A 115,343-nucleotide genomic window follows, 5' to 3' on the forward strand; every position below is an offset into this window, starting at 1 on the left:
ACGGCCCCGGACCACTCCGCGGTTTCCTCCCTCGAGGCTTATTCGCCGCCTGCCCGCACGCGTCGTCGCGCGCTCATAGTCACGTGAATGAGGGCAGGCATCGAATAACCCTTAACGAAGGCAGCCCCTCGGGAGCGACTCATCATTCGGCAAGCACGAACACCGTTGCTTGGCATATGAGAACTCAAGTTAGTGGGCGTTGCTCTCGACCACCGCATTCAGCAATGCCTGTATTCAATGAGCCGTCTTCGGGGCTTCGATGATTTCGATCACGTCTAGCGCGCGGAAATCATCTGGGTTGCTAGTGAGAAGCGGCAGGTGATGTTCATGAGCCTGAGCGGCGATCCAGAGATCGTTATAACGCGGACGCGGGCTACGGCCCGCCGCCTTCATCATGGTCGCGAGCAGCCCGAATGAACGAGCGGTCTCTCGCGTCACTGCGAGCACCGACATCCGTTCGATAGCACGCAGAAATGCAGTGCGCTGTGCTCGCTCGCGGGCGTCGCTTGGAAGTTGCGCGCCGAATTCCAATTCGCCAAGCGAGATCGCGGAGACATGGACCAATTGGGACCCAGCGACGTTGTAGATTGCTTCAGCGTCGAGAGCGCCTTTACTGAGATCGATCCAGACACATGTATCGACGATTACTTCTGCCACGGATCACGCACCTCGTCGTCGAAATCGGCATTTCGGATATCAGCCATGTACCGATCGGCAACATCGGGCGGCATCTTTGGGATGCGCGCGAAGGCATCGCGAAGTGTGACAGCCCTCTCGGGCGGGCTGATCGTGCCAAGCACGGTGTTATTGCGGGTGATGGTGACCGATTCCCCGCGCGCCAAGGCGTCGAGCACCTGGTTCGTGCGGCGGGCGAGATCGGTGGCGGTTACAGTAGTCACGAGGACCTCCAGTCAGAACAATACGCATTTTACGTAATTTGCGTAATTTGTCCAGTCCTCTGACTTGCTTGCGAGTGCCACCTGGTTTTTACGGTTCTCCGGCAAGTACGGTCGGCTCTCTCGCGTCGGTCAAGTCTCGGCAACCTTTCATCATGTCCAAAATTATCTGCGTACACGCCCCGTGTACCGGCGGAATTTTTGTACGGCTGCGATGCGGCTGCCCGACTAGTCGAACAGCTTGTAAAGGCCACCGCGGTTGCTCAACCCATCGGACCACGGGGGACCCGCTGCATCCTTGCCATGCTCACCCTGCTCGCCCGTTTTGTCACACAGATTCGGATGACCGCGAAGCTTCGCCCATCGAAGGCAGATTCCCCGTCGGTATAGGCTCATCTGCCGCTCCGAGCGTTGCGTTTGCGCGACAAACGAGCGTCGTTTGCAAGCCAACCCGAAATGAGTACATCAATGAGTACACCGACAAAAGGTATTCAGCTTAAATCCCCATTAAATCAATTATCTACAAATAAAATACGAGCCCTCTCGTGGGCACCATATTTAAAAAGGTCAGCTTTAGCTGGCCTTTTTTCATTATTCCGCCCAGGAAGCAAAGTGCCTGCGCACTTTGCGGGAGGACTCGAAAGGCTGCGCTTGCAAGCGCAGCCGGGGTCGCGCTCGCGTGACCGAGTCCGGAGCGAGGAAATCACACCGTCTCCAGCGCGAGCGCGATCCCCTGTCCGCCGCCAATGCAAAGCGTCACGACCCCGCGCCGCCCGCCAACCCGCCGCATCCGATGCAGCAACCGCGTCGTCAGGACTGCACCGCTTGCGCCAATCGGATGGCCATGCGCAATCGCGCCGCCCTCCGGATTGACCACGTCTTCGGAAAAACCGAGCTCGCGCAGGCACGCCAACGCGATAGCCGCGAACGCCTCGTTGATTTCCACGTGGTCTACCTCGGCCGCCGACCACCCGGCGCGGGCAAGCGCTTGCCGCACGGCTGGGATCGGGCCGAGGCCGAAGAAGCCGGGTTCGACGGCAGCCACTGCGTAGCTCACAATGCGCGCCATCGGTGCCAGGCCGTTGCGCTCCGCCCAGCCGCGCTCGGCGACGATCATAGCGGCAGCCCCACTGTTCAGGCCAGGAGCATTGCCCGCCGTGATGGTGCCGTCCTTACGAAATGCAGGCCTGAGCTTTGCCAGCGATTCGGCCGTGGTCTCCGGCCGATTGTGTTCATCCTTCGCGAAGACCGCTGCTCCCTTGCGGCCCTGGACCTCGACCGGCACGATCTCGGCATTGAACGATCCGGCCGCCTGCGCGCGGGCAAAACGCTGCTGCGAACGCAACGCCCAACGGTCCTGATCCTCGCGCGAGATGCCGCATTTGGCGACCAGATCTTCGGTGTGCCAGCCCGAATGCTGGCCACTGAAGGCGTCGTTCAGCCCATCCATCAACATGCTGTCGAAAAAGGTCACGTCGCCCATGCGCGCGCCCCACCGTCCCTGCGGCAGCAGATAAGGCGCGCGATCCATGTTCTCCATGCCCCCCGCGACCGCGCATTCGATCATGCCGGCCCAGATCTCCGTCGCCGCGCTGGCGATCGCCTGCGCACCCGAGCCGCAGACACGATTGACCGTGAGCGCTGGAACCTCGACCGGCAAGCCGCCTTCGATGCCAGCCTGGCGTGCAGGGTTCATCTTGACCCCTGCCTGGATCACATTGCCCATCACGAGCGATTGCACCGTCTGCGCGGGCAATCCAGCGCGCTTCAGGCTTTCGCGGATGACGGCGGCGCCGAGCGCGGGCGCGGGGACGTCCTTGATCGCACCGCCATAAGTGCCGATTGCGGTGCGTACCGGGCTGCACAACACGACCTCGATCTTGCTCATAGCCTTTCTCCCGACAGGAACGGCGCGTGCGTCAACCTGCGCGCCGGATCGTGCCCGACAAAGCAGTACCGGGCGCGACTGTGTTGAAAACAGTTCCGTACTTGGTCACGTTCAGATGTAGCAATGCGAGCCGAGCGTCGCTCTCGTCCGTGTCGACGATGATTTCATAGTCGATGGACTCCAAGCGCGGTGGCGTGTCCTGGCGGACGCCACGAATGTGCACGCTAACGGCGCGCAGGTCGAACTTAAGGATCGGCGCCACACGCTCGATGCCCTTGATCATGCATGCGGCCAGGGCGATAAGCAGCAGTTCCGCCGGATTTGCAGCGTCCTGGCGGCCATTCAGGTCTGTGTCGAGCGTAATCGATGCCTGCTTGCAATGGGCGACGCTCCCATGCGCATCGATGCGTTCGGCACGAACCTCGAAAGTCATCTTCGTTCCGGTGTCGGTCATCACGCCCCTCCTGAATATCTATTTCATGATGCTCGGCTTTGCGGCAATCAGTTTGATGTAGGTCATGGCGCCGATCCAAAATCACAGCTGGCATGCTCGGGCAAGCGAAAACCGCTCCACCCCTCGCGCAGATCCATACCATCTGCCTTTAGGATCCTTCCTCCTGCCATTGATTGTTGTCGCCCATACAACACCGTGAGCGCATTTACAGGGCTACTGCTCCCAGGCAACCACGCCTACGATTTGTCCTGACGGTGGCAACGCACACCGCCTCATACAAGCTAGAAAACACAACACCGTCATCGAGCGCTGCACTGCCTTGCGCGAGCGCGCGTCATCGGTCGCGACAGCAACCGCCGTGGCACTGCGAGTAACGCAGCACCTCATCAACCGAGGAGTGATCCGTGACAGAAGAAGACATCCGCAACAACGCATTCGCGATGCCCGTGCACAATCCGGCGTACCCGCGTCCGCCCTTCCGCTTCATCGATCGGGAGTACTTCATCATCTCGTACGAGACGGACATGCGGGCGCTCAAGGCCGTCGTTCCTGAACCTCTGACGGTCGACAACGCGATCGTCCATTACGAATTCATTCGGATGCCCGATTCGTCGGGGTTCGGCGATTACACGGAAAGCGGCCAGGTGATCTCTGTGCTGGATGAGGACGGCAATCGCGCCAACTTCACGCACGCAATGTATCTGGACGACGAAGGCCCGATCGCGGGCGGGCGCGAAATCTGGGGATTTCCCAAAAAGCTTGCCTCGCCAAAACTCTGTGTCGACGGCAAGGACACTTTGCTCGGCACGCTGGACTACGGAACGCAGCGCATCGCCACCGGAACGATGGGCTACAAGTACCGCCCACTTGACACTGCATCGGAGCGTCGCAAGCTCGCCGACACGCCCAACTATCTGCTCAAGGTCATTCCGCACGTCGACGGGTCGGTACGCATTTGCGAATTGGTCCGCTTCTTCCTGCGCGACATCGAAGTGACCGGCGCATGGGAGGGACCCGCGGCACTCGAGTTGCATCCGCACGCACTGCCGATCTGCCGGTTCGCAAGGTCATCGGCGCGCGTCACGTCATCGCGAATCTCACGCTCGATGTCGGCGAGGTCGCCTATGACTATCTCGCGCCTGCCGAGCCGGTACGGCTCGCGGCCAATCAATAGGCACTCACCGGAGGACATATGGCACTGATGGATAAGGTCGCGCTCGTTACAGGAGCGGCAAGCGGTATCGGCGAAGCGTGCGCGCGTAAGCTCGCCCAAGACGGCGCAACGGTCGTGATTGCCGATCTGAACCTAGCAAACGCTCAAAAGGTCGCCGACGACATCGTTGCCAACGGCGCAAAGGCGATCGCCGTTGCAATGGACGTCACCAGCGAAGAAGCGGTCAATGCCGGCGTAGCCGAAACGGTGAGCCGGCTGGGCGGCCTCGACGTGCTCGTGTCGAATGCGGGCATACAGATCGTCAACCGAATTGAAGACTATTCGTTTTCCGACTGGAAAAAGATGTTGGCGATCCACCTCGACGGGGCGTTCCTCACGACCAAGGCCGCCCTCAAGCATATGTACGCGTCCAATAAATGCGGCGCGGTGATCTACATGGGCTCGGTTCATTCGCACGAGGCGTCGAAACTGAAGTCGGCCTATGTGACCGCCAAACACGGGCTTCTCGGGCTGGCTCGTGTCGTCGCAAAAGAAGGCGGCCCGCGCGGCGTGCGCGCAAATGTCGTCTGTCCGGGCTTCGTGCGCACGCCGTTGGTCGACAAGCAAATCCCCGAGCAGGCAAAGACACTCGGTATCTCCCCGCAACAGGTGGTGAAGGAGGTAATGCTCAGAGAAACGGTGGACGGCGAGTTCACATCGCTTGCCGACGTCGCCAACACGGTGGCGTTCCTCGCCGGCTTCGAGTCGAACGCGCTCACCGGACAATCGATCGTGGTAAGCCACGGCTGGTTCATGCAGTAAGGAGACGACCATGGATTCGCGCCAGCGCAACAAGCTGCAGCAGCCCCATCGCATCAAGCTTCCCGCATATGACGAAATCGGACTCGTGCTGCAGGGCGGCGGCGCACTGGGTTCCTATCAGGCCGGGGTATACGAGGGTATGGTCGAGGTGGGCGTGGAACCGACGCGAATCTCGGGGGTATCCATCGGCGCGCTCAATACGGCGATCATCGCGGGCAATGCGCCCGCCGATCGAGCGGCGGCGCTGCGCAGATTCTGGAACACCATCAGTCAGCCCGCCGATGTCTTTTCACATGTCGGATCGAGCATTCCGGCCTGGGCCGGGTTCACGGAAATAGGCCGAAAATGGTCGAGTGCATGGGCGGCGACGCGCACGCTGATGGAAGGTCAGCGCGGGTTCTTCTCCCCGCGCATGCATGTGGCTTTTTCAGGGATCGGCAGAAAGCGGGCCGACCAAGTCAGCTATTACGACACGTCGGCATTGCGCGACACCCTTTTGCAGCATGCGAACTTCGACCGCATCAACGACGGGAACATTCGCGTATCGGTCGGGGCAGTCAACGTTCGCACGGGCAATCTCGTCTACTTCGACAATTCAAAAATGCGTCTGGCGCCGGAGCACTTCATCGCATCCGGCGCGTTACCACCGGGCTTCCCTGCCGTCGAGATCGATGGAGAGTTCTACTGGGACGGGGGCCTGGTTTCGAATACGCCACTCACCGAGATCATCAGGGAAAGCCAACATAAGGACACCCTCGTTTTCCAAATCGATCTGTGGAGTTCGCGAGGCAAGCTGCCTGGCGACCTTCTCGACGTCAGCGAGCGTACCAAGGACATTCAATATTCCAGCCGCACGCGAGCAATCACCGCATTCATGTCGCAAAACCAAAAGCACGCGCAGATGATCAAGGCGCTGCTCGAGCACATTCCCGAAAAGGTGCGGCTCTCACACCCGTTGTTGCAGGAGGCGCAGAAAACGGCGAATGGCAGTGCGGTGAACGTGGTGCATCTAATTTACAAGAACAAGTCGTTCGAGGGGCACTACAAAGACTATGAATTCAGCAAAGATACGATGCGCGAGCATTGGGCGAGCGGTCTAGAGGATATTCGCCGTTCGTTCGGGCACCCCGATTGGTTCGATATTCCGAGCCGGGAAATCGGCTTCGTCACGCGGGACGTGCATCGATATCGGCAAGAGGTCGACGAACACGCAGGGCTCGGCAAGGAAGCTTTGCCGCCAACGATACGCGCGCCAGAGGAAACCCACTCCGCTGCGAAATAGCGCATCGAATCCTCACTGGGTCTGTGCCGCCTATGACGGCGGATTCGCAGGAGGAGGCGGCGTCGGCCCGCTCTCCTCGAGGCAGAGACTATCGATCGTTGAGCCGGATATGTGCAAACCACCAGGAGAGCACCATGTTCTCGCATGAATTGATCGCGCGCTACGGCACGTTGGCAGTATTTCTGAACGTGCTCGGTTCTTCGCTTGGTTTTCCTTTGCCCGTCATACCGACATTGATCACGGTTGGGGCAGGCATTGCGCTCGTCACACACGTTGCGTCCTCGGCCCTATTGCATTTCGCGACGATACTGGGCGCCGCCGTGATCGGCGGCGTGCTCGGCGATCTGATCTGGTTTCAGGGCGGCAAGCGGTACGGCGAACGCACGCTCCATACCGTCTGCAAACTGTCGCTGTCTCGCGAAGCCTGCGTCAGAAATACGGAGCGCTTTTTTGGCCGCTGGGGAGTCCGCGTTCTGGTCGTTGCGCGGTTTGTGCCGGGCCTGTCGCTCGTCGCCGTACCCCTGTGCGGTGCGATGGCCGTCAGGCTGCGCGCATTTGTCTTGCACGATTGTGCCGGCGTTGCACTGTGGGCGTCGGCTGGACTCGCAATCGGCGCAATGTTCGCGTCTCAGATCGACGTGGTTTTCGCATTGATCGCCCGCTTCGGCTGGCGTGCGTTGCTCGCGATCGGCATCGCACCGGTGCTTTACGTGTCGTATTCCCATTGCCGGCGACTCATGCTGGCTAAGGCGCTAGAGAAGGCGCGAATCAGCGCCGCCGAATTGCATGCATTGCTCGCGAACCATCCACGCCCCGTCGTGTTCGACATCCGCTCCCCCCAGCGCAGAACGCTGGATCCGTTCGTGATTCCAGGCGCCGAGCTCACCGATGAACGCAAACTGCAGCAAATCGCCGAACGCTATGGCGCGAATCGGGTGCTCGTCATCTACTGTTCGTGTCCAGACGAAATATCTGCGGCATGGATGGCCAAGCAGTTGCGACTGTCCGGCGTCAAGCTTGCATTGCCGCTTAGCGGCGGCATCGATGCATGGCGCCTAGCAGGCTTCGACGTCGAGCCGATGGTCACGCCGAACGGTGCGACGCTCGCGGCAGAAGAGAAGCCGCTGTTCGCGCATTGATCTCGATCGTCCGCAAAAAAACTGCGGAAGATGTCACAAACGGCGGCGCCGATACGTCCTAGCCTTCCATGGACTCCCCGACTCGCACGCTCATGTCAGATTTTCCCTCACGCTGCCCCGCCGCAGGCACCGACGATCCGTTCGCAAACAGATTTGCGACCAGTTTCGCTGGCGTCGTTTCTTTTCTTGCCGTTGCCAGCGAAGGCAGCTTTGCCCGCGCGGGCGATCGTCTCGGCATCGGCCGCTCCTCGGTCAGCCGCAACGTGCAAAAACTCGAAGCCCAGCTCGACACGCGTCTTTTCTTGCGCACGACTCGCCGCACGTCGCTCACGCGAGAGGGCGAACTCTTCTATGAGAACTGTCAACCGGGCATGGAGCGCATCGCTCAAGCGCTGGACGACATGCGCGAACTGCGCAACGGGCCGCCGCGCGGCCTTCTGCGTATCGGCTCGACGCCCGGCTTCGGCCGCAAGATCGTCGCCCCACTGTTGCGCGGCTTTCACAAGCAATATCCCGAGATCGTCCTGGAATTGCTGCTGGACGACCGCCCCGCCGATTTCACGGCCGATCGCGTCGATGTATCGTTTCGCGACGGACGCATGGAGGACAGCGGGATCGTGGCGCGGCAACTGATCCCCATGCAAATGATCGTCTGCGCATCGCCCGCCTATGCACGGCTTCACGGCTTGCCGCTGCATGTCGATGAACTCGCGAATCACCGCTGCATCAACTTCCGCACGGCGTCTGGCCGCGTCAGGGCGTGGGACTTCAAGGTCGACGGAATCGCACAACGGCGCCAGCCCGTCGCGCTGCACACATTCAACGACGCGGATCTGATCCTGCAGGCGGTGCGCGACGGAATAGGCATCGCGCAGTTGCCGGCATATCTGGTGTGCGATCTGCTTGCCAACGGGCAACTGCTCCACTGTCTCGCGCAGCATGTACCCGATGAAGGCGGCCACTACCTTTGCTATCTCAGCCGCAAGCATCTTCCCGCTCGTATCCGCGTGTTCATCGACTACATGACCGAACACACGAGAGCACTCGACCTGCATTGCTTGTCGGCGACCTTATCGACTATCGCATGATGTCAGCCCGAATCCTGCCGCGTCGACTGATGCCTCCGGTGCAACACGGTGGGGCCTTGCGCGCCCCTTTCGCATGAGCTAGGTCACGCCTAAGATGCTTCATATGCGGGCGGCAGGCCTGCGCCCAGTCCGGCGAAGCACCGACGAGCACCTCCGCAATACCATGCAAGCCGCGCTCGCAAGCCGGGCCATTGCACGTGCACGCACCGTCGATTTCGAAGCTGGCACAAAGAGACGAACACCGCGAAACAAGCGGCAATCACCTATGAGGCGCGCCATGACTAAATTGCGTCCCCCGCCACTGACATTGCTCGACAAGTATTACGGGCACGAAACGCAAACGCTGTATTCGACTACCGTCACGGTAACCGGGGGTGACGCGAGTCACGGGCGCGCGTCGGGCATTGCCCGCTCCGATGACGGCCAACTCGCCGTCGACCTGAGAATGCCGAAGGCGCTGGGCGGGCCCGGAGGTGGGACCAATCCGGAGCAGCTATTTGCGGCGGGTTACGCGGCCTGCTTTCATGGCGCGCTGAGCCTACTTGCGGCGCGCTCGGGCATTCCGATTCCCGGCGCAGCCGTGGACGTCAGAGTCGACTTCGACCGCGATCCGATCGATGGTTTGTTCAAGCTGACGGCATACACCCGCGTCCGCTTACCCGGTGTCGAGCGTGCCGCCGCCGAGGAACTCGTGCGTAACACCGAACGCTTTTGCCCGTACACGAAGATGGCGCGGCGCGGAATCGAGAACGTCGTCGCGCTCGCGCCGCAGGATGATGCCGGCAACGCATGATTGCGTGCGCCTGAGGCGTCGAGGAAACTACGGCAGCGACCTCGCTCAGTGCGCGCCCACCGCCCCTGCCCCGCCGCCCTTGCCCGGCTTAGTGAGCCAGACGAGTGGAATGATGACGATGAAGATGATCGACGAAAGCCAGAAAATGTCGTTCAGACCAAGCATCGCAGCCTGCGCATTCAGAGCGTGCTCGAAAAACGCCGTGGCCCGGTTCATGCTGCCACCGAGCATCGAGTGAAGGTCCGAGATAGCGCTTGTATAACTGGGGTTGTTCACGCTCGACTGTTCTGCGAGTTGCGCATGGTGCAGGATCGTGCGTTCGTTCCAGCCCGTGGAGATCATCGACGTGCCGACACCGCCCGCGAATACGCGCGCGAAATTGGATAGGCCGGCGGCGGCGGGAATCTTCTCGGGCGACAGTCCCGATAGGATGATCGCGGTAAGCGGCGTGAAAAAGAGCGCCATCGGGATGCCTTGCAGCAGCGTGGGCAAGACCAAGGTATAGGCGTCGACGCCCGTCGTGTAATGCGAGCGCATGAAGAACACGCCTGCGAAGCCGAGGAAGGCCAGCGTCGCGAGCACGCGCGCATCGGACTTCGGCATGATCTTCGCCATCACTGGCGCGAGCACCACGGCGAAAATCCCAAGCGGCGCCGTCACGAGGCCGGCGTCCACCGAACGATAGCCGAGATAGCCCTGAATCCACTGCGGCAGAATCACGAGGTTCGAGAAGAACACTGCGTACGCGACCGAAATCGCAATCGTGCCACCGCGGAAATTGCGCCCCGCAAACAAGCGAAGCTCGACGATCGGGCTCTTCTCCGTCAACTCCCATATGAGGAAAAACAGAAAGCTGACGCCGGCGACGATGGCGAGCAAGCAGATCACCGGCGAGCTGAACCAGTCGAGATCCTTGCCTTTGTCCAGCATGATCTGCAACGAGGCGACCCACGCGATCAGCGACAGCAGGCCAACCTTGTCGATCGGCAGCTTGCGCGTCGGAGATTCGCGGTCGCGGTAGATCACCCAAGTCACGGCCGCGGCAAAGAGGCCCACGGGAATATTGATGTAGAAGATCCATGACCAGCTATAGCTGTCCGTGATCCACCCGCCCAGCGCAGGACCCGCGATCGGCCCGACGGTCGCCGTCATCGCCCATAGCGATAATGCCGTCGAGCTTCTTTCCTTCGGATACGAGCCAAGCAGAATGGCCTGCGATAGTGGAATCAGCGGACCGGCGACAGCGCCCTGCAGCACGCGCGCGGCAAGCAGCACGATCAGGTTCGGCGCAACGCCGCACAGCCACGACGAAAACACGAACAGCACGATCGCCGCCACGAATAGCTTGATCTGGCCTAGGCGCTGCGTGAGCCAGCCCGTCAATGGAATCGCGACGGCATTGGCGGCCGAGAACAGCGTGATCACCCAAGTGCCCTCGTCGACGGATACGCCAAGGTTGCCCGAGATGGTCGGGATCGCAACGTTGGCAATGGACGAATCGAGCACATTCATGAACGTCGCGAGCGCAACGGCGATTGTCGCGAGGACCAGCTTGCCGCCCGTGAGCGGCGGCAGTGAAAGTTGTGTCGAAGGATTCATCTGGCTTCCGGTCTGAAATCTCCGACACGGCCGGCGTGTTCATCCGGCCTGTCAGACGATTGAATGAACGACGACGCGACGTTGACGTGCGCGCCGGGGTGCTGCTTAGCCTGCGCGCTGTTCAGCGCCACGCTGGGCCCTTTCGCCGCGCTTCGCATAAGGGGCCGGCGATACCACGTCATTGCTGGACTGCTCATGCAACGGGACGATGTTCCGCGCGATGATCTTCTCGATCTCGGCATCTGCCTGCGCACCATATTCGGCGAATACCGCTGTGCGATATGACGTATTGGCGGCTGCGGCGAGTTGCGGGCCCGTGCTGTCGTGCGTATCCACATCGACCGACATCGAGAGGCCGATACGAAGCGGATGCGCTTCGAGTTCTTTCCGATCGAGTTCGATGCGCGCCGGCAGACGCTGCACGATCTTGATCCAGTTGCCTGTCGCGTTTTGCGCCGGCAAGCTCGCGAACGCGCTACCCGTACCCGCCGAGAAACCGACGACATGGCCGTGATACTTGACTTTGTCGCCATACACATCGGCCGTCAGCGTGACGGGCTGACCTATGCGCATATTGCGCAACTGGCTTTCCTTGAAATTCGCGTCCACCCATACGCCACCTAGCGGCACGATCGCCATCAATGGCGTGCCCGGTGAAACGCGCTGGCCGACCTGAACCGAGCGCTTCGCGACATAGCCGGTGACGGGCGCCGGAAGCGTGTCGCGCGCGTATGCAAGATAGGCATCGCGCACTTTCGACGCGGCAGCCTGCACGTTCGGGTGCTGAGCGATCGTCGTGCGGTCGGTCAAGGCGTGGTTCGCCTTTGCCTGTTGACGCGCGGCATCGAGCGCGGCCTGCGCGGCCGTCACGGTATCGCGAGCATGCGCGATGTCTTCGACCGACACGGCGCCCGTGCCAACCACGGCTTGGCGACGGCGCAAATCGTCCTGAGCACGGGTCAGATCGGCCTGCTTTTGCGCAACGTTCGCCGCATAGACCGCGTTGTTCACATACAGACTGCTGACCTGTCGTACGGTCTGCCCCAGCGTCGCTTCGGCGTTGCCGAGTGCGACTTTCGCATCGGCGCTGTCGAGGGCGACAACCGGCTCGCCGGCCTTCACGATCTGCGTATCGTCCGCATTCACGGCGACGACGGTGCCCGCCACCTGCGGCGTCAGTTGCACGAGATTGCCGCTGACATACGAATCGTCGGTCGATTCGTGGTAACGCGCGTAGGTCGTGTAGTACGCGCCATAAGCCGCCGCCGACACGACGACAGCCACACCGAGCAGCGCGAGCAGCACCTTGCGCTTGTGTGTATTGCCTGTATTGGATGGATTCGCAACAGGCGGCTGCGCCGGTGGCGCGTCGCGTTTCGCAGCCGTGGAGCGGGTCTCCTGGCGTTCTGGCGCGTTGATTTCGCTCATTTCAATTCTCCCGGCAGATTTGATGGGTAGCCGCTCAGCGCGCGGCGACGGCGGACGGATTGGGCGCAGACGCAACGGCGCGCCGCGCCGCCGCGGAATCGGCCTTCGACGTGTCGACGAAACCACCGCCCAATGCGCTAGCCAGCCCAATCTGCCGATCGCGGCGGTTCGAGCGCAAGTCCGCTACGGCACGGTCGGCGGCCAGCGCGTTGACGTCCGCGTTCAAGATCGTCAGTTGGTTCGTAAGACCGGCCTTGTACTGCACGAGCGCGAGATCGGCGGCCTTGCGGGCGGCATCCCGTGCAGTCTGCGCATCGACCAGTTGCGCGTCCGTCGAACGCACGTCGGCCAGTTCCGTGGCGACTTCGCTCAACGCGGTCACGAGCGACTGGTTGTAGGTCGCGACGGCGGAGTCGAAGTCGGCGTATCGGCCTTTGAGTTGCGCACGCAGTCGGCCCGCGTCGAAGATGGGCAAGTGGATTGCCGGCCCGACCGAGGCCACGCGGCTCGCCGCCGTCAGAAAGCGGCCGAAGCCGAAAGCGTCGAGACCGATTGCGGCGCTCAAGTTGATGTCGGGATAGAACTCCGCCTTCGCTTCCTTCACGTCGTGCGTCATCGCGTCGACAAGCCAGCGCGCAGCGACGATCTCCGGCCGACGGCTCACCAGATCGGCGGGCAGATTGTCGGGCAAGCGTACTTCGTCACCGGTTCCGAGCACAGGGCGCGCGATCCGCAACCCACGATCGGGGCCCGCGCCGAGCAACGCGGCGATCTGATAGCGCGTCGTGAGGACCTGGCCGTCGAGCGAGCTCAGCGCAACGCGGCTTGTCGCGAGATTGGCCTGCGCGGTCTTGCGTTCGACCTCGGTTTCTAGGCCCATCGCGATGCGAGCCGCCGTGATGCGCTCGATCTGCTCGCGCTTTTCGATTTCCTGTTGCGCGATATCGCGCAACGCGTACAGATGCGCAAGCTGGTTGTAGGTACGGGCAATCGACGTGGTCAATGTCAGCTTGACGACTTCCGCATCCGCCCGGCTTGCCTGCAGCTGCGAAATGGCCGCTCGCAACGCCTCTCGATTTTTGCCCCACAGATCGAGGTCATACGAGGCGCTTAGCAGGCCCTTGTTCTCCGTCTGCCACGAGCCGGCAAACGGCGGCGGCATGAAAGTCGTATTCGAGAACTGTTGACGCGTGAGCGAATAGCTCGCGTCGACGCGAGGCATGGTGCCGGCCTTCGCGGTTTCGCTGTACGCCGCGGCTGCGGCAATGCGCGCACGCGCCTGCGCGAGTGTCGGGCTGTTTTGCAACGCCTCGTCGATCAGCGCCTTGAGTTGCGCGTCGCCGAACTGGTCCGCCCAATTGGCGGCAGGCCAATGGCCTTGTTCGCCTGGAAGGCTTTGGTGCGTCGCGTACTGCTGCGGCTCGGCCGTTCTCGCGTCGCTGTGAATCCCGGCGTAGTTCGCGCACGCAGATAGCGCCGACGCGAACATCACCGGCACAGCCAGTTTCAGTGCGCCGGATGCGCACCGACCGGTGTTTGATTGAATGCTCATTTTCTGGCCTATCGGATCGTTGAATAAATATGTTCTCTTTCGAGAACCGTGGTGCGCATCCTTTGCCTTTGCGAGTTCGAAGACGCGCCGCGCAATCTAAACCGCGAGCGCCTCGATACGCCGGCTGCGGCCGATCACGAAGGGGCTGCATTCGGCCTTTGAAAGCGCAAACAGGGTCTTGATACCGGCCCATGGATTCATTAGGCAGCGACGGACTTGTTCACTGCGTCCGACGCCCAGAAAGCACCATGTACAGAAGTGTTCGCAGTTATTGGTCAGCAGTCGATACCGATCTTCGCCGAGGCGCGACCTGGCTCGTTCCACGGCATCGAATCCCGTATAAATGGCATCGGGCTCCGACTGAACTCTTATTCGTTTTCCGGCTGCAAATCCTCGCAGCGAAATATATTCAATCGGACGTCGTTTGGCCGAATGATGAAATCCGCCATAGTGAATGACCCGCCCCCTTCCCACATAAATTCCGTGGTGGGTATAGCCATCACGTTCACTCACGAGATGGGCGCCCACTGCAACGGCGGGTTCCGTTCCGGTCGACGCCGGCGAGATCGCAAACCATTCGATATACGGAGTTTCCATCACGAACTGCCAATGTCATACCCACGACGCGTTAAGCATCGCTCGCGGGCCTCATGTATAAATACGCCGAAGAGCCAATTCGCGACCAACGACCGAGTTGATTCAGCCGCTCAGTCATATCGATCGCTAGTTCCATGCTGCAATGGTAGGCGCCGAGCCCTCGCGTCGGTAGATACGCGGCAGACCACTCACTGTTGCCGTGTCGACACCAATGGATGGCGCCAAGATCACGCCTCGAGATCAGCCGAGCTCGGCGACCGCCGGTCCCGGACTGCCCAGCGACGACTTGCCAGCGTCGCGCCGTCTTTCGATCGATGAAATCGCCTCATGCACGAGGTCGGAGAAGCGGCGCACGCCTACAACGGCGCCAACAACGAGATCGCTTCGGTCGTGCGTCTACGTGAAGAGCGTCACACCTGGTGCTCGATTTCCGAGGGTTCCGGATTGAATTCGCCCAGGCAAAGCGGGTTGAGCGCCCGAATTTCGTCCGTCATGAAATCGACGAACACGCGAATGCGCGACGGCAAGTTCTGTCGACAGAGATAGCAGATGTAATGACCGCGGTCGTCCGGCACATACCGCCTCAAGGCCATGACCAGATCATTGCGTGCGATGTGATCGCGTATCTGATAGCCAGGCATTTGGGCAATGCCGCGACCTTCCAAGACTGCTTGCAAGACCAGGTCGGGATCATTGAAAGTCAGTCTGCCGGTGGGCAAGTACTTTCGCATACGGCCGTCGACCTTGAAATCCCACTCGAAGACGCGGCCGTTGAATCTCAAGTTGATACAGTCGTGCTGCTCCAGCTCCTCCAACACGGAGGGTAATCCCCGCGCCTCGGCATAGCCACGGGACGCGCACAGTATCATCTGCATTGGAATCAACTGTTTCGCGATGATGCTGGAGTCCTCGATGCATCCATCGCGAAACGCGACATCGATCTGTTCAGCGGCAAAATCGGCTGCCCTGTCGTCCAGCAGCAGGTCGACCGCGATCTCGGGGTAGGCCTCGGAGAACTTCAGAAGCAGCGGCGCGACCACCTTACGTCCAAATCCTACGGTCGAGCAGACCCGAAGGAAGCCGCGAGGCGGGCCCTGGCGCAGGTCCAGCATGTCGTTCATTGCCTCGACGATTTGGGTCACGCCCTGGTTGCAGTTGTCGAAGAACCTTTCGCCTTCGTGCGTCAGACTGGTCGACCGTGTCGTTCGGAGAAACAGGCGAGTGCTGAGCTGCGTTTCGAGCTTCTGGACATTTCGACAGACTGCAGAGCGCCCCACCCCCAATCGTTGCGCCGCTTTGGCGAAGCTTCCTTCGGTCGCGACCGCCATGAACGCGATGATCCCCGCGTAACTCGTGGCGAAACAGGTAGACAACGCGTCAGCGCTATTTGGCAAGCCGACGCGAAAGTTTCGCTGCGGTATGTCCGATTGATCCATTGATGGCCCCACTGGTGGCACATGAACGTGTGAGCCGTTTTGGGTGCGGCCCAGGGGCGCGCGCGGCGCCGCCCACTGCAAAATACGAGATCCGGTCTTTGGGCAGTGTAGCACTCGACCGTTCAAAGATATCTGGTGTGTGCCGATCGTCTCGTCAGCACGGTTTCATCCGATCATTCGGATTGGCGCGCAATTGGAAACACTATGCGTCCCGGAACGGCTCTATCGTTCGCAAGCTGCGCTGATTTACGATGGAGGCGGGTTTGCCCCGCTGACCGGATCCTGACGGGCCACCAACGGTGGATCACCGCACTCCCCATCCGATCGCTCGTTCCATGTATTTATTCCGTTACTTCTTCTGCCGCGTCACGAAAGCAAAATGCAAGAAAAATGCAAGCCTGTAATGTGCGCGAACGGTCGCTAGCTTAGCTGGAAACGCGCCTCATTGAACTCGAGAATGCCTCATGAACGACAAGAAACTGCAAGCTCCCCCGCTTTCCCTGCTCGATAGGTATCGCGGCCGGGATTTTCAACCGCTCTATACGACGACAGTCACCGTTTCCGGGGGCGAGACGGGTCACGGCCGCGCATCCGGAGTCGCGCGCTCAGATGACGGAAACCTCATCGTGCAATTGCGGCTGCCCACGGAGCTCGGCGGGCCCGGTGGCGGGACCAATCCCGAGCAGTTGTTCGCAGCGGGCTTTGCCTCATGCTTCCACGGGGCGTTGAACTTGCTCGGGAAACGCGCCGCAATGGATATCAGCGATACGGTCGTGGCAGTGCAGGTTTCGTTTGGCCGCGATCCCATGGACGGAGGCTACGCATTGGTCATCGATCTTCGCGTCCAGATGCCGGGCGTCGACCGCTCCGTGGCGGAGGAGATGGTTCGGACTGCCGAGCGCTTGTGCCCGTATGCAAAGATGGCTCGACAAGGGACCGTCAACATCGTGACCGTTGTCGACTGACTAAACACCCCTGCGGCGGCAGCAGCGTGTGATCGTCCGCTGAAGACGTTCATCGCTACCTGCGCCGAACCGGGGTAATTTAGTTCGCCCCGCTCACCGCACAGATCATGCGGGGCAGACAGCCTAGCTGCCGGAAGGCAGCGGGTTACCTGCTGCCAGAGCCTCGGCGCGATTGGGCGCCGGAGGGTAAATCCACTGCGTGTTGATCAGCTGCTTCCGAGCTTTTCCTTCCGCGTGCGTGAGTTTGATCTGCCGGTCCCAGCCTTCGGAGTAAACAGCGCCCCAATCGCCGAGATCGAGGCAAGTCGCGTAGAAGGGCTGCCTATATTCCAGCGTCGGGACGCCGATCAGATCCGCCGCGACGTTGTGGCCGCCGAATTGACCCATCACGATAGCGTGTTGACAGGACATCAATGCGTAGCGCCCGTCATCGTCGCAGCGAGCGCGTGCCACGTCACCCGCCACGAACACATTAGGCGCTTCCGCCACGCGAAGATCAGGTGTCACTTCGATGCGTCCAAGCGGGTCCAGCCGTGAGGAAACTTGCGCCGTCAGCGAGCTGGCGCGCATGCCACCCGCCCAGATCACGGTTCTCGCATTTATCCTGATACCCGACTCGGTGCGGATCCCGTCCGCATCGACGGACACGACCCGAGACCCCAGCACGGCTTCCACACCTAGCGCGTCGAAGGCTTCGGATACATACGGCCGAGGATTGCGACCTAGATCGGGACCGATCTCGTCCTGAGAGCCGATCACGACGACGCGAATCGCGGCGTCGGGGCCGAACAACGTGCGCATTCGCTTCGGCAATTCAGTGGCGACCTCGATACCCGTAAAGCCGCACCCCACCACCGCGACCGTATTGCGCTCCGGTGAATCGGGCAGGTTCGCGAGCGCTGCGAAATGACGATCGAGCGCTGTCGCATCGTCGATGCAATCGACAGAGAAAGCATGCTCCATCAACCCGGGGACCGGCGGCCTGCTCAATTTGCTGCCACTCGTCAATAACAACCGGTCATACGCGAGCGAACGCTCGAGCCCGTCGGTGGACACGACGCGCAGTGTGTTGTCGCGAACCGAGATCGTGTCGACACGGCCCTCGACGAACTTCACGCCAACGGCGTCGAGCAGGGGCTGCAGCGGCGCGGCCATTCGCTGCGGCTCGCTCTCGTACAGCCGCGGCCGGATTTGCAATTCCGGTTTCGGGGAGATCAACGTGATTTCAACGTCACTGTTTCTCACGCCCGCACCATCGAGCACGCGAGCTGCGCCCAATGCGCCCCATACTCCGGCAAAGCCGGCGCCCACTATCAAGATTTTCTGCGACATGATTGTTGCCCTCAGGTGGAAAATGACGAACTCGGCGGCGGGCGCTGGACTCATAGCATCTGGCGCTTCACCCCGATAACCCAACGCGTTGCCGCAAGAGCATGGCTACTTCTCGGGCACGAGCACAGGAGCGCCCTTGTCCTTCAGAAGAAGCACGATGAACTTTGCAGGTTGGGTTTGGCTCGCGTTGCGCCCGACTGTATGCACATCGTTCGGACCTTCATAAAAGGTCTGTCCAGGCGTTAGCGTGACTTCCTTGCCGCCCTTGACCTGCATCACGATCGACCCCTCCAACACATAGATGAAGCCGTGCGCGTGATGCCGATGAACGGGATCGACAGAACCCGGCGGATAGGTCACCGCGATCATCAGCGCTTCCTTGCCGGGATAATCGTCAAGCGGCTTTTTGATCAGCGGAGTCACGACGGCTTCGGGCGCCGCCGCCCGCGCCACGCCACGCCGATCAGTGCACCCGCGACGACGAGCATTGCGCTTGCGGTGTTCTTCAGTCGAAACATGGTGTGCCTTCCAATGGCGCGGCCTGCACGCCAGGGACGAAGATGAAGACGGATGAACTCAATGGCTCAGGCCAGGTTCGCCTTGTCGAGGCCGAATGCTTTATCGGCTGAACCGGGCACGGTCCTGCACGCGATGTTCGCGCGATTCCAGGCGTTGATGGCCATGACTTCGTACGTCAGATCCGACAGTTCCTTCTCCGAGAACTGCGTACGGACATGCTCGTAGATATCATCCGGCACGCCATGCTCGGCGAGTTTGGTCAATGCTTCGGCCCATGCGAGCGCGGCGCGCTCACGCGGCGCGAAGAGAGGCGATTCGCGCCAGATCGCGAGATGATGGAGACGCAGTTCGCGCTCGCCGTGCAAGCGCGCTTCCTTGACGTGCATGTCGACGCAAAATCCGCAGCCATTGATTTGCGAAGCTCGAATCGACACGAGATCGCGGATCGATTCTTCGATGGCGCTCTCCTTCAATTGATTGCTGAAGTCGAGAAGCTTCTTGAAAAGCTGCGGCGATTGCTGAATGTAGTTGAAACGCTGGCTCATGATTTCTCCTGGCTACGACGGTGAACACCCGCGTTCGACGGGTGCCGCTAGCGGCGATGCACCGCACGAAGTCATCGTAGTCCGACGCCGCGAAGCGCGGTAGACGCGCCAACGGGATCACGGTGTTGCCCTTACGACACCAATCGAGAGCACGCGAGCCCGGGCGGGCTGGAGAAATATCGGGTTCTGGTTTGGCCTCTGCTCGCAAGCGTTGCTTCGCGTCTAGCTACCGCGGAGGTCTTCGCGCATCAGACGATAGCGTTCGTATCGCCGGCCGTCGCTGGAATCGTGGCCTACCCAGTTCATTCCGAGCTTTTCCGCCACACGCAGCGAGGCATGGTTGTCAGCGGCAATATCGGCGATAACGCGTGGCAGCCGCACCGTGCCGAACGCGTGGGCCACGAGCGCGCTTGCCGCTTCGACCGCGAGGCCTCGTCCCCACGCCGAACGAACCAGGCGCCAGCCGATCTCGACGTCGGGGCCCCTTCCGTGGTCGGGGATCAACAATACCCATCCGATGAATCGATCGGGATCGGTGCGTTCGCGGATGCTCCAATAGCCGAGGCCGGGCGGGTATCGACGTGTGATGCGGTATTCAACGAATTGCCTGTGCGCGACCGGGTCATGCCAAGGCCCGGCGATATAGCGGGTAACGTCTGGATCGCGATCCATTTCCAGGCAGGCTTCGAGATCGTCGAGCGTGCGCTCGCGGATCAATAGGCGGGCGGTATCGAGTGCTGGCAGCATGGGCAGAAGGCTCGCGCGGCGGAAATGCGATTATGCCGCAGCCAAGGTGGAACGAGGGACCGGCAGGCAGACGCGGACGCTGGTTCAATGTTTCGATGCGTTCATCATCTTCGATGAACAAGCCGCATTCTCGGACACGAAGGCACGGCCAAGCATCGAACGCTTACATGAAATCGGCCTCCGAAAACAACTTCCCGAGCTTTTCATATTCGCGTCCAACCGATTTCACCAGGTGCTTCATTTTGACCGCCGAGCCCTCCTGCGCGGCAAGGAACGTTGCGCTGAGGGCCGCGTTGCGGATGTAGCCCCCCGATAGCGCCGCCTTGTCGGCCAGCACCTCGAGATCGACATCGTCGTGCAATCGCACCCGCTGCGGAAAAATCTGCCGCCACAAGTGCAGCCGCTCCTCGCTCGTCGGCGACGGAAACTCGATTACGAACCCAAAGCGCCGCAAGAAGGCCTTATCGATGTTGCCCATCAAATTCGTCGATAGGATCACGAGGCCCTGATAGGACTCGATTCTTTGCAATAGAAAGCCCACTTGCAAGTTCGCGAAGCGGTCGTGCGAATCCTTCGCATCGGTTCGCTTGCTGAAGAGCCCTTCCGCTTCGTCGAAGTGCAGCACGACGTTCATCAACTGCGCGCGCTCGAACAACTGCGCGATGTTGCGCTCCGTCTCGCCGATATATTTGCTGAGCACCGTGGAGAGGTCGACGCGATACAACGGTAGAGAGAGCTCATTGGCGAGAATCGACGAGGCCATCGTCTTGCCCGTTCCCGGCGATCCATAGAAGAGCACGCATAAATTCTTGACGGCTGGATGTTTAGCCGCGAAACCGAGTTCGTCGATCACGTATGCGCGATGCCGCATTTGACCAAGCACTTCTTGGAGCAATGCGACGGTCTTCGGGGGCGCGACGAGATCGCTTAGCCGATAAGGCGCATCCACGCGTTTGGCCACGCCGATCGGCTGGTCCTGCGCCTCGGTGCGGCAGACGTCCCACAGCATCGGCTCGATCTTTTCGTCGCCGGCTAAGGCATGCCGCCCCGCCAGCGTATCGATCACCGCGGCGATACGCGCTTCCGTGAACGTGTAGGCGTCTGCTACCGCGGTCAACAGACGATCGTCGAGCGGCAGATCGTAGTAATCCGCATGCTTGTCCCAGGCACGCTTGCGCAAATCGGGCGTAGGCGGCGGCACGCACACCTGGAACAACCGCACCCCTTGCTGGCGAGAGCCCGCAACGGTATCGGCGAGCCGCCTGGAGGGGCCGTTGAGGATCACCACATACGTGGCGGCCTGAAGCAGCGACTGAATCGTGCTGTCGAAAAGATCGATGTGTTCGCGCTCTTCGTTGCCAACTAACGCATCGGTATCGCTGAGCATGAGCACCTGCGTGCAGAGCGCGGCGTCTCGACATGCTATGCGTAATTGCTGCTGCAACGTCGAAAGACGGTGATCGGCGCTTTGATAGGCCCATCGAATATGTCGCGCATCCAAGCGCGCCAAGCCGTAGCCCATACTCGAAAATGCCGCGGCAGCAAGCGCACCGGCGAGCGTCGTATCGTCGGCCTCGATTTGAAGCACGACGGCGCCGAATCGCCCATTCGGCGCACAGCACATGTCCACGAAGCGTTGGAGTTGACGCTTGATGTTTTCGCCGACGATGAGTTCCGTGACCGATTCCTCGGCGATCACATCGACCGCCGTGTGATCGCCAATTCGAGGTTGCGGGGCGGCAAGGCCAAGCAAGTACGCGGTGAGCGCGGGTGCTAAACGATACGCGCCTTCTAGCGTCGAGACGTTGACGTCGACGAGCTCGATCAGTTGATGCACACATAGCGGACTATCGGCGAATAGGCAGCCTCGGATGTCGCCCAGGAGACAGGTAACGGTTCTGAGCGAGGCAGGCGCGCCCGCGGCTGTTGTCGAGCGCGTACGATCGTTGATACCGTCGGATTCCTGCAACGCGCGAGCCAGCATCGAGAACGCGTCGTTTATCGAGCGATCGGCCTCGAGCATCAATGCGAGCGACAACAGTTGCACGTCACGCGCATCGAGCTGAAACACGAGCGCGACGTGCGCTAGCGGGACGAAAATCTGGGATTTGACGGTGGCTGCCATGCGGGCGGCGATGGCGCGCCAGGTGTGGGAGGCTTGGTGGGACGCTGTAAGCGGGCAATCCGTCCCGGCGCGATCTGCTGTCGAGAGCAGCGATTCGACGAAGCGGCGTAGGTCGGCGAGCAAATCGGGATTGTCGGCGTAGGGGGCGGCCGACTCGGCAAGTGACGCGCCTGTCGTTGTCATGGTGCGCCTGGATGGAAAGAAGTGGTGAGGAAAGTCTGTTATCTGCCACGAGCAATAGCGGAATCAATACTACTGCCTGCTAAGACAGCGTCAACTCCGCCCTGTGCTTGGTGATTGCATGACATTTCGACTGCTGGCCGAGATCTCAATAGTTAGTCATTGACGCCGGTTCGAGGCTACCGATTGCGATTCCAGCGGATTTGGGCTTTCCGGGCTTTCCCCTGCGGTCGACTGCGAGCCCATCAATCGAACTTCGTCAGGGAGTGCTTGACGCATCTCCGTGATCAACCGCACGCATCGGTCACAGGTAGATGTTGACCATAAGAAGATCGGGTCTTCCGACCCAACAAGGACTCGTGCATGGATTGCCGCCAACGTCAGCGAATACTATAGGCCCTGAGACCATAGCGGCCCATCCGCCATATCTTTTGCTGTCAAAAGTCCCGTACCGGATCAGCCAAGGGACGTTGTAACGATGGTTACCCCCGACCGGAATGTAACGATCGGAAGCTTGCCAACTTATGACCTTGGGGCCTCCGTCGCAATGGCCAACGCCGTCATTGTCCTCCAGCGCGACAAGACGCGTCCCTCCCGCTTGAATGTTGATTGCCCCCGGGCCCCAAGTATTCCAGCAAGAGCAAACGCGCAAAACAGCGGTCTCATTTGGTCTAGTCAGCGTTATCGAATGCTTCGTTTGATTGTGAAACGTTATGAAGTGCTGGATAGACATCGCGATCTCTTCCTGTGCTTTTGATTTCCGAAAAATCGACGTACCCCGCCATACCGTTGCACGCACTACATATTTGGAAATACCCCGGTTCCAAACGGGATCCAAGTGACCGTCACTCCAACCGTGGCAGCGGAACCCGCCTTCAGGACTGCGGTGAACGTGCAATGACTTCCCTTTTGCACCGGAACCGAGGTACTTCCGCCCGCCCGACCGACCGTCGTGGCCACAAACGCACCCGCGTACACCGAGTATGAATCGCCTCGCACGGCTCGAACTTCGACGTTAATGCCGCCAGAGCTGCCAAAGTGCAAGCTTTCTGGATCGACAGACACGACAAAGAATCCATCCGTCCGCGTGGTGCCCTCGAGAAATGGGTTGCTTCCAAAGTTAATGGATGAGTTCGTGAAATTTTTTGTCTCGCCAAATATATTTATCGATCCGTCTGTATTAATCAAAAAATCACCACTCTCCACCGAAAACGCCCCTCCAACAGTAATCGCTCCGTTAGAATTCACGTTTCCCGTCGGCGTAACCGTAAAATTCGGGTTGCCCGTCGGCCCAACGGAAAGCGTTCCAATCATTGAAAGGTTGCCATCGTCCGTTGCCGACCAAACAATATCGCCTTGCGCATTGTGCCGATTAACCGTGATGGCATCGGTAGTCATTGCCCCATTCACATGCAAATTCCCGTGAACAAGAAGATCATTGTCAGCGACCGTATTGCCGTTTGTCACGAAGAGTGGGCCGTCAATCGTAAGCGGCCCTTGAAGAATCGGAATGTTGCCGCCTATCGTCCCGTTAACATGCAAGTTCCCATCTATGGTTGCGTTTGCCGAAACCTCCAGGTTGCCGCCCACTTTTAGCGTCGGCACCAGCCCACCTGGCCCCCCGGGGCTCACTCCTCTGATTGTCTTGTCTATCACCAAGTCGCTCGTCACCTCGACCGGGCCGCCCACGGTGTACGGGCCTATTTTGTCCGTATCGATTTCCGACCCAACCTTGAGCGTCCCCGTCGAGCTGACATTCAAGTCGGAGGTCACCTCCAGGCTCCCTAACCGGCTCGGGCCGCCCACATCGAGCGCATACGAATCAGCGACGGTCGGGACATTGATCGAAACGGTTTGGCGAGGCGTGTGGCCCGACCCGTTATCCGTCACAGTCAGCCCTTGATATGACGGACTCTGCGTACCGCCCACATTTAAGAGTTCGGCCGAGTGGGTCGCATCGAGTGGCCACCGGGAGAGCTGACACGTGCCTCTTACCTCTAACGCGTTGGATCCGTCCAAACTGGCGCCATCGACGTTAATGCCCACGGTGTTGGGCATCTGGCCGCCACTGCCGTTCTCCGCGACTGCTAGCGCCGGCGGTGGCGCGCCAACGGGCGGATCAGGCACGCCCCCCGCGACCAACAGCACCGACTGCGTGCCTGAAAACGCCGACAACTTCGGTCCCCCGAGCACGGCGGCGTCGGCGCCCCCGGTCAACATGTTGACGACCGTCATCTGCGTATCGCTATCGATGCTTTGCACGCGCAGGCACTTGGGGTAGTCCTCCACCGAAGCATCGAGAATAAGGGTGTCGCCCTCCGCTAGACCTTGGAACGTAGCGCCGATGCAAGTCACAGTAGTATCGTTGGCAACGACCTTGCCCGGCCCGGGACTCTTAGCGCCCGCACCACGCTGCGTGCTATATGCACTTGGCCCCAGGTCGATATGAAACCTTTTATCAATCTCCACTTCGGTTGGCGACGTCAAATGCACGATGGTCGCCGTCTGCTCCGGCGCGTAATCGTAAGTGATGACGTCGCCTGCCTTCAGTTCGCTCAGAAACTTCGTTTGATATCCGCGCAACGTATGCCCGTCAGGATCTAGCGATATCAACCCTGTCGCGACCTTAGGATGGACGTTTTCCCTTCTTATCGTCAAAACCGCGGCCGAGGCATTCTGATCACCGATCGCTACATGCCCTGCCTCGTAATAAATATCGTCGCCATTCGGCTGCCAGGCGCTCGTGGTTGGAGGCAGCGTGAGCAGCCTGCCATCGCCCGTGAAGGTGCCGCTGAAATTGCCAATAAAGTTACCGGTCGCCGATGTTACGTTTGGTGCGGTGACAGCGCCGTTCAAGTCGATCTTTGGCGCCGTCAACACAAGCGTTTCTTGATCCAACACGATGCGCCCCGTCGCTCCACCAGGCCCATTGCCCTCGTCGACAAAATCGATCGACCGAAGGGTCGCGCCTATATGACGTCGCGAGTAGTAATCGCCGTTGTTCCGAGGGTCGGTGTAGTTGTACTTAACGCTCGAGATGTTGGTCCCGTCGGAGGACATAACGATCGCCAGCAGAATGTCTCCTCCGTCGGGATCGAACGTCCCCCTGCACGCGATCTTCGGGTTTTGGGTCCAGCGCTTATATCCCTGCCCGTAGGGCTCGTTCTGCTGATCGGTTTGGTCTTCATGAAAGAAGATCGTCAGAAAATTAGCCCCGGTTTGAAGCGGTGGGGTGAAGGGCGTGGTCTGAGTAGCGAGAAAAATCAGACGCCCTTGAATGTCAAGCGCCTTGCCCGCATCCACCGTCAGTTGATTGCCGGTATGCGACCAGCTAACATCGAGCCCTTCCACGATCCCGGGCGAGAACACGCCCTCGTTCAAAAGCTCCCGCGCTTGCGTGTGATAGCTCTGCTCATCCTCGAAATCCGCCGTAAGCAGTGCTTCGCCGCTGAAGTAATTGACGCGCGCAATCGGAGTGTCACTCATTTGGCATCCTCAAAATCGGCCCACGCGTCGGAGCGGTTCAGAAACCCATGACCCGGTGCACTTGACGAAGAGCTACTTGGTGCCTGCACATTCACGGTGAAGTTCACGGCATACGTCGTGAGCGCGGGTCTCGCCGGATCGAGCGCTGAGCGCACCAAACGGAAGTACGCTTGCGCCGCGCGCGCTTGATCGCTCGACGAAACGCTGGCGGTCGCGGATAGCGTTATATCGACCTCAAAGCGCCACGGCACATACGCCACGACGGTCGTATCGTCCACGCCGGCCGGCGTGCCTGTGGTGTCTCTATCGATCGTCGGCCCCACGACATCCGAGATGATGACGGCCCGCGCCGGGTCGGCGGAGTACGAGTCGCAAACACGAAAGGCTGGCGGCGTGCCTGGATCCTCGTCGAACACGACGATCGTGGGCCTGAAGCAATCGTCAACCGTCGCGGTACTAAGCGTCACACCGTCGATCGCCACTGGACGCGCAAGCAAGTGTGCGTTGAGCAGCCACATCATCCCCATCGGTGTGCCCCGAGCACGCGCGAAAGGGAACGCTTGACCGATCAACGTCCGAACAGAGTCGATCGACCAGTTCTTGTCGACCTCTAATCCGATCGTCCCGCCTAGCCACGACAAAAACGACCGCGCCCATGCCTCCACCGGCGAGAGGCCATCCGCTTCGCCCGTGAACTCCGGTAAGCCGAAATAGTTAGCCAGCGCATTGAAGAGCGCCGTTTGGTCGTCGGGGTCGTCATCTCCCGACAAAGGCGGCATGAACACAGACGGATCACTGTTTTGATCACCGCTCGGAAACAGGAAACTCCAACGCGGATAAAACAGATTACCGATAAGGGAAGCGTCGAGCAGCTGCCGTATGCCCGCGCGGTTGGCGACCGAGAGGTCGAGATTAGGGTTGGCGAGCGCCAGGTCCCCGCCGTCTCCGATACCCGACAGCAGCTTCTCGAATACCTTGAGATACAACGCCAAGAACGGCAGATCGCCAGATCCATTCGAATCGGAGTAGATCCCCGGCAGATAGCGCAGATAGCTCGATGGCACAGTATCGAGCGTGCTCGTGCCGTCGCTTTCGCTAGTCATCGTCAGCCTCCAGCGCCGTTACGCAAGCCGAATACAGCCGCGGCAGACCACTCTCGATCACGCTCGGGGGATGGGGGAAGCGAGGCGACGGCATCTGTCCCGCTACCGATGGATGACGGGTGCCAGGCTTCGTCACCTCGCCGCCCATCTGTAGCGCCGGACGGCGAAACAACGAAATCGCGGGACCCACCGTTTGAACAGTCATCGCTTCGATCCGATCAATGCCGGGCACGGCAGCGATCAGCGGCGTCAGTGTCGTCCCGTCGATTCGCGCGCCGTATGCCCACTGACGCCCGCCGTCCAAGCGAAGCGGCTGCACTGCTTGTTCGAGCGCCACCAGGACGGAGCCCGCGACCTCGCCCGCACGCTCGCGGGCAAAGCAGCGCACCTGACAGCGCACGTCGAGATAAACCAGATGAGCGTGGTGGATCGAGAGCATGCCGCCCAGTAGCGTGCGAGCCCCTAAGTACTGCTGGACGCTGTCGAGCAGCGTCGCTTCGGCCGCGGCCGTGTCGTCCTCGAGCGCCGTCGTAAGGGAAACGGCGAACGTTCCATTTCCGTCGCTAGCTGGCGTCGAGTACGTATAGCCCGCGTCATTCACCAGAAAGAGATCGGACGCATCGCCGCGTTGCTTCAAACACAAACGGGCGACGTGCAGCATTGCGTCGCCTGGTTGCGCTTGTGCATCGATGAACGCACTAACTTCCGCGGTCAGCGCCGACAAGTCATTGGGCGTGATCGCGAGATACGGCGCGCGACGATACGTGACAACGGCTTGCTGCAGAGCCGTGTAGCCGAGCTTCGCACCCATTTCCATGTCTACGAGGGTTTCCTTGAGCGCCTCGTAAGCAGGATCTTGCGAATTGTTGTCCGCATAGGCCGCGTAGGGAAAAACCGTCCCGTAATCCTGCGCCTGCGATCCCGGCAACGCCACCGCGCTCGACAAACCCACCACCGAACGCAACATGTTTCGATAGGTCTCCAACGGTACGGCGTTAGCCGTAAAGGCCGTGCCTTCGCAAATCCACACGAGCATCTGCAGCAGTGTAATACCGGGGTCCGACGGGTTGTAATCGGTCCATCCGGGCGAATAACCGGGGATGCGGCGCGTGAGCTGATCCAGCACCTGCTGCGCCTGCATCACGTCCAGATTGGGAAGCTCGAAGGTCATGACGGCTGTGCCTCCGCAAAGCGCAGGTCGATCGTCCCCGCCGAAGGCGCTTCATAGGGCCGTAGCACGACATCGTCCGTCTGTCCGCCCAGCGCCAATGCCAACACTGCGGTCACCGACGATTGACAGTCTTGCAAAAACGAGCGCACTGACTGGTACCTCACCGCCTCGCCGATCGGCCAGCCCATCGAATCCGTCCCGCCTCGAGAGGGATGGAGGAACTGCGTCAATTGAGCTGTAATGGTCGCCTGCAGCGCACGCCATTGCGCTTTCGGTTCGTTGGTTTCCAGCAACACTGCAACGTCGATGCGCTTGAAAGATGGACGTCGCGCGCTTGTTCGAGCGCCTAACGCCGGCGTACTGCGATCGCGCACGTACGCCAAAACATCGTCTAGCATCGACATCGGCGTGAGCGGCTCCGGCTCATTCGATGCCGCTAGAACGACGAGTTCGAGCTGCGGCCAACCTATATCGTCTGGCGACGTGAGCGCCGGCACAGAAGAAAAAACGCCGTGCAGGGTCATCCCGCCCCCCCATGCGCGTTCGATTGCGCGCACTCGACGCACCCCCGCGTTTGCCAACGGCGCGAGGGCCTGTGCATCCGCAGCGCTCACGACACGATCGTTTGCGCGCACGCGTCCTGGGCCGCCAACCGTCAGATCGGTGACAACCTCAGCATCCGCGCCGCCGCGCGCCGCGATCGGGTTCGTCACCCGGGTAATGCCCGGCGTCGAACTGTACAAACTGGTGAGCGTGCCGGCGGCCAGATTCCCTCCCGAACCGCGCGTTATCGCGTAGCGTGTCGCGACAACGTTGCGGGTGCCCGGTGGGGGGATTTTTCCGTTTTTTCCGTCGCCGAAGAGGATCGCTCCAGCAAGGACATCCACGGTGAAGATGCGTTCGTTCGGGCCTCGCCCGACGAAACTATCCACGCGTGTCCACGGATACGTGATCGTTTGTTGCTGCGTTTGATTCACGCCAATCGCAGGAGAAACAGCGTTCGTTGGCTCTACGACCGATATCGCCACCGCGTACTGCGGGTCTTCGCTCATGGCAAGCAGCACCTGATCCGTTCCCGTCGGGGTCGTGGCGATCTGACCCAATACGAACCGCTGGTCTGGTTGACCGTTGCTGGAACCGAGCACTTCGTCGCGATAAGTCTCACGATTGCAACCGGTTACCGTATTCGGGTAAATGCCGCGCAATCGCAGCGCGCCGTTCTGGCGCGGGCATAGCACGCGAAACCAGCAAGCCGTTTGGGAGAAAAGGACACCACTTCGCATCCGCGCCGGCACATCGAAGCTGATGGTCCCGCTGCGTGCTAGCCCTGCTTCGTGCACCTCGATCGTGAGCGGCTTCCACCCAGCGATTGTTGCATCGAACCATTGCCACTGCCCAGCGTCGCTATAGCCGATATGCTCATCGTGCGCATCGACATCGCAGTACAGCGTCAATCGTTGGTCGAGGCCGTATGGAAGTAAACCCGACGCGTCAAAGGCCAAGTACAGCGAAGGACCCTCTTCCGCCAGCGGCTTATACGGTTCGATGCTGGGCGCGGGGAAAAGATCGCTTTTCGAATAAACCAGTTCTAGCTCAAAAGCGTTGTGAGTCCATACCGAGGCCGGCACACCGCCACTTTTGTATTCGATAGTCAGCGAGTACACGAACGGCGGATCGAATCCGTCCGCCGCGTTGCCGTAGTTGCCTTCGGCGATCCTTGCGCGAACCCAACAGCCCAAGCTTCCCGCCACGGTTACCGATGTAACAGGCGGGCAGAGGAAAGAAACCGTGCCGCTCTCGGTCAACCCGTTCGTTCCATCAAGGAACCGGTACGAATCGTCAACGGCTGCCAACGGGTACCAGCCCGCCCCGTTCCAATATTCCCATTCGAGTTGTATCGGGTATCTCTGAGTAATGGGGCGGATGTCGATTTGCATGCTGACCGGCGCACCCTGCGCCGAAAACGCAGCATCGCACCGAATATTGAAGCAGCCGTCTTGCGCCGGAACTTTTCCGAACGCATAAGCGCCGTTATTTAGATCGATAAGATACGCACCGGCGGCCGCTTGCTGAGGTGCAGTCGATAATGTGCCGAAATCACACCAGATCGAATCGATTCGCGGAAGGCCACCGTTCAAAGCGGGCACGATGCGCCGATCGGCACGGGGCGCGCATACGACCCAGTTAAGGGGCGTCGTTGTCCCAGCCTCGATGTACGGGTCCGTCATATCCAACTGACGGCCCGCGAGCGCAGAGATCGAAGCATGCAACGCCGTGACCGATTCGGCCGGCGCGGAGGGCATGACGGCGAATTCGATCCTGCACGTACGCTGATCGCGCGAACTCTCCACCGAGACGAGTAGCGGGTTCATCGCACCGTCATACCAGCGCAGAAAGTATTCTCGCGCGAGCCTCTCCCCGCTGAATATCAGCGTCATTCGACTCGCCCCCCTTGCCGGGTCGAACAGCGTCGGGTCGCCTAGCATCAGACAATGAGCGAAGGAGCGTTCGACCTCGCTCTCGTCTGCGTCGTTATCCGGAAACGCCGGTGCCGAATTGCCGGCTTGCCACAACGATTGAAGGTCCCAATAGCGATCCAACCTCGGCACTACAGTTAGCACAGCGCTAAGGGTCGCGGGCAACACCTGCAGGTCGACATTGGTCTCGAAACGCACGCCCTGTGCGGAAGGCGCGCTGACGGTCGTGCCTTTCGGTAACACGACAGCCGCACGCTTTTGCGCGAGCGAAAATTGAATCGGCGCCGATGCGCACACCGCGGGCCGCAGCGTCATATCCAAAAGGCGATATAAGGCGAGCTGACGCTGCGCTGGTATGGCGTTTAGCACGCTTGCCAAGTCCTGCCCCAATAGCGAAAACAACTCGAGCAAGACCAAACCCGGATCTTGCGCGACGGCGGTGGGTGTCACGCCGTCATCGTCCTCTGGCAGCGCCCATTGCGGGCAATACAGACGCGCAAGCGCCAGTGCATCGCTAAAGAACGTCGCAGCCGTGCGGAGATCGAAAATCGGAACGCTCATGCGCGGCTCATTTCAGTAAGAACGGATAAACGAGATTGCCCGCGTTGTTCGTCTCTCTTACGACGTAGTCGATACTGATCGGCAACGCATTCGGCATCGCGGGATCGATGCCCACCGTGATATCGGAAAGATCGATACGGGGCTCCCACGTCCGCAGCGCCTCGGTCACGTAGGTTTGCGCCAACGCTCTCGTCGTGCCGTTATTCGAAGCAAATACGAGCTCACCAATGCGGCAACCGAAGGTCGGCATCAGCACACGCTCCCCAGGCGCGGTGCGAAGGATGATCAAGATCGATTCCCGAATTTTTTCTTCGCCGGCGCTCCATTGCACCTGGCCGGATGTCGAGATCGCGATCGGAGATGACCAGCCCCTGCCCAGGAAATCCTCATTGACGAGCATCAGACGCCTCCGGGACTGGCTTCGCCGATACGAACCTTGACCTTCTGCCACACCTGCACCTGTGCGTTCTGGGCTCCCTCAGTGCAGGTCGTGCATGAATCTCCATCTCTTGCGACCTTTTTGCCATTGACTTTCACTTTGATCGTGCATGATGAAAGTTGACCGAGGTTCGTCGGCGGATCGGCGAACGCGTACGACGGCGCAGGAATATGCGCAGGCTGATTTTCAGCCTGCGAGTTGATCGTGGCCACCGGCATGTCGTTGACCTTCACTCTAGCCTCAAGCGTTGCTGGATCGAAAGTCCCGGAGAACGGAAACGACTGCGGTTGAGTCACATTAGTGGCTGTGTTGACCACAGTGTGAACATCGGTTCCTTCAATGGCGTCGCCCGACTTGGCTATGAACGGATTCATTGCGGTGCCTTCGGTGGTTGAGGCATTTTCGGTGGCTGAGTTGCCGGTGCGGGTGGTGTCCCCTCCATCTGTGCATTGAGATCGATCTCGCTCGCCTCGATCTTGACGTTTCCCTGGCCCTCCACCTCCACATTCTTCCCTTTCAGGGTTAGCTTTTCGGTCGCCGTGATCGATAAGTTGCCCTGGCTTACGATTGAAATCTCGTTTTTCTTCGTATCGAGCGTTATGACGTTTTGGTTTTCGTCCGCGATCGTGATCGAGGGGGTATCGTCCGAATCGTCGAGTGTGATCGTCTTTCCGTTCTTCGTTTTTACGAGCCACACGCTTTGCCTCTTCTTTTCATCATCGACGATATAGGGCGAGGCGTTTTTATCCCAACGGAAAAGAAAGCCGATAACGTATCCATAGGTCCGATCGTCCATGGCGAACGCAACCAACGCGAGCGTAGGCGCACTTGCCGCCGGCTGCTCTGACTGCGTCGTCTCAGTGGAGGACGTGGCCGTAGTAGACGACGCCGGCGTAGTAGAAGCTGTATTACCGTAGCGCTTCTGCGGAGGCTTTGGATCGGCGGGCGCGGGAGTCTGCGCCCCCAGCGTCGTCTCCAGCGAGAACATCCCGTATCCAGGCCCCGCAAACGGGCTCGCGACCTCAAGCCAATTGGATATCACGCCATCTTCATACTGAACCTGGACGCGGCCAAGCTTTCTCGGATCCGTTGCGTTGACCACCACCCCCAGTTCGAGCTTCAAGCGCGCGCTCACATTCCACTCCTTGTTACGTTCAAGATGGTGAAGTTCCGATTGCGATCGATCCGATGCGTGCTTTTTACGACGTGATACAGGCCGTCAAAACGGCTATTTATTCCCTTGAGCTCGACGTTGACGCCGGGGCATGCTTCGAGGTTGATCTGCCTCAGCGTCACCGCTCCCTCGATAAAGGTATCTTGGAGACGCTGGCGCTGCGCCTTAGCGATGTTATCGAGCGTATCCTCGCCACTCATATCCGGTCGCTTCAGCGTCACCGGCGACTCCCCGAACAGTTTGGATGCATCGAACGCCGTTTGCTTCCCCCGCATTTCGTAGAGCGAGGAATCCTCGCTCTCAGCCGTACTCACAGGCTCGCCGTTTAAAATGTCGTATCCGCGTGTCGTGACCGTCTCTCCCAATGTCGGCGCACGCATATCGAGGTTGATCGCTTCGATGTCGTAGTTGTAAAACAACGGCGGATCGAGCGCGCTGTTCGCGTAGCTCCGAGTGCTCACAACGAGCGTCTCGTTTTCACCTTCCAACTTCACCATGCATTCGTAGTACGCCTGCCGGCATATTCTCAATAGAAAGTCGTATCGCGTTTCGTTATCCTCGAGGAAGAACGGATACTTGAGCGTCGACACGTACCCCATCGCGTAAACCTTCATCCCCACCGTCTTCGCTAACCACTCGAAAATATCCCTGTCGCTCTGATCGACAAAACTCTTGCTGTATTCGCCAAACCGAAGGAAGTGCATCTTGTCGAAGGCAGTGACGGTCAGCGTCGATCGCATGCCCGCCCCCGTGCTCCCATCGAGTGCGACGCCGCTCACGTACATGGGTGGAAGCTGTGCATCCTGTACCGCCTCGTCAGGAATTTCCAGCATGGAGCCAGGCGCAAACTGCTTGAAGTCGTTGTCGGTCCAATTCGTTTCCAGTTCAAAGACGACCTGGCACATCGTCGGCGCGTTGATCTCTTGAACGAGAACGATCGAAACATACGCGGAGCTGGCGACGGCGGTGATCTTCTTGCCGTTGCTCTTGATATCGCGAAATTCGTTTGCGTTTCGCACCACGCCATACGTTAGCGTGCGGCCGTCGTCGGACGTCGGCGCTGCCCCACCTTCCGCGGCGTTGTGTGCAGTCGGGTTCTCGCCGCCGAAGTCAGACATAGTCCGATGCCCCTTTCGGCTCGAACGTGACGTGGTCCGTATCGGGTATGGCGATCTTCCGGCCGGTCCACACGTGCCCCGGAAATGCAATTGGATCGTAGATTCCGTTTGCCTCGGCGATAAGACGCCATTGGCTCAAATCCCCTAACGCGTTATACGCGATCGAACCTAGACGGTCGCTTCCGATAACGGTGTACAACGCCCGGCAGTTATCGAGCCCTTTCGCTTTGATCTCTTCCGTGTCGGTCAAAACCTCCTTGAACGTCACGGTCAGCTCCGCTCTAACAGGCTCCCCCGTGGGCAGAAACATCGTGAACCTTTGCGCGACATGCGTCACGATCCCAGTGAACAGATGATCGGCCCACATGAATCGCACTGTCGGCGGCACCTTCGCCCCCTTCTTCGACGGCCAAGGCTCCGTCAACGCCAGAATGTCATTGGTCTTCTTGCGTACGTCCGAGCCCTTTTCGTACGTATCGAAAAAGAGCGTGACTACCATATCTTCTGGCTGGGTCCGAGAGAACCATACATTGTTACCCTCGCCTTCAACCGCCGCATGTTGCCTCAGCGACAACTCCTCGGGGTTGTACATCACCTCGATGTGCTTGTGCTCGACCTTCATCTGGCTCGCGTTGGAGTTCTCGACATGAATGGTCGCGCGCTGCAACGTGGCCGGAAAGAGCTGGATAAGCGCGCCCCGCGCACTGTTTCGTTCAAGCATCAGCGTCCCCCTGATTTACGGTACCTTTCCACGTTATCGCGCCGATCCGCCTCCGAGACGACGCCATTCGCCAATCGCCCCATGATTCGCTCGGAAAACAGCGTTTCCTGCAAGAGCGGAATCAAAATTCGGCGCACTTCCTCGGCTGCGGGCGGGCGCGGCGATCGATTGTCTGATCGATCACTCTCATGTGATGCGGGCCGCGCGCGCGAATCCTTCGTCGTATGCGCTTGCCGTGCGCCTGTCGTCGCTTGCTCGCGCGAGCTTGTCGATTCGGTACCGTGCTGCACGATCATCGCCGGCCTTGCCGCCAAGTCATACGATGCCAACGCAACGACCGCATGAGCTCGCAACGATATGGACCGTTCAGTCAAGAACCGGCGCGGCGTGGACGCAGCCCGACGAACAGTCCGGCGTACGACAGCGGCAGCGGGCTGCGCATCGCTATGGCGCGGCAAGAAGCGCAGAGCGCTCAGGTCCGTCCGCCCCCATCGATATTGGGGCCGAGCAAGCGCGGCGCGAGGCCCCTGAGTCGCGCATACAATCGGCGCAGCCGAGGCAATCCGATGAATATGGACAGGCCTCAATGTCAAAACACGGTCGTGAAACGGAAGCTGTCTCGCTCGACCCTTTCGGCTGTCGTCGCCCCGGGGCTCGCTATAGCGATGCACGCTCCGTGACGATGAGGCAAACGAATCGACCGTTCGCCGGTTCGTTGACCTATGGGCGCGATACATACTGCGGGCGCTCACGGCCGCCCGGCTACGGGACGCGTCGACGCGCCGTGGAACGGCAGCTTCACGGCTGCGACGATCGGACTGCACCATCACGCGGGCCGCGAGTCGCGGGCTTCGCCACGCGCATGCATCGTTTGTCGTGGCCGGACGCGGCGCCGCCGTCGTAACGAACACCGTTCGCGAGCTTCGCTCTACGAAACGCGTCCCAACCTCGCTCGAAATCCGATCGCGCCCGGGCCAGCGAGTCTTGACGAATTCCCCGGGTGCAGCGGCGGCGCGCTGATACGCAATCGCACGATCAGGCAGAGCAACACGTCCATGTGCGATCGTTCGGCGAGATGTCGTAAGGTACGGGACTCGTCTTTCGACGATCGCCCGGACTGGATTCCCCGGTGCAACGCGAGCGGGCATGCGTAGTGTTTTCGCGATGGACAAGGCTTGCTGCCGTACCGCGCCACGCGTCGAGCGACCGTCGATATACGACACAGCCGATTGTCGCCGGATGGCCTCGCGCCGGGGCTGATTGCTCAGACGGCCCGCGGATTTCGCCCTCTCCTTCGCAGCGTAGTTCGTCAACCAGCGCGCAACCAGAACCGCGAAAACCAATTTGGGTGATCGCTGCGTCGGCCACGGGTAGCCCGGCAGCCCGTACAAACGCAACCGAAACCGCGCGGCGGACCGGCGCCAAAACGCTCGCGCCGCTTGCGCCCGAGTCATCGACACGCGATCGAAGCTTCGCATCATGACAAAAGGCTCCCAGCTACGCCGAGCGCAGCGCCACCCACGGCATCCGCGGCAAGCGCCCCCAAGCCACCACCCGGCAAACCGACTTTCTGAATGCGATCGATCGACACGGTCAGATGTTGAATGGCGATCGCGCTTTGCGAAGCGTCTAGGCGCACGCCCTCGAGCGCCGTCGGGAACGCGTGATAGAAATGCCACGCGGCGAGAGGTACCCCTGTGGAGGGAACCGCGCTAATGCCACCTGTCGGCGTGTGGTAATCCGTCATCAGCAGGATCGTTCCATTCATCCGACTCACGCTGCCGGAAACCGTCGAGTGATACCAGTCCCACATCGGATCGAGTAGCGTCAATCCTTTCGAAAACACGAGTTCATTGCACGTCGTTCGGCCGGGCAGCCTATGTTCGCGATCGTTCACACCTCCTTCTCGGACCGTGTGAACGTCCGTCTTCCAACCGACACCTTCCACGGAGCTGAAGCTACCAAGCGCGACACTCGTCGCGAGCCCCCCGGCGACTTTTTTCATCGCGCCGAGAATGCCGCCCGAGCTACCTGAATCAGGATGCAGGATGACGCGAAAGTTGTAGGTTTTAATCGGCTCCTGCGCCTGGTTCAAGGCAGTTTTCGCCACGCTGTCGAGAGAAAAGCTCATGCATCACCCGTTAAAGACATGTGCCCATTGTCGATCGCGCATTCACCACATCTCGCGAATGTCGACCCCACGCGGCCGGTCGGGCCGTTCCGCCTCCGCATTGATCTTTTCGTTGATCCTGCTGATCTCCTCACACCATCGCCGCCGCTCCGCATGAGCCATCGAACAGATGTCCTCGCGCGACCAATGAAGGTGATAAGCGATGAACGCTATCTCCTCATAAAGTTGGCCCGAAGGGGCAGCGAGTCGACGTTTCCCTGGACGGCCTCCTGCAGCCGGCCGCGGGCTGCCGGTTCATTCGATTCATCGCCGCCACCGTTCTTTTCTTCGTAGAGGCGGATCAGAAATTCGAAATCCGTCAAAAATAGATTGCCGATGAGATCGGGCGTAATGATGTCGAGCGTCCCGAGCTGGGTGACGACCCTCGCGAGCACCATGATTGGGTGGAAAGCCGCGTTTGCTTGTACGCGGGCATCGCGCATAGTCATGATTTCATCGGCTGCGGTAGCCAAACGCATGATGCCTTCTTTGTGCAAGGTGCCGTCGGGCCCAGGGAATCCTATGGGCAGCGTAAATTTAAACTCAGTGCTGATCGGATCTGCCATCGCGGCCTCCAAAATAGTTTGGGTTATGAATGAAACAGTCACTGATCTCGTTCCATCCGTTCAACCACCAGATCGAGCGTCTCGATCATGACCTCGGCGCTGCTCGCGTTCAGGCCGCTCGATTGATAAGTCGTCGGGAACGCGCCATAGAACGACCACTTCGCGGCGATCTTGCTGATGTCGGTGTCGAACAAGATGATCGTGCCATGGCGTCGCGCGTTCTGGCCCGACGTTCCGGTCGATATGATCATCTGGTGCCATTCGTAAAGTTCGAGGGAGGCCGTGATACCGCGTTTCAACGAAACGTTTCCGTACGTGGCCATGCCTGAAAGCCTCCGGCGGCCCGGCGATTTATCCGTACCTTCTCGGTAATCGACGGTATCGATCGTGATGTCCGGTATCGTCACTTCTGAAAACGACGCCGATATCTTTGGGACGATGTCCACATGGAAGCGGAATCCACGAAAGGGATCTGGAACTAAAGTAGCCATGTGATACCTCCATTAGGAACCCGAACTCGGCGATCCGGTCATCTGTGAAATCGTGACCACCACAAATTCGGCGGGAGACAGTACAGCTAAGCCCACCGCGATATTAAGAATGCCCTTCGCGCGCTGGTCGGGCGGGTTGTTGGTATCGTCGCAAGTGACGAAAAATGCTTGATCCACGGTGGCGCCGTAAAGTGCGCCCATGTTCCATAAAGAAGTTAAAAAAGCGGTCGTTTCCCGAACCACGGTGGTATACAAAATATTGCTGATGTTCTGAAAGACCACCCATTGGAGCCCCGCCTTGAGGCTTTGCTCGACGAACGTCAGGAATCGACGAACGGCAACGTACTTGGTTTGCGTTCCTGGATTGAGCGTCCGTGCGCCATATACTGCGATACCGTAGCCTGAGATCGGACGGATCACGTTAATGCCGTGAGGATTGCACCTATCTTGGTCGCTCTCCGATAGCCATCCCGTCATTGCCATCGCCGTCGTCATTCGGCCGTTGACCACGCCCGCCGGAGAAACCCAGACGCCCGCGTTCATGTCGGTGTTTGCGTAGAGACCAAGCACGGCGCCGCTCGGGGGGACGGGTACGCTGTAACCCGAGATCGGATTCAGGACAACCGGGTACGGGTAGTAGATGGCCGCGTGGTCGTTGATCAGCGGCAACTTGTCCGTTCCACCCGTAACAAAATCAACGATATTCTCCGTGTTCGATGGCGTGTCGACGTACGGCGCGTCTATCACGTAAAACATGTTCGGCAGGTGCTTGAAGGCGGTCAATACGGCGTCGATGACGTACTTCAACGGCTGCGCTGTGGTCACGTCGTCCGACATGTCGATGATCGCGGCGTCGGGTGTTGCGATTAAAGTCGCATCCGGGACGGCTGACACTGCGGATAATGCGGCACTGTAGAACGTCGTGTCGTACGTGACCGTATCGCCGCTACCGAGTGCGACAAGCGTAGCGGAGCGGTCCGTCCCGGAGTTCACCGATGTATCAACGGTTTGCACCCGGATGAACATCGACTTCGCATTGACCTGATCCTGGAGGGGGCATGTCGAGGCCCCGGTGGCCGGAATCAGGCTCGCAGCGTTGAACGCACCATACGATTCGAGAATGTAGAAATTGTCCTGTTGACCGGCGGGACCAATAGGGGTCGGCTTAATCGCATTAGTCGTTACGTAGACCTTTAAAAGCTTCGCCCATACCGACGTGGCGGTTGTCAGGGCTGAGACCTCAACCACAACATTGAGCGTGAACGTATTCGCAGCCTGCGCTCCCGCCGGAATGGCCCCCGCGTCCAATGTCACCACTTGCAAGAGGTCGTTGGGCCAATCGCCCATGCTTGCGGCGATGACGTGCAGCTTCGCGAGTGGATCCGGTATATCAACGGACGCCACAATTGGCGCCGGGTCTTCGGCAACGCCGATCACGTAGCAAAACGCCCCGCCCAGCGCAAAGAATTCGAACACCGCAGCGCCGACCTGTGCGCCAAATACGAACGAGCCGTACCGAGCTTGATAATCGGCCCACCCTCGTACCTGCCGGGCAACATTGCGGTCCCCGTCCGCAAGTATCTCGGTCGCGCCGATAAACACCGGGATCGACGTGGACGCGCCCACCATCGACGGCAGCCCCGGCAACTCCTTGACGTATACGCCCGGGTGCAAAAGATTGCTAACGTCCGACATGCTCAGATCTCCTTATGCAAGCGCTGCCAATGGGTTGAACGTAGAAGTCCGGTGAAGGCAACCGGTTCGAACCATGGGTTGCCTGGCGACCGCCCTCGAAGCGAAGTCATCACTCACACCCATGACAGCTGCCCCTTATCGATCATTGCGCGCTCCCCTGGCTCATCGGCGTCGCGCTCACTTGCGTGTCCTTCACCAAGTCGACTGGGATCTCGGTCGGCGAAGGAATGCGCACCGCCGGCACTTTGTATAGACGAGTCAAGTGATAGGTTTTGGGCGAAAATGCCGCCCATAAATCGCGAAGCTGGTGAATGGACGAAGCCCAAGGGATCACTGCGAGCGATTCGTTTCCGCTTTGCTGGAGCGTCGACATGAGGTACTCATCCGGAATCCGGCCACACGTGTCGAGCAAGTTGGCGAGCCCGTTGGCGATGATCTGTTCGTTTTCGCCCGAAGTTCCGTATGCGACTACCATGTATGTCAAATCGAGCGCAAGTGGCGCTGGTTTCAATACAAGAGGGAAAGCGTGATGTATCGAAGCCTCTGTCGAGGCGATACTCGCGGGCGCGTTACGCAGATATGGATCGATTTCTATCTGGTAGAGATAAAGCGATGCGCTGTTTTGTTTCGTACCCTCCCAATCTGCGGGCGAATCGAGCGAGATCGTCGCTTCGGTCAGGAGAGGAACGTTGGCACTGATGAACCGACGCAGTGATTCGCTCACCGAAGGGATAATGGTGGTTCGATCGAGAATGAGGTTCGACATCGCCAGATCAACTAAATATTAGGTCCGTCGTCTTAGGGCCAACACGGAAACCGCGTAACACTAGAAATAGTATGTCTCAGCCTCGGCAGAGCGAACAGTACAAGCGCTTGCAGTCTTGTCCGATCTGACTTCAAGCTCAGCTGTGCGCGGCAGGCTCATCCAATATTTGAAAATAGGAAGAGCGGCGCATCAAACCGCATTGGCGATATTCGATTTATCCTTCACGATGAACTTCCATTCAGAGGCGATCGGGGCACCGTCCGGTTCAGCGTTCTAGCAAATCACTCAAAAATATGCTCCCGCCGTGAATGACGCGTTACCGCCAGGCAACGTATCCACATCTGGTTTCAATCAAAATAAAACTATGCGACCACTCGCTGACGGAAGAAACGAAGAACATCCGACCGAATGCAACACTCAAAGCGAGAATGGCGTAAAGCTATCTACCACGTACTTAGGCAACTGAATTCCGACCTGGGCGATCACGGCAACATCGGAATCTCTCTCCGCCATCAACAACAGCCAATCTGGCTCATTCGGCGAGTCGCTCTGATCTTGGTCTGAGGAATCGCCGAGCTCTAAACCAAGTTCCAGCGTCACCTCACCTGCGCCAGCGGCAATCGCGGTCTTGCCGCATGCCAACGTTATCTCAAACTCGTCCACCGACAGTCCAACCGTCGGCCCCCCTTCAGGCACATTGAGCCTCAGGCCCATGCCGAATACAGGTGGCGCCTCGAAGGACCATCTCACGCTTCGCCCGGAACTCGAGTGTGGCTGAAGTCTTAATACGACAGTCCCTCCTGGCTTCAAGCCACGAAGCTTAAACTTCATTTTCTTGATATGGTCGACCTCATGTGTCATAGCGATGCAAAACGGACCACGTCGCCACTCGACAGGCAGCTGAGACGGAAAGGAAGCCAGTATCTTTGCTTCCATGTTAATGGTGCAGCGCCCTTCAATGCTCTTCACCTCACCTTGAACGCATAAAAATGCGCTAAGCTCGAACGAATCACCGAGATTCTTCTTATTCTTTTCCGCCGCGCCAGTTTTTATGGCAATCACCGATTCTGCGATTTCGACGCTCTCAATGCATGAGGGCAATCCCTCACCGAGCGCTAGGGGATTCAATGCAAACCCTACCTCACCGGATTCGGCCCCACCGAGCGACCAGGTGACGCCAGGTGTATTCAACTCGATATTCACATATTCGTCTCGAGCGACACCGCTGAATTCCAACAGGATTGGCACACGAACCGCTTCGACGCACATCGCAATCCTCCAACCTATCAGCATAAATTCAAACTAAAAGATCCCCTAACATTAACGGCGCGATCGACCAAAGACTCCATCTCCAAGCGCGCACCCGGCGGTAAATCAACGACCCCAACGATACGTGTGCCCGGGTGATGAACATACAATCGAACGCGTATTTCAGCGCAATCAGCATTGTTAGATAACAAAAACGATTTCTTGTTGAGGACGAAGCGATTTACCTGTAAAAATGCCCCCGGAGGCGATGCGGAGAGCACGACCCCTACGCGGCGGTTCCCAGCGAAGGTGTCGCCCCAATAGGCAGGTGTATTTTGCTCCAAACGAACTTGCACCTGCTCGTTCGCTCTGAGGGCATAGAAATACAAGGTAACAGGATGGATCTCTTCGCTCGCCGTGGCTGCTTCAGCCTCCCCCGCAGAGGGATTCTCTTCTACCTCTTGTTGCATAACCGGCTCCTTCGATCCCGTTAACCTAAAACGCTTTAATACGTCGCACTGGAATATCCGGTTTTTGAACACGGCGACCGACGATAATTCATACCTGCGAGGTATAAAAATAAACTATATTGCCATTATTTAACGTCTTACTCCCCCCTTTTCCAAAACTTACCATACCGCTGATATCCGAATCCGGCAAGAAGCCTATCACATTTACGTCATTGGTCCACCAGACATTCAATGAGATTGCAATCGCCTGAGGGTCCTTTATATTCGCCACGTACTCGATCGTGAAGGTATCCCACTCCAGGAGTACCTGGCACGCGTCGAGCGTATATTTGGGGTCAGCGCCATACCCGAAATTGCATCGAGAGTTCGAAGCAAAGGACAATGGAAACAAACCAAACGCGAAATTTCCCGCATCATTGCTCTGGTCTTGATTCACCAGTTTAATCGAAACCTGATCTCCTGCCACAGCCGAATCCGCATGAACAATTATCGAACATGTTGCAGAATTATCATAAGGCAGTTCGGTGAATTTGCTTCTTATAAGATTTTTCGATTCCATGATCACCCCAATTCTGCATCTGTAAATTTCATCACCGCCCGCACGCGACACGCGGCGATAGAAAAATCATTAATCAAATGATCGATCTCGCCTATGACGAAATCGGGTATTCGACGCTCCCAGTTTTCTCACCATTGAAATTCACCGCCGAGCTGGCGTCACCCTGATTATCGACCCACCATGCCAAACAACTGGTGGTCGTCGCGCCACCCCGTCGTTTCATGGTGATATCAGTTACATTGCTCTTATACCAAGCGTAAAACGAAATGCAGTAAACAGCACTGTTCGTCGTTGTAAAATTCGACGCGAGTGTAATTGTTAACGATGTAGGATTGAACAACATTTTGTAAACGGGAACGCTAATATCCTTAGTCGACAAATCGCCAGTCGACGAGCCCCAGAGTTGAAAATTGACAGGCCCGAGGGAGGACGTGTAAGGCCCCTCACCATGGGGCAGGAATGGCCCCAGTGCAATGGCCGTGGAATCCTGGTTACCGGGCGTAGTGTTGGACAGGTCCATTGAAATCTCTTCGCCCTTCTTAAGTCCTTCCAATTTCAAGACAAACCCCACACCGCCCGCCCACGGCGACTTCGACGCCGTCGGAGGATTATCCCCATCAGGATTCCCAATTTCGTTCGACATGATCTTCTCCAAAAAAATAAGGGCGCACTTGCTTCACCGTGTGAGGCCTGGGAATCAACGATGACGTAAGCGGCGATCGTTAGCCGCCTTTTAATGGCAGCGGCACGCCATCTGCACATGCATAAACTCCGGCGGCGACAGATTTCTTGACGGCATTATGGATAAATCGCGACAAAACCGAACTGCATGCCCTTGTAGGGTGTATTGCGACCTGGCGCTCGTTGTTCAGATACTGGAATAGCAGGGTGATTTGCATCCGCATCGACTCTGTTCGCCGCGCAAAACGAGCAGGCTCGGACCTCTTCTGGTAAGGCAGCGCGATCGACCATCGAACCGAACTTCACGCCCGATCACGCTCGATCCCTCGTTCGTCCCTGATCTCGCGCATGCTCCGCGAGGCCTGGCGACGATCAACACCGGCTCCCCATGCAGCACTTTCGACCTCGGCTCGCAACCAGGTGCTCACGATGACGCGTGGACCGCCCTTCAGGGACCCGTAAAGACGAAAGCGTCAGCAATCCCTGACTCTCCAATATCTGGGTAGAACTGTTCAAATCGAGAAACGACCCGTTTGCGACCACGCTGCCCTGACTCGATAGTGAGTATGCTGTGGCATATCACCGCATCGAACGACAAGCGAGGCGGATGATCGTTACACGTGGCGTAGAGAGCGCATCATTCCCGCTAGGAGGCCACATGACATTTCTGTCTTTCGCGATGGAATTGCACATGAACAACACTCGATTGGTTGATCCATCGCTTAGCGAGCTGTATTTATCGGATCTCTCGAACGAACAAATGCGAGCATTGATCCAGTCACGCAACAATCCGGTTGAATTTTTCATTACCGCAATGATCAACATCGTCAGACAGCGCTCGACTCTGCCCAGCAAATGATCGTGCTCGCCGCGAATGAATACACAAACGTCATCAATTATCAAATTTCCTCATCAATCTCGGGAATTTAAAACGATAACTAGCTAGATAGATCAGAGGGCCATCGTGACCATGAACATAGTGCATGCGCACTCGACGTCTGCCAGCTTACCTACCGAGTGGATATTGAAAATAAGCGATTGCAGAAGCGAGGAAGAGCTAATGTGCGCGATCGAAGTCGCCGCCCGGTCATTAGGTGTCGATTATTTTCAATATGTGGGCGATTTTCTGGTCGACAGACACAAATGTATCCGCAAAACGTTTTCCAATTTCCCAGTCAATTGGATCGAACGATATACCGCCCGCGAATATGAAAAGGTCGACCCAGCTTTCCGCCATGCACACACGCATGTCACACCAGTCATTTGGTCGAACCTCTGCACCCGAGACACTCCGGCAGAACAACGCCAGTATTTGTGCGACGCCCGCGACCACAATATAGGAAACGGCGTCAGTTTTCCGATTCAAACCAAGAACGGCGATAACGCCATCCTCAGCTTCGCTAATAGTGTTGATAGGCCGGATACCGACGGGACCATCCTCCGAATGCTTGCCGAGGGTAGCCTCATCGCAACATTCGTTCATGACTCGACGAGACGGATTGTCGATAAGCAACGCAACGTCTTGCAGGCGCCTCTCACACACCGTGAACTCGAATGCCTGCGCTGGATCGCCATCGGTAAATCCAACTGGGAGATAGCGATGATCTTCGGCATGACCGAGCACGGCGTGATCTACTATGTGCGCAAGTTGCTGTGGAAGCTCGGCGTTAGCAGTCGCCATCAAGCGGTAGATCGCGCGACGGCATGTGGTCTGCTCTGAAATGAAGGAACGCTTTGCTAGTCCCGCCATGCAACCTGCTATTCGTGTTTGGTCGGTTGCCAGGACAATGCGGCCGGAACGGCATATGCTCATAGCTTTCAATTAACCGACAATCGATACGAGTTGTCCGCTCGGGCCCGTCCCTCCCTAGGTATTACCCCTCATCCCCCCATTCGCAACCCTGCGTCCGCTTAAAGAGCGCGTACACTTCACTCAGCCAGGGTCGATGCTTGCCGCTACCCAACACACGAGAAAGAAGGACAAAACACCGAGCATCCGAATGGAATCAACCAGTACGCAAAATCTGGAGCCCAAAGGAGAACCAACAAATGACATGGACCAAGGAACAGCGCAACGTAACGATCGCCGCTTATCTAGGCTGGACGCTAGACGCATTCGACTTCTTTCTCATGGTGTTCGTGCTCAAAGACATCGCAGCCGAATTCCATACGAAAATCCCCGAAGTCGCTTTCGCGATCACGTTGACGCTCGCCATGCGCCCCATCGGCGCCCTGATATTCGGTCGTCTCGCCGATAAGTTCGGCCGCCGTCCCACGCTGATGGTCAACGTCGCCTGCTACTCCCTGCTCGAACTGGTCTCCGGCTTCTCGCCCAACCTGGCCACGCTGCTCGTCCTGCGCGCACTGTTCGGCATCGCCATGGGCGGCGAATGGGGCGTCGGCTCGGCCTTGACGATGGAAACCATCCCGCCCCGCTCGCGCGGCGTCGTCTCCGGCCTCTTGCAAGCCGGCTACCCGAGCGGCTATCTGATCGCTTCGATCGTGTTCGGCGTGCTCTATCAATACGTGGGCTGGCGCGGCATGTTCTTCGTTGGCGTGGTGCCGGCGCTGCTCGTGCTCTACATCCGCGGCAACGTGCAAGAATCGCCGGCATGGAAAGCGCTCGACACGAAACGCGTTCGCCCGGGCATGCTCGCCACATTCAAAAAGAATTGGACGCTCGCGCTGTATTCGATCATTCTCATGACGGCGTTCAACTTCTTCTCGCACGGCACCCAGGATCTCTATCCCACCTTCCTGCGCGAGCAGCATCATTTCGATCCGCATACCGTTTCGATCATCGCCATCGTCCTGAACATCGGCGCGATCTGCGGCGGCCTGTTCTTCGGTACGCTCTCCGAAAAAATCGGCCGTCGCCGCGCGATCTGCATCGCTGCTTTGATCGCTCTGCCTGTGCTGCCCTTGTGGGCCTTCTCGAGCGGTGCCGTCATGCTCGCGGTCGGAGCGTTCCTGATGCAGATTTCGGTGCAAGGCGCATGGGGCGTCATCCCCGTCTACCTGAACGAGATTTCGCCTGATGAGGTGCGCGCCACATTCCCCGGCTTGGTCTATCAACTCGGCAACCTGATCGCGTCGGTCAACGCCACCATGCAAGCGTCGGTGGCCGTGAGCAACGGCAATAATTATGCATTCGCGCTCGCCGTCGTGGCCGGTATCGCCTCCGTCGTCATCGCCATATTCATCCTGTTCGGCCCCGAAAAACGAGGTATCGATATGACGCGGTCGGCGCAGGAAGTCGCAGCGTCTCCCACCGTCTGACATCACGGGTTTCAGCATGCGGGAAAGCGCTAAACGCGCCTTCCCGCTTTGCTTGCGCCTGGTCTCCCCCACGCACTGCTGCACCGCAACACAAGTTGGATTCCCCCGTCCACTAGAGGACTCCCCCCACAAAGAACGCTTGCCGCGATTTCACAGCGTTTTTATCGTGCTAAAAATAACAAGATTCAATCGGAGACTTGAATCGCTCGTTCGCGGCCGGTCACCGGCATGGCTATGCATGGGGAGCAGGGTCGAGCGCCAAAGCGTTTGCCCTGATCGACAGGGAGGCATACATGGCAGTTCGAACACCGAGCCGGAGCACCGGCGATACCAAAGCGCGCATTCTCGACGCCGCCGAAGACATCTTCATCGAATGCGGCTATGAAGCCATGTCGCTGCGGCAAATCACGTCGCGCGCCGACGTGAACCTCGCCGCGGTCAACTATCACTTCGGCAGTAAGGAAGCGCTCATTCATGCAATGCTCGCGCGCCGCCTCGACACGCTCAACGTCGAGCGATTGAAACTGCTCGATCGTTTCGAGGCTCGGCTCGCCGATCGCCTGACATGCGAGCATGTGCTCGGCGCAATGTTCATTCCCGCATTGCGCCTCTCGCGCGATCCGCGCGCCGGCGGCCCGGCCTTTCTGCGTTTGCTCGGTCGCGCCTATACCGACCCTTCCGCCTTCATTCACGATTTCCTGAACGGCCATTACGCCGATGTCGCCGAGCGCTTCTTCGATGCGTTTCAGCGCGCATTGCCGCATCTGCCGCGCGAGGAACTCGGGTGGCGATTGCATTTCGCGATCGGCGCGCTATCGGGCGTTTTGGCCGGCGCCGATACCGACAACCTGATCGCCGAATTCTCCAAAGGGCAAGCGATCAGCGATTTGCATCTGATCGCGCGGCTCGCATCGCTGATGGTCGCCGCGCTCAAAGCGCCGTTGCCCGATGGCACTCAGCTTGCTGCATTCGCCGCCGTGCTTGGCGATGCGAGCGACAGTGGCGATGCGGCCGCCGCGATCGGCGAATCGGGCCCGCTCGATGCGCCTGCGCCGCACGCCGAGGCGCATGGCGAGGAGCAGGCCGCGGAGCACGCCGCGTCATCGGCTGCAGGCGCTCACGCCCGGCAAGCGGCCGGCGCACACGCGGGACAGAAGCAAGAAGGCGTGCGTCCCACGAGTTGGGGCGCTCCCCTCTAATTGCGCACGGCGCGCATGCGCGCCGCACGGAGAAACGCTCATGGCATCGCTCGTCGTGGCGCTCGTCGTCGCGGGTGCAATCTTGGTCTTCAACGAAGCGGCCGCACTATGGTGGCTGGTCACGCTTGGCGCATGGCTCGCGATCGTGGTTGCGATGAAAGCGGCCGGCCCCGCCGCTTGCATCGCGCTTGCCATCGTGCTCGTGCTGCCCGCCTTGATCATTACGCTCAAGCCGCTGCGGCGCGCGCTCGTCAGCACGCGCGTGCTGTCGATGTTTCGCCGCGCGCTGCCGGAGATGTCGGCTACCGAACGCGATGCGATCGAAGCAGGCACCGTCTGGTGGGACGCCGAGCTATTCACGGGCCGTCCCGACTGGGACGCGCTGCTTGCGCACGGCCCGCCCGTGCTGACCGACGAGGAGCACGCGTTCGTCGACAAGGAGTGCTCGGCCCTGGCCGATAGCGCGAACGATTGGGAAACCACCGCGCGCTGGCAAGACCTCTCGCCGCAATCCTGGGCGTACATCAAGCAGCATGGCTTCCTCGGCTTGATCATCGACAAGCGCCACGGCGGCAAGGGCTTCAGCGCCTATGCCCATTCGCAGGTGATCATGAAGCTCGCTTCTCGCTGTTCGGCGGCAACCGTCTCGGTCATGGTGCCCAACTCGCTGGGGCCGGCCGAGTTGCTGTCGCATTACGGCACCGAGGAGCAAAAGGCCTATTACCTGCCCCGCCTCGCTCGTGGGGAAGAAATTCCGTGCTTCGCCCTCACGAATCCCTATGCAGGATCCGACGCCGCGGCCATTCCGGATCTCGGGATCGTCTGCAAAGGAACGCATCGAGGCCGCGAAACGCTGGGCTTTCGCGTGACCTGGGATAAGCGCTACATCACGCTCGGCCCGATCGCCACGGTGCTCGGCCTCGCGTTTCGCGTCCGAGATCCCGAGCATCTGCTCGGCTCCGACGACGAACCGGGAATCACCTGCGCACTGATTCCTACGTCGCACCCCGGCGTATCGATCGGCCGGCGTCATTGGCCGCTCAATGCGGTCTTTCAAAACGGGCCGAACTCGGGCAAGGACGTCTTCATTCCCATCGATTGGGTCATCGGCGGCCCCGCACAAGTGGGCAACGGCTGGCGCATGTTGATGGAATGCCTCGCGGCCGGCCGCGCGATTTCATTGCCTTCCGGGGGCGTTGGCACGGCCAAGCTCGCCGTGCGCGGCACGAGCGCTTATGCGGCGCTACGCCGGCAGTTCAGAACGCCGATAGGCAAGTTCGAAGGCATTCATGAAGCGCTCGGCCGCATGGGCGGCAATCTCTACGTCATCGACGCGATGCGGCGCTTTTGCGCGCAAGCGGTCGACCTGGGAGAAAGGCCCGCGGTGCTTTCCGCCATCGCCAAATATCACGTGACCGAGCGCACCCGCAAGATCGTGAACGATGCGATGGACATCGCCGGCGGCAAGGGCATTTGTCTCGGGCCCTCCAACTTTCTCGCACGCGCCTATCAGCAGATGCCGATCTCGATCACCGTCGAAGGCGCCAATATCCTCACACGCTCGCTCATCATCTTCGGCCAGGGCTCGATTCGCTGCCATCCGTACCTGCTCAAGGAAATGACGGCTGCGCGCGACGACGATGCGCAGCGCGCGTTGATCGCCTTCGACAATGCGTTCTTCCGTCACGCGGCTTTTCTCGCATCGAATGCGTTGCGCAGTCTCGTGCATGGTTTGACATGCGGCGTGTTCTTGAAGGCGCCGCGCGGCGCGACGGCAACGCTGGCCAAGTACTACCGCGCGGTCACGCGGCTTTGCATTGCCTTCGCATTCGTCGCCGATATGTCGATGCTCGTGCTCGGCGGCAAACTGAAGCGGCGGGAGCGATTGTCGGCACGTCTTGGCGATGTGCTCTCGGCGCTCGTGCTGATGTCGGCCACGCTAAAGCGCTTCGAAGACGAGGGGGCGCACGCGGAAGATTTGCCGTTCGTGCGCTGGGGACTCAAAGACGGGCTACTGGCGGCCGATCAAGCGCTCGAGGGCCTCTTCGCGAACTTCCCCAATCGCTTCGCCGCCGCAATCATGCGCACGCTCGCATTTCCCTACGGCTTGCGGCAACGCCCTCCTTCCGATGGACTGACCAGCACCATCGCGCTGCTGCTTCAAACACCGTGCGATGCACGCGAGCGCTTGTTGGCCGGCTCGCACGTGCCGAGCGAGCCGGATCCGCGTGATCCGATTGCGTGCGGTGAGCGATTGCTCGCGCTCGGCCAGGAAGTCGCGGAAATCGACGCGAAGCTGCACGACGCGGTTCGTGAGGGCCGCGTAAAGCCTATGCCGCAGAACTTGGCCGATGTGCCCGGCTGGGCGCGTGCGCTCGAAGCAAGCGGGATGATCGAAGCAGGCGAGCGCGAGGCGTTGATCCGCTATGCCCACGACGGCGCCGCGTTGATCCGCGTGGACGACTTCCCGGCCGATCTGGACCGGACCGAAGCCCAGCCCGACGGCGCCGACCAGTCCGCGCCTGCGCCCGAACCCAAAACATCGACGCCGATGCGACCGGATAAGCCGGCCGACCTATCGGTCGATGTGGACGGGCATTGACCGATTCGCTCGAACTCGATGCGGCGGCGAACGCCGGCCGCGCCGATCGATCGCCGCAGCGTCCGCCAAGATGACGACAACAGGGAGACGACGACATGAATCAGCCTTTCGCGCAGCAAGCTACCCCCGATACCACCAGAGCCGGCCCCGGCGCCGACACCGCTAGCGCATCGCCGCAAAGCGCGGCCGATCCGCCGGACACCGACGGTATCTGGTACGCCTCCTACCCGCCCGGCGTACCGCATGAGATCGACGTGACGCAATACCAATCGGTCGCGCACTTCTTCGACGAATGCACCGGGCAGTTCCGCGGTCGAACGGCCTACGTCAGCGTCGGCTCCGCCATGACATACGACACGCTGGCCCGCAAAGCGAAGGCATTCGCCGCATATTTGCAACGCGTGGGCATCCGCCGCGGCGATCGCGTCGCGATCATGCTTCCCAACACGTTCCAATACCCCGTGACACTGTTCGGCGTGCTCAAGGCCGGTGCCGTCGTCGTCAACGTCAATCCGCTCTACACGCCCCGGGAACTGGCGCACCAATTGAAAGACAGCGGCGCCAAGGCGATCGTCGTTTTCGAGAACTTCGCGAAAACGCTTCAAGAGGCTCTGCCGGGGACGGCCGTGGAGCACATCGTCGTGACTGCGCTCGGCGATCTGCTCGGAGATGGGCTCAATCTGAAGGGGCGCTTGCTGAACTTCGCGATCAAGCACGTGCAAAAGATGGTGCCGGCCTACCGCTTGCCCAGTGCCGTGCGCATGCGCCGCGCACTCGCACTCGGCGCGAAATCGCCGTTCTCACCGACGATCGTCTCGCACGACGAACTGGCGTTCCTGCAATACACGGGCGGCACGACCGGCGTCGCGAAGGGCGCGATGCTCACGCACCGGAACATCGTCGCCAATCTGCTTCAAGCGAAGGCGTGGGCCGAGCGCCAATTGACGAGCGAGATCGAGACGATACTGACACCGTTGCCGCTCTATCACATCCTCTCGCTCACGGTGAGCGCGCTCATCTTCCTCGGCCTGGGCGGGCGCAACATCTTGATCGCCAATCCGCGCGACACGAACCGCGTCATGCGGATTTTGCGCAAACAGACGTTCACGGGCATTCTCGCAATCAACACACTTTACAAGGCGTTCCTCGACAACGAAGCATTCTGCAACCGCGACTTCTCGAACCTGAAGCTCGCGATGGCTGGCGGCATGGCCACGCAACGCGCCGTCGCCGAACGCTTCAAAGCGGTCACGGGCAAACCGATCGTCGAAGGCTACGGACTCACGGAATGCTCGCCCATCGTCGCACTCAATCCCGTGGAGCTTGAACATCTACGCGAGTTCGACGGATCGGTCGGCTTGCCCGCCCCTTCGACGCTCGTGCGGTTCCGAAAAGACGACGGCACGTGGGCCAACGTCGGGGAAGCCGGCGAACTATGCGTCAAAGGCCCGCAAGTCATGAAGGGATACTGGATGCGGCCGGACGAGACGGCGAAGGTACTCGACGACGAAGGCTGGCTTGCCACGGGCGATGTCGGCCTCATGGATCGCGCAGGCTTCATCAAGCTCATCGATCGCAAGAAGGACATGATCCTCGTATCCGGTTTCAACGTCTATCCGAGCGAAATCGAGGACGTGATCGCAATGCACCCGGGCGTCAAGGAGGTTGCGGCCATCGGCATTCCCGACGAGGTGCAAGGCGAGCGCACCAAGGTATTCATCGTTGCGCGCACGCCCGGGCTCACCCGCGAAGAAATCCTCGAGCACTGCCGCAAGAATCTCACGGGCTACAAGGTACCGAGGTTGATCGAGTTTCGCGACGAGCTGCCGCAGACCAACGTCGGCAAGATTATGCGCCGCGCGTTGCGGGACGAAGAACTCGCCAAGCTGGAAAAATTGCGCGATGGCTCCCGCACGCCGCGATCGTCGTGACGATCGCAACGACGACCATGGCGCGACTGCCGACCTCGATTAGCCTAAGGAACGCAGCCGCGCCCCGCCCCGCCCGAGAATTTTCCGCAATTTGCTCGTGCGGCGCATGGGTCGCAAAGTCGTAAGAAAACGTTACCAATTTGCGCCCCGGTTTGGGCTGCACACGCGCCAACGCGGCGCTAGGCGGTCGAGCGGCGCGCCAACGTCGTGCAAAGCACCGACCGGAATCCCTTGGGGGGCCATCGCGACCGCGCGATCTTCGCCAAATCGACACACGCGTTGCGCACACGGGGTAAAATCCCCGCCAATCGTGCGTGTATCGTCGCGCAGCCGCCAACCAACCCTGGAGCAGCCCCCGCTGCAGTCCTAGCAATGCCGAACCCTTCCGAATCGCATCCGCAGAACGACTTCATGAACGCCGCGCGCAAGGAGCGCAAGCGCGTCGAGATCTATCTCGTCAACGGCATTCGCCTGACGGGGTGCATCGAGTCGTTCGACCAATACCTCGTCATGCTGCGCACCCCCGTCGGCCTGCAAGGCATTTACAAACGCGCCATCTCGACCATTCAACTCGATACCGGCACCCGCCCCGGCCCGCGCGGGCCGCGCACGGGCGGCTACGGCGACCGCCATGGTTCACGCGAGGGCTCAGGGCCCCGCGAAGGCCGCGAGGGGCGGGAACCACGCGAACACCGTGAACCGCGCGAACCCCGCGAGCATTACGGCGCTCCTGCGGGCCCGGATAATCGTTCGTCGGATGCGCCGGTGGTCGTCACGCGCCGGCGCCGCCCGTTCAGCACGCTGCCGGGCAGCCCCGGTAGCGCCGGCAATGACAACAACGGCACCAGCACCGGCGGCGGCGATTCGGGCAGTCAAGACGAATAGTCGGGTGCGGGCAGCGAGCCACCCGCAGTCGCTGCCCCCCGCCATGCGCGTTCGGCTCACGCCTTCTTGAACGAATAATCGCGTTCGACCTTGCAGATGCGCGTGACATATTCTTCATACCAGTTTTCGCGACCCCGCTTTTGTGCGACGAGATGCGTCGCGTCGGCCTTCCAAGCGGCAATCGATTCGAGATCGCGCCAATAGGAAACGGTTATGCCGATTCCGTCGCGCGCCGACTCGGCCCCGAGGTAACCCGGTTGTTTTTCGGCCGCCTCACATAAAATCCGATCCGTTTCCGCGTAGCCCTCGTCGACCTGCGTGCGAATCGACGTAAAAATCACGGCGTAATACGGCGTTGCACCTGTTTTCGCGAACGACATTCGAGCCTCCTGGCCGTTGGTAGTTTGGTATACCATTATGCCAAACATTGCGGGAATGAATATGCAAAACAAGATCGACTCCACCGCCGACACGATCGCGGCATCGCTGCGCACGTCGATAGCAATGGGTCAATTGAGCGACGGCACGCGGCTAGTCGAGCGCGAGTTGGCCGATCGTTTCGCGGTCAGCCGCATTCCGCTGCGCGAAGCGCTGCAGAAGCTGGAAGCCGAGGGGCTCGTAGAAATTTTCCCGAATCGCGGTGCCATCGTGCGCGCATTGACCCCTAGCGACGTCGATGAGATCTACGGGCTACGCACATTGCTGGAAGGCGATGCGATCTTTCGCGCCGTCAAGCGCATGACCGAGGAGACGCTGGCGCGCGCCGAACTCGTGCATCGGCTATTGGGCAAAGCGCCGACGGCGGACAAGCAAGGCGAGCTGAATCGCGAATTTCACGAGCTGCTGTATGCGCCGTGCGGCAACGCGCGGCAGTTGAAGGCGATCCGCGACTTGCGCGGGCAGGTCGAGCGCTACGAGCGATTGCAGAGCACGCTGCTCGCCGATACGGCCGCGTTTCAGCATGAGCACGCGGCTATCTTGAAAGCATGCCGCCTGCACGACGCGCGCGGCGCGCGGGCGCTGACGGTTGCGCATCTGGCGAGCGCAAAACGAATCGTCGAGCAGGTGCTCGCGCAAATGCAGCGTCAAGCCGATGCGGATATCAGCGCGCTTGGCGAACGGCGGCGCAGATAGCGGCAAGCGCCGTGGCGCGACCGGCTAGCCGGGCTCCAGGCGGCTCGACGCACGCAGCTCGAGGCATCTTGCGATGCCCCGGGCATGGCGCCGTCAATGCTTGCGATGACGCGACGAATGCGTGTGCGGCAAGCCCTGATTGGTCTCACGCTGCAGCGTGTGAATCTGTTGCTGCACCGCGTTCAGTTGCTCTTGAGCCGCCAGTTTTTGCGTCTGCAACGAGGCCGCTTCTTCGCGCGCCTGCTTCTGGCGGCTCGCGGCCAATTCCTGCTGCTTGTGCGCAACATCGAGATCGGCCTGCAAGCGACCGGCGCGCGCTTGCGCCGCCGCAATCTGCGCTTCGGTGTACGCTTTTTGTGCCGCGAGCTTCGTGCGTTTGATTTCGACGTCGGCAAGCTGCGCGCTGCGGCGCGTGAAGTCGGCGTAGACGGCCTCGGCGTAATCCGCGTTCGTCGTCTTGATCACCCGCCAGAAATTTTTCTGCTGGAACAGAGCGACGTAGTACGTCATCTCCTTCCCATACAGAAGCAGGCTCGCGCCGTACGTGCCGTTGTAGGCCGTGCGCAGCTCGGAAAGCTCGGTGCCGTGCGTCAGCCGTTGTAATTCCGCAACATTTCCTTGGCTATCGCCCGTCTCGTCGGCGGGGGTCGCCGATGCCGGTTGGTCTGCCGACATCATGGGCGAGGACATCTGCGTCGATGCCGCAGACGAAGCGGCCAAGACCGGCGTAGGCGCACCGCCAGCGGGCAGTGCAACGTTTGCGGCGCCGTCCGTGCTGGACTGCGCCGTGGCACAACCATTTATCCCCATTCCCCCGATTGCGATCAGCGCGGCAAGCGCCGTCCCCCGTAAACACGAATAGTGGCTCATGTGTGGTTTCCTGCGCGAATAGTTCTACTTTTTGAGACAGCTTTCACTCAAGCGCGCCATTATCCCTCACTTTCTCGCGTTTCGGGCTCCTCATCGAAGATCTGGTACTTGCGCATTTTTTCCCAAAGAACCTTGCGGCTGATCCCGAGGTATTGAGCCGTGTCCTGCCGCCGCCACGCATTCGCGGCAAGCGCCGCGAGCACCCGCGTGCGTTCGGCCATGTCCCACTTGCTGCGGTCGACGACAGCCTCGTTTGCGCTGTCGGCCGGTGCGGGTTGCGCATTGCGCGCATGCGCGATGAGCCGGCGCAACCGCGGCGCATCCCACGCGCCGATCTGCCGCACCGTCACCCCGATGCGCTCCGCCAAATTGCGCAGCTCGCGCACATTGCCGGGGAAATAAGTGTCGGCAACGGCGTCGGCCAGCCAGTACGGGATCTCGGGCAAGCTCGCAAGCCGTTCGCCGCCCACCACCGACGCGATGAACGCCTTGAAGATCGCGATCTTGTCGGCGGCGCCGCGTTCTTCGAGCGACGGAATGCGCAGTTCGATCACCGCCAGCCGGTAATAAAGGTCGGCGCGAAACGTCCCGTCCTTGACGAGTTGCGGCAAGTCTTTATTGGTGGCGGCTACCAGGCGAAAGTCGACTTTGACCGGCGTGGCCGAACCCACGCGCGTGACGGCGCCGTCCTCGAGCACCCGCAGCAGTTTCACTTGTTGATAGAGCGGCAAGTCGCCGATCTCGTCCAGAAACAACGTGCCGCCGTCGGCTTGCTCGAAGTAGCCCTTGTGAGCGCCCACGGCGCCCGTGAATGCGCCCTTGGCATGACCGAAGAAAAGCGACTCGAACAGGCCGTCGGGTATCGCGCCGCAATTGACGGGTACGAACGGCCCGCTGCGGTAGCGGCGGTGCTTTTCGTGCAACAGTTGCGCAATGCGCTCTTTGCCCACGCCGGTCTCGCCGCGGATCAGGACGCTCGTATCGCAATCGGCGAACGTATCGACCTCATGCAGCAACGCTTGCATGCAATCCGAATGCGCCACGAGCGCCGTCGGCTCGAGCGTCTGGGCCGTATGGGCGCGCAACTGCGTCAACAGCTTGGTCACCATGCCGCGTAGCTCCGCGCAGGTGAAATCGAGCGGCAGCACGTGCGAATATTCGGGCGGATAGGTGGCCGGATCGCGTTCGCGCGGCAACGCGCCGACCCAGATGACGGGCATGCCCGTATGCGCCTGCCAATCGCGCAATCGGCCGCCGCCCCCGCTGCTATCGATGACGCTCACGCTGATCACGGCCAGCGATGCGCGCGCAGCGTTGCGCTCGGGCGCGTTCGTCATGTCATCGGCGCGGATCACGTCGACGTCGAAGCTCGACATGCAGCGCACGACGCGCTCGACGATGTCGGCCTTGCCCTCCCAGACATAAATGTCCAGTTCCTCGATCGTATGGGCAGTTCTCATCGTTATTAGGTGTCCTAAGCAACGGTACGGCGATACGTCAATAAACGAGCTGCGCGGCTCCGCATGTCAGCGATAGATCGTGGATCGTCGCAACGCCGAGTTGCACGCCGAGCAACTGCAATAGAGGATCGATGGCCAGGTCGATCCCGGAGAGCAGCACGTCCAGCGCGGGCAACAAAGCAGCCAGCAGTGCGCTGTCGAGTAAATCGAGCGGCAGCGAGAGTCCGCCGAACAACGTCACCGCGAGCCCGCCCGGCTGCGCTAACGAGGCGGCCGCGCCGGAAAGTGCGTTGGCTAGCACGCTGCCGACCGCGTTGGCGTTCGCGCTTTTATAGGCGTCGCTCGGCGTGGCGCCGTCGAAAGTCAATGTCGCCGCCGACGATTGCGGCACGACCGCGGGCAACGAAACGCTCGCCGTCACCCTCACCATGTTGGGTACGTTGATCAGCGTCGCAGGCGTCGCGCAACTGAACGGCTGCGACGCCGACAGATTGGTCGGCGCATCGCCCAGACACACATTCGCGAGCCCGGGCTGCACGCCGATCGTCGAAGTGCTCGCCGCCTTCGTCGGAGCGCAATGCGTAGCTTGCAGCCATGCCGCGCCAGGCGCGGCTTCGAGCGAAACCGGCAGGTTCATGCCGATGCTGCCGATCACGGGCAGCGTCGGCGTGGCAAGCGCCACGTTCAAGTACAAGCGAACCTGGGCCGTGCGCGCTTGCGTGCGCCACTGCTGCGTGGCCGGGTCGATGCCCGCCTCGCCGATCGCCAGGACGGGCGGCTCGATGATTTGCACCTTCAACGTCGTGCCGAGACCACCAATCGCGAGCCCCGCCGCGAGCTGAATCGGCGGCTGTCCCGCCTTGGCGATTTCGGCCGCGACGAGCAACGCGTCGAGCGGGCTCACCGTCGCATCGAGCGCGCTCTGCCGGTCGGCCAAGTCCAGCGCGAATACGCCGTGTCCGCTTGCGCCGTCGCCCAGCGCGAACTGCACCGTATTGGAGATGCCGCCCTGTACGATCGCTTGCAGCGTGGCGATGTCGGTTTGCAGGTTGGCGTCGGCGATCGATGTGGACGAAAGCGCCGTTAGCATCAGCTCGGCCAGTCGCGCGGCATCGACCTGCATCGACAACAGTTGATCGATCGAGCCGACGCCCGCGGCCGCCACCACGTCGCGCATCCGCACGCGTGCATTCGCCAGCGATTGGTACGATGCGACCGATAGGCTCAGGTTGGCCCCGAGGAGCGCGTCCAGCAGCGAGTTCACGAGGCCGTTCTGCAACTGTGCGAGGGTCGTGCCGACGGTAAACGCACCCAGGTTCGTGGCCTTGGCCGTCGCGGTGGCGCTCATCTGCCGTGCGGGTCCTAGGAAGAAATAGGGCACCTTGCGTTGCGCCGTCACATGGACGGCATTCAGCGGCGCGTCGGCGTTGCCGGCGGCGAAGTAACTTGGCGCCGCGTTGTTCTTCGTATCCCAGCGTCCGCACACCACGGCCAGCGTCTGCCCCGCCGCGTCGGGATCGAACCCGTTGGCTGAGGCATTCGCGCGCGCCGTTGCCAAAGGTTGCGCGCAGGCGTCATCCATCGTTTGCGCCGCCGCCAATGCGGCGAGATCGGCCGTTCGCTGCAGCGAGCGGCGTGCGAAAAAGACATTGCCGACGTCGAGCGCCCCGAGTGCGGCGACGACGATCGTCATGAACAGCGCGACGATGGGCGCGATCGCGCCCCGCTGCCGCAACCGATGCGAGTGCGCACGGCGGCGCGGCGAGCGCGCGCGCACGGCCTGCGCCATGCGCTCGTCCAGTTTTGCTGTCGATGTCGCCACACACGGCACGATCGGCGACGCCTCAGTTCGCCGCGTCCGTGGGTTGCGCGCTCCCCACGTTCGAGTAGTCGATCCGGCCGGCACTGCCCACGCCCGAGAGGGTCGATCCGAACGATGCTGGAATCTTGGTACGGAACGAGTTCATATAACGCTCGTACGCCAAGCGCGCCTGCGCGCCGGGCGTAGGCAACGCAGGCGCCGCCGCGGCGTTCGTTCGCTGCAAGTCGAGCCATGCCGTCGTGGCCGATCCCACGTCGCTCCCGCCGGTTCGTTGCATCGCCCCCGCTTCGGCAGTCGCGCGCGTCGCCGCGATGGGGCGCTCTTGCGCCCGCGCCCCGCATGCCACGGCCAGCAAACCCATTGCCGCCAGCCCCATCCCTAGTGCCATCGCCGCGCGCCTAGCGTGTTTCTTCATCCAGTTTTGCTTCATCGCTTTTCTCCGCCGAGACCGCTCCGCCCCGCAGCACCGCTTCAATTCATCGGCAAACGCTTTGCATTCCTGATCATTCAATTGCGCGCCGGCGCACTCCCGGCACGATAGCTGCGCGCCGCAGCAGCCACCTTCGATGCGTCCTCGTGAATCGCCGAGCGCACCGCCTGCGAGTATCGTTGATCGTCCATCCAGGCCCTCGCCTCTTTCGCACGGCCCTGCGCAAGCAGCAACAGGGCTAGGTTCGATTTGATCCGCCCGCTGTGCGAGTCCAGTTCCGCCGCCTGCATCAACGGCACGCGAGCGTCGCCGACGTCGCCTTCGCGCAGCAGCGCATAGCCCAAATCGGACAGTGTCGCGGCATCGGTCGGCGCGAGCGCGGCGGCGTGCGCCAACTCACGCGCCGCCTCGTGGAAGTCGCTCGCGGCTCCCGCGAGCAATCCAAGGCCGCGATAGCCCCGCGCCGCGAGCGGCGTGGAGAGCAACGCGCGGTACGCCGTCGCGCTCGCGGCGGGTTGCGCGGTCTCGCGTAGGGCATCGGCGCGCAGCAAGGTCGACTCCGGCGTGGCGCCATACTCTTTCTCGTAGGCATCGATGTGCGCCAGCGAGGCGTAATAGAGCCCCTGCCGCTGCATGCGATCGATCAACGCGAGATACATCCCCGGCGTATCGGGCACGGGCTGCTCCGCGGCGGCCGCCTGCGCCGCGGCCCGCTCCGCTTGCGCGCCGACGCCGTAGCCCGATTCCTTGAAGGCGCAGGCGCCACAGCCGAGCGCGAGCACGACGGCAAGCAGAATGCGAAACGGACTATCGCTCGAATACAGTTGCTTCATCGAAATCTCTTTCGTCGAATGGTCATTCATGATCCGATAGGCAAGCATCACAATTGCAGCGCTTTCGGTAGCCGCTCATCGATGAACCGTCGCCAGAGATCGCACGATCGCGAGCAAGCCGGGGCCGGCGGTGACGATCAACAGCGCAGGCAACAAGGTCAGGATCATGACGCCCGTCATCTTGACCGTTAGGTGACCTATCTTTTCCCGCAAACGCGCCCGCCGCGTCTCGCGCAGCCGATCGCCGAATTGCTTGAGCGGCTCTTGCACCGCGCCGCCATGACGATCGACCTGAATCATCAATCTGACGATCGCCCGCAAGTCCTCATTGTCGAAGCTCGTGCCCAGACGCTGCAGCGATTGCTCGCGCGTGCGTCCCGCCGCGAACTGGCGCTGCGCGTGCTCCAGTTCCCCGCCCAGGACGGGCAGCATCGATCGGAAATCGTTGACGATGACTTGCAAGCTCTGATCGAGCGATAGGCCGACACCTTGCAACAAGCGCAGCAGATCGACGAGCACAGGCATTTCATCGGCGACCGCACTGCGGCGCATCGCGGCGCGCCGCCCGAGCGCGAACTTCGGCAGCATGAAGCCGGCGACGAATCCTGCCACCACGAAAGCCACGCGGTAACCGGCAGGGACATAAGCGCTCCACAACCAGCTCGCGAGCGGGGGCATCGCGAGTGCGCAAGCGAGCCGCGACAGCAGAAAGAAGCCGCGCGCGTCGGCGTCGACGAACCCGCATTGCTCGATCAACCGCCGGTCTTCCCCGGCGACGATGTGCTTGCCGAGGGGCGTGCCGAGCCAGCGCGCGCCCGTATGCCCCAAGCGCGCTCGCCATACCGCCGCGCGTGCGGCAAGCGTCGTTGGCCGGGCACCCGAGGCGGGGGTCCAAGCGGCAGGCGGCGCACGACGTTGCCCTGGCGCGGGCAACGCACCGCCCGGCGTTTGCACGCGCGTCTCGCCAGCGCTCGCCGGTGCGGCAGCCGCCGCGGCAGAGCGGCGCTCGAGCGCATTGGCAAGCGTGCGCGCGCCGCGTCTTGCCGCCGCCATGCGCGCGAGCTCGACATAGGCCAGCAGCAAACATCCCAGCGCGCCCAATGCGAGCGCCAGTTCGACGAGCCGATCGCTTTGCATCGTCATGTCCTCAAACGCGTCATTCGATACAGCACGTAGCCGCCGAGCGCCTGCAGCGCGAAGGCGACGTAGACGAGACGACGCCCCTCGACATCACCCCACATCGCGCTGAAATACTCGGGGTTCGTCGCGACGAGAAAGCCCCCTATCGCGAGCGGCAACGCAACGAGCACCCAAGCGGAAAGTCGAGTTTCGGCCGACATCGCGGCGAGCTCGCGCTCGGCCTGCTCGAGATCGCGCATGAAGGCGGACATCCGCTCGAGCATCACGTCCGCGCGGCCGCCGTATTTGACCGATAACCGCAGCACCGCGCCGACGAATTCGAATTCCCGCGTCCGATACACCGCGGCCACGTGAGCCAACGCCCGATCGATTTCGACGCCTGCGCGCATCATCCTCGAGACGTGATCGAGGCATTCGCGCAACGGCGCTTCGGTCGTTTGCAACGCCGCTTGAAACGCGGCTGGCACGCTATTGCCGAGCGTCACGAGGCGCACGATGCCGTCGAGGAACGTGGGCAATTGCACGACGATGGCCAAGCGGCGCCGCTGTGCACGCGCGGTAACCACGAGCGCGACCGCCGCAATCGATGCGATCGCGGCAGCGGCGGCCGCGGTCGGGCCCGCACGCAGGCCGATCCAGACGATGCCGAGCGCCCCGGCGGCGCACGCGATCGCTGCAGGCGCACCCGCACTCGAGAGTCCCGCCCGTACGAGAAAATGCTCGATGGCGGAGGGCAGACGGCGACGCCGTTCGGGTGAACCGCGCTCGGCGCCGCGAGGCCCCGCACCCGCGCCGCTCGCACGCTGCGCGCCCGCAGCCCCCGCGGCCAGCGATCCAGGCGCGGAACGCGCACTTGCGGCCGGCGTCGCACTCTGCCCCTCCAGGACCCTGCCGCCCCCGCTGTTCAGCCCTGCCGCGCCGACTGTTCCGATGGTAGCCTGTGGACCGCCTGGGCGATGCGAGCCGCTCATGCCGGCTGCAACGACGCGTCTGTCGAGATAGCGTTGCGCATTCACGTCGCGCTGGGTCCGCGCACCGCGCTGCCAAAGCAACAGCGCCAATGCTGCGCACAGCAAGGCGAACCCCACGACACCGGCGATGCCGCTAGACACGGAAGCCCCCTTGCGAGAACCCATCGTCGAAGCCCGAGCCCAACATGTTCTTGAAGCGAGCCAGTTTCGGCGAATGCGGGTGAATGCCGAGCGAGGTCCAGTTGTCGACTTCCTCGCCGCCGGCATCGAGAATCGGTTCGTAACGATAAAGCTCTTGCGTCGCAATGATCGTGTCCGACAAGCCCGTGACTTCCGTGATCGACAAGATGCGACGCCGCCCGTTGGAGAGCCGGCCGATCTGCACGATGAAGTCGATCGCGTTCGCGATCTGCCGCCTCAAGCTCGACTCGGTTCCTTGAAAGCCGGCGAAGCCCGCCAGCATTTCCAGCCGGTACAGGCACTCGCGCGGCGAACTCGCGTGGACGGTGCCCATCGAGCCGTCGTGACCGGTATTCATGGCTTGCAGCATCTCCAACACTTCGCCGCCGCGCACTTCGCCGACGATGATCCGGTCGGGCCGCATCCGCAGCGTATTGCGCAGCAGATCGCGGATCGTCACGAGCCCCGAGCCGTCGAAGCCGCCGGGCCGGCTCTCCAACCGCACCACATGAGGGTGATTCAGCGACAACTCGGCCGTGTCCTCGATCGTCACCACGCGTTCGGGTTCGGGGATATGAAAGGCGAGCGCATTCAGCAAAGACGTCTTGCCCGAACTCGTGCCGCCCGACACGAGCACATTGCAGCGCGCCGCCACGGCGGCTTCGAGCAACGCGCCGATTTCCGCGTTGTAGGTGCCGTTCGCCAGCAGATCGGCTGGCCGAAGCGGATCCTTGCGAAACTTTCGGATCGACACGACCGGGCCGTCGATCGATAACGGCTCGATGACGACGTTGACGCGTCCGCCATCGGGCAAGCGCGCATCGACCATGGGATTGGATTCGTCGAGCCTGCGCCCGATCGGCGCGAGAATACGCCGCACGATGCGCAGCAAATGCGCGTTGTCCGCAAAGCGCACGGGCATCTTCGTCAAGATCCCGTGGCGCGAGACATAGACATCCCGGTAGCCGTTCACGAGAATGTCTTCGACGGACGGATCGCCCAGCAAATCCTCGATCGGGCCGAAGCCGGCCAGCTCTTTCGTCAGCGCTTCGGCAATGAGCCGCACCTCGCTTTCGTTGATCGGGATATGGCGCAAGCGCACGAAGCTATCCATTTCCAGATCGACGAACTGATTGATCGCGGCGCGCGACCACCGGCCGAACTCCGCGCCGAGTTCTTCGATGCGCGTGAGCAAATGCTCGTGCGCGGCGTTCTTGATGTCCTGAAACTGCTGCGTATGCGCGAACGAGGAGGCGTCGTCGGCAAATTCGATTTCGTTTGCCATCGTCTATGACCGCTTCGGTGGAAGGTGAATGGATCGCATGAATCGCGCAATCCGCGAGATGAGCGCTGCCTCGCCGCCCGAAGGGTCGAGCCCGGCCGCATGCGCGTCATGCCGCGGCGCGATTCGATCGGCGAGGGCCTCGACGGCACGCACGTAAGGATCGCGCTCGGCCGTATCGAGCAGCAGCTTGCCTTGATTGGCCGCCTGCGTAAGCGGCACGCGCCGCGAGGGCAACGTCGCGACGAGCGGCAATCCGAGCCGCGTCGCGATCTGCTCGGCCGTCAATCCGAGCCGAGCGTCGAATCGCGTCACGACCACGCCGATGCGCCCCGTATCGAATTGAGCGGCGGCCAGTTCGCGCAGCAAATCGACGGCCGACACCACCGAGGCGATCGCGGGTTCGCACACGAGCCAGACCTCGTCGGCCGCCTGTGCGACCTGCGCGACGAAATCGTGATTCGAGAAACCGCCGAGGTCGACGATCTGCTGGTCGAAGAATGCGCGCAGCCGCGTGAGTAGCGCGACCGCCGAAGCGTACGACACCGTCCGCAAGGCGGACAGATCGGGCGAAAGCGACGTCAGCGCAAGACCGCTTGCATGGCGGGCCAGCGCCGTATGGACGAACGTTTCGTCGAAGCGCCGGAGATTGCGCACGGCCTCCACGAAATCGAACTCGCTGCGCGTGTCCAGATAGAGCATGCCGTCGCCCGCGGGCAGGCCGAGGTCGATCAAGGCCACATGCCGTCCCGCGGCCGTGCCCCTGCGCTGCAACGACACGCCCAGGTGGGCCGCGAGCGTCGATACGCCCACGCCGGCACGTGCGCCGAGCAGCACGGTGAGACGGCCATGGCGCGCCGGCGTCTGCGCGACGTTCTCGAGCACCTCTCGGGTGACGCTAACCGCCTCTTGCACGGCGCCCGCTAGATCGACGAAGTCGCGTACGCCCGCACGCAAAGCAGCTATCGCGCTTTCGGGCTCGGCGAGCTTGCCGACGGCGACCACGGGCACCTGGGGCGACAGCGTGCGCACCGCTTGCACGGCGCGCGTCGCCGCGTCGGTACGCCCGCCGCAGAAATCGACGAAGACCAGCGATGGCCGCAACGCAATCACGCGCTGACCGAGCGCGTCCGGCTCGGGCAACGCCGCTTCCACTACGGCCATTGCCGCGAGCGCTTCGCTGAGCCAGCGCACGTGCGCCTCATCGCTCGACGCGAACACGAAGCAATCCGCGGCCACACGCGCTCGCTCAATCACCGACTGCGCTCGTGCATTCATACTGGTCCCCTTGCAGCGCGATACGCGCCCGCCATCCCCGTGCCGGGTTCATCGTGAGAATCCCGGTCCGGCGTCGCTCGAAAGCGCACCGCCCAAGTACGAGCGCCAGACCGGGCCGCCGCGCTGCTCCGCTTGCTCGCCGGGCGTAGCGGGCAGCCGCGCGTTTTTCGCGAGCGGCGACACGAGGTGGGGCGTGACGATGATGACGAGCTCCTTATCGTTTTGCTGGTAGTTCAGTTGCTTGAAAAACGCGCCGATGACCGGCAGGTCGCCCAGCAGCGGCACCTTGCTGACGTTCGACAGCGTTTGCCGATCGATGAGACCGCCGATGACGAAACTCTCGCCGTCGCCGAGCTCGACCGTCGTATCGGCGCGGCGCGTCGTGATCGCCGGCACCGATACGCCGTTGATCGTGACGGCGTTCTGAAAATCGAGCTGGCTGGCTTCCGGCGCTATCTTCAATGCGATGCGCTGCGCGCTGAGCACCGTGGGCGTCAGCGTGAGGCCCACGCCGTAGGGCTTGTATTGAATCGACGTGGTGCCGAGCGCTTCGGGCACGGGCACCGGAATCTCTCCTCCCGCCAAGAAATTCGCGCTTTGACCCGACAGCGCAACCAGCGTAGGCTCCGCCAGCACGCGAGCGAGGTTGTTGCTCTCCATCAAGCTGAGGTCGGCAAAGAGTCCTCGGCCTGCCGAATTGAGCACCAGGTTGAACGCCGAAGCGATCGGCACGTTGCCCACGGCCTGAAAGGCGCTCGTGCCGCCTCCGGTGACGGTGTTCAGACCCGAGGGGCCGAACGAACCGAACGAAAACCCATTGCTCTGCTTGAACAAGTTCAAGCCCGCCGCCTTCAGGACCGTACGGCTGAATTCGACTACACGCACGTCCACTTGCACCACGCTGCGCGTTGCGACCGTCGATTCGTCGACGATGGTTCCCGCATCGTCGCTCCCGCGCGTCCCCTCTCGTTTGCTGGCTAAAGCGCTGCGCTCGGCGCCGCGTGACGCCTTCGAGCGCGCGTGCTCGTTCGCGGCGAGCGTCGCGAGATCGACGCCGCGCTGATGCGCTTCGAGCGTCGGCGTGCGGCCGGAAAGGACGACGTCGCCGTCGTAGGCGTCGACGTGCGGCGCGGCGCCGTCCGCCAGCGCGGCCGCAGCCGCGGGCTTGACCGTCAGCGCAACCGTTTGCGGCGCGGCGCGGCCTCGCTCCCACAACATGAGGCTCGTCGTCCCCGGCGACTTGCCGACGACGAGCACGCCGCCGCGCCCGTCTCCCTCGCGAATCACCAGGACGTCGGCGACATCGGGATTGCCGACCGCCACGCGCACCAGCGCTCGCCCAGCGCCGATCTGACGCTGCTCGCCGGCGGTCATGACGAGCGGGGAAGCCGCCGCGGCCGGCGATGCAAGGGCCGCCTCGCCCTGCGCATAGGCGGCGCACCCTAGAGCCGCGCACACGAACGCCGCGCAGCCTGCAATGCACAGGCTGGCTATCCGCTTCCATTTCGCTGCCGTCGCTTTCTTCGCCATGTCTCGAACGGCCCTCGCATAGGCCCTTTTTTACTGATCGATTTTGACTCCGCCCCATCCGGCGCGTGTCGCGTTGCCGCTCATTTCGGCATGGCCTTCACCGGCAAAGCGCCTAGCGAGACCATGCTCCGGTCAATTCGCCGATGCTTGCATCTGCCCAGCACGGATGACCTCGATACCGGCTACAGAGCGGATGGGCGCCCCTACCGGTCTCGGAACCGCGCGCATGGGCGCGCTGCCTCCCGAGAGTTCGTTCAGGGAGATCCCTGCCGCCGCCTGCGCCGACGCTTCGGCCCCATCGCCGCGGCGTACGAACGCGCTCGTATGAACGACGCTAGCCGCGCGGACGCTCGCTGCCGGTGCGAGCACCTCGGGATCGCGCGGATTGCGCAGCGCCAAGAGCACGTGCCCGGCGCTATCGGCCAATTCGAGCCGATCCACGTCCGCCGTCGGCACCGCCAGCACGGCGGTATGCACACCCACGCCGTACTGAACCGGGTTGCCGGCGCCCGACGCGGTACTGCCGAAAGCCAACACGCGCACACGCGAGAGCAACAAGCGCGTCTGCGACCGCGTGATCTCCGCATTGGGCCCGAGACTCGCACCGTCGCGCTTGAGCGTAAAAAACACGTCCACGAAATTGCCCGGCCGAACGCGATTGCCGACTGCGCTGGCTTCGTCGATATGCACGGCCACGGCCCGTTCGCCCGGCGCCACTTGTTCCGCGAATCCCGACGACAGTTGCGCCTCGAGCACGGGCACGTCGGCACCGATGTCCGATAGCGGCACCCGCTGCGTCACGAGCGACGCATCGGAAAACGCCCCGCTGGGCCGCATCGGCAGCATCACGACGCGTAGGCCATCGCCCGCGATCGGCGCACCCGCCGGCAACGGGCGGGTAGCTACGACTACCGGAAAAGCAGCCTCGGGCGCAGCGCGCTTGACGACCGGCGCCGGCGGCGCCGCATGACGGCTCAACGCCCACGCGTAGAGCCCGAGCAGCAGCGCCACGGCGATCAGCGCCCCGGCTGCGATTTTCGTCAGATTGAGATGGGTCATGCTCGATTCCTCGCGGACGATTCACGGTCAGGCCGCCGGCGCGCGCAGCCGCGGGCCGCACGAACGAATGCGGCGAGCCGCCTCACAGCAGGTTCTCCGGATCGAGTTGCACGGTCGCCACGCTCGACAACGTACTGGGCAGCGCAAAACCCAAGAGCGGCAATGTCGGCACGATCGGATGATTCGCATAGTCATAGGTGAGCGTGACCTGCACGCAGTCCATGGCACTGTCGTAGCTGCAGCTTTGGCTTTGCGCCGCGCAGCGCGCGTAGGCGCCCAGCCAAGCTGCCGCCTGGCTCGCCACGGTGCAGGCGTTGCTGCCGCGGGCCGAGAGCGCATCGGCCGCGCTTGCCGCGTTTTGATAGTTCAGCGCCGCGCGTGCGCCCTCTTCGGCAGCCAACGTGAGGCTTTGCTCCGCGACGAACAACACGCTATAAGTCACGATGCCGTACAACACCGAGAACAACAGCGGAAATACGAGAGCGAATTCGACGGCCGCACTACCGGCGGCACGCGGGCGCAATGCACCGCCGGGTATGCGCCTCATGTCGCCGCACCTTGCGCGAAGGCGCCGAGCCAGTGCACCATCGCCGCGCCGCAGAGCAACGCCGCATACGGCGTCGCCCGGCGGCCCGCCACCGAGAACGCCGGCTGAGCGCTGCGCCAAGGCGACCACGCCGCAGCCGAAGCTGCGCGCGAGCTCGCTCGCGCGGCCACGATCAGCGCAACGGCATGCACGCCTGCCGCGATGCTCGCCAACACCCACAGGTCGAGCAGCGCCGAGACGCCGCACCATGCGCCCAACACCGCAAATACCTTGACGTCGGCCGCCCCCATGACGCCCAGCAAGAAGAACGGCAACAACGCGAAGCAGCCGGCGGCCGCCCCATAGGCGGCCTGCGAGGCCGCGATAGCGAAGGGCGACGCATGCAGGGCGGCGCATGCTAGCGCCGCCGTCAAGCCCGCCACGACGAGCCGATTCGGAACCCGGCGATTGCGTATGTCGCACCCCACCACGGTTGCTGCCCACGCGATAAAAAAGGCGCTCGCGAACGTCATGCTCATTGAACGAATAGCCCGAAAAGACCGAGTGAATCCCTGCCGATTGCGAAAGCAATCAGCACATCCCCGCGATTTAAAGCAAGCCGTAAATCGCCTTAAAAATTTGTTACAAATCGGCTATGAAGGTTTGATTGCAGCGGCGACCGCGGCGAGCACCGAGTTGATATTCGTTCCTATGTTGCCGACCACCGTGGCGATGGCAGCCGCAATGAGTCCCGCGATGAGCGCGTATTCGATGGCGGTCACGCCGCGATCGTCGCGCAAGAAACGCTTGATGAGCTGGTTCATATTGCTCCTCGTATAGTCGGTGAACGTCGTGCGGATTTCGCTCGCAAGCACACAACGAAAGGCCGGGAGCAAGCCTCGTTGCCCGACCTTTTGTGCTTCGTGTATTGCTTCGTTGGCGTGGCGTTAGCCCGCGACGCGACTGTGACTGCGCGATTCTAGTGATGACCTGCGGAGAATGGGTCGATACACACCTCCCTTTCGATCGGCGTTGTTTTCGTTATGGCCGAAGCTAGTTGAACGAGCAATGGCGCTACAGGGCGACTCTACCCTTATCAAGGATGCTTTGTGAGCCGCGCTCCCCTAGGGGTTACGATAGTTTAGATTGATTCCACTAGACCAGACCGATGCACGGCAATGCGCATGTTACGGCGCGGCCGGTAACGGAATGCCTTGCTCGTTACGTTACGTTCGGTTTGATCGATCCCGCCGCGCACCCAATTCCTCCTGTTTATCCACCTTCTCGTAAACCGGATTCAAAGCCGCGAAACCCATACCCAGTTGGGCAATCGCGTCGTTTCCGATGGTCCGCCAGCCAATTGCGCAATGAACTGGCATGCCCATTGCAGTGCTTGCGCCCGCAACTGATTCGATAAACCCAATACGAGGAGCAGCAATGAATCCAAATAAACGTTACGGGGTATTGCGCGATACGTGGATAACCGCAGCGGTCGCCACGCTGCTTTCGCTCACGGCCTGCGGCGGCTCGGGAACGCTGAGCCAGGGTCTCGGCTCAGGTCCGGGCAGCGGAGGCGGTGGCTCGCTCGCGGCGGGAAGCGGCGGCTCGACGGGCGGTGGATCGTCTTCGGCCGGCGGCACGGGGACGAGCGGCAGCGGTACCGGCGGCGCCACCGGTACAACTGGCGGCACGACCACGCCGACTGCCAATGCGACGGGCCAAGTCATCGGCAGCACGGGCGGCATCGTCAGCGCCATCGGCTCGACGGTGTCCAGCACGGGAACCGCGATCGCACGACAAACGTGGCCGGGAGTCAGCCCCCAGACGACTCAGGCCGCCGGGGGCATCTTGCAGAACGTGGGCGGCGCGGTCTCCACGCTCGGCAACGGCGTATCGCAAGGCCTCGGAGAAATCGGCGCGACGAGCAACCCGGGTGGGACGACGCTCGCTAGCGCCGGACCGGCCGTCGGGCAGCTTGGCAATGCCGTCACGAGTGCCGGCAACTTGGTGACGAGCCTCGGCGCCAGCGGCTCGCTTTCGCCGCTCGCTCCGGTGACCGGCCCGCTGGGCGGCGCCCTCGCTACCGCCGGCGGCGCGATCTCCAGCGCTGGCGCTTCGCTCGGCGGTGCGCTCACGAGCGGCGCGGTGCAGCAGGTCACGCAACCGCTGAGCACCGCCATCACGCCTATTACGTCGGTTCTCGGTTCGATGACACAAAGCGTCGGCACGTCCACTGGAATCGGCCCGCAACTGGCGGGCGTGCTGGGCACGATCAGCGGCGGCTTGAACCGGGCCGGCGGCGCGATCGCATCGACCGGCGGCAATCCTGTCACGAGCGCCGTCGCCGGCGTACTTGCTTCGACCGGCGCCGCCGCGACATCGGTCGGAGGCCTCGTGACGGGCGGCAACGCGGGCACCCCGCTCGCGCCGCTCACCGGCGCCCTTTCGAGCCTCGCGGGCGCAGCAGGCGGCGGCTCGGCGGGCAATCCGCTAGCGCCGCTTAGCGGGCTCGTATCGACCGTCACCGGAACGCTCGGTGCGTCGACGACGACTTCTCCCGCCAGTGCGCTCGGCCCAGTCACCGGCCTCGTATCGACCGTCACCGGGGCGGTTGGCGCACCGACCGGCGGCACGTCGGCCGGCGCCAACCCGCTCGCCCCCGTAACAGGCTTGCTCTCCACGGTCACAGGCGCGTTGACGGGCGGCAGCGGCACCACCACCGGCAGCGCGAACCCGCTGTCAGGCCTTTCTTCGATCACGAGCGGACTCGCGGGATCGCTCGCGAAGAAATGAAGCAATCCATCACGAGGAGCACAACCATGTCGAAGAAGAAGCAAACCCGTTCGATCGTCGCCGCCGCCCGCACCAATGCAACGACGCTGCGCGCACCGTTGACGGCGTTCGCCGTCGCCTACCTGCTGTCGGCCTGCGGCGGGAGCGAATTGTCCGCGCCGCCCGCGGCAAACGCCGGCGGCTCGGTGACGCCTCAACCGCAGCCCGGCCCAACGCCCGCACCGACGGCGGCCGCAACTTCGGGTGCCCTGACCACGCTCGGCGCCACGGCCTCGGATTTGGGCAATACCATTTCCTCGACCGCCATCCCCGGCGTCAGCCCGGCTCTGACGCAAGGCGTGGGCGGCACCGTAGCCGCTACGGGAGGCGTGCTCGACGCGGCCGCCAACGCAGTCAGCAGCGGCCTGGGCCAGATCGGCTCGACCTCCGACCCGGTAGGCACGACGGTCGCGGGCATGGGTTCGACGATCGGCGCCACCGGGGGAGTGGTTGCGGGCGTCGCATCGACGGTCAACGCCCTGGGCCAGGGGCCGCTTGCCCCGCTAGCCCAGGTGACGACCCCGGTCGCCGGGGCGTTGACCACGGCCGCGAACGGCATTAGCGCCGGTGGCCAAGTGCTCGGCAATACGCTTGCTTCATCGGCCGTGCAGCAGGTCACGCAGCCGCTCAGCTCGGCTATCACGCCGCTCGTGGTCACGCTCGGCCAGCAAACCCAAAGCGTCGGCACGACGACGGGCATCGGCCAGCCGGTCTCGGGCCTGCTCGGCCAGATCGGCGGCGCGGTCCAGAGCGCCGGCGCTCAAGTGGCAGGCGCATCGGGCAACCCGCTCGCAGCGGACGTCGGCCGTTTGATATCGGGCCTGGGCAATACCGTCACGAACGCGGGCGGCCTCGTCAATCCGAACGGACCCAACGGCGCCGCGCCGATCCCGGGCCTCATCACGAGCCTCGTCGGCAGCTCGACGAACAGCGTGCAACCGGGCACGCCCTCGACCGGTGGCGGGAGCGCAAGCCCGGGAGGACCGCTGTCGTCGCTCACGGGGCTGCTGTCCGGCGCCGGCGCCACCAGCCCGCTGGCGCCGCTCACCAGCGCGCTCGGCTCGGCAGGCACCGCGAGCACCGGAACGAGTTCGCCCATAGGCGGCCTGAACTCGCTGCTTGGAGGAGCCTCGCCGCTGGCCGGCAAACTGCCTTGAGGGCCTTCGGGCCTTCGGGCCTTCGGGCCTTCGGGCCTTGGCGCCTTAGCGCCTTAATCGCGGCAACCGACGCGCGAGCCCCCATCGCCCGCGCGTCGGAGAAACATTGCGTTCGAGCGCGCTCCGCGACGAACGAACGAACGAACGAACGAACCAAGCAGAGTCCCATAGGGCTCGCTCAAAAAAAATGGGCCGACGAGGATGACAAATGATTAGGACACCGAACCAATGGATTTGGCTCTGCGTCGCCGTCGCGAGCACGGCAAGCTCGGCATTCGGGCAAGCAAGGCCGGCCGCGAGCGGCAACCCGCTCGATGCATTGCCGCAAATCCGAACGCCCAACCGCGAACCTCGCATCAGCGTGCAGATCGAGCCGAACACTCGGCAACTGGAGCAGTTGCTCGGCACCCATCTGACGCCGAGCAAGGTGCAGATCGACGGCGTAAAGGCGATCGCGTTCGCCGATGTCGCTCGGCATTTCAGCGCGCTGGTCGGCAAAGACATCACGATCGGCACGCTCGTCGAAGCCGCCAATGCCGTAACGCGCCTTTATCAAACGCGAGGCTACGCGCTTTCGTTCGCATTCATCCCCGCGCAGACGTTCGAAAACGGCGTCGTGCATGTCACGGTGGTCGAGGGCTATGTAGCGAGCGTCGAGATCACGGGCAACCCGGGCGGCACGGAGCGCAAGATCCGCGACATCGCCGCACACATTCGCAACGAACGCCCGCTGCGCCGCGCCACGTTCGAGCGTTACGTCAATGCCTTGGGGCTGCTGCCCGGCGTCAAAATCGCCGCCTCGGTGCAGCCGCCGCAGACAACCAACGGTGCGACCACGCTCGCGCTGAACGTCGAGCGCAAGCCCTTGAACGTCGCCACCGGAATCGACTTTCATCACCCGGGTATACAAGGCCTCGTGACCGTCACGGAAAACGGCTTAGCTTCGCTCGGCGAAGTGCTGAGCGCCTCTACTCTGGTACCGAAAGGCCGCGACAACCAAAGTTTCTATGCTTTCCAGGGCGCACTCCCGCTTGGCGACGAGGGGCTCGTCGCCAAGCTCAACGGCTCGCACTATCGCGGCCATCCCGTCGACAATCCGGGCCTGCCGTCGTACATCAGGCGCACCGTGGTGAACGAGAAACTCGGGCTGGCGGCCGCCTACCCAATCTATTTGAGCAATACGCGCAGCCTCATGGGCACCGTGTCCGCCTATGCCTCCCATGACGAGAACGGTTATCTGAACACGCTCACGGGAGCGACGCTATCCTTGCGGTCGCAAGTGCGCGTCGTGCAAGCGCAGCTCGACTATGCCGATACCCGCCGGGGGCAAACGCGCCGCGCAAGCCTGAACGTCGCCAAGGCGTTCGACGTGCTGGGCGCATCGAAGGCGGCCGCCACGAACCTTCCGGGCGTGACCGAAACGAACCCCGTCTCCCTGACCTTCGTTCGCACCGCGGCAAGCTTTTCGCAGACCAACGAATGGCCGTTCAAGATCGGAACGGCTATAGCGCTCACGGGGCAATACAGTCCGGATGCGCTGCCGACTTCCGAGCAAATCGCCTTCGGTGCGCAACGCTTCGCACTCGGTTACGAGCCGGGCGAAGCCGCGGGCGACTCGGGATTCGGCGCATCGTTCGAAGTCAACCGCGCGATTGCGGTGACGTCCCGCTATTTGCAGACGCTCACGCCCTACCTCTCGTTCGACATGGCGCGCGTCTACCTGCATAACGGGCCCACTGCGCCGAGCAAGCTGGCGTCGGTGGCACTCGGGTTCCGCATCAGCGACAACAAGCACTACAACCTCGATCTGTCTATCGCCAAGGCCATTGGGGACGCGCCGATCGAAAGCGCATCGCGCAGCCCGAGGCTCAACGCGACCTTTTCGTATCAGCTTTATTGAGGCCTATGGGATGCCATGGAAGGCTGCCCGAGCACCCCGCCGATGCCCGGGCGTCTCGTTCCGATTAGAGGTACCACTATTAAACGAGCGGAATTTTTCACGCGTATCCTGGGCGGATTCATAGAAGACGCGACGCGACTCGATTCGCCGCCGCGCACTGGAAGACGACAGACGGTTCACAAACAGGAGGAAACATGACGCACTTCTCGCATCACGCCAAGACAACCGCGTGGAACACCGTGAAACGCGCAGCCATCGCGGGGGCTTTGCTTTTCGGCGCCGCTGCCGCGTTCGCGCAGGCGAGCCAAACGCCGGTGGGCGTCTGGCAAACCATCGACGACAACACACATCAACCGAAGGCGCTCGTTCAGATTTCGCAAAGCGAGGACGGCACGCTGAGCGGCAAAGTCATCAAGGGCCTCAATCCGGCCGATAAACCCGGCAAGCGCTGCACCGCCTGCACGGATGAGCGCAAAGACCAGCTCATTCTCGGCATGACGATCATCAAGAACATGAAGCAGGACGGCGACAAGTGGGACGGCGGCAATATCCTCGACCCCGAAAACGGCAAGGTCTACAAGTGCAACATGCACCTCGAGGACGGCGGTCAAAAACTCGTCGTGCGCGGCTACATCGGCTTTTCTCTGATTGGCCGGTCACAGACGTGGATTCGGCAAGACTCGGCCGCGCAAGCGCAGAACTAACTCGCCCCGCCGCTTAGCGCAGCATTCGCTTTCGCAAGCGCACAGCCGGCCACTGATCGGTGGCCGGTGCTAACGTCGCGGCATCGTCATGCCGCGCGGCGCAGTGAGGCAAGGTAGGTCAGCTTCGGCAGGTTCACGGTGACGAACGGCGTCGCCGGCACGCGCGGCTGCTTCGTAACGCTTTTCACCCGCATGCGGGCTTTGATGGCTTCGCACAGATCCAAGCCCGCGTCGCCGTATAGCCGAGTGAGGATTTGCTGGAAGACACCCGCCGCGTGCCATGCCTTGAAACGCCGATGGCACGTTTGATATGCCGGATAACGCTTGGGCAAGGATGCCCAGGCCGCGTTGCTATAGATCACCCATAGCACGCCATTGAGCACCGCCCGGGTATCGGTCAACGGGCGGCCTCGACCCCGGCCGCGAGAATTGAACTCCGGAAAGAGCGGCACGACGCTCCGCCATTGGTCATCCGTCATGTCGCTGTATGGGGTCATAGGCGCCTCCTTCTCAGAACAAGGAAATGCACGATATGCCCGGGCTGGCGCGATGACTATCGGAATACTCCGAAAATGCCGTTCATGCCGGCAAGCGCCCCGCGCGATCGTTTACGTGAGCGACGTATCGGCCACTCGACGCGGCGTTTCGAGGTATTCCTTGGACTGCATCTCGACGAGACGCGAAACGGTACGGGCGAACTCGTTCGCCATCGGCCCTTCGACATAGAGCGCTTCCGCACGCACCGCCGCCGACATCAACAGCTTGACCTTATGGTCGTAAAACACGTCGACGAGCCAAGTGAAGCGGCGTGCCTCCGACGCCATGCGCGGCGACATCTGCGGAACGTCAGAAAGAATGACGGTATGAAAACGCGTCGCCAGTTCGAGGTAATCGTTCTGCGAGCGCGGACCTCCGCAAAGCGTTGCGAAGTCGAACCACACTACGCCGTCGGCGCGGCGCAGCGCCTTGATTTCACGCTTTTCGATATGCAGAATCGGGCTTTCGTCGGGCACCGCCGCCAATTGAGCATAAGCCTCGCGCAAGGCACGATCGGCCTGTGCGCCGAGCGGCGTATGGTAGACGCTCACTTGCGCAAGCGTACGCTGGCGATAATCGATGCCCGCGTCCACGTTGAGCACGTCGAGCTGCGATTTGACGAGCTCGATCGCGGGCAGTACACGGTCGCGGTGCAATCCATCGGGATACAGCGTGTCCGGATCGTAATTGGACGTCATCACGAACTGCACGCCGTTCATGAACAGCCGGTCGAGCAACCGATACAGGATCATCGCATCGGCGATATCGGAGACGTGGAACTCGTCGAAGCAAATCAAGCGATACCGTTTCGCCGTGCGCCGCGCGAGTTCATCGAGCGGATCGGCCTGTCCTTTCAGCTCTTCGAGCACGCGATGCACTTCACGCATGAATTCATGGAAGTGAATCCGCGTCTTGCGTTGCACCGGCACGACCGCATAGAAACTGTCCATGAGAAAGCTCTTGCCGCGCCCGACACCGCCCCACATATAGACGCCCCGTGGCAGTTGCGGATGGACGATCAGCTTGCGCAGCGCATTGGACCGACGCGCCTTATAGGCAACCCACTCTTCGTAGCAGCGCTGCAAACGCTCGACCGCCGCCAATTGCGCCGCATCGGGCCCGTAACCCCGCGTCTTGAGCTCGTTCTCGTAGTATTCGATGACGTTCATCGTGGAAACACAAAAAACGAAGGCGGGAGGGATTTGCCCGCCCGCCTTCGTCGTGGCCTCGGCGCACCGGCCGCAACGCCGGGCGCAAGCCGTTACTTGTTCAGCGCGCGCTTGTCGACGTCGAGCGCCGCCTCGCGCATCACTTCGGACAAGGACGGATGCGGGTGGCAGATACGGCCGATGTCTTCCGACGCGGCCTTGAACTCCATCGCAACCACGGCTTCGGCGATCAAATCGGAAGCGTTCGCCGCGATGATATGCACGCCGAGCAATTCGTCCGTTTTCGCATCGGCGATCATCTTCACGAAACCGTCCGGCTTCGCGATACCGAGCGCACGGCCGTTGATCGAGAACGGGAATTGCCCCTTCTTGATCTCGCGGCCTTCCGCCTTCAACTGCTGCTCCGTCTTACCGACCCATGCAATCTCGGGCTCGGTGTAGATCACCCACGGAATGCAGTTGTAGTCGATGTGCGGCTTCTGACCGTCGATGACTTCGGCAACCAGCGAGCCTTCGTCTTCGGCCTTGTGCGCCAGCATCGGCCCGCGCACGACGTCGCCGATGGCATAGACGTTCGGCACGCTCGTGCGGCAGTGCTCGTCCACGTCGATGAAGCCGCGCTCGTTCGTCTTCAGGCCGATCGATTCGAGACCGAGGTTATCGGTGTTGGGCACACGGCCGACCGATACGATCAAGCGATCGGCTTCTAGCGTTTGCGCGTTGCCGTCCTTGTCCGCATAGGCGATCGTCACGCCGTTCTTGGACGTCTTCACCTCGTCGATCTTCACGCCGAGGTGAATTTCGAGGCCCTGCTTCTTGAACAGCTTCGCCGCTTCCTTGGCGAGCGCTTCGTCCGCCGCGCCGAGGAACTGGGGCAGCGCCTCGAGCACCGTCACTTCGGCGCCCAGACGGCGCCATACCGAGCCGAGTTCGAGGCCGATCACGCCGGCGCCGATGACGGCGAGCTTCTTGGGCACCGAGTCGAACGCGAGCGCGCCTTCGTTATCGGCAACGATCTTGTTGTCCACGGGCACGTTCGGCAAGTGGCGTGCCTTCGAGCCGGTCGCGATGATGACGTTCTTGGCCGTCACGACCTCGGTCGCACCTTCGCCGCTGACTTCGATCTGCATGCCGCCGTCGTTCTTCCCGACGAGCTTGCCGTGACCCTTGAGCCACGTGACCTTGTTCTTCTTGAACAGATACTCGATGCCGCCCGTCATCTTCTCGACGATGCCGTCCTTGCGCGCCATCATCTTGGCGATGTCGATCTTCACGCCGCTCGTGCTGATGCCATGCACGTCGAGGTGGTGCGACGCGTTTTCGAACTCTTCCGAGGAAGCGAGCAAAGCCTTCGACGGAATACAGCCAACGTTCAAGCATGTGCCGCCCAGCTTGAGCGCGCCGGCTGGGTTCTTCCATTTTTCGATACAGGCGACCGTCTTGCCGAGCTGCGCAGCTCGGACCGCGGCGATATAGCCGCCCGGGCCGGCGCCGATCACGACGACGTCAAATTCTTGGGACATGACAATCCTTTTGCTGGCACATCGTGGCGCGACGGATGACGCGCCGCGATGTGGTTTCGTTCGGTGCGATGGAATGTGCTCGCCGGCATGCGGCGAGCACGAGCATTACAGATCGAGCAGCAAGCGAGCCGGGTCCTCGAGCGCATCTTTCATCGCCACGAGCGACAGCACGGCTTCGCGGCCGTCGATGATCCGGTGGTCGTACGAGAGTGCGAGATAGTTCATCGGGCGGATGACGATCTGACCGTTTTCGACCACGGCGCGCTCCTTCGTGGCATGCACGCCGAGGATGGCCGATTGCGGCGGGTTGATGATCGGCGTCGAGAGCATCGAGCCGAACACGCCGCCGTTCGAGATCGAGAACGTGCCGCCCGTCATTTCTTCGATCGAGAGCTTGCCGTCCTTCGCCTTTTGGCCGAACTCGGCAATCTTCTTTTCGATGTCGGCGAGCGACATTTGATCGGCGTTGCGCAGGATCGGCACGACGAGGCCGCGCGGCGACCCGACGGCGATACCGATATCGAAATAGCCGTGATAGACGATGTCGTTACCGTCGATCGACGCGTTCACGAGCGGGAACTTCTTCAGCGCATGCACCGCGGCCTTCACGAAGAACGACATGAAGCCGAGTTTGACGCCGTGCTCCTTCTCGAACTTGTCCTTGTACTTGTTGCGCAGGTCCATCACGGGCGCCATGTTCACTTCGTTGAACGTCGTGAGAATGGCGTTCGTTTGCTGGGACTCGAGCAAACGCTCGGCGATACGCGCACGCAAACGCGACATCGGCACGCGCTGCTCGGGGCGATTTTGCAGCCAAGCTTCGGCCGAAGCCGGCGCCTTCACGTCCGGCAGCGACGGCTTGGCCGGCTTTGCCGCGGGCGCGGCAGCCGGCGCGCGTGCGGCGGGCGCACCCGCTGCCAGCACGTCGCCCTTCGTGATGCGGCCGTCGCGGCCCGTGCCTGCTACCTGGTCGGCCGTGAGGTTCTTCTCGGCCATCAATTTGCCAGCCGCAGGCGAAGGCGCACCGCCTGCCGTGACGGCAGCGGGTGCGGCTGCAACAGCGGCAGGCGCTGCGGCGGCCGCCGGCGCTGCGGCCGCAGCCGGAGCCGCCGCTGCGCCGGCCTTGCCTTCGGTGTCGATCTTCGCAAGCAACTGCTCCGATTCCACGATCGCGCCGTCGGCGACGAGCACCTCGGCCAGCACGCCCGAATCGGGGGCCGGGACTTCCAGCACGACCTTGTCGGTTTCGATCTCGACGAGGATCTCGTCGCGCGTCACCGCCTCGCCGGGCTTCTTCTTCCACTGCAGCATCGTACCTTCCGAAACCGACTCCGAAAACTGCGGAACCTTGACCTCAACAATAGCCATTTGAACTTTCCTAAACTCTTGATCTGGTGTGGGAGGCGAACCGGCCTCGCGTCGTCGCGCGCGCATCGCGCTTCGAAGCGACGCGGGAAAGCGCCTCGCGCCTTCCCGGTTCGCAATCGTCTAGTTATTTAGCGATCGATGCGCTTTTGAGCCGGCCGAACGCGCCTTCGATCAGCGCCTTCTGCTGCTCGTAGTGCTTGGCGTAGTAGCCGACCGCGGGCGAGGCCGAAGCCGGGCGACCGCTGTAAGCCAGCTTCTGCCCTTCCCTCATGCCTTCCTTCAGGTGGTGCTCGATGTAGAACCACGGCCCTTGGTTTTGCGGCTCGTCCTGCACCCACACCACTTCCGTCACGTTGTCGTACTTCTTCAACTCCGCTTCGAACTGCTTGTGCGCGAACGGGTACAACTGCTCGATACGGAAAATCGCGACGTCGTTCGACTTCACCTCGCGGCGATGCGCGATCAGGTCGTAGTAGACGCGGCCCGAACAGACGACCACGCGCTTGACCTTCTTCGCATCGATCGCCCTGTCCATTTCGCCCAAAACCGGCTGGAACGAACCGTTCGCCAGCTCCGACAGGTCCGACACCGCCTCTTTGTGGCGCAACAGCGACTTCGGCGTGGCCACGATCAGCGGCTTGCGGAACAGACGAATCATCTGCCGGCGCAGCAGGTGGAAGATCTGCGCGGGCGTCGTGGGCTGCACGACCTGCATGTTGTGCTCCGCGCACAGCTGCAGGTAGCGCTCGATACGCGCCGACGAATGCTCGGGACCCTGCCCTTCGTAGCCGTGCGGCAGCAGCATCGTCAGGCCCGAGACGCGGCCCCACTTCACTTCGCCCGACGAGATGAATTGGTCGATCACGACTTGAGCGCCGTTGGCGAAATCGCCGAACTGCGCTTCCCACGCGACGAGCGTGTTCGGCTCGGCCGTCGAATAGCCGTACTCGAAGCCCAGCACGGCTTCCTCGGACAGCACCGAGTCGATGACCGTGAACTTCGCTTGGCCGTCGGCCACGTTTTGCAGCGGAATGTAAGTACCGTCGTTCCAACGCTCGCGGTTTTGGTCATGCAGCACGGCGTGCCGGTGCGTGAACGTCCCGCGGCCGGAATCCTGACCCGTCAAGCGCACGGCGTAACCCGATGCGACGAGCGAAGCGTAGGCCAGATGCTCGCCCATGCCCCAATCGAGCGGCGCCTCGCCGCGGCCCATCGCACGGCGGTCGTTGATGACGCGCTCGACGAGCGGATGCACTTTGAAGTTCGCAGGGACGGTCGTGACACGTTCGGCCAAACGCTTGAGCTCGGCCAGCGGCACCGCCGTATCGGCCGCGTCCGTCCACTTGCGGTTCAGGAACGGCACCCAGTCGACTGCGTACTTGCTCTTGTAGTTCGAGAGCACCGGGTCGATCGTGTGATGGCCTTCGTCCATCGCTTGACGGAACGCCTTGATGAACGTCTCGGCGTCTTCCGCCGTGATCACGCCTTGCTGCACGAGCTTGTCGGCGTAGAGTGCGCGCGTGCCGGGGTGCTGAGCGATCTTCTTGTACATCAGCGGCTGCGTGACCGCCGGCGTATCCTGCTCGTTGTGGCCGAGCTTGCGGAAGCAGACGATGTCGAGCACGACATCCTTCTGGAACTGCATGCGGAAATCGATCGCGATCTGCGTGGCCAGCACGACCGCTTCCGGATCGTCGCCGTTCACGTGCAGCACCGGCGCTTCGATCATCTTGACGACGTCCGAGCAATACAGCGTCGAGCGCGCGTCGCGCGGGTCGGACGTCGTGAAGCCGATCTGGTTGTTGATGACGATGTGCAACGTGCCATGCGTGCCGTAACCGCGTGTTTGCGCGAGGTTCAGCGTTTCCATCACGACGCCTTGGCCCGCGAAGGCGGCATCGCCGTGAATCTGCACCGGCAGCACTTGCGCGCCGCGTTCGTCGCCGCGGCGATCCATCCGCGCCTTCGCCGAACCCTCGACGACCGGGTTGACGATTTCGAGGTGCGACGGGTTGAATGCGAGCGACAGATGCACCGGACCGCCTTCGGTCGAGACATCCGACGAGAACCCTTTGTGGTACTTGACGTCGCCGGCCGGCAGATCGTCGACATGCTTGCCTTCGAATTCGGCGAACAGATCCGACGGCATTTTGCCGAGCGTATTGACGAGCACGTTCAGACGACCGCGGTGGGCCATACCGATGACGATTTCCTGCACGCCGTTCGCACCCGCATGGCGAACGACTTCGTCCATCGCCGCGATGAAGCTCTCGCCGCCTTCGAGCGAGAAACGCTTCTGGCCGACGTATTTCGTGTGCAGATAGCGCTCGAGGCCTTCGGCGGCCGTCAAGCGGTTGAGAATGTGCTTCTTTTTATCGGCCGAGAAGTTCGGCGTGGCGCGAATCGACTCGAGCTTCTCTTGCCACCAGCGCTTTTGCTCGGGATCGCTGATGTACATGAATTCGGCGCCGATCGTGCCGCAGTAGGTGTCGCGCAGGCCCTTGACGATATCGCGCAGCGACGCTTGCTCGAACCCGAAATACAGGTTGCTCGCGCTGAACGTCTGGTCCATGTCGGCTTCGGTGAAGTCGTAGAAGCCAGGCTCCAGCTCGGGAATGGCGGGACGTTCGCGGCGCTTGAGCGGATCGAGATTGGCCCATTGCGAGCCGAGGAATCGATAAGCGCTGATGAGGGACTGAACGTGGACTTGCTTGCGTGCAGTGCCCAGATTCTCGCCGGCTTCGCGCGGAATGAACGCGTTGGCCTTCGCGCGCTGGGCGAACGATTCGACGATAGGGCCATGGGCCACGTCGCTGGCCGCGCTGCCGTCCGAGGCAGGCACGTTCTGCAACGCGTCGAAGTATTCGCGCCAGTTGTCGGGAACGGACGCCGGGTTATCAAGGTATTGCTCGTACAGTTCTTCAACGTACGGAGCATTGCCGCCGAACAAGTACGAGTTCAGCTGGAATTGCTTCATCATGTTTACGCTCACCTTTCTTCGAGCTTCTCGAGAAATAGCGGGTTACTCAACCTTCCGCGACACGGCCTGACCGTTTAGCGGATTGCGCGAATCAAGTCTTGCTTGGAAGGACCTAAAACTAGCTCGGCGCAGCATATCACAAATCGAATATTCGAGATGGGCCGTAGCCACTGCAATCGCCCGTCCAGCAAGCAAAAAGCCGCCCCGAAAAGGGACGGCTTTCGAATGTACGCCAGGGAATACGGCAGAGCTGCCGGCGGCGCTATGCGCGCCCCGCCACGTCAGTCGGCGGCGCCTTCGCGGCTCGCGCGGCGGCGCTCGTGCTCCTTCAAATAGCGCTTGCGCAGGCGAATCGACTGCGGCGTGACTTCGACGAGTTCGTCGTCGTCGATGAATTCCACTGCGTATTCGAGCGACATTTGGATCGGCGGCACGAGGCGAACCGCTTCGTCGGTGCCCGAGGCGCGCACGTTGGTCAATTGCTTGCCCTTGATCGGATTCACGACGAGATCGTTGTCGCGGCTGTGAATGCCGATGATCATGCCTTCGTACAACGCGTCGCCGGGCTTGACGAACATCCGGCCGCGGTCTTGCAGCTTCCACAGCGCATACGCCACGGCCGCGCCGTCGTCCTGCGAGATCAGCACACCGTTGCGGCGCTCGCCCAGCGTGCCTTCCTTCACGGGGGCATACTCGTCGAACACGTGGCTCATCAAGCCGGTGCCGCGCGTGAGGGTCATGAATTCCCCCTGAAAGCCGATCAGGCCACGCGCCGGGATCTTGTACTCGAGACGCGTGCGACCGCGCCCGTCCGACGCCATGTCGAGCAATTCGCCCTTGCGGCGTCCCAATTCTTCCATCACGCCGCCCTGATGGCCGTCTTCGACGTCGACGGTCAACTGCTCGTACGGCTCGTGCTTGACGCCGTCGATTTCATGCAAGACGACGCGCGGACGCGATACGGCAAGCTCATAGCCCTCGCGCCGCATGTTCTCGATCAGAATCGTCAGATGCAGCTCGCCGCGGCCCGACACTTCGAAAACCGTTTCGTCGCCGGTGTCGCGCACACGCAACGCAACGTTGTGGTTGAGCTCGCGCGTCAGGCGATCGCGAATCTGGCGGCTCGTGACGAACTTGCCTTCCTTGCCCGCGAGCGGCGACGAATTCACGAGGAAGTTCATCGTGAGCGTGGGTTCGTCCACGGTGATCATCGGCAGCGCTTCAGGCGTATCGGGCGCGCAGATCGTTGCGCCGATACCGATATCTTCGATGCCGTTGATGAGGACGATGTCGCCCGCCTGCGCCTCCTCGACCAGCACGCGATCGAGCCCCTGGAACGAGAGCACCTGGTTGATCTTGCGGTTGAGCACTGCGCCCTCGGGCCCGAAACGCAGCGCGACGGCTTGGCCCGGCTTGATGCGCCCGCGCGCAACGCGCCCGACGCCGATCCGGCCCACGTAAGTCGAATAATCGAGCGAGGTGATCTGCAACTGCAGCGGCGCGTCGGGGTCGGCCGCGCGCACGGGCACATGCTCGAGGATCGCCTCGAACAGCGGGCGCATATCGCCTTCGCGAGCGGCCGGATCGAGCGAGGCGTAGCCGTTCAGGCCCGACGCGTAGACGATCGGAAAGTCGAGCTGCTCCTCGGTGGCGCCCAGCTTGTCGAACAAATCGAAGGTCTGATTGATGACCCAGTCGATGCGCGCGCCGGGCCGGTCGATCTTGTTGACGACGACGATCGGCTTCAGGCCCAGGGCGAGCGCCTTCTTCGTCACGAAGCGCGTTTGCGGCATCGGCCCTTCGACGGCGTCGACCAGCAACAGCACCGAGTCGACCATCGACAAGACGCGCTCGACTTCTCCACCGAAATCGGCATGCCCCGGCGTATCGACGATATTGATGTGCGTACCCTCGTACTCGACGGCGCAGTTTTTCGCCAAGATGGTGATGCCACGCTCTTTTTCGATGTCGTTCGAGTCCATCACGCGTTCCGCGATTTGCTGGTTTTCTCGGAACGTGCCCGACTGGCGAAGCAGTTGGTCGACGAGCGTGGTCTTGCCGTGGTCGACGTGGGCAATGATGGCGATGTTGCGAAGGGCGCGAGTCATAGAAGTAAGAGACGGTTGCGTACGCGAAACGGAAACTGGATGCCGACGCCGCGATGCCGTTGGGAGACATTAGGCGACGGGAAGACGACCTCGAAAAACTGGCGCGCGTACTTTTTGGGTAACTTGAGATTCTACCACGCGCGCGTGACGCCAGCCCCGCAAACTCGCGAAGCCGCTCGAAAGCGGCGGCCGTCCCCGCCACATCCTTGCCTGCTCGGTTGCAAGCAACGTTCCGCATCCGGCGGCATAATGGGCGTTTGCTTTAAGAGGTTGCTTAAAAAAGACAGGCATGACGGGAGCGATGCTTGTCGGGTCGCCGCGACCGTGCGTATAATCATGCCTAGTCAACTATTGCAATCGCACGGAAATCGCCATGTCGGATTCCTCCACGCCGCTTCCGCCGGAGCTATGCGGCTACCAGATCGATGAGAGCGTCGGCTATCTGCTTGCCCGGGTGAAGTCGAGCCTCTCGAACCTCGTGACGCAGCGCACGCTCAGCGAACTGGGCATCACCAGCACCCAAGCGAGCATGCTGTTCATGATCGCGAGCGGCCGGTGCTCGCTGGCGGCGGAGCTCGCGCGCGACTACGGGATCGACGCAAGCGCGGTCACTCGGCTGATCGATCGGCTGGAAAAGCGTAATCTGCTTTCCCGTGTGCGCAGTTCGGAGGATCGGCGCGCGGTTCGTCTGGCGGTGACGCCCGAGGGGCGACGCCTCGCGGCGCACATGCCCGAGATCTTCGGCGGCGTGGTCGAGAAAGCGCTCGCCGGGTTCACGCCCGAGGAAGTGGGTTTTCTAAAAAGCATGTTGCGCCGGATTCTCGCCAACACGGTCGATCCGGCTGCGGATTAGTGCGCGGCGCAGGTTGTCCGCGCGTTTTGGCTGACACGGCAACGAGTTTCGACCTTCAATCGCCCAAAATAAGTTGCAAAGTCCATGATTACACTCTCTTCGAAAGGCAGTGCGCCAGCGTCGCGGCCCGCATCGATCCGGGTGCGCCGCGGGGCGATAGCCACGGCCATCGCCGCGCTCGTGCTGGCGGGGTGCGCCAATTACGCGGGCATTCACAGCGACAAGTCGATCAACGACCCGGCCACGCTCGAGTCGAGCCGGAGCCTGCCGGCCGAAGGCGGCGCGTGGCCGTCGCTGGACTGGGCGCGCGAGTTCGGCGATCCGCAGTTGCCCAAGCTCATCGACGAAGCTTTGGCCGGTAGCCCCTCGATCGCTCAAGCGCAAGCGCGCATCGCCAAGGCGCAGTCGTATATCGAGAGCACGCGCTCCGATTTGCTCCCCAAGGTCAATGGGAGCTACACAATCACGCGTGAGCTGCTCTCGGGCAACGGCCTCTATCCGCCGCCGTTCGGCGGCAACTGGTTCACCGAGCACAGCGCACTCGCGAGCGCCTCGTGGGACCTCGATCTTTGGGGCAAGAACCGCGAGCGCGTGAAAGCCTCCGTCTCGCAGGAAAAGGCCGCACAAGCCGACATGCAGGAGGCGCGCATCACGCTCGCCGCGTCGGTCGCGCGGACCTATAACCAATTGGCGCAGCTTTACGCGCTGCGCGATATCGCCCACCGCGAGATCCGCAACCGGCAGGACGTCGGCTCGATCACGAATGGCCGCGTCACCGCCGGGCTCGACACCAATGTCGAAAAGCAAACGGCGCTCGGCAACGTTGCGAGCAGCCAGACCACGCTCGCCGATTTGGACGGCCAGATCAAGTCGGTGCGCTTTCAGTTGGCCGCCCTGCTCGGCAAGGGCCCCGACCGCGGGCTAGCGATCGACGAGCCCGTGCTCGGGCCGGGCGGCGCGGTCGCGTTGCCCTCGAACTTGCCGGCCGATCTCGTCTCGCGCCGCCCCGACATCGTCGCGGCGCGCTGGCAAATCGAGGCCGCGCTTGCCAACGTGAAGGAAGCGAAAGCGGAGTTCTTCCCCGACATCAACCTCGCCGCCGCGATCGGCTTCGACGCATTCGGCTGGAGCCGCTTTCTGACCGCGGCGAGCCGTACCGTCCAAGCCGGGCCGGCAATCCACCTGCCGATCTTCGACGCCGGTGCGCTGCGCGCGCAACTGAAGGGGCGCTATGCCGATTTCGAGCTCGACGTGGCGAACTACAACCAAGCGCTCGTCAATGCGATGTCCGATGTCGCGACGCAAGTCTCATCGATTCGCTCGATCGATGCTCAGATGAACGATGCGCAGCGCGCCCTCGACGCGTCGACAGAGGCTTACCGGCTGGCGGTGATTCGCTACAAGGCCGGCCTCTCGCCCCAGTTGCAAGTGCTGACGGCGGACAGCAACCGGCTCGCGGCCGAGCAAACGCTGACCACCCTGAAGATGAAGCGTCGCGATTTGCAGTTCGCGCTGATTCGCGCACTCGGCGGCGGCTTCGATGCACAAGCGGCAGGCGTCGCCGCCCCCGCGCCGAACGGCGTTGCGGCGACATCGCCGTCCGCGGGCTGAACGGCACGCACCGCCCCTTGAACGACAACGCAAGATTCAACGATTGAGCTTCGAACGATCGAGACTCGAGAAACGGAGAGCATTTCCATGAGCGACACTCAACAATCCGCCGCGAGCGCGCAGTCGCAAAGCAACAACGGCAAGCGAAAGCGCCTGATGACGCTGCTCGTGGGCGTCATTCTCATCGCCGCGATCGCCTACGGCTTGTACTACTTTCTCGTCGCGCGCTTTCACGAGGATACCGACGATGCCTACGTCAACGGCAACGTCGTGCAAATCACGCCGCAAGTGACGGGCACGGTCATCGCCGTCAACGCCGACGATACCCAGACGGTCAAAGCGGGCGACCCGCTCGTCGTGCTCGATGGCGCCGACGCGCGCGTCTCGCTGCAGCAGGCCGAGGCCAATCTCGCGCAGACTGTGCGGCAAGTGCGAGGGATGTTCGTCAACAACGATCAGTACCAAGCGCAAATCGCCCAGCGCCAAGCGGATCTGTCGCGCGCGCAAGACGACCTGCGCCGCCGCCTGACGATCGCGCAAACGGGCGCCGTCTCGCAAGAAGAAATCTCTCACGCGCGCGACACCGTGAAGGCCGCGCAAGCCGCGCTCGATGGCGCCGTGCAGCAACTTGCCTCGAGCCGCGCGCTCACGTCCAATACCACGGTCGCAACCCATCCCAATGTGCTGGCCGCCGCAGCCAAGGTGCGCGACGCGTATCTGAACAACGCGCGCAACACCCTGCCCGCGCCGGTGACGGGCTACGTCGCCAAACGCTCGGTGCAGGTAGGCCAGCGCGTCGCCCCGGGCACGCCGCTGATGGCGATCGTGCCGCTCGGCTCGGTGTGGGTGGACGCCAACTTCAAGGAAGTGCAGCTCAAGCACATGCGGATCGGCCAACCCGTCGAACTGACGGCCGACGTGTACGGCTCGTCCGTCGTCTATCACGGCAAGGTCGTGGGCTTTTCGGCCGGCACCGGCTCCGCCTTCTCGCTGCTGCCCGCGCAAAACGCGACCGGCAACTGGATCAAGGTCGTGCAGCGCTTGCCCGTGCGGATCGAACTCGATCAGAAGGAGCTCACCGCGCACCCGCTGCGCATCGGCCTGTCGATGCAAGCGGACGTCGACGTCAAGAACGACAACGGCACGCAACTGAGCACCGCGCAAAACACCGTCTATCAGACGAACGTGTTCGACAAGTACGGCGCCGAGGCCGATGCCGAGATCGCTCGCATCATCGCCGAGAACGCCGGCTCGAACACAGGCTCGAATGCGGGGCTCGCACAGCAAAAGCAGAGCGCGCCCAACGCGCGTTCGCATTCGACCCGCACCGCAAAGGTCGCGAGCGGCAGCTCGCTGATGTAAGCGGCGCAGCGCTCATCGACACTACAACGAAGGAACCGAGGTCACTCGCCCAATGGCTCAGCCCCAAGTCCCGCACCCGCCGCTCGCCGGCGCCCAGCTCGTGATCGGCACGATCGCGGTGTCGCTCGCCGTGTTCATGAACGTGCTCGATACGTCGATCGCCAACGTTTCGATTCCGACGATCTCGGGCGATCTGGGCGTGTCCTCCGATCAGGGCACGTGGGTCATCACATCCTTCGCCGTCGCCAATGCGATCTCGGTGCCGCTGACGGGCTGGCTCACGGAACGGCTCGGCCAAGTGCGACTGTTCCTCGCGTCGATCGTGCTGTTCGTGATTTCGTCGTGGATGTGCGGGCTCTCGCCGACGCTGCCGTTTTTGCTCGTGTCGCGGGTGATCCAAGGCGCCGTGGCCGGCCCGATGATCCCGCTGTCGCAAACGCTGTTGCTTGCGAGCTACCCGCGCGCCAAAGCGCCTCTGGCGTTGTCGATGTGGTCGATGACGACGCTGATCGCCCCCGTCGCCGGGCCGATTCTGGGCGGGTGGATCTCGGACAACATCTCGTGGCCGTGGATTTTCTACGTCAACATTCCCGTTGGGATCGTCGCGGCGCTCGCCACCTGGGCCATCTTCCGCACGCGCGACTCCGCGATCAAGAAAGCGCCGATCGATTCGGTGGGCCTCGCTTTGCTCGTCATTTGGGTTGGGTCGCTGCAGGTGATGCTCGATAAGGGCAAGGACCTCGATTGGTTCTCGTCGACGACGATCGTCGCGCTCGCGCTCACTGCACTGATCGGCTTCGCGTTTTTCGTCGTATGGGAATTGACGGCCGATCATCCCGTCGTCGATTTGTCGCTATTCAAGAAGCGCAACTTCACGGGGGGCACCGTCGCCCTATCGGTGGGCTACGGGCTCTACTTCGGCAATCTCGTGCTGCTCCCGCTGTGGCTGCAAACGTATATCGGTTACACGGCAACCGACGCGGGCCTGGTGATGGCGCCAGTCGGGGTCTTCGCGATTTTGCTCTCCCCCGTGACGGGCAAGTTCTTGCCGCGCACCGATCCGCGCAAGATCGCCACGGCGGCGTTCGTCGTGTTCGCGCTGTGTTTTTGGATGCGCTCGCGCTACACGACGGGGGTCGACACCTGGTCGCTCGCGATGCCCACCCTCGTGCAAGGGATCGCGATGGCAGGCTTCTTCATTCCGCTCGTCTCGATCACGTTGTCGGGTCTGCCGGGTAACCGGATTGCGGCGGCGTCTGGCCTGTCGAATTTCGTGCGTATCATGTGCGGCGGGATCGGCACCTCGATTTTCACGACCGCATGGGATCACCGCACGAGCTTTCACCACGCCCAACTGACAGAGCGTGCGAACGTCTTCGATCCCACCTTCGGACAATCGATGACGCAACTCGGCTCGCTTGGCCTCGACACCTCGCAGCGCTACGGCATGTTCGATCGACTCGTGACGCAACAGGCGGCCCAGCTCGGAGTGAACGACTTGTTCTATATCTCGGCCGTCATCTTCATCGCACTGATCGGACTCATTTGGATTACGCGGCCGGAGCGCGCGGGCGGAGGGGATTCGAGCGCCGCGGCGTCGGCTGCGCATTGAAGGCCGGAATCATGTCTTCGCCGTAGTCGTTTTCGTCGTAACGGCCCCGCTGATTCGCTTGCGAGCAGGAAAAAAAAGAGCGCTCTGGCATCCGCCGAGCGCTCTTTTTTCGTATCCATGCGGTCGATGACGAACGCGCATCGGCTGCCGCCGGCGGCAGCCGTGGCGCTATGCCGGCTTCGGTGCACTGACGATCAAACGTTCCGGGGCAAGCACCCCGTCCGCCGCACGCGCCACGCCGAGCAGTGCGCCGTCTTCGTCGCGGTAGACCCGCACACGAGCGTCGCCGGCTACATCGCCGCGAGCGCCTTCGTCGGCACGGATCGGCGGCAACTCGGACAATCGAAGCCGCTGCCCCTGAAGCAAGCGCCTCGCATCGTTCGCGCCCAACCGCACCGCCGGGAACGTCGACAACAATGCATCGACCGGACGCAAGCAGGCATCGCGCGCAGCCTCATCCATCCGTTCGAGCGCATCGAGCGTCACGGCATGCTCGAGCGTAAGCGCGCCCACGCCCGTGCGCCGCAACGCAACGAGATGCGCACCGCACCCCAACGCCGCGCCGATATCCTCGGCAAGCGTTCGCACATACGTGCCCTTGCTGCAAGTGACACGAAACGTGACGTCAGGCAATGCCATTGCGAGCAGATCCAGCGCGTGGATGGTCACCGCTCGGGCTGCTCGCTCGACGACTTCGCCGGCGCGCGCATATTCGTAAAGCGGCTTGCCGTCTCGCTTGAGCGCCGAATACATGGGGGGCACCTGCAAGATCGGCCCGCGAAAAGCCGCGAGCGCCGCTTCGATGTCTACCGCGGCGGCTTGTACGGCGCGTGTTTCCACAACTTCGCCTTCCGCGTCTCCCGTACTCGTGCGGATACCCAAGCGCATCGTCGCCTCATAGGTCTTATCGGCTTCGAGCAAATCCTGCGAGAACTTGGTCGCTTCGCCAAAGCAAAGCGGCAACAGACCCGATGCAAGCGGGTCGAGCGTGCCCGTATGCCCAGCCTTCTGCGCGAGGAAAAGGCGCTTCGCCCGAACCAGGGCGTCGTTGCTCGAGAGGCCGATACCTTTATCGAGCAGTAAGACGCCGTCGAGCGCGCGACGCGGCACACGAGGACGTTGGGGTTGTTTCATCAACGAATCACTTAAAGAGCAGGGAGCCAGGCGCGACCGAGCGCTCGACCGTTTGCGGTCAATCTTCTTTCGCGCGCGTGGCGTTCGCTTCGTCGATCAGGCGCGACATTTCCACGCCCTTCTCGATCGATTTGTCGTAGTGGAAATGCAGTGTCGGCACGGTATGAATGTGCAGGCGCTTGAATAGCAAATTATGCAGGTGACCGGCGGCGTGATTGAGCGCCGCCTGCGTGACCTGCGCATCGCCCGTCAGCGTCGTGAAATAGACCTTGGCGTGCGCGTAGTCGGGCGTGAGCTCGACGCTTTGAATCGTGACGAGCCCAATACGGGGATCTTTCACTTCGCGCATGATGAGTTCGGACAGATCGCGCTGAATTTGATCGGCGATCTGGACGTTTCGATTGGGAGAACTGCGTTTCTTCGACATGATGAACCCGCCTAGCGGTGAGGCCGCGCCTGCATGCGGCCCGGGGCGCATCGCACGAGCGAACGTGCCATGCACGCGCGCGCCGATGGGCCGCCACAAAAACAACGGGGCGGAGCAGGCTTGCCGCCCGCTCCGCCCCGAGCCGCGCGCTCGCGTTTTAGAGCGTACGCGCGACTTCCGTGACTTCGAATACTTCGAACTGATCGCCTTCGACGATATCGTTGAAGTTCTTGATCGACATACCGCACTCGAAGCCTTGCTTCACTTCCTTCACGTCGTCCTTGAAGCGCTTGAGCGAATCGAGCTCGCCCGTAAAGATGACGACGTTGTTGCGCAGCACGCGCACCGACGACGAGCGCTTGACCACACCGTCGGTGACCATACAGCCGGCCACCGCGCCGATCTTCGGAACCTTGAAGACCTGGCGCACTTCGACCATGCCCGTGACGATCTCGCGCTTTTCGGGCGCGAGCATGCCCGACATCGCCGCCTTCACCTCATCCACGGCGTCATAGATGATGTTGTAGTAGCGGATGTCGATGCCGTTCGTCTCGGCCAGTTTGCGCGCCTGTGCATCCGCACGCGTATTGAAGCCGATGATGACGGCCTTCGAGGCCGTTGCCAAGTTGACGTCCGACTCGCTGATGCCGCCGACGGCGCCATGCACGATCTGAACGCGCACTTCGTCGGTCGAAAGCTTTTGCAGCGCCTGTACCAACGCTTCCTGCGAACCTTGCACGTCGGCCTTGACGATGAGCGGGAGCGACTGGACTTCGCCTTCGCCCATTTGTTCCAGCATGCTTTCGAGCTTCGCCGCTTGCTGCTTCGCGAGCTTGACGTCGCGGAACTTGCCCTGACGGAACAACGCGATTTCACGCGCTTTGCGCTCGTCTGGCAGCACGATGACTTCCTCACCCGCACCGGGCACTTCGGACAAGCCCTGGATCTCGACCGGAATCGAGGGGCCCGCTTCCTTCGTTGCCTTACCGGTTTCGTCCAGCATTGCACGCACGCGGCCATAGGCGCTACCGGCAAGCACGACGTCGCCGCGCGAAAGCGTGCCGGACTGGACGAGAATCGTTGCCACCGGACCCTTACCCTTGTCGAGCTTCGCTTCGATCACGAGACCCTTCGCCGGCGCCGCCACGGGCGCCTTCAACTCCAGCACTTCCGCTTGCAGCAGCACGTTCTCGAGCAGATCGTCGATCCCCGCGCCCGTCTTGGCCGACACCGGGACGAACGGCGAATCGCCGCCGTACTCTTCCGGCACCACGCCTTCGGTCACCAGTTCTTGCTTCACGCGCTCGGGATTCGCTTCCGGCTTATCGATCTTGTTGATCGCCACGACGATGGGCACGCCGCCCGCTTTCGCGTGGGCGATCGCTTCCTTCGTTTGCGGCATCACGCCGTCGTCCGCGGCCACCACGAGAATGACGATGTCCGTGGCTTTCGCGCCGCGGGCCCGCATGGCCGTGAAGGCCTCGTGGCCCGGCGTATCGAGGAACGTGATGACGCCGCGCGGCGTCTCGACGTGGTAGGCGCCGATATGCTGCGTGATACCGCCCGCTTCGCCGGCCGCAACCTTCGCGCGGCGAATGTAGTCGAGCAGCGAGGTCTTGCCGTGGTCGACGTGACCCATGACGGTCACGACCGGAGGACGCGGCATTTGCTCGGCATCGGTCGCCTCGCCTTCGACGAGCAACGCTTCGGGATCGTCGAGCTTGGCGGCGACCGCACGGTGACCGAGCTCCTCGACGACGATCATCGCCGTTTCCTGATCGAGCATCTGGTTGATCGTGACCATCTGGCCGAGCTTCATCATCACCTTGATGACTTCCGACGCCTTCACGGACATCTTGTGGGCGAGGTCGGCCACGGTGATCGTCTCGGGCACATGCACTTCGCGCACGATCGGCTCGATGGGCGCTTGGAACGACGTGGCGGCATCCTGATGCTTGCCGCGCCCCTTCGGGCCGCCGCGCCAACCGCGGTCCACGCCGCCGCTCGAATCGCCGCGCGTCTTGATCCCGCGGCGCTTCGCGGCGTCATCCTGCCAACCGCCCTTGCCGGCTTGCTTCTTCTTATCCGCACCCGGGGCCGTGGAAGGCTGAGTGGTCGCCGGCGTGGTCGTTCCGGGCGTGGTCTTGCGCGCGGCTGCGGGACGCGGCGCTTCGCCCGCCGGGCGCACGGGCTTGTGCAGGGTGCCCTTCGCTTCGGCAGCCTTCGCAACCTCGGCCGGCTTCGCGACGGGCGCGGGCTCGGGGGCCTTCACCTGCGCCTTGCGCGGCGTGTTCATCATCTCGCGGATGGCGCGCGCCTCGGCCTCGGCCGCTTCGCGACGCTTGCGAATCTCTTCTTGCTCGGCGCGTGCCTTTTCAGCTGCTTCGCGCGCCGCATCCTCGGCCTTCTTGGCCGCTTCGCGTTGGGCGGCGCGCTCGGCGGCCGCACGCTCGTCCTCGACGGCCGTGCGCTCCGCTTCGACGCGAGCCGCAGTTTCGGCATGCTTGCTCGCCGCCTCTTGCTCGGCCCGCAGACGCTCGGCTTCGGCCGCGCGTTCGCGCGCCTGGCGCTCCGCTTCCTCGCGCTCGAGCCGCTCTTGGCGCTCGCGCAATTCTTGCGCTTGCTTCTCGAGCAGCTCCGCCTCGCGTCGCGCTTCTTCCTCGCGACGCTGCAGTTCGGCGCTCTCGTCGGCGGCCGGTGCGGCTTCGGCGGCCGCTTCGGCGGCGCCTTCGGTTGCCTCGTCGCGCTTCACGAACACACGTTTCTTGCGAACTTCGACCTGAATGGTGCGAGCCTTGCCCGTCGCGTCGGATTGCTTGATCTCCGACGTGTGCCGGCGAGTCAGCGTGATCTTGCGCTTATCGGTATCGGCCGAGCCGTGCGACTTACGCAAGTGGTCGAGCAGACGCGCCTTGTCCGATTCGGACAAAGCATCGTCCTCACTCGCTTTCTGGACACCCGCCGCCTGAAGCTGCTCGAGCAGCACTCCGGCTGGCATTTTGAGTTCCGCGGCAAATTGGGCTACGTTGTTACTCGCCATTCATTCCTCTTAATGCAAGGACTCATTCCTTGCGGTTAGCATCGGGTCATGCGATCGCAAGATCGCTGTCTAATCAGTGCGCCATGGTCATTCACTCACTGGAACCAATGTTCACGTGCTTTCATGATCAACGCCTTAGCGGCATCCTCTTCCATTCCGGTCATTTCAACCAATTCGTCGACGGCCAATTCCGCTAGGTCGTCGCGCGTTTGGATTTGGTGCTCGGCCAGCTTCGCGAGCAAGTCGGCATCCATTCCCTCGAGGCTCTTCAGATCGAGCGCAACGCCCTCGACCTTCTCCTCGTTCGCGATCGCCATCGTCAGCAATGCGTCGCGCGAGCGATTGCGCAACTCATGGACGGTGTCTTCGTCGAACGCCTCGATTTCGAGCATCTCGTTGAGCGGCACGTAGGCGATCTCTTCGAGGCTCGTGAAGCCTTCGTCGATGAGGATGTCGGCGACTTCTTCATCGACGTCGAGTCGCGCCATGAACAAGTCCCGCAAAACGCCGCGCTCCTGGTTCTGCTTCTGCGCCGACTCGTCGGGCGTCATGATGTTGATCTGCCAGCCGGTCAATTCGCTGGCCAGACGCACGTTTTGGCCGCTGCGGCCGATAGCGACCGCAAGCTCGTTTTCGTCCACGACGACGTCCATCGCGTGCTTCTCTTCATCGACGACGATCGACTGAACGGCGGCCGGCGCGAGGGCGCCGATCACGAACTGGGCGGGATCCTCGGACCATAGCACGATGTCGACGTTCTCGCCACCGAGCTCGTTGCGCACCGCCTGCACGCGCGAGCCGCGGATGCCGACGCAGGTGCCGATCGGGTCGATCCGCTTGTCGTACGCCACGACCCCGATTTTCGCACGCACGCCCGGGTCGCGAGCCGCCGCCTTGATTTCGAGCAGGCCCTGCTCGATCTCGGGCACTTCCATTTCGAACAGCTTCATCAGGAACTCGGGCGCCGTGCGCGAAAGCTCGATCTGCGGCCCACGGGCCGTGCGATCGACTTTGGCGATGTAGGCGCGCACGCGGTCGCCCACGCGCAGATTTTCCTTCGGAATCAGTTGGTCGCGACGCAGCAGCGCTTCGACGCGCCCCGATTCGACGATGAAATTGCCCTTATCGAGACGCTTGACCGCGCCCGTCATGATCTTTTCGCCGCGCTCGAGGAAATCGTTCAGGATCTGCTCGCGCTCGGCGTCGCGCACCTTCTGCAAGATCACCTGCTTGGCCGCTTGCGCGCCAATGCGACCGAACTCGATCGACGGAATCGGCTCTTCGATGTATTCGTCGATTTCGATATCGGGCTTTTGCTCGCGCGCTTCGAACAGCAGAATTTCCTGATCCGGCTCTTGCAAACCGGCTTCGTCCGGCACGACGCGCCAGCGCCGATACGTTTCGTGCTCGCCCGATTCCCGATCGATGTGCACGCGAATGTCCACGTCTTCTTCGAAGAGCTTCTTGGTGGCCGACGCAAGAGCGGCTTCGAGCGCAGCGAACACGACATCTTTATTGACGTTTTTTTCGCGCGCCAGCGCATCGACCAGCATCAGTACTTCGCGACTCATTGTTTGCGGCTCCTAAAGTCAACCTGCGGGACAAGGCGTGCTCGGTCCATGTCCGCGAGCGTGAAATCGAGCATCGCGGCGCCCTCCTTCCCTTCGAATTCCAAACCGACCGTTTCCCCGTTCGGCGCATGCAGGATGCCCCGGTACGTCTTGCGTCCGTTCAACGGTTTTTTCAATGTCACGACCGCTTCGCTGCCCGCGAAGCGCAAGAAATCCGCCAACTTCTTGAGCGGGCGATCCAGTCCCGGCGACGACACTTCGAGCCGTTCGTAGTCGATGTTCTCAACCGTCAGAACGTGCTGGAGCTGACGCGTGACTTTTTCGCAATCCTCGATCGCAATACCGGCGGGCTGGTCGATATAAACACACAACATGCCGCGCCCGGTGCGCTCGAGGTCCACGAGCTCATAGCCCATGCCAGAGACCGTGGTTTCTATCAGTTCCGTCAGTTGCACAGTACCCTCTAAGGTGTTCGCGCGGACGCACAAGCACCCAACGGGCCGCGCGCCGCGCCATGCCGGCGCGCGAAAAGGTATAGCTTGCGGAGATGCCGAACCGTTACCGCCAAAAAAAAATGGGCTTCACGCCCATCATCTTCTTCACCGCGGTGGTCGCATCTGAGCCGCACAGAAAGCCGCACGCCCAGCGACTTTGTGAGTTTAGCATTTTTCGTCGCGCGTTGCAAAGTAGAGCAGCCAATTGCGCTGCTCCGGCTCGCGATGGCGCCGCAATTAGCGCGCGTTTCGAATAAGGCGCCGGTTCCGCACCGGAAAACGCATCGGCGCGATCCGCACACGCGCGCGTGCGACCGCGCGAAGCCCCGGCTGCACAGGGCCCTCGCGCGGCATGCTGGAGCAATGCGTCAACGGCTGCGCGAACGGCCGCGCGGCCCGGCAGGCCTCGGGCCTGCGCCGCCGCTGCGGTTGCCGCCGCCGGCTCGATTGCCACCGCCCGTGCGGTTGCCGCCCGGGCCGCCCGGGCCACGATTGCCGTCGGCATTGCCGCCGCCGAAAGCGCGCTTGCCGCCGCTTGCCGGGGCACGGTTGCCGCCACCCGACGGTGCGCGGTTGCCGTCCACCTCGCCGCGCGATGGCCGGCCCTTTTGCCCGCCACCGCGGTTGGCGCCGCCCCGATTGCCGAAGCCTCCGCCCGCGCTATCGCCGAACCCGCCCAGGCCGGCTCCGCCGAAACCACCGGCGCCGCGGCGCCCTTGGCCGCGCCCGGGCTGATCGAAGCGCCCATGCGCCGTCAGTACCGGCTCGCGGCTGATGAAGCCCATCGACGTCTCCATCGGATCGGGTTGACGCCGCTCCTGCCCTTGGCGCCGCGCGCCCTTGTCCTCGACCGGCGCCTTCAGGCCGACAGCCGCCATCAGACTTCGCACCTGGCTGTCCTCGAGCTCCTCCCAACGGCCACGCCGCAGACCGCGCGGAAGCGAGATCGGGCCGTGACGGGTGCGAATGAGCCGGCTCACCATGAGCCCGACGGCTTCGAACATGCGCCGCACTTCGCGATTGCGCCCTTCCGCCAGCGCGACGTGGTACCAATGATTCGTGCCCTCGCCGCCGCCGTCGCGAATGCGCAGGAAATTGGCTGGCCCGTCTTCGAGTTCCACGCCGTGCAGCAGCTTTTGCCGCGAGGCCTCGGACAACTCGCCCACGACGCGAACCGCGTATTCGCGCTCCACGCTGTAGCGCGGATGCATGAAGCGGTTCGCCAAATCGCCGGACGTCGTCAACATCAGCAAACCTTCGGTGTTGAAGTCGAGGCGGCCCACGGCAAGCCACTTGGCCGTTTTCATGGGCGGCAGCTTGTCGAAGACCGACGGACGACCTTCCGGATCGGCATGGCTGACGATCTCGCCGGTGGGCTTGTGATAGAGCAGCACGCGCGGCGGCTTGGTCTGCACGCGGCGCTTGACGGGTTTGCCGTTGATCCGCACCTGATCGGTCGGCATGATGCGCTGGCCGATGTGGGCCGGCTCGCCGTTCACCGATACGCGCCCGGCCACGATGAGTTCTTCCATCTCGCGACGCGAGCCCATTCCCGCTTCGGCCAAGACCTTGTGCAACTTCGGCGCGTCGTCGTCCGGCGCCAGCACGCGCTTTTGCGGTGCGGCCCGCCCGCGCCGCACCATGGGCGCGTGCGCGCCGTCGGTCGCTCCGTTGTCTGCGTCGAAGGCCGGCGAGGTCACGTACGCGAACAGATCTTCCTGCCCGACAGCGGGCGGCTCGCCACGCTTGCTCGGCTTGTCCTTGTCCTCGCCGCCCGCCGCTTCGCGGCGATTGGCAGTGGGCTTGCGACCCGTCTTCGGTGCGCCTTTGCGCGGCGCGCGTGCCCCAGGAGGCGCGCTCTCTTGCGCTGAAGCGGCTGTGGCGGATGCGACTTCGTCCTCGCCGCCTTCCGCGCCGGGCTGCGCCGGCGCGCCGGCGTCGCCCTTGGTCTTGGCGGCAGCGCGCCGCCGCGCAATCAGACTGCGCGGACCGCGTCGCAAACCGCGGCGCGGGCGCTCTTGGTCGCTCCCCTGCTCGACAGGCGCGCCCGGTTCGGATGCGCCCGCCGGCTGCGGGGACGGTGCCTCGTCGCGGCCCGCGGCTTGTACGGCATGCCCGGGTGCGGACAAATCGGTGTCGTGGGTATTTGTCAAAACAACCTCAAATGTCTATCGCGCGCGCCCATTGCGGGCACTACGTGCGTTCGGTTACGTCAGGCTCTTCGCGACGCGGGTTCGTCGTCGGTGAATGTGTCCGCATCATCGGCGGGTTCGTCACGATGCGCGGAGTGCTCGTGCAGCGCTTTCATCGAGCGCCGATCGTCGGCGGACATGGCGCCGTCGTCCGGCTCATGCTCTTGCCGCTCGATGTCGATCTCGTTCGACGCAATTTCGTCCGAGGCAGGCGCCCCGTCGCGATCGGCGTTCGCGGCATGAATCGTGCCGCCTTCGACAGGCATGGCAACGTTTGCCTGCGCGTCGGACGACGCACTCGCGCCGCCATGTTCGGGTTCGGGCTCGCCGACGATCGGCGCCGCACCATCGCCCAACGCTGCGTCATCCGGGAATTCGATGGCGTGCTGCGCGAGCAGATCTGCCGCGTTCTGGGCGGAGGGATCCTCGAGCGGCGGCAACTCGTCGAGCGCTTTCAAACCGAGATCGTCGAGGAACTGCTTCGTGGTCGCATACAAGGCTGGCCGCCCCGGCACATCGCGATGGCCGATCACCTCGACCCAACTACGATCCTCGAGTTGCTTGATCACTTGCGTGTTGACGGTGACGCCGCGAATTTCTTCGATATCGCCGCGCGTGACCGGTTGGCGATAAGCAATGATCGCAAGCGTTTCCAGTACCGCACGCGAGTACTTCGGCGGCTTTTCAGGATGCAGCCGGTCGAGGTAAGCGCGCATAGCCGGCCTGCTCTGAAAGCGCCAGCCGGTCGCCAGTGCGACGAGCTCGACGCCCCGCCCCGACCATTCGTTTTTCAGATCCTCAAGTAACGCACGGACTGTATCCGCCGATACGCCGTCGGCGAAAAGCTTACGCAAGTCTCCGACCTTGAGCGGTTCTTGTGCGCAAATCAAAGCAGTCTCGAGGACGATTTTCGCCTCTTGGGTATTCATGCAGCTAGGTCAGACCCTGTGGTCAACGAACCGGATCAAACAGACGATATGGAACTGAAGACGCGCTCGCCCGATTCTGATCGGTCATATTGATGGGAGCACGGACCGGGGGGTGGCGATTCGAAACAGCTATCGAGCCAAGCCCAGCCGGACAAAGCAGCGGTTTTCCGGAGAAGGCGCCGCGTGACTGAACGCCATCTTACGCAAAAAGCCGGAGGCCGTAAACAACGAAACGAAACCCGGCCCGCGACGTAAAGCGCAGCGTCTTGCCAAATAATGGGCATGCCTGCAAGACGTTCCCACGCTAAACGAATTGCAATGCTTGCTGCGGTCGCAAAGTCGTCTCGGCAACCGCATGCCCCCCGCCGCAAGGCGATTGCGCATTCGCAAGTCAGCGGATGCGCCACTCGTTTATCGCACCGCAATAAGTGAGCAAGCGCGCACATGTCGGGCGCGAAGCTGCACAAGATTGGTGATTGCCCTGATTTCCGGCCCAGGCGTTTTGGCGTCTCATACGCCCCTAGCTAACGGCCCCGCAAGCCCGGTGCGGCGGGGCTGGCAAGCATACGCCACGCAGATGGCACGCTTCATGCATTTGCTCGGCGCTGCGGGGGGCGTGGCGCGATTCGATGATCCGTTCGCGGCGCCAACCGGCTCGCTCGACACTCGAACCGGGTGTCTTAAGAGTGCGCGGCACGGGGCAGCGCACCGGAGTCAGTTTCGCAGAGGTGAGGACATATGGTGTTCGACGATTTAAGAGATAACGAGTGGGCGCTGGTCGAAACGCTGTTCGGTGCGGAGCCCGCACGGAGCGAGCGACGCGGACGCCCGCGCGTCGAGGCGCGCGCCGTCGTCAATGCCGTGCTGTGGGTGCTTTCGACGGGCGAAGGCTGGTCGAAGCTGCCAGGCCGCTATCCGTCGCCGCCGACATGCCGGCGTCGTTTCGATGAATGGCAAGCGGACGGCACACTGGTCGAGATCGTCAAACGTCTGGGCGCCTGCGGCCGGCAGATCTCGCTGCGAGGACGTATCGGCACGAGCACGATCAAGCCGCCCGCACCGCGAACCCAAGACCGGTTGCGCGGCGCATTCTGGACCAACCCGGAGTCGTGGCGCGCACCGGCCAAGATGGCGTAACGGTTGGCGCGAGCCGGTCGCCCTGACCGGTGTCGCAATGGCGCGAGCGTCTAGGCGATGCTCGCGCGAACCACGTGCATCTCGCCGCGCGCAAGGTGTTCGTTAAACGGCAAAGCCGCCGCATGCGCGGCATTGCACGCCGGCAGTAAGCCTGCTTCTGAGCGCGTTTCATTCGTGAACCCGACGCGCTAGCGCATTGCGCTTTCCCCATTCCGAAACATCCATTTACTAAAATTTACAGCGTCCTTTCGTTCGCGCGCCTATCGTGTGGCAATACGCACATGCCGCCGGCTGGCCGTGCCGGGAGTTCATCGAATGAAGGCTGCGAATTTTGCAACGCGTTGGGTCGTGTGCAGCGCCGTGCTCGTCTGCGCCGCGCTCGCTCGCGCCCAGCCTCCGCATGCGCCGCCGCGCGCGCCGGAGTTGCCGGCAGGCTGGCGCGCCCCACCGCCGAGTGCACCGTCAGAAGCATCGGCGCCGCGCGGCAACCTGCGCGGCGACATCGAAAACAACGCACGCTGGAACGACAGCGCCACCCACCCGCATCCCCCCCCTCCCCGCTGATCCGCGCGTAGCGCGCGACTCAATCCATTCGCATTCCAACCAAATAAAGGGAACCACTAGCCGCGCAGCTAGTCGGAGTAAATGCCATGAGCACTGCGTGGCAGCAGAAATATCCGGTACCCGTATCCTCGCGATACGGGTTTTTTTTGAACTGCCTTGGCGATGAAGCCGCTGCAGCGACTGTCGAAACAGCGCCGCTACTGCCTCAAATCGACTGCGGCGGGCGCTTCGCTGGGGGAGTATTCGTTCAGGCGCGAGGTAGTCCAGGCGAGCATCCGCTCGTCACGCGCGAGGCGATTGAATTCGGCGCGGCCTTTGTCGGTGAGAACGGCGATATCGACAGGCGCATGGAAGCCGGCCCCAGGTGCCACCGTGCGCTGGCGAACCGTCTCCATCAAGCCGAGCCCGCGCAGATATTCGAATACTCCCGGGCGCTTGGCCCACGGAACCTGACGATATTGCACTCGCCTGAGCGCTTCGAGCACCGCTTCGTTGGAATACGTGGTCATCTCGACTCTTTCTTAAAGTGCCGCCGTCATTGTGACGGCGCTTGCCGTACGGCAGCCGGCGCGGTCAGCGCCGAGCCGCCGAGCCGGAGCGGCATCCGGGTGTACCCGGCGCCATCGTGTCGTGGGTACTGCCTATAATCGGGCGATTTGTCGCGCGTGGAAATAGGCGCCCCGCCCATGGTCCCATTTTTTGAATGCATCGCCAGCTAAGAGCGATGCGATCCCCGAAACGATACGTTACCCCATCTCAATTGATCATATTCACTTTATTCGTGCTTTTTTCGGCAGTTTTCGTGCTGTGGCGCCGCGCACGCAAGGCGATTGCCGTCGCGGCCGCCGCGCTGTTTTGGCTCCTTTCGGCGGGGTGGTTGACGGCCCCGTTGCTCGCAGCGGTCCAGCACGATGTCGCGCCTGCTGGACCACTGCGCTTCGGCGAACGCTCCATCATCGTCGTGCTCGGTGACGGCACCCGATACGACCAGCACGGCACCCTAGTGCCGAAAGCCGATGCGCTACGACGCATCGCCACGGCCGCTTCGCTGTACAGCCAATGCAAGCAGCGAGCAAAGCGATGCCAAGTCATCATGAGCGGCGGCAACCCGCAGGGCCATTCGGCTGCGGAGGCCGACAACTATGCGCCATATCTATTGCGCGCGAATGTCGCGCGTGAAGACCTCGTGCTCGAAAACACGAGCCGCACGACTTATGAGAACGCCAAACATGTCGCACGTATTTTGCGCAATGATCATTACGATTCGTTGATGCTCGTGACGTCGGCTTACCATATGCGGCGGGCGCTCTTGGATTTTCATCGATTCGCGCTCGAGCCCGAGCCGGTAGCGGCGGGTGGGCGAATCGCCAAGCGCGGGCTTTTGCCGCGTTGGTCGAACCTCGTCGCCGCCAACATCGCGGCGCATGAACTGATCGGTATGGTCCAGTTCCGCGTCTATTGCGCGTTGGGCTGGTTTTGATGGAGCGAATCCCGACATGTAACGAGACGTAACGAATCGTCGCATTTGCTCCACACGAATCTCGTACTTGGGCTTATGCTGGCTAGAATTTGCAATGTCCAGCCGGACGGGCAAGCATCTGGACCACCACCTATCCATTTTTCGCACGGAGGCAATAATGAAGAAAGCGTCCCTGACTGTCTTGGTTTCCTTGTCGATGCTGGCCGGCGCCGCATATGCGCAATCGGAAGGCGTGACAATGAGCACCGATCCCGCCAAAGCGGCCGATGTGGAGCAACGCGCTCAAATGTTGCAGCAGCAACAGGAATCGATGCCGTCGCACGAGGCCATGCCGATGAAGAAGACGCCTCACCACAAGATGATGAAAAAGCACGCCATGAAGCATAAAGCCGCAGGCGCGTCAGCCGCGGCGCCCGCCAGCGGCGCCAGCCAATAACCGCGAAGCACGTGCGGCGGCAGGCCGCCGGTGCATGACGAGCCGAAGCCGGTTTGCCGGCTTCGGCTTTCTTTTTTGTTCCGCGGTGAGCCGCAACCGGTGTGCTAAAGTCGCGCACCGAATCGTTTTACGATCGTTATACAACCCGCGCGCATGAGGATGCGGAGAGGACAGCATGAGCAACATCCAGTTGGATATCGAATGGACCGAAGCGGCGTCGCGCAAGATCGAAAAGTTGATGCCGCGCGGCTCGCAAGAAGCCTATCTCGCTTTGCCGCCGGTCGAATGCCTGCCAATGGAAGGGGATGTCTTATTCCTCGGTCCCGCCGGTAAACAGCAGCCATTCATCGTGGTCGAACGCCAGTACCACCATGAAGGCGACGCAGATTGGACCATCATCTTGATTCTGGACGTGCCGCAGGCGAGCCACTAAGCCGCGTCGCATTCGTTCGTTGTCCTAACGAGTCCGGCGCCATCGAAACGCTGACCGTTGTGCCATAGCGGCCGGCACAAAAAAGTACCCGCGTTCCGTGGAACGCGGGTAAAACCGTCGTCTTACGAGGATAGACGACGGGGCCACCGGCGCTCGCGCGCAAGACGCGAGCCGTGTCTTGTATGAGGCAGCGCTTCCTATGATTTCGGCCTGCTTCCATCGCCATTGCGAAAGCACCGAAACGCTTCGCAAACAGCTTCGGCAGATCACTAGTAGTGAAAGTGAAGCGCCCGCCTCGCCCCCCCCTGCATTTTTGCCGTACCGGCTGATAAAAGCAGTTTGCGTGCCATTGCAAATCGCGCGCGCAGCGCATTGATTTGAATAGGAAATCCGGAAATCTGCCAAGAGAAGCAGCGCAAGCACCGCAACGTTACGCCGTAACGTCACGTGACATGCGAGGCTATGGGGGAACACGGCGCGTGCGGTAATCCGCAAAAAGAAACCCGCCAGGCGGCGGGTTCTCATCGCTGCTTCGCAGCTTAAAACTGCAATTGCTCGATTCAGCGCAATTGATCGACGAGGAGCGACATGATCTCCTTGGCGGGCACCGTATTCAGCAGGTTGCCTTTATCGTCGACGACAGCGACACGCGTTTGATTTTCGGTCACGGCCTTCACATTGACGCGGTATTGCTTCGCGACCTTCTCCTTGCGCCCGTGGAACACTTGGCTCCAGAAGCCCTGTTCCTCGGAACTCTTGTCCTTTGGATCGACGTACCTGACGAAGTAAAGCCCCGCATCGCGATCGCGATCGTCGACGGTGAAGTTCGAACGATCGAGCGCAACGCCCACGCGTATCCACGCCTGGTCGTAGGGTTCGCCGAGCGTAAGCTCGCTAGATGTGTATTGCGCATTCGTCGATGCGTTTCGGACGGCTTGCGATTGAGCGGAAATCGCAGCGTTGCGAGCTGCGACGGCTGCCGCGTTCGCGTCCGGTTTGCCGGACTTCGTCGCGGCGGCCGCACTCGCCGGCTCCGGCGCGATGTCTGCCGCGACGGGGCCGGCCGTGTCGCCACGCGCATCGGCCAACGCGAGCCCCGCCATGAGCCGCTTCAGGTATTCGAGTTCGAGCGCGGGATCGTTAGGCTTGGCTTCCCATTTGGTCGTGTCGTTATTGACGCCGTCCAGCGCTTCGCGCATGCCCTTCTGGCTAATGAAGACGTAGGTCCCGCCATTCGGCGCGGACTCGAGACGCGTGCGGAATTTGTTGCGCTCGGCCGCGACGTACGAATTGCCCATTGCTTTGGAAAGCGTGTTGCGGATGAGCCCTTGGTTGATCTGCGCACGCGTTTCGTTCCAATCCGTTTCGAGCACGTGCTTGTCACGCTGATCGACGACCAGCAAAAAGCCCTGCTCTTGCCAGAAGCGACGGATGCGCGGCCATACATCGTCCGGCGCGCGGTTGTCGATCACGAGCCAGCTTTCGGTGCCGTCGCGTTGAATGTGCATGCCCTTGACTGGCGGCATGACTGCATTCTCGGGCGGCGCAACCTTTTGCACCTGCTGAAGCCCGGAGAGCGAGGCTTCGCCGCCCTGAGGCGGCAGAGAACGCTGATCGGCCGCTTCGTCGAGGAAATTGGGCGGCACCGCCAAAGACGCTTGCTTCGACTTCGAATCGCTCTTGTAGTCGATTTTCGTGGGCGAGGACGTACTGCAACCGGCGACGAGGCCGCCGGCCAAAACCAAAGCGGCGAACCGCGAGGTAAAACGAAGATCGGTCATGTTCGGGAAATCCTTGCGCTTTCGCCGCCAGTGGTGAATGGATCAGCCGAGCATTTTACCGGGCTGGGCGACGCCTGTGCAAAAACACATCCCCGGCACGATCCGATAAGCGTGCCGATGCGTCCAGCGCTGGCCTGCGAAGGGGTCAATGGGGCGGCGAGCCACGCTCGAGAATATGTTCGAGCGCTGCGGATTTCGCCGCTTCCTCGGCCTGCAGCGCAGTGGCGAATGGGCCGTTGGCGACGTGGACGACGGGCCAGTCGGCCTCGTCGCCCGCTTCCCCCGATACCCTGAAGCGGGCGGCGAAACCGCCTCGCGCCGCAGGTACGACCTGGATATCCACCGAGACGCCTTCCATTTGGTGCCGGACGAAGCCATCCATGGCCGCCTCCTTGTGCGTTGGCCGCGTACCGCGAACGCTTCGAAACGGTCGCTTCGGTTCGAGCGCCGCGCCCGCGGGTATGAGTGCAGGTTGCGTCGCACGTTATGCTAGCACCGCGGCGGACGAGCCGACGCGGCGGGTGCATCGGACAGGTTCATCGAACCGCCGATTCGTCGCTGCGCGCGTCGCGACCAGTGGTAGAATCGCGTCCGCCCTGCCCGGGTGATGAAATTGGTAAACATAGCGGACTTAAGCGATTGAGTGCCCGGCCGGAAACGGTCGGTGCAGAACCCTTCAAATTCGGCGAACCCCCTGGCGCGCCGGCGCTCGCGATACAACGACAGCGAGCAAGCCGATTGCGCCGAGGCAACGCCGAGCCAAGCCCGAAAATACGGCCTGCGCAGCCAGGCCGTTTCGCGGAAGGTGTAGAGACTAGACGGGGGGCGCCTAATGCGACGCGCACGAGCATGCTCGTGTTCGAACGCGATGGCGAAGGCATAGTCCAGCGCACGAACGATGATGCGCGCATCGTCGGCATCGAAAGATGCAGTGTGACGAAAATCCGCCGCCTCACGGCTTGCCGGTTCGAGTCCGGTCCCGGGCACCATGGATATGTTCCGGCTCGTGCCGCGTTGTTCCGAGAATCCCCGCTACGGCAGTCAAGGGCGAACGGACGCGATGGACGGCAAGAGCTGCTGGCGCAACAACATGTGTGTCGAGCGCGTCTGGCGCAGCATGACGTACGAAGAGATTCTTCGGCGAACGCCCGCCGAAAAAAGCCGTTGGATTGCCTCACTCCCGCGCACAAACAAAACTACCCGCCCGATCGACCTCCCCTTTCCCGACATACCTCGGAAACGCCGGATACCTGCACAACGGCCGTGTGCGCCCATTGGTGGCCTGCGCGATATCGGTCACAAGCAGCGTCTCCGGCGCAACCCCGTGCGTGACCCAATCGTCGAGCGCGCCGAGCAAGTCCACCGACGGAATAAAAACCCCATTCCCGTGCTGAAACCCCGGCACCATATATAGCCGCATGAATCCGTCCACGCGTGCTTGCCCATACCGCGCAACGAGGCCGTTGTAATACGCGATCGTCTGATTCGGACTCACCACCTCGTCGGCAAGCCCCTGCAACGTGATGAGCTTGCCGCCCCGCACGATATAGCGCGAGATATCGGGGTTCATCGCACCGATCGTCTCCGACAGCCTTACCAATTGTTGACGGTAACGTCCCGGCCGCATGACATCGAATTGCGCCGAATCGAACGTCGGGTCATGGGTGACGAAATACTTGATGTAAGCATCGCCCTGAGAAAACAAGTACCCGTTCGGCACGAATGCGGGCCGGGGAAGGGGCTGCGGAGAATGCGCAAGACCGAGCATGCTGGTCCAGCGCGTCCCCTGAAATACGTTGTACCCGCGATAGCCGTCGACGTGCCACGCAAGCTCGTACGGCAGTTGCAAACCGTCGCGCAGCCGCTCCAATGTGTGCAGTTGCGCAGGCGCAAGGCAATCGTCGTCAGGCGGGCCCGCTGCCGTGCAACGCAACGATTCGATGATCTCGGACTCTCTGGCCCGACATCCCTCCACGTTGCCGATCACGCCATCAGCCACCCCGTCGAGCACATCGCACACCTTCATCGTCTGAGCGTACACGCGTTCGAGCAGCACCGGCGACAGATACCCCCCCGGTGTGCGGTATTCGTCCTGGCCGATCCGCACGCCAATCAGCCGTAGCCCCGAGAAGTTCAATGCCGGTGCATTCGCCACCACGCCGTCGTAGTCGTCGGGATAGCGTTGGATCACCGTGTAGCCTTCGCGCCCACCCGTCGACCCGCCGCCGAAGTACATGTGTTCAGGCGTGCGTCCGTAGCCGCGCTCGATCAGGTCTAGCGCAACGTCATGCACCTTTTTCAAGTGTGCAAACCCGAAGTTCGACACCGCCTCGTCAAGCAGTCCGAAGTTCGCTTGCGACGCACTGCCGTTATGCCCGGAGTCGTCGCCGAACGTCGCATAGCCACGCGCGAGCGGCGCACCGTCCGGCGAGAAGGGCATCGGCCCCGTCCCCGTCACGACCACGCCGCTGTAACCGCCGCCGCCGAATTGCAACGCGCGCCCATTCCAGCGGCTCGGCAAGTTGACCTCGAATCGAATGTCGGGCGAGCCGGCAGTATGTGCACGGATCACGCCCGTCAGTCGGCAGTAGTCGCCGTTCTGGTTGCCGGTGTCGGTCGCGCGGACCATCGCAGCCGTCTGCACCAGTGCCCCGTCCGTCGGCAACCCAATGCTGGCCGGCGGCAACACCGAGCCGGCCAAATCCTCGCAATGCATCGGCAGCCTCGGCGCGCGCTGGGCGACGGGCGCACCGCAAACGGTAAGCAACAGCGCCGCGAAGCCGATCGCCCGGCAGGCTTCACGCGTGCCGCCACGCAGCCCCATCATCCGCAGCCGGCTCCATTCGCCGATTCGCGGGCCTTCTGTCGCCCGAGTGTCCCGCGCCAAGCCTTGGCGAGCATCAGGGTCGCGCCGATCGCGGCGAAGTCTGCCGTCAACGCCACCGCCAACGCAGCGCTGCCGTGGACCCCATGCGGCGTCGCCGTATCGATAATCATCGAGATCAGGGTTCCACCTACGAAGCAGACGAGCCCGGTACGCCCCACCGTCACGACGGCCGGCAAATGCGCGGCAAGCCGCCCGATCACGCCGCGGTGAACGAAATACGCCGCCACCACCGCGATGGCGAGAAAGTTGGCGATCCGAACGAATGCAAGGTGCTGTTTCATTGCCCCAGGTAGCGGTTGAGCCAGCAAGAAGAGCTTCACCACGGCGAACGCGGCGACAGCCAGGCACGCCAGCCGAACGAGCCAGCGTGCCGTTGCCGACGCGCTGAAAGACGGCTGCACTGCGTGCAGCCGGCCCAGCATGCCGAACACGAACATCACTTGCCACGCGAACGGGTTGAACGGCCACTTGTCCACGTTGGCCGCACTCATCAGCGCAGCAAGCTCCGGGGCGAAAGCCCAGATCAGTGCACTGCAAGCGAGTGCGGCCAACGGCGCGCGCCGAGCGAGCGGCACGGCAACGGGCACGCACAGCGCAAATATGACATACATCGGCAGCACACTGGACAAGTACGGCTGGTGCGTAAGCAACACGATGCGAAACGTTTCGCGCATCGGGTGCAGTGAAAACGGCGCCCAACCGCTCAAGTCGACGGCCGGCGGGTTCAGGTGAAACAGCGCGAGCGTCGCGCCGGATAACAGCGTCAGCAGCGCAGTGAGCAAATACGCCCGATAGATCTCCCAACTGCGCCGATAGAATCGTTCCTGCGCGGCCACGATGCCACGGCGCGCCAGAACGGCGGTATACGCGGCCGCCGACGCGTACCCGCCGAGGAACACGAACACTTCCGCCGAATCGCAAAGCGCATAGGCGTGCAGCATGACGTGCGACAACGCGCTGCCGGGAATATGATCGAGCACGATGACGATCAATACGACGCCGCGAAAAAAATCGACTTCGTTCGAACGCCGTTGACGGAATTCCATGTGGCCCTCTGAAGCACGCGATCGGCATGGATCGAATCCATGCTTTCGCTAGATAAAAGGTCAGCCAGGCAGGCCGGCAACTTCGCACCAGACGTTCGATGCGCGCCGCGCTATGTGGTAAGTATCGCTGGTAAACGAATCCGAAGCTGTGTTAACTTCGGCGAAACTCACTCGCACGAGTTTCGAATGAAGTGTCGAGCATGAAGCGCGGCATCACCCCCCTCGCGCCCAGTCTGCTCATGTTCCCCCGCCCCTCGGCCATGAAATTGGCACGACTCTCTCATTCGGTACATCAAGGACAAGGGCATCCACGTATTCCGGAACAAATCCGGGTACGGCCAACGCGCACTCGTCGAATCGCAGATCTTGTGAATCAAACGCTGCATCGGCGCGCCCGTTTTGCGTGAAAAATGCATAGTTGCCCCCACAACCAACTGGGCTGCTACCCTGCTGAACAAAGCCCCAGACACGCACTTCCTGAACCAGGCCTCCACTCGCCTTCATTGGAATTGAAATTCGTATTTTCTGCCATCGCTTCGCACTTTTGCCTTATGGCTCCAATTCCCAGCGCCTAGGATAGCACCGCGATTTTCGATTCACATGCAGCAGCCCCGCACGGCGAATCGCCGATTTAGCCGCGTACGCAGCAGCACGAGAGTTCGGCCCGCGCGTGGGCGAAACCGACGCAAGCGCGTCGCGCCATCGAAAGTTCACTCATTTGCAGCGCTATTCGCGCTTGTCACGGCACTTCCAAAAAAGGATCAAGATGAGAATTGGAGACACCTCCGGCAACATCGGCGCGGGTTCGTCGTCAGGAACCCCCCGAAAGAAACCTACGTTCACGAACGCCCAGCAACCGCAAGAGCGTCGCGAGCCGTCAGTCCAGTTGGGCGGGCTTGCAGCAGCGGGCCGGCCAAGCGCGGGAAAAGCCCGCGCGCCCCTCAGCTTTCTGCATTCGGTGACGGGAAGAGAGGAAAACTCGCCGCCCCCGCGGGCGGTGTTACTCGACCTCGATGGCACGCTGGTCGATAGCGCGAAATTTCAAGCCGTTGCTTGGGTTCTCCTCTCCCGAGAACAGTTCAATTTGACGCTCGAACCCCACGAGGCCGATGCCCTCAGCGGCAGCAATCCAGAAATCGTCATGATGCTCGCCAAGCGGGCTGGCAAATCTTGTACGCCGCAAGAAGCAAAAGTTTTGGCTGATCGCCGAGATGAAATTTTCCGGGAACTGATCGAGAGAAACCCGATACATGCGAGAGCCGGCGTCCATGATTTTCTGACATTGGCTCAAGAAAATAAGGTGCCGTTTGCGATCGTGACCAATAGCGTGGAGCAGAATGCGGGCATGCTGCTGCGTCAGACACAGTTGGACCGGTATTTCCCGGACCGGCTCGTCGTTACGGTAAATGAAGTGCCCGCAAAGCCCAACCCGGAGGGTTATAGAACCGGGGCTGCGAGACTCGGCCAACGACCGGAAGCCAGCTTCGTGCTGGACGATACAAAGGCGGGCGTGGACGCCTCCGAAGGTGCGCGGACGTGGGCGACGGGCATCGTCAATGACACAATGGCGCGCGAAGACTTCGGCCCAACGCCCGGCGGCAGGACTCGCGTATTCACAGACTTTCCCGAGTTGACCGACAAGTGGTCGCGCGAACGGCGCGCTTGAAGCACGAGCAACAGATCCCGATCCCGGTGACAGGATGCGAATCCAAATGCGCAGCGTCTTCGCCTATCGCGAACGCGCTGAACAATGTGCTTTCACGGAAATTCGTCTCGGCTTCGACGCGTTTTGCAGGCCGTTACGATGCCCCGCAGTAAATCCACAGGCGGAGGCGGGCATCCTGGGATCATCACGTCTACGGGCAGGATTGCCGATACGGGTCCGCACACGGCGTAACTATCGCCGAAAATGCCTCCCGTGCATGCGCACTCCCCGGCTGCCACGACGAGCTTCGGCGCCGGTGTCGCATCGTATGCGGCGAGCACGGCTGCCCGCATATTCAGCGTGACGGATCCCGTCACGAGCAGCATATCTGCGTGTCGAGGACTTGCGACGAATTTGATGCCGAGCCCTTCAATGTTGTAGTACGGGTTGTTCAGCGCGTGGATCTCCAGTTCGCACCCGTTGCACGAACCGGCGTCGATCTGCCGGATACACAATGCCCGGCCGAGCAAGTCGAGAATGTCTTGACGATATTGGCGCTCCTCGCGACGCCAGGCGTCTTCGGCCACCGGCACAGGTTCGTCGGGAAAATCGGTGCGCGCGAATTGCCGGATGAGTTGCCACATCAGAGATCGTGCCCGGCATAGTTCAGATTGAACGATTTGTTGATCAACGGGAAATCGGGAACGATGTTGCCGATGATCGCATGCTCGAGCGCCGGCCAGTTTTGCCAAGACGGATCGTGACAATGGCAGCGCGCGATTACCTCGCCCGGTTCGATCTCGAGCGCGACAAACACGTCGCCGCGCCAGCCTTCCACCCAGCCTACGCCCTTAGCAGCGGCCGTTGCGGGCGTCACGCCCACGGAGATCGGACCGTCCGGAAGACCGGCCAGCAGCGCGCGTATCACGCGCAGAGACTCGTCGATTTCGGCAAAGCGCACGGCGACCCTCGCCGCAACGTCGCCACGTTCGTCGCTCGCCGGATCGACGCGCACGGCGTCGTACGGCGCCGGACGCATGTTCGCTCGTACATCGAACGTGTGCCCGCTGGCGCGGGCAGCCATCCCGCGCACGCCAAAATGTTTGGCGATCTCGGAGGTTAGCCGGCCGGCGCCGAGAAACCGATCCTGCAATCCCGACTGATCGTCGTAGACCTTGCGCATCACATGCACCTCGTGACCGATGCGTTCGCACTGTGCGGCCAGGACGACCGTGTCCTCGGAATCGATGTCGACTGCCACCCCGCCCGGCACGATTCGATCCATCAGGTATCGATGCCCGAAGGCGCAGGCGTTGGTCCGTATCCAATCCTCCTTGAGCCGCGAGAACTGGGCGAGTCCGAACCCGAACCCGGCGTCGTTGCCGAGCGCACCGAGGTCGCCGAGGTGATTGGCAATACGCTCCCGCTCGAGCAGGAGTGCCCGCAGATACAAGGAGCGCTTCGGCAATACCGCATCGCACGCCTGTTCGAGCGCCATGCAGTAGGCCCAGGAGAACGCCACCGTCGAGTCGCCCGCGATCCTGCCGGCGACGCGGTGGCCGTCCGATGTCCGCGTCCGCTCGAACAACCGCTCGACGCCGCGATGCACGTATCCGAAACGTTCTTCGAGGCGCAGCACCTTCTCGCCGACGACCGAGAACCGAAAGTGCCCCGGCTCGATAGTGCCGGCGTGAATCGGCCCGACCGCGATCTCGTGAACGCCATCGCCGGCAACCGGCACGAACGCATAATTCGCCTCGTTCGACTCGAATCGTTCGACGCCCAGCACCTCCTTGCGCAGCGGAAAATAGTCGCCGGGCCAGTTCCCATGATTGAGCCACGGGCGCGTGTCGCAGGCGCCGCGGGCGCGCAAGCCGCTCAGATCGAAAATCGCACGCTGCATACGCGTTGCAGAGGGAAACAGCGGGGAGAGATCGGGGTAATCACCGTCTGCTTGCGCTGTGGGTCCCGTCGCGAGGCGTGTCCACAGCACGCCGTCCTCGCATTCATATGCTGCGTTCACCGAAAATACGCTTTCGGGCGCTTCGCCGCCCCACATCGCGACGAGCCGGCCCTGCTGCGAGTGCGCAATGCGCGCAATCTCGTACCACCGCCGCTCGTCGACCTCCACTACGATCGCGGAAATGCGGCCCTCACCGTCCATAAGGCGGGTCGATCCATCGATTCGCGTCGAGTCGAGTCGCATCTTCTATCCCAGCAGCAAGGTCGCGGCCTGGCGATACCACATCGCCAAATAAGGCGGCACGTAAAGGCCAAGCATAAGACCTAGGCCCAGGTGGACGAACACCGGTAACAGCGCCGGCCGGTGCTCGAGCGACACCGCCGTTGTCGTTGCGCCGAACACCATCCCCTGCACGCGTGCGAAGATCGCCGCGAATGCGACGGCCAGCCCGAGCAGCAAGAACGGAGCGGTCCACGGCAACGTGTTCATAGCGGTCGTCAGAATCAAAAATTCGCTTGCGAAGACGCCGAATGGCGGCAAGCCGAGAATCGCGAGCGTGCCGAGCATCATCCCCCAGCCAACCGTCGGACTGACGTGCAGCAGCCCGCGAATGGCGTCGATCGCTTGCGTGCCTGCCTTCTGTGCAGCATGGCCCACCGCGAAGAAGATCGCCGACTTGATCAGAGAGTGAACCGTCATGTGGAGCAGTCCAGCGAACGTCGCGACCGGGCCGCCAAGGCCGAAAGCGAACGTCATCAGCCCCATGTGTTCAATCGACGAATACGAAAAAAGGCGTTTGACGTCCTTTTGCCGGAACAGCGAGAACGAAGCGATCAGCACCGACACGAGGCCGAACCCGATGAGCAATCGCCCCGGCAAGCCATTGCCGAGCGCGCCGTCGGCGAGCACCTTACAGCGCAGCACTGCATACAGGGCGACGTTGAGCAGCAGGCCCGACAGCACCGCTGAAATCGGCGTCGGCCCTTCGGCGTGCGCGTCCGGCAGCCAGCTATGCATCGGTACGAGCCCGACTTTCGTGCCGTAGCCGACGAGCAAAAACACGAAGGCGATCGACATGATCGTCGGGTCCAGGTGCGTTTTTATCGCGGCAAGGCTCGTCCACAACAGCGCGTCGCCATCGGTCAGTTGCCGGCTCGCGGCCAGGTAGAGCAAGATCGTGCCGAACAGCGCCTGAGCAATGCCGACGCCGCACAAGATGAAGTACTTCCACGCTGCCTCGAGGCTGGCGGCGGTTCGGTAGACGCTCACCAGCAGCACCGTCGCGAGCGTTGCGGCCTCCATCGCGACCCATAGCACGCCGAGGTTGTTGGTCAAGAGCGCGAGCAGCATCGCGAATATGAAAAGCTGGTACATGCTGTGATAGAGCCGCATTCGCGGGGCCGTCATCCGGCCGCGGGCTTCCTCCACTTGCATGTACGGCCCGGAGAACAACGATGTCGTCCAGCCGACGAACGCGGTCAGCGCGACCAGATAGACATTGAGCGGATCGACGAAGAATGCCCGTCCAAATGCGAACGATGGCCCGTGTTCGACGGTGCGCGCGGCGAGCGCGAGCGTCGCCGCGAACGTCAGGAAGCAAAAGCCGATGTTCAGGCCGCGCGCGAGGCGGCTCGAGCGCACGCCCGCGAGGCACGAGGCCCCCGCGAGCGGCATGCCCAGCACGGCGAGCACGACCTGAGCGTCATTCATCTTTGAGTCTCTCGAGATGATGGATGTCCAGGCTGTCGAACTGCTCGCGAATCTGGAACATGAACACACCCAGAATCAGGATGCCGATCAGCACGTCGAGCCCGATACCGAGCTCGACGATCATCGGCATGCCGTTGGTGGCGGCCGTGGCCGCGAAGAACAACCCGTTTTCCATCGACAGAAAGCCGATCACCTGCGGAACGGCCTTCGCGCGCGTGATCATGGCCATGAACGACAGCAGCACGCACGCGAGCGCGATGCCGAGCGTGCCGCGCGCGACCGATGTCGCAAGCTGGCTGATCGGCGACGCGACGTTGAACGCAATGATGACGAGCACGATGCCAATCAGCAGCGTCGTGGGGATATTGATGAGTGGCTCGACGTCAGCCCGGACGTCGAGCCTGCGCACGAGCCGATACAGGATCCACGGAATCAGCCCGACCTTCAGCGCCAGCGTCAGCCCCGCCGATACATACAGGTGTGCATCGCGCGTCACGTAGCCGAGAATCAGGTTTGCCGACACGAGCGCGACACCCTGCAGCGTGTAGAGGTGGATCAGCGACAGGATCCGGCGCTGGCTTAGCATCGCGAACGAGAGCATCAGCAGCACCGCCGCGAGGAAATTGATGAGCTGCGTCGCGTAGGCGTGCATTCACGCTCCCAGCAGCAAGTGGACGAGCATGCCGATCACGGCCAGCAGAAAGGCGGAGGCGAGGAACTCCGGCACTCGGAAGATTCGCATCTTGGCGTTGGCGGTCTCGACCACGGCGAGCGCAGCGCCGCCCACCATCAGCTTGACGAAGAGCGCCGGCACCGCGAGGAGAAGCGCGAGCGGATTGCCCGCATCGGCGATGCCCCACGGCATGAACAACGCGAGGCCGATGCAAGAATAGGCGAATAGCTTGAGGCTG

General features: G+C 62.0%; 95 protein-coding genes and 5 pseudogenes (1 of these 100 running past the window's edge). 29 read left to right on the forward strand and 71 right to left on the reverse strand.

Annotated elements, in window-relative coordinates; all coding sequences use genetic code 11:
- Positions 1–234 precede the first annotated feature (234 nt).
- The 4 genes from QQS38_RS19160 to QQS38_RS19175 form a co-directional block, all read right to left on the reverse strand.
- Positions 235–657: a PIN domain-containing protein gene (locus tag QQS38_RS19160; protein WP_479646937.1), complete on the reverse strand. Its 423-nt coding sequence runs from the start codon at positions 655–657 to the stop codon at positions 235–237.
- On the reverse strand, positions 645–899 hold the full coding sequence (locus QQS38_RS19165; protein WP_479646938.1) for a type II toxin-antitoxin system Phd/YefM family antitoxin: 255 nt from the start codon (positions 897–899) through the stop codon (positions 645–647). The genes QQS38_RS19160 and QQS38_RS19165 overlap by 13 nt, the downstream gene beginning before the upstream one ends.
- 700 nt (positions 900–1,599) lie before the next feature.
- Entirely contained in the window at positions 1,600–2,784 is a 1,185-nt protein-coding gene (locus QQS38_RS19170; protein WP_479646939.1) for a thiolase family protein, read from the reverse strand.
- 31 nt (positions 2,785–2,815) lie between these two features.
- Positions 2,816–3,238 (reverse strand): OsmC family protein, encoded by a 423-nt coding sequence (locus QQS38_RS19175; protein WP_479646940.1) that lies wholly within the window; start codon positions 3,236–3,238, stop codon positions 2,816–2,818.
- A gap of 404 nt (positions 3,239–3,642) precedes the next feature.
- On the opposite strand from QQS38_RS19175, the pseudogene QQS38_RS19180 reads away from it, so the two are divergent.
- The 6 genes and pseudogenes from QQS38_RS19180 to QQS38_RS19205 all read left to right on the forward strand — a co-directional run bounded on the left by QQS38_RS19180 (position 3,643) and on the right by QQS38_RS19205 (position 9,515).
- A pseudogene (locus QQS38_RS19180) lies at positions 3,643–4,412 on the forward strand (acetoacetate decarboxylase).
- A gap of 18 nt (positions 4,413–4,430) precedes the next feature.
- Positions 4,431–5,213: a 3-hydroxybutyrate dehydrogenase gene (locus QQS38_RS19185; protein ID WP_479646941.1), complete on the forward strand. Its 783-nt coding sequence runs from the start codon at positions 4,431–4,433 to the stop codon at positions 5,211–5,213.
- Between the two features lie 10 nt (positions 5,214–5,223).
- Positions 5,224–6,495, forward strand: coding sequence for a DUF3734 domain-containing protein (locus QQS38_RS19190; RefSeq protein WP_479646942.1), 1,272 nt, complete (start codon positions 5,224–5,226; stop codon positions 6,493–6,495).
- Positions 6,496–6,629: 134 nt separating this feature from the next.
- Positions 6,630–7,634 (forward strand): VTT domain-containing protein, encoded by a 1,005-nt coding sequence (locus QQS38_RS19195; RefSeq protein ID WP_479646943.1) that lies wholly within the window; start codon positions 6,630–6,632, stop codon positions 7,632–7,634.
- A 92-nt stretch (positions 7,635–7,726) separates the two neighbouring features.
- On the forward strand, positions 7,727–8,722 hold the full coding sequence (locus QQS38_RS19200) for a LysR family transcriptional regulator (RefSeq protein ID WP_479646944.1): 996 nt from the start codon (positions 7,727–7,729) through the stop codon (positions 8,720–8,722).
- A 277-nt stretch (positions 8,723–8,999) separates the two neighbouring features.
- Positions 9,000–9,515, forward strand: coding sequence for an Ohr family peroxiredoxin (locus tag QQS38_RS19205; RefSeq protein WP_479646945.1), 516 nt, complete (start codon positions 9,000–9,002; stop codon positions 9,513–9,515).
- 45 nt (positions 9,516–9,560) lie between these two features.
- Here the strand turns inward: QQS38_RS19205 and QQS38_RS19210 are convergent, their stop codons facing one another.
- From QQS38_RS19210 to QQS38_RS19230, 5 genes are all read right to left on the reverse strand, one after another.
- Entirely contained in the window at positions 9,561–11,114 is a 1,554-nt protein-coding gene (locus QQS38_RS19210) for a DHA2 family efflux MFS transporter permease subunit (protein WP_479646946.1), read from the reverse strand.
- A 105-nt stretch (positions 11,115–11,219) separates the two neighbouring features.
- Complete coding sequence (locus QQS38_RS19215; protein WP_479646947.1) at positions 11,220–12,542, reverse strand: EmrA/EmrK family multidrug efflux transporter periplasmic adaptor subunit; 1,323 nt, start codon at positions 12,540–12,542, stop codon at positions 11,220–11,222.
- Positions 12,543–12,576: 34 nt separating this feature from the next.
- The gene (locus tag QQS38_RS19220) at positions 12,577–14,094 is read right to left on the reverse strand and encodes an efflux transporter outer membrane subunit (RefSeq protein ID WP_479646948.1); all 1,518 of its coding nucleotides are present in this window, start codon (positions 14,092–14,094) and stop codon (positions 12,577–12,579) included.
- Between the two features lie 96 nt (positions 14,095–14,190).
- Complete coding sequence (locus QQS38_RS19225; protein WP_479646949.1) at positions 14,191–14,691, reverse strand: lecithin retinol acyltransferase family protein; 501 nt, start codon at positions 14,689–14,691, stop codon at positions 14,191–14,193.
- A 410-nt stretch (positions 14,692–15,101) separates the two neighbouring features.
- Entirely contained in the window at positions 15,102–16,127 is a 1,026-nt protein-coding gene (locus QQS38_RS19230; protein ID WP_479646950.1) for a LysR family transcriptional regulator, read from the reverse strand.
- A gap of 464 nt (positions 16,128–16,591) precedes the next feature.
- On the opposite strand from QQS38_RS19230, the gene QQS38_RS19235 reads away from it, so the two are divergent.
- Positions 16,592–17,092, forward strand: a complete 501-nt coding sequence (locus QQS38_RS19235; RefSeq protein ID WP_479646951.1) for an Ohr family peroxiredoxin — start codon at positions 16,592–16,594, stop codon at positions 17,090–17,092.
- A gap of 123 nt (positions 17,093–17,215) precedes the next feature.
- Here the strand turns inward: QQS38_RS19235 and QQS38_RS19240 are convergent, their stop codons facing one another.
- From QQS38_RS19240 to QQS38_RS19355, 24 genes and pseudogenes are all read right to left on the reverse strand, one after another.
- Entirely contained in the window at positions 17,216–18,424 is a 1,209-nt protein-coding gene (locus QQS38_RS19240) for an NAD(P)/FAD-dependent oxidoreductase (protein WP_479646952.1), read from the reverse strand.
- Between the two features lie 105 nt (positions 18,425–18,529).
- A pseudogene (locus tag QQS38_RS19245) lies at positions 18,530–18,942 on the reverse strand (cupin domain-containing protein).
- 66 nt (positions 18,943–19,008) lie between these two features.
- Positions 19,009–19,488 (reverse strand): carboxymuconolactone decarboxylase family protein, encoded by a 480-nt coding sequence (locus QQS38_RS19250; RefSeq protein WP_479646953.1) that lies wholly within the window; start codon positions 19,486–19,488, stop codon positions 19,009–19,011.
- Positions 19,489–19,710: 222 nt separating this feature from the next.
- Entirely contained in the window at positions 19,711–20,235 is a 525-nt protein-coding gene (locus QQS38_RS19255) for a GNAT family N-acetyltransferase (protein ID WP_479646954.1), read from the reverse strand.
- Between the two features lie 163 nt (positions 20,236–20,398).
- Positions 20,399–22,543, reverse strand: coding sequence for an ATP-binding protein (locus tag QQS38_RS19260; RefSeq protein ID WP_479646955.1), 2,145 nt, complete (start codon positions 22,541–22,543; stop codon positions 20,399–20,401).
- 795 nt (positions 22,544–23,338) lie between these two features.
- Positions 23,339–26,026 carry an autotransporter outer membrane beta-barrel domain-containing protein gene (locus tag QQS38_RS19265; RefSeq protein ID WP_479646956.1) on the reverse strand — a complete coding sequence of 896 codons (2,688 nt, stop codon included), beginning with the start codon at positions 26,024–26,026 and terminating at the stop codon, positions 23,339–23,341.
- Positions 26,023–27,129 (reverse strand): hypothetical protein, encoded by a 1,107-nt coding sequence (locus tag QQS38_RS19270; protein ID WP_479646957.1) that lies wholly within the window; start codon positions 27,127–27,129, stop codon positions 26,023–26,025. Before QQS38_RS19270 ends, QQS38_RS19265 begins: the two co-directional genes overlap by 4 nt.
- Positions 27,122–28,300 (reverse strand): hypothetical protein, encoded by a 1,179-nt coding sequence (locus QQS38_RS19275; RefSeq protein ID WP_479646958.1) that lies wholly within the window; start codon positions 28,298–28,300, stop codon positions 27,122–27,124. The genes QQS38_RS19270 and QQS38_RS19275 overlap by 8 nt, the downstream gene beginning before the upstream one ends.
- Entirely contained in the window at positions 28,297–31,338 is a 3,042-nt protein-coding gene (locus QQS38_RS19280; RefSeq protein ID WP_479646959.1) for a baseplate J/gp47 family protein, read from the reverse strand. The genes QQS38_RS19275 and QQS38_RS19280 overlap by 4 nt, the downstream gene beginning before the upstream one ends.
- Positions 31,339–31,345: 7 nt before the next feature.
- Positions 31,346–31,738, reverse strand: a complete 393-nt coding sequence (locus QQS38_RS19285) for a GPW/gp25 family protein (RefSeq protein WP_479646960.1) — start codon at positions 31,736–31,738, stop codon at positions 31,346–31,348.
- Entirely contained in the window at positions 31,738–32,151 is a 414-nt protein-coding gene (locus tag QQS38_RS19290; protein ID WP_479646961.1) for a PAAR domain-containing protein, read from the reverse strand. The genes QQS38_RS19285 and QQS38_RS19290 overlap by 1 nt, the downstream gene beginning before the upstream one ends.
- Complete coding sequence (locus QQS38_RS19295; RefSeq protein ID WP_479646962.1) at positions 32,148–32,912, reverse strand: phage baseplate assembly protein V; 765 nt, start codon at positions 32,910–32,912, stop codon at positions 32,148–32,150. The genes QQS38_RS19290 and QQS38_RS19295 overlap by 4 nt, the downstream gene beginning before the upstream one ends.
- Positions 32,909–34,069, reverse strand: coding sequence for a phage late control D family protein (locus tag QQS38_RS19300; RefSeq protein WP_479646963.1), 1,161 nt, complete (start codon positions 34,067–34,069; stop codon positions 32,909–32,911). Before QQS38_RS19300 ends, QQS38_RS19295 begins: the two co-directional genes overlap by 4 nt.
- Positions 34,062–34,790, reverse strand: coding sequence for a CIS tube protein (locus tag QQS38_RS19305; protein WP_479646964.1), 729 nt, complete (start codon positions 34,788–34,790; stop codon positions 34,062–34,064). The genes QQS38_RS19300 and QQS38_RS19305 overlap by 8 nt, the downstream gene beginning before the upstream one ends.
- A gap of 1,477 nt (positions 34,791–36,267) precedes the next feature.
- Complete coding sequence (locus QQS38_RS19310) at positions 36,268–36,921, reverse strand: phage tail protein (protein WP_479646965.1); 654 nt, start codon at positions 36,919–36,921, stop codon at positions 36,268–36,270.
- Positions 36,922–36,963: 42 nt separating this feature from the next.
- On the reverse strand, positions 36,964–37,134 hold the full coding sequence (locus QQS38_RS19315) for a DUF6760 family protein (protein ID WP_479647067.1): 171 nt from the start codon (positions 37,132–37,134) through the stop codon (positions 36,964–36,966).
- Positions 37,131–37,526 (reverse strand): hypothetical protein, encoded by a 396-nt coding sequence (locus tag QQS38_RS19320; protein WP_479646966.1) that lies wholly within the window; start codon positions 37,524–37,526, stop codon positions 37,131–37,133. The genes QQS38_RS19315 and QQS38_RS19320 overlap by 4 nt, the downstream gene beginning before the upstream one ends.
- Positions 37,527–37,564: 38 nt before the next feature.
- Positions 37,565–38,017, reverse strand: a complete 453-nt coding sequence (locus QQS38_RS19325; RefSeq protein ID WP_479646967.1) for a phage tail protein — start codon at positions 38,015–38,017, stop codon at positions 37,565–37,567.
- 12 nt (positions 38,018–38,029) lie between these two features.
- Positions 38,030–39,712, reverse strand: coding sequence for a phage tail sheath family protein (locus QQS38_RS19330; RefSeq protein ID WP_479646968.1), 1,683 nt, complete (start codon positions 39,710–39,712; stop codon positions 38,030–38,032).
- Between the two features lie 142 nt (positions 39,713–39,854).
- On the reverse strand, positions 39,855–40,478 hold the full coding sequence (locus QQS38_RS19335) for a Pvc16 family protein (protein WP_479646969.1): 624 nt from the start codon (positions 40,476–40,478) through the stop codon (positions 39,855–39,857).
- A gap of 417 nt (positions 40,479–40,895) precedes the next feature.
- Positions 40,896–41,747 carry a hypothetical protein gene (locus QQS38_RS19340; protein ID WP_479646970.1) on the reverse strand — a complete coding sequence of 284 codons (852 nt, stop codon included), beginning with the start codon at positions 41,745–41,747 and terminating at the stop codon, positions 40,896–40,898.
- Positions 41,748–41,764: 17 nt separating this feature from the next.
- Positions 41,765–42,196: a hypothetical protein gene (locus QQS38_RS19345; protein WP_479646971.1), complete on the reverse strand. Its 432-nt coding sequence runs from the start codon at positions 42,194–42,196 to the stop codon at positions 41,765–41,767.
- An 88-nt stretch (positions 42,197–42,284) separates the two neighbouring features.
- On the reverse strand, positions 42,285–42,755 hold the full coding sequence (locus QQS38_RS19350) for a hypothetical protein (protein WP_479646972.1): 471 nt from the start codon (positions 42,753–42,755) through the stop codon (positions 42,285–42,287).
- A 91-nt stretch (positions 42,756–42,846) separates the two neighbouring features.
- Positions 42,847–43,398 carry a hypothetical protein gene (locus tag QQS38_RS19355; protein ID WP_479646973.1) on the reverse strand — a complete coding sequence of 184 codons (552 nt, stop codon included), beginning with the start codon at positions 43,396–43,398 and terminating at the stop codon, positions 42,847–42,849.
- 729 nt (positions 43,399–44,127) lie between these two features.
- Here QQS38_RS19355 and QQS38_RS19360 point away from each other — a divergent pair.
- The 7 genes from QQS38_RS19360 (at position 44,128) to hfq (ending at position 53,332) form a co-directional block, all read left to right on the forward strand.
- Positions 44,128–44,295: a hypothetical protein gene (locus tag QQS38_RS19360; RefSeq protein WP_479646974.1), complete on the forward strand. Its 168-nt coding sequence runs from the start codon at positions 44,128–44,130 to the stop codon at positions 44,293–44,295.
- A 111-nt stretch (positions 44,296–44,406) separates the two neighbouring features.
- Positions 44,407–45,156 carry a LuxR family transcriptional regulator gene (locus QQS38_RS19365; RefSeq protein ID WP_479647068.1) on the forward strand — a complete coding sequence of 250 codons (750 nt, stop codon included), beginning with the start codon at positions 44,407–44,409 and terminating at the stop codon, positions 45,154–45,156.
- Positions 45,157–45,485: 329 nt separating this feature from the next.
- Positions 45,486–46,715, forward strand: coding sequence for an MFS transporter (locus QQS38_RS19370; RefSeq protein WP_479646975.1), 1,230 nt, complete (start codon positions 45,486–45,488; stop codon positions 46,713–46,715).
- 293 nt (positions 46,716–47,008) lie between these two features.
- Positions 47,009–47,914 carry a TetR/AcrR family transcriptional regulator gene (locus QQS38_RS19375; protein ID WP_479646976.1) on the forward strand — a complete coding sequence of 302 codons (906 nt, stop codon included), beginning with the start codon at positions 47,009–47,011 and terminating at the stop codon, positions 47,912–47,914.
- Between the two features lie 40 nt (positions 47,915–47,954).
- A complete protein-coding gene (locus QQS38_RS19380; protein WP_479646977.1) occupies positions 47,955–50,516 on the forward strand; it encodes an acyl-CoA dehydrogenase in 2,562 nt (853 codons plus the stop codon).
- A 95-nt stretch (positions 50,517–50,611) separates the two neighbouring features.
- A complete protein-coding gene (locus QQS38_RS19385) occupies positions 50,612–52,447 on the forward strand; it encodes an AMP-binding protein (protein WP_479646978.1) in 1,836 nt (611 codons plus the stop codon).
- A 372-nt stretch (positions 52,448–52,819) separates the two neighbouring features.
- On the forward strand, positions 52,820–53,332 hold the full coding sequence (gene hfq, locus QQS38_RS19390) for an RNA chaperone Hfq (protein ID WP_479646979.1): 513 nt from the start codon (positions 52,820–52,822) through the stop codon (positions 53,330–53,332).
- Between the two features lie 56 nt (positions 53,333–53,388).
- On the opposite strand, the gene QQS38_RS19395 is transcribed toward hfq, so the two are convergent.
- The gene (locus QQS38_RS19395; protein WP_479646980.1) at positions 53,389–53,796 is read right to left on the reverse strand and encodes an antibiotic biosynthesis monooxygenase family protein; all 408 of its coding nucleotides are present in this window, start codon (positions 53,794–53,796) and stop codon (positions 53,389–53,391) included.
- Here QQS38_RS19395 and QQS38_RS19400 point away from each other — a divergent pair.
- Positions 53,774–54,466, forward strand: coding sequence for a GntR family transcriptional regulator (locus QQS38_RS19400; protein ID WP_479646981.1), 693 nt, complete (start codon positions 53,774–53,776; stop codon positions 54,464–54,466). The genes QQS38_RS19395 and QQS38_RS19400 overlap by 23 nt on opposite strands.
- A gap of 93 nt (positions 54,467–54,559) precedes the next feature.
- On the opposite strand, the gene QQS38_RS19405 is transcribed toward QQS38_RS19400, so the two are convergent.
- The 14 genes and pseudogenes from QQS38_RS19405 to QQS38_RS19470 all read right to left on the reverse strand — a co-directional run bounded on the left by QQS38_RS19405 (position 54,560) and on the right by QQS38_RS19470 (position 68,671).
- The gene (locus QQS38_RS19405; protein WP_479646982.1) at positions 54,560–55,336 is read right to left on the reverse strand and encodes a DUF2968 domain-containing protein; all 777 of its coding nucleotides are present in this window, start codon (positions 55,334–55,336) and stop codon (positions 54,560–54,562) included.
- Positions 55,337–55,395: 59 nt separating this feature from the next.
- Positions 55,396–56,796, reverse strand: a complete 1,401-nt coding sequence (locus QQS38_RS19410) for a sigma 54-interacting transcriptional regulator (RefSeq protein WP_479646983.1) — start codon at positions 56,794–56,796, stop codon at positions 55,396–55,398.
- 37 nt (positions 56,797–56,833) lie between these two features.
- Complete coding sequence (locus QQS38_RS19415) at positions 56,834–58,585, reverse strand: TadG family pilus assembly protein (protein WP_479647069.1); 1,752 nt, start codon at positions 58,583–58,585, stop codon at positions 56,834–56,836.
- A 55-nt stretch (positions 58,586–58,640) separates the two neighbouring features.
- Positions 58,641–59,048 carry a DUF3613 domain-containing protein gene (locus tag QQS38_RS19420; protein ID WP_479646984.1) on the reverse strand — a complete coding sequence of 136 codons (408 nt, stop codon included), beginning with the start codon at positions 59,046–59,048 and terminating at the stop codon, positions 58,641–58,643.
- A gap of 110 nt (positions 59,049–59,158) precedes the next feature.
- A pseudogene (locus tag QQS38_RS19425) lies at positions 59,159–59,881 on the reverse strand (tetratricopeptide repeat protein); the annotation flags it as partial.
- A 75-nt stretch (positions 59,882–59,956) separates the two neighbouring features.
- Positions 59,957–61,018 (reverse strand): type II secretion system F family protein, encoded by a 1,062-nt coding sequence (locus QQS38_RS19430; RefSeq protein ID WP_479647070.1) that lies wholly within the window; start codon positions 61,016–61,018, stop codon positions 59,957–59,959.
- Positions 61,019–61,020: 2 nt separating this feature from the next.
- Positions 61,021–62,133 carry a type II secretion system F family protein gene (locus tag QQS38_RS19435; protein WP_479646985.1) on the reverse strand — a complete coding sequence of 371 codons (1,113 nt, stop codon included), beginning with the start codon at positions 62,131–62,133 and terminating at the stop codon, positions 61,021–61,023.
- Positions 62,126–63,457 carry a CpaF family protein gene (locus tag QQS38_RS19440; RefSeq protein ID WP_479646986.1) on the reverse strand — a complete coding sequence of 444 codons (1,332 nt, stop codon included), beginning with the start codon at positions 63,455–63,457 and terminating at the stop codon, positions 62,126–62,128. Before QQS38_RS19440 ends, QQS38_RS19435 begins: the two co-directional genes overlap by 8 nt.
- A gap of 3 nt (positions 63,458–63,460) precedes the next feature.
- Positions 63,461–64,732, reverse strand: coding sequence for a P-loop NTPase family protein (locus QQS38_RS19445; RefSeq protein WP_479646987.1), 1,272 nt, complete (start codon positions 64,730–64,732; stop codon positions 63,461–63,463).
- Between the two features lie 48 nt (positions 64,733–64,780).
- The gene (locus QQS38_RS19450; RefSeq protein ID WP_479646988.1) at positions 64,781–66,262 is read right to left on the reverse strand and encodes a type II and III secretion system protein family protein; all 1,482 of its coding nucleotides are present in this window, start codon (positions 66,260–66,262) and stop codon (positions 64,781–64,783) included.
- A 132-nt stretch (positions 66,263–66,394) separates the two neighbouring features.
- Positions 66,395–67,321: a Flp pilus assembly protein CpaB gene (cpaB, locus tag QQS38_RS19455; protein WP_479646989.1), complete on the reverse strand. Its 927-nt coding sequence runs from the start codon at positions 67,319–67,321 to the stop codon at positions 66,395–66,397.
- Between the two features lie 82 nt (positions 67,322–67,403).
- Positions 67,404–67,868 carry a TadE/TadG family type IV pilus assembly protein gene (locus QQS38_RS19460; protein WP_479646990.1) on the reverse strand — a complete coding sequence of 155 codons (465 nt, stop codon included), beginning with the start codon at positions 67,866–67,868 and terminating at the stop codon, positions 67,404–67,406.
- Complete coding sequence (locus tag QQS38_RS19465; RefSeq protein ID WP_479646991.1) at positions 67,865–68,386, reverse strand: prepilin peptidase; 522 nt, start codon at positions 68,384–68,386, stop codon at positions 67,865–67,867. The genes QQS38_RS19460 and QQS38_RS19465 overlap by 4 nt, the downstream gene beginning before the upstream one ends.
- 114 nt (positions 68,387–68,500) lie before the next feature.
- A complete protein-coding gene (locus tag QQS38_RS19470; RefSeq protein WP_479646992.1) occupies positions 68,501–68,671 on the reverse strand; it encodes a Flp family type IVb pilin in 171 nt (56 codons plus the stop codon).
- 613 nt (positions 68,672–69,284) lie between these two features.
- Here QQS38_RS19470 and QQS38_RS19475 point away from each other — a divergent pair.
- The 4 genes and pseudogenes from QQS38_RS19475 to QQS38_RS19490 form a co-directional block, all read left to right on the forward strand.
- Positions 69,285–70,238, forward strand: a pseudogene (locus QQS38_RS19475) (collagen-like triple helix repeat-containing protein); the annotation flags it as partial.
- Between the two features lie 428 nt (positions 70,239–70,666).
- The gene (locus QQS38_RS19480; RefSeq protein ID WP_479646993.1) at positions 70,667–71,836 is read left to right on the forward strand and encodes a collagen-like triple helix repeat-containing protein; all 1,170 of its coding nucleotides are present in this window, start codon (positions 70,667–70,669) and stop codon (positions 71,834–71,836) included.
- Between the two features lie 208 nt (positions 71,837–72,044).
- The gene (locus QQS38_RS19485) at positions 72,045–73,736 is read left to right on the forward strand and encodes a ShlB/FhaC/HecB family hemolysin secretion/activation protein (protein WP_479646994.1); all 1,692 of its coding nucleotides are present in this window, start codon (positions 72,045–72,047) and stop codon (positions 73,734–73,736) included.
- Positions 73,737–73,930: 194 nt separating this feature from the next.
- The gene (locus tag QQS38_RS19490; RefSeq protein ID WP_479646995.1) at positions 73,931–74,440 is read left to right on the forward strand and encodes a DUF2147 domain-containing protein; all 510 of its coding nucleotides are present in this window, start codon (positions 73,931–73,933) and stop codon (positions 74,438–74,440) included.
- Between the two features lie 86 nt (positions 74,441–74,526).
- Here QQS38_RS19490 and QQS38_RS19495 read toward each other — a convergent pair whose 3' ends face one another.
- From QQS38_RS19495 to typA, 6 genes are all read right to left on the reverse strand, one after another.
- Positions 74,527–74,937 carry a transposase gene (locus tag QQS38_RS19495; protein WP_479646996.1) on the reverse strand — a complete coding sequence of 137 codons (411 nt, stop codon included), beginning with the start codon at positions 74,935–74,937 and terminating at the stop codon, positions 74,527–74,529.
- A 111-nt stretch (positions 74,938–75,048) separates the two neighbouring features.
- A complete protein-coding gene (zapE, locus tag QQS38_RS19500) occupies positions 75,049–76,146 on the reverse strand; it encodes a cell division protein ZapE (protein WP_479646997.1) in 1,098 nt (365 codons plus the stop codon).
- Between the two features lie 92 nt (positions 76,147–76,238).
- A complete protein-coding gene (gene lpdA, locus QQS38_RS19505; protein WP_479646998.1) occupies positions 76,239–77,669 on the reverse strand; it encodes a dihydrolipoyl dehydrogenase in 1,431 nt (476 codons plus the stop codon).
- A 105-nt stretch (positions 77,670–77,774) separates the two neighbouring features.
- The gene (odhB, locus tag QQS38_RS19510) at positions 77,775–79,037 is read right to left on the reverse strand and encodes a 2-oxoglutarate dehydrogenase complex dihydrolipoyllysine-residue succinyltransferase (RefSeq protein ID WP_479646999.1); all 1,263 of its coding nucleotides are present in this window, start codon (positions 79,035–79,037) and stop codon (positions 77,775–77,777) included.
- A gap of 124 nt (positions 79,038–79,161) precedes the next feature.
- Positions 79,162–82,017, reverse strand: coding sequence for a 2-oxoglutarate dehydrogenase E1 component (locus QQS38_RS19515; RefSeq protein ID WP_479647000.1), 2,856 nt, complete (start codon positions 82,015–82,017; stop codon positions 79,162–79,164).
- Positions 82,018–82,298: 281 nt separating this feature from the next.
- Positions 82,299–84,125 (reverse strand): translational GTPase TypA, encoded by a 1,827-nt coding sequence (gene typA, locus QQS38_RS19520; protein WP_479647001.1) that lies wholly within the window; start codon positions 84,123–84,125, stop codon positions 82,299–82,301.
- A 373-nt stretch (positions 84,126–84,498) separates the two neighbouring features.
- Here typA and QQS38_RS19525 point away from each other — a divergent pair, with 373 nt between their 5' ends.
- The 4 genes from QQS38_RS19525 to QQS38_RS19540 all read left to right on the forward strand — a co-directional run bounded on the left by QQS38_RS19525 (position 84,499) and on the right by QQS38_RS19540 (position 89,563).
- Positions 84,499–84,978, forward strand: a complete 480-nt coding sequence (locus QQS38_RS19525; protein ID WP_479647002.1) for a MarR family winged helix-turn-helix transcriptional regulator — start codon at positions 84,499–84,501, stop codon at positions 84,976–84,978.
- An 84-nt stretch (positions 84,979–85,062) separates the two neighbouring features.
- Positions 85,063–86,589 carry an efflux transporter outer membrane subunit gene (locus QQS38_RS19530; protein ID WP_479647003.1) on the forward strand — a complete coding sequence of 509 codons (1,527 nt, stop codon included), beginning with the start codon at positions 85,063–85,065 and terminating at the stop codon, positions 86,587–86,589.
- Positions 86,590–86,676: 87 nt separating this feature from the next.
- The gene (locus QQS38_RS19535) at positions 86,677–87,951 is read left to right on the forward strand and encodes an EmrA/EmrK family multidrug efflux transporter periplasmic adaptor subunit (RefSeq protein ID WP_479647004.1); all 1,275 of its coding nucleotides are present in this window, start codon (positions 86,677–86,679) and stop codon (positions 87,949–87,951) included.
- Positions 87,952–88,003: 52 nt separating this feature from the next.
- Positions 88,004–89,563 (forward strand): DHA2 family efflux MFS transporter permease subunit, encoded by a 1,560-nt coding sequence (locus QQS38_RS19540; protein ID WP_479647005.1) that lies wholly within the window; start codon positions 88,004–88,006, stop codon positions 89,561–89,563.
- 168 nt (positions 89,564–89,731) lie between these two features.
- Here the strand turns inward: QQS38_RS19540 and truB are convergent, their stop codons facing one another.
- The 7 genes and pseudogenes from truB to scpB form a co-directional block, all read right to left on the reverse strand.
- Complete coding sequence (truB, locus tag QQS38_RS19545) at positions 89,732–90,697, reverse strand: tRNA pseudouridine(55) synthase TruB (RefSeq protein ID WP_479647006.1); 966 nt, start codon at positions 90,695–90,697, stop codon at positions 89,732–89,734.
- A gap of 58 nt (positions 90,698–90,755) precedes the next feature.
- Positions 90,756–91,124: a 30S ribosome-binding factor RbfA gene (gene rbfA / locus QQS38_RS19550; protein ID WP_479647007.1), complete on the reverse strand. Its 369-nt coding sequence runs from the start codon at positions 91,122–91,124 to the stop codon at positions 90,756–90,758.
- A gap of 157 nt (positions 91,125–91,281) precedes the next feature.
- Complete coding sequence (infB, locus tag QQS38_RS19555; protein WP_479647008.1) at positions 91,282–94,164, reverse strand: translation initiation factor IF-2; 2,883 nt, start codon at positions 94,162–94,164, stop codon at positions 91,282–91,284.
- A 95-nt stretch (positions 94,165–94,259) separates the two neighbouring features.
- On the reverse strand, positions 94,260–95,735 hold the full coding sequence (gene nusA, locus QQS38_RS19560; RefSeq protein ID WP_479647009.1) for a transcription termination factor NusA: 1,476 nt from the start codon (positions 95,733–95,735) through the stop codon (positions 94,260–94,262).
- On the reverse strand, positions 95,732–96,190 hold the full coding sequence (gene rimP, locus QQS38_RS19565) for a ribosome maturation factor RimP (protein ID WP_325340628.1): 459 nt from the start codon (positions 96,188–96,190) through the stop codon (positions 95,732–95,734). The genes nusA and rimP overlap by 4 nt, the downstream gene beginning before the upstream one ends.
- 407 nt (positions 96,191–96,597) lie before the next feature.
- On the reverse strand, positions 96,598–98,382 hold the full coding sequence (rluB, locus tag QQS38_RS19570) for a 23S rRNA pseudouridine(2605) synthase RluB (RefSeq protein ID WP_479647010.1): 1,785 nt from the start codon (positions 98,380–98,382) through the stop codon (positions 96,598–96,600).
- 74 nt (positions 98,383–98,456) lie between these two features.
- Positions 98,457–99,350, reverse strand: a pseudogene (gene scpB / locus QQS38_RS19575) (SMC-Scp complex subunit ScpB); the annotation flags it as partial.
- Between the two features lie 738 nt (positions 99,351–100,088).
- Here scpB and QQS38_RS19580 point away from each other — a divergent pair.
- Positions 100,089–100,487 carry a transposase gene (locus tag QQS38_RS19580; protein ID WP_277426724.1) on the forward strand — a complete coding sequence of 133 codons (399 nt, stop codon included), beginning with the start codon at positions 100,089–100,091 and terminating at the stop codon, positions 100,485–100,487.
- Between the two features lie 315 nt (positions 100,488–100,802).
- Positions 100,803–101,051, forward strand: a complete 249-nt coding sequence (locus tag QQS38_RS19585) for a hypothetical protein (protein ID WP_479647011.1) — start codon at positions 100,803–100,805, stop codon at positions 101,049–101,051.
- A 197-nt stretch (positions 101,052–101,248) separates the two neighbouring features.
- On the opposite strand, the gene QQS38_RS19590 is transcribed toward QQS38_RS19585, so the two are convergent.
- Positions 101,249–101,560, reverse strand: a complete 312-nt coding sequence (locus tag QQS38_RS19590; protein ID WP_277426722.1) for a hypothetical protein — start codon at positions 101,558–101,560, stop codon at positions 101,249–101,251.
- A 251-nt stretch (positions 101,561–101,811) separates the two neighbouring features.
- Here QQS38_RS19590 and QQS38_RS19595 point away from each other — a divergent pair, with 251 nt between their 5' ends.
- The 3 genes from QQS38_RS19595 to QQS38_RS19605 all read left to right on the forward strand — a co-directional run bounded on the left by QQS38_RS19595 (position 101,812) and on the right by QQS38_RS19605 (position 103,400).
- On the forward strand, positions 101,812–102,531 hold the full coding sequence (locus QQS38_RS19595) for a YdcF family protein (protein ID WP_479647012.1): 720 nt from the start codon (positions 101,812–101,814) through the stop codon (positions 102,529–102,531).
- Positions 102,532–102,688: 157 nt separating this feature from the next.
- Complete coding sequence (locus QQS38_RS19600; RefSeq protein WP_479647013.1) at positions 102,689–102,967, forward strand: hypothetical protein; 279 nt, start codon at positions 102,689–102,691, stop codon at positions 102,965–102,967.
- Between the two features lie 175 nt (positions 102,968–103,142).
- Positions 103,143–103,400: a DNA-binding protein gene (locus tag QQS38_RS19605; RefSeq protein ID WP_479647014.1), complete on the forward strand. Its 258-nt coding sequence runs from the start codon at positions 103,143–103,145 to the stop codon at positions 103,398–103,400.
- A gap of 560 nt (positions 103,401–103,960) precedes the next feature.
- Here QQS38_RS19605 and bamC read toward each other — a convergent pair.
- The 4 genes from bamC to QQS38_RS19625 all read right to left on the reverse strand — a co-directional run bounded on the left by bamC (position 103,961) and on the right by QQS38_RS19625 (position 109,114).
- Positions 103,961–105,181: an outer membrane protein assembly factor BamC gene (bamC, locus tag QQS38_RS19610; RefSeq protein ID WP_479647015.1), complete on the reverse strand. Its 1,221-nt coding sequence runs from the start codon at positions 105,179–105,181 to the stop codon at positions 103,961–103,963.
- A 145-nt stretch (positions 105,182–105,326) separates the two neighbouring features.
- The gene (locus QQS38_RS19615; RefSeq protein WP_479647016.1) at positions 105,327–105,563 is read right to left on the reverse strand and encodes a hypothetical protein; all 237 of its coding nucleotides are present in this window, start codon (positions 105,561–105,563) and stop codon (positions 105,327–105,329) included.
- A 792-nt stretch (positions 105,564–106,355) separates the two neighbouring features.
- Positions 106,356–108,008, reverse strand: coding sequence for a tannase/feruloyl esterase family alpha/beta hydrolase (locus QQS38_RS19620; RefSeq protein ID WP_479647017.1), 1,653 nt, complete (start codon positions 108,006–108,008; stop codon positions 106,356–106,358).
- Complete coding sequence (locus QQS38_RS19625; protein ID WP_479647018.1) at positions 108,005–109,114, reverse strand: OpgC domain-containing protein; 1,110 nt, start codon at positions 109,112–109,114, stop codon at positions 108,005–108,007. The genes QQS38_RS19620 and QQS38_RS19625 overlap by 4 nt, the downstream gene beginning before the upstream one ends.
- Before the next feature lie 670 nt (positions 109,115–109,784).
- Here QQS38_RS19625 and QQS38_RS19630 point away from each other — a divergent pair.
- Positions 109,785–110,780 carry an HAD family hydrolase gene (locus tag QQS38_RS19630; protein ID WP_479647019.1) on the forward strand — a complete coding sequence of 332 codons (996 nt, stop codon included), beginning with the start codon at positions 109,785–109,787 and terminating at the stop codon, positions 110,778–110,780.
- A 92-nt stretch (positions 110,781–110,872) separates the two neighbouring features.
- Here QQS38_RS19630 and QQS38_RS19635 read toward each other — a convergent pair whose 3' ends face one another.
- The 5 genes in view from QQS38_RS19635 to QQS38_RS19655 are tightly spaced (at most 3 nt apart) and all read right to left on the reverse strand, a layout consistent with a single transcriptional unit that may run on beyond the window.
- A complete protein-coding gene (locus QQS38_RS19635) occupies positions 110,873–111,403 on the reverse strand; it encodes an NADH-quinone oxidoreductase subunit B family protein (RefSeq protein WP_479647020.1) in 531 nt (176 codons plus the stop codon).
- Complete coding sequence (locus QQS38_RS19640; protein ID WP_479647021.1) at positions 111,403–112,965, reverse strand: hydrogenase large subunit; 1,563 nt, start codon at positions 112,963–112,965, stop codon at positions 111,403–111,405. The genes QQS38_RS19635 and QQS38_RS19640 overlap by 1 nt, the downstream gene beginning before the upstream one ends.
- A gap of 3 nt (positions 112,966–112,968) precedes the next feature.
- A complete protein-coding gene (locus tag QQS38_RS19645; RefSeq protein WP_479647022.1) occupies positions 112,969–114,432 on the reverse strand; it encodes a hydrogenase 4 subunit F in 1,464 nt (487 codons plus the stop codon).
- Positions 114,425–115,084 carry a formate hydrogenlyase gene (locus QQS38_RS19650; RefSeq protein WP_479647023.1) on the reverse strand — a complete coding sequence of 220 codons (660 nt, stop codon included), beginning with the start codon at positions 115,082–115,084 and terminating at the stop codon, positions 114,425–114,427. The genes QQS38_RS19645 and QQS38_RS19650 overlap by 8 nt, the downstream gene beginning before the upstream one ends.
- Positions 115,085–115,343, reverse strand: partial view of a respiratory chain complex I subunit 1 family protein gene (locus tag QQS38_RS19655; protein WP_479647024.1) — the 3' portion only. The gene runs 692 nt beyond the window's last position; only the last 259 of its 951 coding nucleotides appear in the window; its start codon lies off the right edge, out of view — the gene reads right to left on this strand; the stop codon is at positions 115,085–115,087.

The sequence above is a fragment of the Trinickia sp. Z7 genome, from assembly GCF_056498045.1.

Bases quoted from the DNA above. Each gene is read 5' to 3' on its own strand.
- QQS38_RS19170 (WP_479646939.1), bottom strand. From the start codon at position 2,784: ATGAGCAAGATCGAGGTCGTGTTGTGCAGCCCGGTACGCACCGCAATC.
- QQS38_RS19175 (WP_479646940.1), bottom strand. From the start codon at position 3,238: ATGACCGACACCGGAACGAAGATGACTTTCGAGGTTCGTGCCGAACGC.
- QQS38_RS19185 (WP_479646941.1), top strand. From the start codon at position 4,431: ATGGCACTGATGGATAAGGTCGCGCTCGTTACAGGAGCGGCAAGCGGT.
- QQS38_RS19190 (WP_479646942.1), top strand. From the start codon at position 5,224: ATGGATTCGCGCCAGCGCAACAAGCTGCAGCAGCCCCATCGCATCAAG.
- QQS38_RS19195 (WP_479646943.1), top strand. From the start codon at position 6,630: ATGTTCTCGCATGAATTGATCGCGCGCTACGGCACGTTGGCAGTATTT.
- QQS38_RS19200 (WP_479646944.1), top strand. From the start codon at position 7,727: ATGTCAGATTTTCCCTCACGCTGCCCCGCCGCAGGCACCGACGATCCG.
- QQS38_RS19205 (WP_479646945.1), top strand. From the start codon at position 9,000: ATGACTAAATTGCGTCCCCCGCCACTGACATTGCTCGACAAGTATTAC.
- QQS38_RS19210 (WP_479646946.1), bottom strand. From the start codon at position 11,114: ATGAATCCTTCGACACAACTTTCACTGCCGCCGCTCACGGGCGGCAAG.
- QQS38_RS19215 (WP_479646947.1), bottom strand. From the start codon at position 12,542: ATGAGCGAAATCAACGCGCCAGAACGCCAGGAGACCCGCTCCACGGCT.
- QQS38_RS19220 (WP_479646948.1), bottom strand. From the start codon at position 14,094: ATGAGCATTCAATCAAACACCGGTCGGTGCGCATCCGGCGCACTGAAA.
- QQS38_RS19225 (WP_479646949.1), bottom strand. From the start codon at position 14,691: ATGGAAACTCCGTATATCGAATGGTTTGCGATCTCGCCGGCGTCGACC.
- QQS38_RS19230 (WP_479646950.1), bottom strand. From the start codon at position 16,127: ATGGATCAATCGGACATACCGCAGCGAAACTTTCGCGTCGGCTTGCCA.
- QQS38_RS19235 (WP_479646951.1), top strand. From the start codon at position 16,592: ATGAACGACAAGAAACTGCAAGCTCCCCCGCTTTCCCTGCTCGATAGG.
- QQS38_RS19240 (WP_479646952.1), bottom strand. From the start codon at position 18,424: ATGTCGCAGAAAATCTTGATAGTGGGCGCCGGCTTTGCCGGAGTATGG.
- QQS38_RS19250 (WP_479646953.1), bottom strand. From the start codon at position 19,488: ATGAGCCAGCGTTTCAACTACATTCAGCAATCGCCGCAGCTTTTCAAG.
- QQS38_RS19255 (WP_479646954.1), bottom strand. From the start codon at position 20,235: ATGCTGCCAGCACTCGATACCGCCCGCCTATTGATCCGCGAGCGCACG.
- QQS38_RS19260 (WP_479646955.1), bottom strand. From the start codon at position 22,543: ATGACAACGACAGGCGCGTCACTTGCCGAGTCGGCCGCCCCCTACGCC.
- QQS38_RS19265 (WP_479646956.1), bottom strand. From the start codon at position 26,026: ATGAGTGACACTCCGATTGCGCGCGTCAATTACTTCAGCGGCGAAGCA.
- QQS38_RS19270 (WP_479646957.1), bottom strand. From the start codon at position 27,129: ATGACTAGCGAAAGCGACGGCACGAGCACGCTCGATACTGTGCCATCG.
- QQS38_RS19275 (WP_479646958.1), bottom strand. From the start codon at position 28,300: ATGACCTTCGAGCTTCCCAATCTGGACGTGATGCAGGCGCAGCAGGTG.
- QQS38_RS19280 (WP_479646959.1), bottom strand. From the start codon at position 31,338: ATGAGCGTTCCGATTTTCGATCTCCGCACGGCTGCGACGTTCTTTAGC.
- QQS38_RS19285 (WP_479646960.1), bottom strand. From the start codon at position 31,738: ATGCTCGTCAATGAGGATTTCCTGGGCAGGGGCTGGTCATCTCCGATC.
- QQS38_RS19290 (WP_479646961.1), bottom strand. From the start codon at position 32,151: ATGAATCCGTTCATAGCCAAGTCGGGCGACGCCATTGAAGGAACCGAT.
- QQS38_RS19300 (WP_479646963.1), bottom strand. From the start codon at position 34,069: ATGTCTGACTTCGGCGGCGAGAACCCGACTGCACACAACGCCGCGGAA.
- QQS38_RS19305 (WP_479646964.1), bottom strand. From the start codon at position 34,790: ATGCTTGAACGAAACAGTGCGCGGGGCGCGCTTATCCAGCTCTTTCCG.
- QQS38_RS19310 (WP_479646965.1), bottom strand. From the start codon at position 36,921: ATGAGCTTTTCTCTCGACAGCGTGGCGAAAACTGCCTTGAACCAGGCG.
- QQS38_RS19320 (WP_479646966.1), bottom strand. From the start codon at position 37,526: ATGGCAGATCCGATCAGCACTGAGTTTAAATTTACGCTGCCCATAGGA.
- QQS38_RS19325 (WP_479646967.1), bottom strand. From the start codon at position 38,017: ATGGCTACTTTAGTTCCAGATCCCTTTCGTGGATTCCGCTTCCATGTG.
- QQS38_RS19330 (WP_479646968.1), bottom strand. From the start codon at position 39,712: ATGTCGGACGTTAGCAATCTTTTGCACCCGGGCGTATACGTCAAGGAG.
- QQS38_RS19335 (WP_479646969.1), bottom strand. From the start codon at position 40,478: ATGTCGAACCTCATTCTCGATCGAACCACCATTATCCCTTCGGTGAGC.
- QQS38_RS19340 (WP_479646970.1), bottom strand. From the start codon at position 41,747: ATGTGCGTCGAAGCGGTTCGTGTGCCAATCCTGTTGGAATTCAGCGGT.
- QQS38_RS19345 (WP_479646971.1), bottom strand. From the start codon at position 42,196: ATGCAACAAGAGGTAGAAGAGAATCCCTCTGCGGGGGAGGCTGAAGCA.
- QQS38_RS19350 (WP_479646972.1), bottom strand. From the start codon at position 42,755: ATGGAATCGAAAAATCTTATAAGAAGCAAATTCACCGAACTGCCTTAT.
- QQS38_RS19355 (WP_479646973.1), bottom strand. From the start codon at position 43,398: ATGTCGAACGAAATTGGGAATCCTGATGGGGATAATCCTCCGACGGCG.
- QQS38_RS19360 (WP_479646974.1), top strand. From the start codon at position 44,128: ATGAACAACACTCGATTGGTTGATCCATCGCTTAGCGAGCTGTATTTA.
- QQS38_RS19365 (WP_479647068.1), top strand. From the start codon at position 44,407: ATGAACATAGTGCATGCGCACTCGACGTCTGCCAGCTTACCTACCGAG.
- QQS38_RS19370 (WP_479646975.1), top strand. From the start codon at position 45,486: ATGACATGGACCAAGGAACAGCGCAACGTAACGATCGCCGCTTATCTA.
- QQS38_RS19375 (WP_479646976.1), top strand. From the start codon at position 47,009: ATGGCAGTTCGAACACCGAGCCGGAGCACCGGCGATACCAAAGCGCGC.
- QQS38_RS19380 (WP_479646977.1), top strand. From the start codon at position 47,955: ATGGCATCGCTCGTCGTGGCGCTCGTCGTCGCGGGTGCAATCTTGGTC.
- QQS38_RS19385 (WP_479646978.1), top strand. From the start codon at position 50,612: ATGAATCAGCCTTTCGCGCAGCAAGCTACCCCCGATACCACCAGAGCC.
- hfq (WP_479646979.1), top strand. From the start codon at position 52,820: ATGCCGAACCCTTCCGAATCGCATCCGCAGAACGACTTCATGAACGCC.
- QQS38_RS19400 (WP_479646981.1), top strand. From the start codon at position 53,774: ATGCAAAACAAGATCGACTCCACCGCCGACACGATCGCGGCATCGCTG.
- QQS38_RS19405 (WP_479646982.1), bottom strand. From the start codon at position 55,336: ATGAGCCACTATTCGTGTTTACGGGGGACGGCGCTTGCCGCGCTGATC.
- QQS38_RS19410 (WP_479646983.1), bottom strand. From the start codon at position 56,796: ATGAGAACTGCCCATACGATCGAGGAACTGGACATTTATGTCTGGGAG.
- QQS38_RS19415 (WP_479647069.1), bottom strand. From the start codon at position 58,585: ATGGCGCAGGCCGTGCGCGCGCGCTCGCCGCGCCGCCGTGCGCACTCG.
- QQS38_RS19420 (WP_479646984.1), bottom strand. From the start codon at position 59,048: ATGAAGCAAAACTGGATGAAGAAACACGCTAGGCGCGCGGCGATGGCA.
- QQS38_RS19430 (WP_479647070.1), bottom strand. From the start codon at position 61,018: ATGCAAAGCGATCGGCTCGTCGAACTGGCGCTCGCATTGGGCGCGCTG.
- QQS38_RS19440 (WP_479646986.1), bottom strand. From the start codon at position 63,457: ATGGCAAACGAAATCGAATTTGCCGACGACGCCTCCTCGTTCGCGCAT.
- QQS38_RS19445 (WP_479646987.1), bottom strand. From the start codon at position 64,732: ATGAATGCACGAGCGCAGTCGGTGATTGAGCGAGCGCGTGTGGCCGCG.
- QQS38_RS19450 (WP_479646988.1), bottom strand. From the start codon at position 66,262: ATGGCGAAGAAAGCGACGGCAGCGAAATGGAAGCGGATAGCCAGCCTG.
- cpaB (WP_479646989.1), bottom strand. From the start codon at position 67,321: ATGACCCATCTCAATCTGACGAAAATCGCAGCCGGGGCGCTGATCGCC.
- QQS38_RS19460 (WP_479646990.1), bottom strand. From the start codon at position 67,868: ATGAGGCGCATACCCGGCGGTGCATTGCGCCCGCGTGCCGCCGGTAGT.
- QQS38_RS19465 (WP_479646991.1), bottom strand. From the start codon at position 68,386: ATGAGCATGACGTTCGCGAGCGCCTTTTTTATCGCGTGGGCAGCAACC.
- QQS38_RS19470 (WP_479646992.1), bottom strand. From the start codon at position 68,671: ATGAACCAGCTCATCAAGCGTTTCTTGCGCGACGATCGCGGCGTGACC.
- QQS38_RS19480 (WP_479646993.1), top strand. From the start codon at position 70,667: ATGTCGAAGAAGAAGCAAACCCGTTCGATCGTCGCCGCCGCCCGCACC.
- QQS38_RS19485 (WP_479646994.1), top strand. From the start codon at position 72,045: ATGATTAGGACACCGAACCAATGGATTTGGCTCTGCGTCGCCGTCGCG.
- QQS38_RS19490 (WP_479646995.1), top strand. From the start codon at position 73,931: ATGACGCACTTCTCGCATCACGCCAAGACAACCGCGTGGAACACCGTG.
- QQS38_RS19495 (WP_479646996.1), bottom strand. From the start codon at position 74,937: ATGACCCCATACAGCGACATGACGGATGACCAATGGCGGAGCGTCGTG.
- zapE (WP_479646997.1), bottom strand. From the start codon at position 76,146: ATGAACGTCATCGAATACTACGAGAACGAGCTCAAGACGCGGGGTTAC.
- lpdA (WP_479646998.1), bottom strand. From the start codon at position 77,669: ATGTCCCAAGAATTTGACGTCGTCGTGATCGGCGCCGGCCCGGGCGGC.
- odhB (WP_479646999.1), bottom strand. From the start codon at position 79,037: ATGGCTATTGTTGAGGTCAAGGTTCCGCAGTTTTCGGAGTCGGTTTCG.
- QQS38_RS19515 (WP_479647000.1), bottom strand. From the start codon at position 82,017: ATGATGAAGCAATTCCAGCTGAACTCGTACTTGTTCGGCGGCAATGCT.
- typA (WP_479647001.1), bottom strand. From the start codon at position 84,125: ATGACTCGCGCCCTTCGCAACATCGCCATCATTGCCCACGTCGACCAC.
- QQS38_RS19525 (WP_479647002.1), top strand. From the start codon at position 84,499: ATGTCGGATTCCTCCACGCCGCTTCCGCCGGAGCTATGCGGCTACCAG.
- QQS38_RS19530 (WP_479647003.1), top strand. From the start codon at position 85,063: ATGATTACACTCTCTTCGAAAGGCAGTGCGCCAGCGTCGCGGCCCGCA.
- QQS38_RS19535 (WP_479647004.1), top strand. From the start codon at position 86,677: ATGAGCGACACTCAACAATCCGCCGCGAGCGCGCAGTCGCAAAGCAAC.
- QQS38_RS19540 (WP_479647005.1), top strand. From the start codon at position 88,004: ATGGCTCAGCCCCAAGTCCCGCACCCGCCGCTCGCCGGCGCCCAGCTC.
- truB (WP_479647006.1), bottom strand. From the start codon at position 90,697: ATGAAACAACCCCAACGTCCTCGTGTGCCGCGTCGCGCGCTCGACGGC.
- rbfA (WP_479647007.1), bottom strand. From the start codon at position 91,124: ATGTCGAAGAAACGCAGTTCTCCCAATCGAAACGTCCAGATCGCCGAT.
- infB (WP_479647008.1), bottom strand. From the start codon at position 94,164: ATGGCGAGTAACAACGTAGCCCAATTTGCCGCGGAACTCAAAATGCCA.
- nusA (WP_479647009.1), bottom strand. From the start codon at position 95,735: ATGAGTCGCGAAGTACTGATGCTGGTCGATGCGCTGGCGCGCGAAAAA.
- QQS38_RS19580 (WP_277426724.1), top strand. From the start codon at position 100,089: ATGGTGTTCGACGATTTAAGAGATAACGAGTGGGCGCTGGTCGAAACG.
- QQS38_RS19585 (WP_479647011.1), top strand. From the start codon at position 100,803: ATGAAGGCTGCGAATTTTGCAACGCGTTGGGTCGTGTGCAGCGCCGTG.
- QQS38_RS19590 (WP_277426722.1), bottom strand. From the start codon at position 101,560: ATGACCACGTATTCCAACGAAGCGGTGCTCGAAGCGCTCAGGCGAGTG.
- QQS38_RS19600 (WP_479647013.1), top strand. From the start codon at position 102,689: ATGAAGAAAGCGTCCCTGACTGTCTTGGTTTCCTTGTCGATGCTGGCC.
- QQS38_RS19605 (WP_479647014.1), top strand. From the start codon at position 103,143: ATGAGCAACATCCAGTTGGATATCGAATGGACCGAAGCGGCGTCGCGC.
- bamC (WP_479647015.1), bottom strand. From the start codon at position 105,181: ATGACCGATCTTCGTTTTACCTCGCGGTTCGCCGCTTTGGTTTTGGCC.
- QQS38_RS19615 (WP_479647016.1), bottom strand. From the start codon at position 105,563: ATGGATGGCTTCGTCCGGCACCAAATGGAAGGCGTCTCGGTGGATATC.
- QQS38_RS19620 (WP_479647017.1), bottom strand. From the start codon at position 108,008: ATGATGGGGCTGCGTGGCGGCACGCGTGAAGCCTGCCGGGCGATCGGC.
- QQS38_RS19625 (WP_479647018.1), bottom strand. From the start codon at position 109,114: ATGGAATTCCGTCAACGGCGTTCGAACGAAGTCGATTTTTTTCGCGGC.
- QQS38_RS19635 (WP_479647020.1), bottom strand. From the start codon at position 111,403: ATGTGGCAACTCATCCGGCAATTCGCGCGCACCGATTTTCCCGACGAA.
- QQS38_RS19640 (WP_479647021.1), bottom strand. From the start codon at position 112,965: ATGCGACTCGACTCGACGCGAATCGATGGATCGACCCGCCTTATGGAC.
- QQS38_RS19645 (WP_479647022.1), bottom strand. From the start codon at position 114,432: ATGAATGACGCTCAGGTCGTGCTCGCCGTGCTGGGCATGCCGCTCGCG.
- QQS38_RS19650 (WP_479647023.1), bottom strand. From the start codon at position 115,084: ATGCACGCCTACGCGACGCAGCTCATCAATTTCCTCGCGGCGGTGCTG.